The following is a 102,286-nucleotide window of genomic DNA, read 5'->3' as shown; positions in this document are numbered from 1 at the left end:
GCTGAGTTCTCCCCAATCCATTCAAATTTAAGACACAACTTGGGTGCGAGGTCTACCTAATTCCGTAAATCTATTCAGAACTGCCACACGCGCATGAATTTCATTGACCTGACTTTGAAAATGTCTTGCCGTCAGCCTATCACCTAATAATTTGATGCAATGCATCTTGGTTTCCACCAAACTACGACGGTGATAACCCGACCATTTTTTCCATAGGGTTCTGCCTAAATGTTTAACCGTTTGAAGTAACTCATTTCGTTCTATTGAACTTATTTTAGAATCTTTCCAGGGCTTGGCATTCTTTCTGGGTGGAATTACTGCATGTGCTTGACGATCTGAAATCACTTTTCTGCAGCACTTCGTGTCGTACGCGCCATCGGTATAGACAGAATCTATTCGCTCATCTAGTGGAATTTGATCCAGTAAATCACCTAGTACTTGTGAATCACTGACATTATTTGTAGTAAGCTGAACGGCACGTATTTGCAGTGTTTCAGCATCTATACCAATATGCAGTTTACGCCATTGCCGACGGTATTCAGGCTGATGTTTTTTACGCTTCCATTCGCCTTCACCTAAAAACTTTAAACCCGTAGAGTCGACAAGTAGGTGTAACCCATCATGACTTTTCTGATAGCTTATCGCAATATCAATATGCTTTTGTCGTCTACAAAGGGTGGAGTAATCTGGTGCTGTCCAATTCAAGCCACAGAGTTTAATCAGGCTTTGAACAAAGCCAGTAACCATACGTAAAGAAAGACGGAATAGAGATTTGATCATTAAACAGCATTGAATCGCTGTATCGGAATAAGTTTGATTTCGTCCTTGCTTGCCTTGTGGTTGTGCATACCATTGCGTCTTAGGATCAAACCAGATTGAAATATTTCCTCGCTTGATTAAAGCTTGGTTATACGAGGACCAATTGGTTGTACGATAGATTTTAGGTGTAGGCTTCTTCATCTGGAAATTATATTACTGAAGAAGCCTTCAAGAATAGCTTTGTGCAACAAAGCCGTTTTATTTATTAATAGAGGTTTGAAGAGGGTGCTTCATTATTAAAAAACACCCTTAGAGTTAAGCATTGTTTTTGAGCACATCTACAATATCCATTTCTGGATCATAGTTTTCATCAATCATTTTGCAAATTGCTTGGCCCACTATCACTTGAGTGCCATTAAAGGTCATGGTGGGTGCTTCATATAATTCCCAGCCATGATTGAGCGCTTTAGTCACTCGTGCGCAAAAAGCAGAGTCATCAGGGCCTGTTAAATAGCGATAAAGTTTCATCTTTAGCCTTTAAAAAATAATATTTTATGACCTTAGTTTAACTGAATTTATCTGAATTCAAGATAAAGAAATAACCGATAAGGTTTTACTAAAATTAAGAAAAACGAGTGAAAAATCTCAGCTATACTCATGCTAATTTAAATTTTAAGAAGAGCTTGAGCATGCGTGTACTTGTCGTCATGGATCCGATTGAAACCGTAAATCTGAAAAAGGATTCAACCATGGCAATGTTGTGGGCGGCGAGCCGTCGTGGACATGAATTAGGTTATGCATTACAGCAAGATTTATATATCGATCAAGGTAAAGCCTACGGTCTAATCTCTCCGTTAAAAGTTTTCGAAGATTACAATCATTATTATGAGTTAGGTGAAAAGAAAAAAGAATCAATCGCGGCTTATGATGTTGTACTCATGCGTAAAGATCCGCCTTTTGACATGAACTTTGTCTACACGACTTATGTGCTTGAGCAAGCTGAGCGTGAAGGCGCATGGATTATTAACAAGCCTCAATCACTGCGTGATTGCAATGAAAAACTTTTTGCTACGCAGTTTCCAGAGCTACAAGTGCCTACACTTGTGACATCACAGCAGAGCCTGATTCGTGAATTTATTAAAGAACATGGCGATGTGATTGTTAAGCCACTTGACGGTATGGGCGGGATGGGTATTTTCCGTTTATACCAAGACGGTGTAAATATTGGTTCTACATTGGAAATGTTGACAGAATTAGGCACTCGTCCAATTATGGCTCAGCGTTATATTCCTGAAATTGTAGAAGGGGATAAACGAATTCTAATGGTGAATGGTGAACCTGTTCCGTACTGTCTAGCTCGTATTCCACAAAATGGTGAAGTGCGTGGTAATTTGGCAGCTGGTGGTTTAGGTCAAGCGCGTCCACTTACTGAAAATGACAAACTCATTGCAGCGAAAATCGGGCCTTTCTTACGTGAAAAAGGATTGGTATTTGTTGGGCTTGATGTGATTGGTAATTATGTGACTGAAATTAATGTGACTAGCCCAACCTGTATTCGTGAAATTGATGCTCAATTTGGTACATCAATTGCCGATGATCTATTTGACGTATTAGAAGCGGGTCGTCCTGCTCAATAATCCAGTTTGAGTGATTTCCTAAGCGTATGCTGGGAAATCACCTAAAAATATATCAATTAATAAAACCACAATATGAAATACGCTAGCGCTTTGTAGGCATATTTTCAAAAAAGCACATCTTTCTGTTATAAACGAGTGAAATTCGCTTTTCGTTAATGAAGCTTTAGGATTAAAATAAACGGCTACAAAAATAGATGACAATTTCCATTGTTTTTTGAGTTGAAGAATTAGACCGTGACAGATTCACAGCAAAGCAAACCTAAACATGTCATGATGATGGCTGCCGGTACTGGTGGACATGTTTTTCCAGCCCTCGCCGTAGCCAAACAACTTCAACAGCAAGGTTGTCAAGTTTCATGGTTAGCCACGCCAACAGGTATGGAAAATCGGTTATTAAAAGATCAAAATATTCCAATATATCAAATTGATATTCAAGGTGTACGTGGCAACGGGGTCATCCGTAAACTTGCTGCGCCTTTTAAAATTTTAAAAGCAACTTTTAGCGCAATGCGCTATATGAAACAGCTTAAAGTTGACGCGGTAGCTGGCTTTGGTGGCTATGTTGCAGGCCCTGGTGGCTTGGCGGCGCGCTTATTAGGTATTCCTGTTCTCATTCATGAGCAAAATGCGGTTGCTGGTTTTACCAATGCACAGTTATCACGCGTGGCTAAAGTGGTGTGTGAAGCATTTCCAAATACTTTTCCTGCTAGCGAAAAAGTGGTAACGACTGGAAATCCGGTACGTCGTGAGATCACTGATATCTTAAGCCCAAAGTGGCGTTACGATGAGCGTGAGCAAGCGGGGAAACCCTTAAATATTTTAATTGTAGGCGGTTCTTTAGGTGCAAAAGCACTCAATGAACGTTTACCTCCGGCATTAAAACAACTTCAAGTGCCACTGAATATTTTCCATCAATGTGGTCAGCAACAGGTTGAGGCAACTCAAGCTTTGTACGCAGATGCGCCAGCAAATTTAACTGTACAGGTTTTGCCTTTTATTGAAGATATGGCAAAAGCCTATAGCGAAGCAGACCTGATTATTTGCCGTGCGGGCGCTTTAACTGTGACAGAAGTTGCTACCGCTGGAGTTGCAGCAGTTTTTGTGCCGCTTCCAATCGCGGTAGATGACCACCAAACTGCAAATGCCAAATTTCTGGCCGATGTCGGAGCTGCAAAAATTTGCCAGCAATCGACTATGACACCAGAAGTTTTAAATCAATTGTTTACCACGTTGATGAACCGCCAATTGCTTACAGAAATGGCAGTGAAAGCGCGTCAACATGCCCAACCAAATGCAACTCAGCATGTGGTTGATCTTATTCAAAAAATGTAATCGGATTTACTATGTCTCCAACAACAGCTGCAAACCAAGCAAAAAAATTGATTAAAGTGCCTGAAATGCGCCGTATCAAACATATTCATTTTGTGGGTATTGGCGGTGCAGGTATGTGTGGTATTGCTGAGGTGTTAGCTAACCAAGGATATAAAATTTCCGGTTCAGATATTAAAGCTTCAAAAACCACGCAACAATTAGAAGAAAATGGCATTAAGGTCTATATTGGACACGAAGCAGAAAATATTAAAAACGCTAATGTGCTTGTTGTGTCAACGGCTATTGATCCAGAAAACCCGGAAGTGAAAGCCGCAATTGAGCAACGTACCCCAATCGTACGCCGCGCAGAGATGCTAGGTGAGCTTATGCGTTACCGTCATGGTATTGCTGTAGCTGGTACACATGGTAAAACGACAACCACAAGTCTTTTAACGACCATGTTGGCTGAAGAAAACCTTGATCCAACTTATGTGATCGGTGGTTTGCTTAATAGTACAGGCGTAAATGCTGCATTAGGTGAAAGCCGTTTTATCGTAGCTGAAGCCGATGAATCAGATGCATCTTTCCTTTATTTGCAGCCAATGGCAGCGATTGTGACCAACATCGATGCTGACCATATGGACACTTATGAAGGCAGTTTTGATAAATTAAAAGATACTTTCGTACAGTTCCTTCATAACTTGCCATTCTATGGCTTAGCTGTAGTTTGTGGTGATGACGCAAATATTCGTGAGATTTTGCCGCGTGTAGGTCGTCCAGTTATTACTTATGGTTTTAACGAAGATAATGACATCCGTGCAATTGATGTAGAACAAGATGGCATGCGTTCGCACTTCACGGTATTGCGTAAAGGCCGTGAGCCGTTGCGTTTAACCATTAATCAGCCTGGTTTACATAATGTTTTAAATGCGTTGGCTGCGATTGGTGTTGCAACTGATGAAGGTGTTTCTGATGAAGCAATTAGTCGTGCATTAAAAGGCTTTAGTGGTGTTGGACGTCGCTTCCAAGTACAAGGTGAATTTGAGCTTGGTGAAGGTAATGTGAAATTAGTCGATGACTATGGACATCACCCTAAAGAAGTGGAAGCTACGATTAAAGCTGCTCGTCAAAGTCATCCTGACCGTCGTTTAGTGATGCTTTTCCAACCACATCGTTACTCTCGTACTCGTGATTGTTTTGATGACTTTATTGAAGTTTTATCTCAAGTCGACCAATTATTATTACTAGAAGTTTATCCGGCTGGAGAAAAACCAATTGTTGGCGCAGATAGCCGTACTTTGGCGCGTAGTATTCGTTTGCGTGGTCAGGTTGAGCCGATTTTAATTGATCCGGTTGAAGGTAATTTGCAAAACATCATGCAAAATGTGTTACAACCAAATGACTTGTTATTAACGCAAGGTGCAGGTAACGTTGGAGCAATTTCAGTAGAACTTGCACAGCACCATTTGTATGTGAAATAAACAAAAAGTATTGAATTATCGGGTTAAGGATTTAAACGTGTCAAATGCTACAAAATTCGGCAAAGTTGCTGTGTTACTTGGTGGAAAATCGGCTGAGCGTGCTGTGTCTTTAGATAGTGGTCAGGCAGTTCTGGACGCTTTGTTACGTTCAGGTGTTCAGGCTGAGGCATTTGATCCGCAAGACCGTAGCGTGACTGAACTTGTAAACTATGACCGTGCATTTATTGTATTGCATGGTCGTGGTGGCGAAGACGGTCAAATCCAAGGTGTGCTTGAGTGGTTAAACATCCCTTATACAGGAACGGGTGTACAAGGTTCTGCAATAGGCATGGATAAGGTTAAAACCAAGCAAATCTGGCAAGGTAGTGACTTACCAACTGCACCATATCGCATTATTACTAAAGAAACAGATCTAGACTCAGTCATTGCTGAATTAGGTTTACCTGTCATTATCAAGCCTGTACATGAAGGTTCAAGTGTAGGCATGAGTAAGGTTGAAAAAGCTGAAGACTTTGCAGCAGCAATTGAAAAGGCAACTCAGCACGATGCTGTTGTCATGGCAGAAAAATGGATTACAGGTCGCGAATTTACGATTTCATTCTTAAATGGTCAGCCTTTACCTGTTATTCGTTTGCAGCCACCAGCAGATGTTGCTTTTTATGATTATGAAGCAAAATATCAACGCAATGATGTCGAATATGGCATTCCTTGCGGTCTTAGCGAAACCGAAGAGAAAAAACTACAAGCCTTATGCTTACGCGCTTTTCAGGCTGTAGGTGCAGAAGGTTGGGGCCGTATTGATGCAATGCAGGATGAGCAAGGTAATTTCTGGCTTCTAGAAGTAAATACTGTGCCGGGTATGACCAGCCATTCACTTGTGCCAAAAGCTGCTAAAGCCGTGGGCTATAGCTTTGATGAATTGTGTGTTGCAATTCTTGAGCAAACATTGGAAGGTACGGCTTAAATATGGCACAACTTCCGGCTTCCATGCGCCGTAAACGTGCGGCGATTACCTCCATTCATGAAAAACCGCCTACGCGCAAGCAAAAGCTTGCCAATGCTGGCGGATGGGTGCTGTTGGTTATTGCCTTTTTAGTCTTGGCGGTCGGAATTTACGGTCTATATAAAGTTATTACTGATGCAACTGTCGCAAAGCTTGAGGTGGTAGGTTCAACAACTCCGGTTGAGAATCAGCAAGTGATGCGATATGTGCAGCCGATTGTAAAAGATAATTACTTTACGTCTGACTTAGAGCAGATTCGTGATAAAGCATTAGAAATTTCATGGGTAGACCGAGTTGTCGTATCTCGTGCCTGGCCAAATGGTATTCGTGTTCGTGTGATGCCTCGACATGCGATCGCCCGTTGGGGAACAGGTCGCTTATTAAGCGATGGTGGTGACGTATTTAGTGAGGCAGAACCGAGACTTCATCCTGAGCTTCCGCTGTTACATGGTCCAGTAAGCCAGTCTAAAATGATGATGCGACGCTATAATGAAATTAATCAGTTATTCCATCCTGTTAATTTGCGTTTAAAAGAGTTATATCTAACAGAGCGAATGACTTGGTTTATGCAGTTTGATTCTGGTTTGCGAATTATTGTTGACCAAGATCAAACAATGAATAAATTGCAACGTTTAAGTCACTTGGCACAATCTGACCTAAAACCTGTGTGGACGAAAATCTCAGCCATTGATTTGCGATATCGTAATGGATTATCTATTCAATGGAAGAATGCAACCCCACCTAAAATTGTGAATGGTCAGTTTGTTGTAACGAGTGATGACACAAGCATTGCAGGTGGTGCAAAAGCAAAGCCATAATACGTGGCTTTAAAATAGGCAATTTGCCTGGTATTAGACAACAAAGAAATGGTATGAGTGATGAGTGAAGCTGTTCCCTCAGTTGTTGCGATTGACATTGGGACGCATAAAGTTTCAGTTTTGATTGGAAAAATTCATGCGCCGGATAACATTCAGGTTATCGGTATGGCAACTGCTCGCAATCGAGGCATGAACAAAGGAAAAATTGTAAGTCTCGATAAAGTCATTGCTGCGATTAAAAACGCCGTTGCTGAAGCGGAAAATATGGCCGAATGTCGCATTCATAGTGCGTGGGTCTCTATTCCGAGTACCGAGTTGCAAAGTTTCTATGCTTCTGGACGCACACCTGTTGCTAACCCAGCACATGTGATTACAACCAATGAAGTTGTCCGTGCATTAGAGTTAGCAAAAGCAAGTCATGTGACTTCAGACTACTATCTAGCGAGTGCAGTGCCACTCGGGTTTGAGTTAGGTGATTCTGCAGAATGGGTCCAAAACCCAATCAATATGACTGCTCACAGCATGACTGGCCACTATCAGCTCATGATGATGCCGATTGCCACTATGCAAAACCTTGATCGTGCTATGAAAGGTGCGAACATTGGTGTTGAGAAAATGGTAGTTTCTTGCTTGGCTACGGCTGAAGCAAGTTTGCTGAAAGATGAAAAAGAATATGGTGTCTGTCTTGTTGATATCGGTGCAGGTATTACCAACCTGGCAGTTTATTTAGATGGCCGTTTGGCTTTAGCACGTACATTACAACGTGGTGGTGAGCATGTGACACGTGACATTGCTGCTGTGTTGCAAACAACTACTGAAGAAGCTGAACGCATTAAAATTCTGCATGGCTGTGTTGATCTAAGTGCTGTTAAGCCTGACCATATGATTCAAGTTCAGGGTATTGATGGCCCTCAAACGATTAGTCGTATTGAGTTATCAGAAATTATTATTGCGCGTTATGAAGAGATTTTTAGCCAGATTCGCGAAGAACTCGAACAAAGCGGTGCAATCCATGGCCTGTATCATGGTGTAGTGTTGACAGGCGATGCTTGTCAAATCGAAGGTATGGTAAGTTTGGCTCGTCGTATGCTGGGTGTGTCTGCTCATTTAGGTAATCCACCATTACAGGTGTATGCTGATGATCAGCATCAGGCTGCATTACGCCGATCAATGTATGCGACAGCAGCTGGTTTGCTTATGTTTAGCCAAAGCGAATTACAAGAAGCTGTTGAGGAACCTGAAGAGGGGAATGACCGTTCGGTATGGGAACGAATGGTGAATGGCTGGAATGCGTTTAATAGCAAACTTAAAGCCATTTTTTAGGATGTATGGATTTATTGGTAGAATTGTTAGGAAGTTGTAAGAGAAAACCACTGTACTTGACAAGGTTTGTATTGCACAGCATTCTTAAAATTAGTTATTTTTGAAAATCAAGGCAGTATACGGGCTGAAGTGACTGCCATAATGTATTAGGAACCCTAAAGGTCATGGCCTCATTTGAATTTATAGAAGATGAACTAAACGATGGCAACGGTCAAGCCCGTTTCACTGTATTTGGTGTAGGTGGCGGTGGCGGTAATGCCGTTCAGCACATGGTACAGTCTGATATTCAGGGTGTTAAATTCGTTTGTGCCAATACAGATAAACAAGCACTTGACTGTATGAATGCCCCTTTCAAAATTCAGTTAGGTGAGCAAAGTACACGTGGTCTAGGTGCTGGTGCTAACCCTGAAGTAGGTCAGGTTGCCGCAGAAGAAAGCCGTGAAATTATTCGTCAGCACCTTGAAGGAACTGACATGGTATTTGTAACCGCTGGTATGGGTGGTGGTACAGGTACTGGTGCAGCTCCGGTTGTTGCCGAAGTTGCTAAAGAAATGGGGATTTTGACTGTTGGTGTTGTAACAACGCCATTTAACTTTGAAGGTCGTCGTCGTCAAAAATCTGCTGAGCGTGGTATTGAAGCGCTTGAAGCACATGTTGATTCATTGATTATTATTCCTAATCAACGCTTATTAAGCGTGTATGGTGATATTTCAATGAAAGATGCCTATAAAAAGGCAGATGATGTATTGTTAAACGCTGTACGTAGTATCTTTGACCTTGTGGTTAACCGTGGTCACATTAACCTTGACTTCGCCGATTTGAAAACTGCAATGAGTACTCGCGGTTATGCAATGATGGGTGCTGGTTTAGGCCGTGGTGAAGACCGTGCTCGTCAAGCTGCTGAACAAGCCATCCGTAGTCCACTACTTGATAATGTGAATATTATTAATGCAAAAGGCGTGTTAATTAACATTACAGGTGGTGATGACATCACGTTACGTGAAACTGAAATCATTACTGATGTGGTTAACCAAATTGTTGACCTTGATGAAGGCGAGATTTTCTACGGTACAGTATTTGATCCAGATGCGCGTGATGAATTACGTGTAACTGTGATTGCAACTGGTTTAACACGTAATGCAGCTGATGCAGAACCAAGAAAGCGTAATACTGTAAGTCATACAGCAACTCAATCTGCACAATCTGTAGATGAAGATGACGTTCCAGCAATTAATAAGCGTCAAAATGCTGAAAATGATGTGAATAATGCACCAAGTTCATCACCGCGTTCTTCTCCAATGAGCATTCAAGATTACTTGAAAAATCAGCAACGTAAGTAATATAGCATTCAATCTATTAAAAGGCAGTGTATAAACACTGCCTTTTTTTATTTTTGATCAATGACTAAATATGCTAACGTATAGCGGTTTTAAAAAAGAAGTTACAAAGCATGGTGAAACAGCGTACTCTCAATCGTGTGGTAAAAGCGAGTGGAATAGGTCTTCATAGCGGTCAAAAAGTGATGATCAATTTCATTCCACATACCGTGGATGGAGGTATTGTATTTCGCCGTATCGATTTAGATCCACCTGTCGATATTCCTGCTAATGCATTGCTGATTCAAGAAGCATTCATGTGTTCAAACCTTGTTACTGGTGATATTAAAGTAGGTACCATTGAGCATGTGATGAGTGCGATTGCCGGTTTAGGAATTGATAATTTAATCGTGGAAGTGTCAGCATCTGAAGTCCCCATTATGGATGGTAGTGCTGGACCATTTATTTATTTGTTAATGCAAGGTGGCTTGCGTGAACAAGATGCCCCGAAAAAATTTATAAGAATATTAAAGCCAGTTGAAGCTTTAATTGATGATAAAAAAGCGATTTTTAGACCACATAATGGTTTTCAACTCAACTTTACGATTGATTTTGATCATCCTGCCTTTGCAAAAGAATATCAATCTGCGACTATCGATTTTTCTACTGAAACCTTTGTGTATGAAGTCAGTGAGGCACGTACTTTTGGTTTTATGAAGGATTTAGATTACCTCAAAGCAAATAATTTAGCTTTAGGGGCAAGTCTAGACAATGCCATTGGTGTAGATGATACAGGTGTTGTGAACGAAGAAGGCCTACGATTTGCCGATGAATTCGTTCGTCACAAAATTTTAGATGCAGTAGGTGATTTGTATTTACTTGGTCATCAAATTATTGCCAAGTTCGATGGCTATAAATCAGGACATGCTTTAAATAATCAGCTATTACGCAATGTTCAAAGTGATCCGAGTAATTATGAAATTGTAACATTTAATGACGAGAAAGACTGTCCAATTCCATACGTGAGTGTGACATAAGTCATTGTCTTTATTTGGCTATGTTATAATGTAACAATAAAAACTGTGATTTTAATCACATAATAAGAACGATTCTAATTAAGGAATAGAAAGCTCATCATTTTTTATTGCTTGCCAAACGTAGTAAAGCTTGGCTAAGCTTAGGGTCGCTCACGAAGTCGGCAGCACTACGTAACATTTCTTGTGTTTCCGGGGGGATGGATTTAGAAGGCTCAGATGGGGGCGCTGTAGGAATAGTTTTATTTCTTAAGCGAACTTGAATTCTTTGTAGGTCTTTTAGTCCTTCAAGTTGAGATAATTTAGATATATATTGGCTCTGTAAATAGCTGAGTTGACTAATCATTGCCTGATTTTCACCAGTAATAATTAAAGTGCCATTTTGATAACACACGACCTGCCATTGTTCCGGTTGGGGCAATAAGGGTTGGATTATTTTCGTAAGTCTTTGCCATTGCGCGACTTGCGTTGTTAGAAACGTAAGGTTTCCTGTTTTTATGTGTTTTCCGGATTGTTGAAAAACGTTATCGGGTTTAGACATTGATCGTTCTCGAATGGTTTCTTGTCCTAATCTTAAGCGTTCATTTCAACCGATATCAAGGAAGAGATCATAAGGAACTTGAGTAAGAACAGTTTCAAGAGGTTTTTATGCACACGCGTCGTATTTTATTAGCGTTTTCACTTGCCGCTTCGGCAGCATCGGTTGCTTTTGCAGATTATCAAAATATTAACCAATCTACTGACTCAGATCGATTGGAACAGTTATCAAAAACATTATCTCAAGGTTCATATACGCATCCTGATGATTTAGATCTTCCGGCAAGTGCTAAAGTTTCAGTCACTTTACGCCCAAAAACAGTTGAGCTCAACAATGACTCACTGGCAAAAAAATATGGTCATACGACTGCAAAAAATTCTTTTAATGCCTCTTCTTCAAATCCTTATTCTTGGTTAGTTTCTCATCCTCTTCCGGATAGCGTACGTGTTTCTTCTAACTTTGGTGGCCGTACCATGGGTGGTCGTGCAGAGCATCATGGTGGTTTGGATATGTCTGCGCCAAGTGGTACACCGATCTATGCAACTGGTCCTGGTATTGTAACTAAATCAGGTTGGGGTACAGGTTATGGTCAATATGTTGAAATTAACCACGGTAATGGTTATTTAACACGCTATGCACACGCTTCACGTTTAATGGTTCGTGTGGGTGATCAGGTTTCTGCTGGTGATCATATTGCCAATGTGGGTTGTACAGGTCGTTGTACAGGACCGCATTTACATTATGAAGTAGTTAAAGATGGTCAACGTAAGAATCCATCAACTTACTTAGCAATGTTGCCTTAATAGAGTTTCATAAAAGTTCAAGGTTATTAAATTTATGAATCTGAAATGAACATAAACCTTTCTTAACGCAATGATCGTATAAAAAAACGCCAATATTGGCGTTTTTTTGTTATTTTGTTTACTGCTCGGTCAATGACTATTCATTCAGAAAATAATAGAGCCCCCTCACATTCACCCGTGGCAATAACTTGAGAGGGGCAAAACGTGATAAAAATACAAAGTAGATTAGAGAACAAGGAACAGGTGAATTATGGCGTTTTACGGTGACTCCGACGCACAAGAAACCCAAGAATGGCAAGATGCATTCGATTCAGTTTTACAACATATGGGAACTGAGCGAGCGGCATTCTTGTTGGAAAAACTTTACCAACAAGCAATTGCTAAGCATGTTCCAATTCAACGTCTCAATACACCTTACTTAAATACAATTTCTGTTGAAGAACAACCTGCAATGCCAGGCGACCAAGATATGGAACGCCGTATTCGTGCATTGATTCGTTGGAATGCCTTAGCAATGGTACTTCGCGCGAATAAAACAGGTGATGATTTAGGTGGTCACTTGGCGAGCTTCGCATCAAGTGCAACATTATATGACGTAGGTTTTAACCATTTCTTCCGCGCAAACAGCGATAACTTTGGCGGAGATATGATTTATTACCAAGGACACTGTGCTCCTGGTATTTATGCACGTTCATTCCTTGAAGGACGTTTAACTGAAGAACAGTTAAGTAATTTCCGCCGTGAAGTTGGCGGTAACGGTTTACCAAGCTATCCACATCCGTATTTAATGCCGGACTATTGGCAGTTCCCAACTGTATCAATGGGTCTTGGTCCAATCATGTCGATTTATCAAGCGCACATTCAAAAATATTTGATGAACCGTGGCCTGATCAAAGAAGAAGATCGTAAAGTTTGGGCATACCTCGGCGATGGCGAGATGGATGAGCCAGAAAGCTTAGGTGCCATCTCACTGGCTGGTCGTGAGAAGCTTGATAACTTAATTTGGGTAGTGAACTGTAACTTACAGCGTCTAGATGGTCCTGTACGTGGTAACGGTAAAATTATTCAAGAACTTGAATCGATCTTCCGTGGCGCAGGCTGGCGTGTCATTAAAGTAGTATGGGGCCGTCATTGGGATCCACTACTTGCTAAAGATACAAGCGGTGCATTAAAAGCACGTATGGAAGAAGCTGTTGATGGTGACTATCAACGTTATCAAGTAAAAGGTGGCGCGTATACACGTGAAAAATTCTTTGGTAAGTACCCAGAAGCTGCGGAACTTGTAAAAGATTTAAGCGATGAAGATATTGATGCGTTAAACCGTGGTGGTCATGACCCTTACAAAGTTTTTGCTGCATATGCAGAAGCGATGAAAGCGAAAGGCCAACCAACAGTGATCTTGGCGAAAACCATTAAAGGTTATGGTTTGTCTGAAGAAATTGAAGCGGTAAACAAAACACACCAAATCAAAAAGATGCAAATTGACTCTTTAAGATATGTACGTGACCGTTTCAATCTTCCATTTTCAGATGAGCAATTAGAAGAGCTTCCATTCTATCGCCCAAGTGAAAACTCTCCAGAAATGAAATATATGAAAGCACGTCGTGAAGCTTTAGGTGGATACCTGCCTGCACGTCGTCGTGAGAGTGAATCTTTAGCAATTCCTGAATTATCTGTATTTGATGCAGTGTTGAAAGGTTCGGGTGGCAAAGAGCAATCAACTACTATGGTGATGGTTCGTTTAATTGCTGCTTTACTTAAAGAAAAAGCGATTAAAGACCGCGTAGTGCCAATCGTTCCAGATGAAGCACGTACTTTTGGTTTAGAAGGTATGTTCCGTCAGCTTGGTATTTATGCTGCTCACGGCCAAAAATACACGCCAGAAGACCAAGAACAGTTAATGCATTACCGTGAAGCAAAAGACGGTCACATGTTACAAGAAGGGATCAACGAAGCAGGTGCGATGAGTGCATGGGCTGCGTTAGCGACAAGTTATTCAACTAATAACTTGCCAATGATTCCAATGTACATGTATTACTCAATGTTTGGTTTCCAACGTATTGGTGATATTGCATGGGCTGCGGGTGACGCACAAGCTCAAGGTTTCTTGTTAGGCGCGACTGCAGGCCGTACGACATTGAACGGTGAAGGTTTACAGCACCAAGACGGTCATTCACATATCTTGGCAAACACGATTCCAAACTGCGTGTCTTATGACCCATGTTTTGGTTATGAGTTAGCGGTAATTGTACATGATGGTTTACAACGCATGTATGTGAACCAAGAGCGTGTGTTCTATTACTTAACAGTAATGAATGAGAACTACGAGCATCCTGAAATGCCAGAGGGCGTTGAAGAAGGCATTAAACGTGGTATGTATTTATTCGAGAAAGATGAAAAAGCAACTGTCCAGTTACTTGGTTCAGGTGTAATCCTTCGCGAAGTGATTAAAGCTGCGAAAATCTTACGTGATGAATACCAAATCCATTCAAATGTTTGGAGTGTAACAAGCTTCAATGAGTTAGCACGTGATGGTATGGCATGTGAAGAATACAACCGCCTACACCCACTTGCTGAAGAAGTTAAGGAATCTTGGGTATCTAAACAATTACGTGGTACGGAAGGTATCGTAGTTTCTGCTACCGACCATATGCGTGCTTATAGCGAACAAATCCGTGCGTATCTTCCAGATGGTCGCCCATTTGTTGCATTAGGTACAGATGGTTACGGCCGTTCAGATACACGCGCGAACTTACGTAGTTTCTTTGGTGTTGATGCTGCCCACATTGTTGTTGCTACTTTGAAAAAATTAGCTGACGAAGGTGAAGTAGACGCACGTTTGGTGAAAGATGCAATTTCTAACTTTGAGTTAGATACTGACCGTCCGGTTGCATGGGCTCCACAAGCACATCCGGAAGTTCAGCCAGTTGCTGAATACAATGAAACGCAAACAGGTGAGGGGAACTAAGCATGCAAATTAAGACCCCTGATATTGGTGTAGATAAAGCAAACGTCGCTGAAATTTTAGTAAAAGTTGGCGACCGTGTTGAAGTTGACGACAGTATCGTTGTGCTTGAGTCTGATAAAGCAACTGTTGAAGTGCCTAGCACTTCAGCAGGTGTCGTAAAAAGCATCTTGATTAATCAAGGTGATGATGTGACTGAAGGTGTTGCTTTGATTGAGATCGAAGCAGAAGGTGCGGCACAAGCAGCTCCGGAACCAACACCAGCTCCTGCGGCTGAAAAGCCAGCTGCTCCAGCACCTGCACAGCAAACTCAAGCTTCAGCTCAACCTGCTGCCTCTACATCAACTTCTACTGTTGAAGTGACTGTACCTGACATTGGCGTTGAAAAAGCATTGGTTGGTGAAATCCTCGTTAAAGTGGGTGACCAGATCGATGTTGAACAAAGTATTGTTGTTGTAGAGTCAGATAAAGCAACTGTGGAAGTTCCAAGTAGCGTTGCTGGTACTGTAGAAAGTATTCAAGTGAAAGAAGGCGATACCGTTAAAGAAGGTGTTGTTCTTATTCAAGTGAAAACAGCAGCTGCATCTAATGCGCAAGCAGAAGCTCCTGCTACTACACCAGCTCCAGCTGCAGCCGCTGAACCAGTTGCTACAAAGCAAGAAACTGTTGCGGCAGCTGCTACTCAATCTGGTCCAGTTGATATCAATGTTCCTGACTTGGGCGTAGATAAAGCAGTTGTTGCTGAAATCTTAGTACAAGTTGGCGATAAAGTTGATGTAGACCAAAGCCTTGTTGTAGTTGAATCAGATAAAGCAACTGTGGAAGTTCCAAGTACCGTTGTTGGTGTTGTAAAAGCAATTCACTTGCAAGCAGGCCAACAAGTTTCACAAGGTATATTGCTTGCAACAATTGAAGCTGAAGGCCAAGCACCTGCTGCTGCACCAGCGGCAAAAGCAGAAGCAGCCGCAGCTCCACAGGCAGCAGCACCTAAAGCAGCTGCTCCTGCTACAACACAGTCTGCACCTGCGGCGCCTACATCTGGCACTGATAAGTTAACGAAAGAGCAAGAAGCAGAAAACGCTAAAGTATATGCAGGTCCTGCTGTTCGTAAGCTTGCTCGTGAACTTGGCGTGATTTTGTCACAAGTTAAAACTTCTGGTGAGCATGGCCGTGTAGTTAAAGAAGATATCTTTGCTTATGTGAAGAGTCGTTTAACGGCACCACAAGCGGCACCAGTTGCTGCGGCTGCACCAGCAGTTTCGGGTTTACCAAAGCTTCCTGACTTTACTGCTTTTGGTGGCGTGGAAGAAAAAGTACTGACGCGTCTGCAGCAAGTATCAATTCCGCAGTTGTCTTTAAACAATTACATTCCACAAGTAACTCAGTTTGACCTTGCAGATATTACTGAGTTAGAAGCTTGGCGTGGTGAGTTGAAAGACGGCTTTAAGAAACAAGGTGTGAGCCTAACAATTTTGGCATTTATTGCAAAAGCTGTAGCACACTTGTTGAAAGAAGAGCCTTATTTCGCGGGTCACTTGGCAGATGATCAGAAATCTGTATTACTCCGTAATGAAATCCATATGGGTATTGCTGTTGCAACTCCAGATGGTTTGACAGTACCTGTACTACGTAATCCTGACCAAAAATCAATTAAGCAAATTGCTGTTGAATTAGGTGAGCTCAGTAAAAAAGCGCGTGATAAGAAATTAACACCGAAAGATTTACAAGGTGCTAACTTCACGATTACAAGCTTAGGTTCAATTGGCGGTACAGCATTTACCCCACTAGTTAACTGGCCACAAGTTGCAATTTTGGGTATTTCACCTGCAACGATGCAGCCTGTATGGAATGGTAAAGACTTTGATCCACGCTTAATGTTGCCGTTGTCATTGTCTTATGACCACCGTGTAATTAATGGTGCGGATGCAGCTCGCTTTACAAATAAACTTACGAAACTTCTTAAAGATATTCGTACTTTATTAATCTAATGCTTTGAAAGAACATACTAAAACCTCGCTTCGGCGGGGTTTTGTTTTAATGTCTGTTTGACTTAATTTTTAGGTTAATCTACACATTAAGCAGGATTTATCGAGAGTGAGGAAAAATTTCTCGTTATTACATAAAGGAGAAGTAGTAAATGTTGGGTTTTCTGAAAATTATGTTGCCCTTACTATTGATTGTGTTTTTATTGATGGGATTATGGGTCAGTATTTTACACTTCCCCTGGGAATGGATGACTTATGTGGTGATGGGTTTTGAGGTGTTTGTTGCTACTTTGATTTTGCCTTTTGAATATCAGGCTGGAACGAGCAGTAGCCCTATTGGTTTTATTCATATAAGTGCTTATTTTGCAGTGATATTAGGTATTGCACGATTAGTCGTGTGGGCGTGGATAAAATTTGTTACTTGAAAGTTTGAAAAATCGACTGACTTGAATATAATAGACGCATACTTCATTGGGGAGTAGCCGCTATTCACAGCAAAGGTGAATAGGTGATGGTCAACATAATTGTTCAACAGAACATGGTCATCATAGCTTAAACGTCTCATCGTTTCTGAGTTGGCAAGACCTTTGATTTACCACTCTGCAATCATTTTATGATATTTGGCTAGCAGGAGGGGTAGGTCATAGGCATTTATGCTAGCCAGAGAACCGACATGCAAGAATTTCTGATTTCTACCTCGATTGTTGCCCTCGCTGAAATGGGCGATAAAACTCAATTGTTGGCACTTTTACTATCTGCGCGTTTCCGTAAGCCAATTCCTATTTTAATTGCGATTCTTTTAGCAACACTTATTAATCATGGTATTTCTGCTGTGCTTGGACAATGGATTACCACAGTTCTAAGCCCTGAAATTTTAGTCTGGGTACTCGCTGTTGGTTTCATTGGTATGGCATTCTGGATGCTTATTCCGGATAAGCTCGATGATGAAACCGATAGTATTAATAAATGGCAAAAATTTGGTGTTTTTGGGGCAACCTTTATTTTATTTTTCTTAGCAGAAATTGGTGATAAAACCCAAATTGCGACAGTCGCTTTAGCTGCACGCTATGACAGTATTTTCTGGGTGATGCTAGGTACAACATTAGGTATGATGATTGCCAATGCACCAGCTGTATTTATTGGTAATAAATTAGCTGAACGTCTCTCTATCTCACTGATTCATAAAATTGGTGCAGCTATTTTCTTCATTGTAGGTGTTTCTACGCTAGTACAACATTATTTCTTCTAAGTTATTTTCAATTTGTATAAAAACGCATTCATGAAGAGTGCGTTTTTTTTGAGCTTTGAAGAAGTTAAACTTTACGATATAGCTTATTTAAGAAAATGTTAGAGGATTACTCAATTTCTTGATGATTCATTTCTAGAATAAGAAAAGTAAAATCTATTTTAAAATATTATGAGAAATATCAATTAATTCATTGCAAGCACTTTAGAATCCCTTTATTTTAGTAGGGATATAAAAATATCTAATATTTAAAATTTTTTTGGGGAATTGTATGGGGTTTGAAAAAACAACATCACAGATATTATTTGATAATGGCGTACATAAATGTATTAGTTTTACCAGTTTGGTCAAAGGGGAAGGCATACAAGCCAATCAATTTTTAATTATTGATCATGAACGAGCAGCCGTTATTGACCCAGGTGGCGACTTGACCTACGTTCCATTGACGATGGAACTTAATAAATATACTCGTCTTAAAAATTTGGACTATGTAATCGCTTCACATCAGGACCCAGATATTATTACTTCAATGCCTCGTTGGCTGGTTTATACCGATGCTAAGGTGGTGGCCTCTAAATTGTGGGCACGATTTTTACCTCACTTAAATTCATCATTTATGAGTGAGCGTATGAAAGGAAATTGGGAAGATCGTCTAATTGAGCTACCAGATCGTGGTCAAGTGATTCAACTAGGCGAATCAAAGCTTGTCATGGTTCCGGCCCATTTCCTACATTCGGTAGGTAATTTTCAGTTTTATGATCCAGTTGCCAAGATTTTATTTTCTGGTGATATGGGGGCTTCTATTGTGGAGGATGCAAGTCAGCCTCTCAAAGATTTTGATGCCCATGTGATGAAAATGAAGGCTTTTCATCAGCGCTATATGTGCTCCAATAAAGTTATTCGTTTATGGGTCAACATGGTCCGTCAAATGGATATTGAGATGATTGTACCTCAGCATGGTACTCCATTTATTGGTAAAGAAATGATTAATCAGTTTTTAGACTGGATTGAGACCTTACCATGCGGCGTAGATTTAATGACTGAGCAAATTTTTAGCTGTCCGACATAAAAAGTTATCTTCAATATCTTGAGTCCAATTTGAAATTTTTTTAGGATTTTGCGCCATAGAAAAAAATTTTTGATGACGAGAATTTGAATAAAAATGTTATCTCAAGTTGCGACTCCAGATGAGTGCCTACGCTGTGGGGCGTGTTGTGCACATTTTCGGGTTTCATTTTATTGGGCTGAGGCCGAGTTAATGGATGAACATCTCGTTGAACCTTTAACACCCGTTTATTCGTGTATGCGTGGAACCAATCAAGCTCAGCCACGATGTCAGGCTCTAACAGGTGAAATTGGTAAAGAGGTAGGTTGTTCTATTTATGCTGTGCGTAGTTCTACCTGTAAAGAAGTACAGATTGCAGATGAACAGTGTAATAAAGCACGCTTGGCGCACCAATTGATTCCTTTGATTGAGGTAAGCCCAGCAGATTCAGAAAATGATCATGATTATGATCAGGTGAGTTAAATATGAGCTAACACGATAATAAGTGAGAAATATTTAGAGTAGGTAAATATCTATTGCTGAAAAAGGCAAAGATAATATGAAAATTGCATTGAAATTTGTTTATAATAGCTCACGGAATTTACCAGTGAGATTGTTATGCTGACCATCGTTCAAGAAGCGCTAACCTTCGATGATGTCTTATTACTTCCTGCCTACTCTACTGTTCTCCCAAAAGATGTCTCTTTAAAGACACGTTTAACTCGCGGCATTCACTTAAATATCCCATTAGTTTCAGCTGCAATGGATACGGTGACTGAGTCACGTATGGCGATTGCAATGGCGCAAAATGGTGGTATCGGGATTTTGCACAAAAACATGGATATTGCTGCTCAAGCTGCAGAAGTACGCCGTGTGAAAAAATTCGAAGCGGGTATGGTGAAAGATCCAATCACTGTAACCCCAGAAACCACAGTACGTGAACTTATTGCAATTACCAGCGCTAATAACATTAGCGGTGTACCTGTTGTTAAAGACGGCAAGGTTGTTGGTATTGTGACAGGCCGTGATACACGTTTTGAAACTAACTTGGAACAACCTGTTAGCAACATCATGACAGGCCAAGATCGTTTGGTGACTGTGCGTGAAGGCGAGTCTAAAGAAAATATTCAAGCATTATTGCAAAAGCATCGCATTGAAAAAGTTTTGGTCGTTGGCGAAAACAACGAACTTAAAGGTTTAATTACGGTAACTGACTTCCGTAAAGCTGAGAGTTATCCAAATAGTTGTAAAGATGATCTTGGTCGTTTACGTGTTGGTGCTGCGGTAGGTACAGGCGTTGAAACACCAAGTCGTGTAGAAGCATTGGTTGAAGCTGGTGTTGACGTCATTGTTGTTGATACAGCACACGGCCACTCTGCTGGTGTTATTGAACGTGTACGTTGGGTAAAACAAAACTTCCCTCAAGTCCAAGTGATTGGCGGTAATATCGCAACTGGTGATGCTGCATTGGCATTATTAGATGCAGGCGCAGATGCTGTAAAAGTAGGTATTGGTCCTGGTTCTATCTGTACGACACGTATTGTGGCAGGTATTGGTATGCCGCAAATTTCTGCGATTGACAGCGTTGCTAATGCACTTAAAGATCAAATTCCTCTAATTGCAGATGGCGGTATCCGTTTCTCTGGCGATATGGCAAAAGCGATCGGTGCGGGTGCAAGCACAATCATGGTTGGTTCACTTCTAGCGGGTACTGAAGAAGCGCCTGGTGAGGTTGAATTCTTCCAAGGCCGTTACTACAAAGCATATCGTGGTATGGGCTCATTAGGTGCAATGGCTGGAGCGACAGGTTCTGCTGACCGCTACTTCCAGGATTCAAAAGCAGGTGCTGAAAAGTTAGTACCAGAAGGAATTGAAGGTCGTGTTCCATATAAAGGCCCAATGGGTAATATCGTTCATCAAATGATGGGTGGTTTACGTTCATCTATGGGCTATACAGGTTCATCAGTGATTGAAGACCTTCGCCAAAATGCGAAATTTGTGAAAATTACTTCAGCGGGCATGTCTGAGTCACATGTTCATGATGTAACGATTACTAAAGAAGCTCCGAACTATCGTGTTGGTTAGATTTTAGTAACCAAATCAAGTAAGAAAGCCGTCAGTACACTGACGGCTTTTTGTTTTTGGTGTAAAGTAAATCTGATGAAAATAGATATGGCAGAATAGCCATATATGAAATGAGCCACGGCTGAAGTGGCGTAAAATGAGATAAGCTATGAGTTATTTTGGAACGGATGGTATTCGTGGAAAATTTGGGCAAATGCCGATTACACCAGAGTTTGCTTTAAAACTCGGGTTCGCCGCAGGGAAGGTATTAAAACGAACGAGTCCAAAAAATAAACCGCTTGTGGTATTAGGAAAAGATACACGTTTATCTGGCTATATTTTAGAGTCTGCTTTGCAGGCGGGATTAAACGCTGCTGGCGTATATGTTCACTTACTTGGACCATTGCCGACACCGGCTATTGCACATCTTACCCGTGCCTTACATGCGCATGCAGGTATTGTTATTTCTGCATCACATAATCCTTATTTTGATAATGGAATTAAATTTTTCTCAAGTGAAGGTAAAAAATTACCAGATGCATTACAGGAAGAAATTAATAAAGAATTAGAAAAAGAGTTATTTATTGATGACACTGCGAACTTAGGTAAAAGTGTTCGTGTAAATGATGCAAATGGTCGTTACATTGAATTTTGTAAGTCTACATTTCCATATCACTTCGATTTAAATAATTTAAAAATTGTTGTGGATTGTGCACATGGTGCAGCTTATAGCGTTGGGCCTTCAGTTTTCCGTGAGTTAGGTGCCAAAGTTGTTGCTCTGTACAACGAACCAGATGGTTTAAATATTAATGAAAACTGTGGTTCGACTCACCCAGAAAGTTTACAAAAAGCAGTAGTTGAGCAAGAAGCTGATCTAGGAATTGCCTTTGATGGCGATGCCGACCGTGTCGTGATGGTTGATAAGTTTGGGAACTTAATTGATGGTGACCACATCTTATATATTTTGGCGACTCAAGCGAAAAACAAGCCAGTAGGTATTGTTGGTACTGTTATGAGTAATATGGCGCTTGAAATTGCACTTGAAAAAGCAAACGTTGGCTTTGTTCGTGCAAAAGTTGGTGACCGCTATGTATTACAAGCATTAGATGAAAATGGATGGGTCACAGGTGGAGAACCATCTGGACATATTTTAACGTTAGATAAGAGCACAACAGGTGATGCGATTATTGCAGCACTTCAAGTGTTAACTGTAATGGTTGAGCAAAATAAAGCGCTCCATGAATTGGTTCAGGACTTTAAATTATTCCCACAAGTGCTTGTAAATATACGTTTAGAACAAATGCTTGATCCATACTCCATTCCAGCATTAGTGACTGAGTTCAATAAAGCAGAAGAACAGCTTAAAGGACGTGGACGTATTTTAGTTCGTAAGTCTGGAACTGAGCCAGTCATTCGTGTCATGGTTGAAGGCGATGACGAACAAGAAGTGAATGCTTTGGCTGAACATTTAGCAAATGCAGTCCGTTCACAAGCGCAAGTTGCATAAGGTGTATGGCATGAGTGACGTCATTAAAGACTTAAGTGAATTACGTTTAAGCTATGAACAAGGTGAATTGTACGAAACACAAGTCGCGAGTAATCCGCACGAACAATTCTTAGGTTGGTTTAATCATGCCTTAGCCGCCAACTTGCACGAACCATATGCGATGTCTTTAGCAACTGCGAGCGCTAGCGGTCGTCCACATGTCAGAACTGTATTGTTACGCGGTGCGACAGAAGCAGGTTATGATTTCTATACCAACTATGACAGTCAGAAAGGGGCAGATTTGGCAGAAAATCCCTATGCTGAACTGTTATTTTATTGGCCTAGCTTAGAGCGTCAGGTACGAGTGGGTGGTCATGTCGTCAAAATTCCTGAACAGGAATCTACCGACTATTATCATAAGCGTCCACGTGATAGCCAGATTGCAGCTCATATCAGTACACCGCAAAGCGGTAAGATAGAAAGCCGAGAGTTGTTGCAACAGCGTTTTCAAGACTTGCAACAACAAGTTCAAAGCCGTGAAGTACTCGATAAGCCAGAGTTTTGGGGCGGATATCGTCTGCAACCGGACTATTATGAATTCTGGCAAGGACGACCAAATCGTTTACATGACCGCTTGAGTTATGAAAAAATCGACGGTCAATGGACATTGCACCGACTGATGCCTTAAATGACAAAAATACAAATTAAACAAAGACCTTTATTGACGCGCCCTGAACAGTTTCAGGGCGTGCCTCCGTTTATTGCCGAGATTTTGGCAAGACGTGGGGTGCAATCTGAACAAGAATTAGAGCTAAAACTTAAGAACCTGCTTGCTCCAGAGCTCAAAGGGTTGGACGCTGCTGTCGCATTAATGGACCAAGCCATCGATGAGCAGAAAAAAATAGTTATTGTAGGGGACTATGATGCTGATGGTGCAACTAGCACTGCTTTAATGATGCTCGTGCTTCGCGATATGGGAGCAAAAGTCGACTATCTGGTACCAGATCGTTTCAAATATGGTTATGGCCTTACTCCAGCCATTGCTGAGCTTGCTTATCAAACTTATCAACCCGATCTATTAATTACGGTAGATAATGGAATTTCCAGCCATGCTGGTGTTGATGCAGCACATGCCTTAGGCATGCAAGTAATTATTACCGATCATCACTTAACGACCAAAGAAACCCCGCTTGCTGAGGCGGTAGTAAACCCGAACCAATTAGGATGTGAGTTTCCAAGTAAGGCGCTTGCCGGTGTTGGCGTTGCTTTTTATGTACTTGCCAATTTGGCGAGTCTACGCAATAGACAAGGCAAAAGCACAAGTAAAGTGACTCAATATTTAGATTTAGTCGCTTTGGGAACTTATGCCGATGTTGCTGTTTTGGATTATAACAACCGTATTTTGGTTGATGCCGGTGTAAAACGTATTCAGCAACATCAGTGTCGAGTAGGGATTTTAGCTTTACTCGATATTGCTGGTCGGGAAGCAACTTCAATACGTGCGCAAGACTTAGGTTTTGTGCTTGGACCACGGATTAATGCAGCAGGGCGCATGGAGAGCATGCGCATTGGGATCGAGTGTTTATTAGCAGATTCGATGGAAACTGCTTATCCAATTGCTCAACAATTAAATCAGCTAAATATAGACCGCCGCCAAGTTGAAGGGGAGATGAAACAACAAGCTTTATCGGCTTTAGATAATTTGCAGCTTTCACAACAGGATATCCCACCGGCGCTTGTTCTATTTGAAGAAAACTGGCACCAAGGTGTCATCGGGATTGTCGCGGGGCGTTTGAAAGAGCAATTTCATCGGCCAACGATTGTTTTTGCACCCGATGAGGATGGCATTCATATTAAGGGCTCAGCACGTTCAATCGATGGTGTTCACATTCGAAATACTATTGAGCAAGTTGCTGAACAACATCCTGAGTTGGTCAGCCATTTTGGTGGACATGCTGCGGCAGCCGGCCTTACGATTCGTAAAGAAAACTTTGAAGCTTTTAAGACAGTATTTAATGATTGTGTCGCTGCGATGGATGAATCAATCTTTCAAGCGACATTATGGACTGATGGTGAGTTACCTGTCTCTGCTTTGCAGTTAGATACCTTGAACTGGATTGAGCAGTTAGGGCCATGGGGACAAAAATTTCCACTGCCTCAATTTGAGGGAAATTTTAAAGTTATCGATTTCCGTTGGCTCAAAGAGACACACCTGAAACTTAGACTAGCGATAGATCAATACAGTTTCGATGCGATTGCTTTTAACGCAGCCGGCCGCTTCGAGTTTGATCCAATGCGTGATCATGTACATTTAGTTTATGAAATAGACCGTAATGTTTTTAATGGCAATGTGAGCTTACAGCTACGAATTGTGCATTTAAATCAATAAAAAAATCCGCTCAATTGAGCGGATTTTTTAAATCTAGGTAAGATTAGAAGCGGTATGCTGCACGAACACCATAAGTGTTGTCGTTATCACCGAAACCAATACGACCTTCAAGACTTACTTGCTGATTTAAGAATTTTTTAGCATTAATGCCCCATTCGTCTTTATCAGTTAAGTCATTGTTGTAGTAGTCCACACCTAAACTTAAAGTTTTATCGATGTAGTAGTCACCACGCACTTTATATTCGTCAAGGTCACCAAACGCACCATACGCTTCAAGGTTTACGTCATGTTGACCAACTTGAGTTACGTATTTCGCACGAACGGTAGGATCTGCGCCGTCTTTACCGTCTTTTTCGTCATAACCTTTAACACCCAAAGCAAGTAACAAACCTGGTGCTGGTAAGTAACCTACTTCAGCAGCATAAGTTGTAACTTTTTGATCGTAGTTTGTGTTGTCGATTTCACGTTCATTTCTGCCTACATCACCGCTAAGGTAGAAGTCAGTGTTAGGAACATAGTATTCAACGCCTACGCCATATTGAGTATCTTTAGTACCGCTGTTATCGCCATAGTTAACGTGTGCGTTAACGTTGCTTGCACGGTTTAAGAATGCTGCTTCAGCAAGCGGTGCATTACGTGTTTGAACAGGGTTGAAATAATAAGTCCCATCAACACCAAATTTACTTACGCTGCTGCCGTTATCTGGATCAAGATAAGTGTAAGAACCACCAACTTCAGCTTGGTAAGCGTTTGCTGCGCCACTTACTGCAAGTGCAGATAAAAGAGCTGATGCAATTGCTAGTTTTTTCATGGAATCTCTCCCCTCTTAAAAACGATTTTATAAATGTTTTGTTACAACTTTTAGTCTAGAGCAAAAACATTTACCGTCAATCTTGGGCAAGTAACCGGACTGTAACCATGTGCTTTTTCTGTAACTATATTTAATTTAATATATTGATTTTAAATAATAAAAACATAATGTTTTATTTTATTAAAATTGAGGAGATTTTGTGTAGAAATTCAAAAATGCTGGAAAAGTACCCAATTTTGTATGGGGATGTTACGAATTAAGCTTAAAATCTTCTGAAAGAAAATTAAAAAATTTATAAATTGAAATGACAGTTATAAATTAAAGCAGGTTCGAAGATAACCATAGCTATGATAAAATATTCGACTGTTTATCTGTTTTTATGGGAACACTCGCGTGGAAATTAATCCTTATCTAAACCAATTGAAAGACTTAACTGATCGTAGCCAAACACTACGGGGGTATCTTTGACTACGATCTGAAAAAAGAACGTTTAGAAGAAGTTTTACGTGAGTTAGAAGACCCTGCGATCTGGAATGATCAAAACCGTGCTCAGGCAATGGCAAAAGAAAAGGGCGAACTAGAAAACGTTATTAATGTATTAGATGGCTTGTCTACACAGCTTGAAGATGCCAAAGCAATGCTCGATTTAGCTGTTGAGGCTGATGATGAAAGCTTGCTGGTAGATGTCCAATCTGAGCTTGGCGCTGCCGAAGAAGAATTAGCAAAACTTGAATTCCGCCGTATGTTTAGCAACCCAATGGACCCGAATCCTTGCTATGTCGAGATTCAGGCAGGTTCAGGCGGTACAGAAGCACAAGATTGGGCTTCAATGTTATTACGTATGTATATGCGCTGGATTGAACGTCACGGTTTTAAAGCAGAACTTATGGAAGTATCTGATGGTGATGTAGCAGGTATCAAATCTGCAACGATTCGCGTTGAAGGTGAATATGCATACGGTTGGTTACGTACAGAATCTGGTGTACACCGTTTAGTGCGTAAATCACCATTCGACAGTGGTAACCGTCGTCATACTTCATTCTCTGCGGTATTTATTTCACCAGAAGTTGATGACAATATCGAAATCGATATTAATCCTTCTGATGTTCGTACTGATACTTACCGTGCATCTGGTGCAGGTGGTCAGCACATTAACAAAACAGATTCAGCAGTTCGTTTGACGCACATTCCATCTGGTATTGTGGTTGCGTGTCAAAACCAGCGTTCACAACATGCGAACCGTGATCATGCATGGAAACAGTTACGTGCAAAATTGTATGAACTAGAAATGCAAAAACGTAATGAAGCAGCTCAAGCACTTGAAGACTCGAAGTCTGATATTGGTTGGGGTAGCCAAATTCGTTCTTATGTACTTGATGACTCTCGTATTAAGGACTTACGTACAGGTGTTGAAAACTCAAACACTGGTGCAGTTCTTGACGGTGACCTTGATCGTTTCATCGAAGCGAGTTTAAAGCAGGGGTTATAAGAGTCTTTTGAACTTTTAGTTCTCTAAAACTCTTAAATTTTTAGCGATTAAAACGGCAAAGCAGTTCAGTGATCGGAAGTTAATCGGAAAAATACGATATGAATATCGAAAAAAATGGATATGAATATCGAAAAAATGCGATATTATGTTTTCGAAATGCTGAACGAAGCTTTGTTCGTTTAAAAGACGTGTTGAGCCTATGGATATTGATGCAATTAGCAAAGCCCTAGCCAATCCTCTGCGTCGGCAGATTCTGCAATGGTTAAAAGAACCTGCGCATTATTTACCGGTAGAAGAGTGTGGTGGTAGTTTTGAAAAAGGGGTTTGCGCAGGTCATATTGAACGTTTGGGTAAAGTAGCTCAGTCTACCATGTCCAATCATTTGTCTGTATTACAGCAGGCAGGTCTCATTCAGGTCCAAAAATATGGACAATGGTCTTATTTTTCACGTAACGAAGCTTTGATTCAGCAATATATCGAACATTTAAAACAAACACTTTAAAACAAATAAAGTGTAAGTCGAGGCGATCATGGCTGAACTCAATACTCCCTTAACAGTTGGTGATTTTGAAATTAAAAATCGACTGGTAATGGCCCCATTAACACGTGCACGTAGTGGCGAAAGCCGTGTTCCAAACGACTTAATGGTGGAATATTATCAGCAACGTGCAAATGCTGGTCTCATTCTCACTGAAGCAACAGTTATTGGTTCAAAAACTGTGGGTTATGCAGACACTCCAGGACTATGGTCACAAGAGCAGGCACAAGCGTGGAACAAGATTATTGAAGCAGTTCATGCGCAAGGTTCAAAAATTGTAGTTCAACTTTGGCATGTGGGCCGTATTTCAGATCCTGAACTTTTGGATGGCGATATTCCTGTTGCACCAAGTGCGATTCAACCTGCGGGTGAAGTGAGTTTATTACGTCCTAAGCGCCCATATGTAAAACCACGTGCGCTTTCGATTGAAGAAATTAAAGAAGTTGTTGCTCAGTATAAACATTCAGCAGAGCTGGCTAAAGCAGCAGGTTTTGATGGTGTTGAGTTACACGCTGCAAATGGTTATTTAATTGACCAGTTCCTTCAAAGTAATACCAACCAGCGTGATGATGAGTATGGTGGTCCGGTTGAAAACCGCGCTCGTTTATTATTAGAAGTAGTTGATGCCTTTATTGAGGTGTGGGGCGCTGGCCGAGTAGGTGTACATATTGCACCGCGTGGCGATTCACACGATATGGGTGATGAAAACCCATTAGCAACATTCGGTTATGTGGTTGAGCAATTGAGTCAACGTAATGTAGCTTTCATTTTCTCTCGTGAATATGAAGCAGCCGATAGTATCGGTCCACAATTACGTCAAAAATTTAATGGTGTATGGATTGCTAATGAAAACCTGACACCAGAATCAGCAAAACGTATTTTGCGTGAAGGTCAGGCAGATGCTGTATCTTTTGGTAAGGCTTATATTGCTAACCCTGATCTATTACAACGTTTAGAGCAAGGTCTACCATTAAATGAGCTTCAACCAACGACTTTATATGCTAAAGGTGCTGAAGGTTATACGGACTATCCTGCTTTAGAAGCTTCTTAAAATCATTATTTTATTTAGATTTACTATGTGCTGAACTTGCTCTTTTGTGAGTTCAGTCAATGACTTTTCTTGTATATGGTAGAGTTTAGGTATCGAAACTCTGCCATTTTTTTTATCTATGTTATATTTTCCCCAGTTTTTAAATTTTGACTATTTGAGGCAAACCGCTTGGCGACCCCATTTTGGTACAACACAGCACTCCATTTATTAAAACCTTTTTATCGTTGGCGAATAAAAAGACGTGCAGAAAGTCTGGAATTATATCATCAGGAATGTCTGGAACGATTTGGGCCGTTTGAAGATCCGAAAAATATAAAAGCCATCTGGTTTCATGCGGTTTCAGTTGGAGAAACCAATGCTGCGCAGCCACTTATTGAGCACTATCTCAAACTAGGCCAGCCAGTTTTAGTGACCAATACTACAAAAACTGGTCAGGCACGCGCTAAGTCACTTTTTTTAAAAGAGCCATATTTAGATTTATTCCAAGCAGTTTATTTGCCTGTAGATCAAAAGCCTCTTTTAAAACAATTCTTCGAATCATACAAACCGAGACTTTTAGCATTAGTTGAAACTGAGCTTTGGCCAAATTTAATTGATCAAGCCAAATTACAGCATGTACCATGTTTATTACTTAATGCTCGTTTATCTGAAAAGTCAGCAAAAGGCTATAGTAAAGTCTCAAGTTTAACTGCCGGTATGTTAAAGCAAATCGATTGGGTATTAGCACAAGATAGTGCAACCCGTCAGCGTTATGTCGAACTTGGTTTAGACGAGCATAAAAGTCAGGTTGTTGGAAATATTAAATTTGATATTCATGCACCTGAGGCTTTTATTAAGCAAGCTGTTCAATTGCATCAGCAGTGGTATTTGGAAAACCGTCAGGTTGTGACGATTGCCAGTACACATGCACCTGAAGAACAACAAATTTTAGAAGCACTTGTGCCTCATTTAAATTCAGACCGTGAGTTGGTGTGTATTGTGGTGCCTCGTCATCCTGAACGTTTCGACGAAGTATTTGAAATTTGCCAAAATTTAAATTTAGTTACGCATCGTAGAAGTATGGGACAGAGTATCCATGCGAGCACACAGGTTTATTTAGCCGACAGCATGGGGGAGCTTTGGTTATGGTATGCCTTAAGTCAGGTGTGCTTTGTAGGTGGTTCTTTAAATGAGCCGGGTGGTGGACATAACATTTTAGAACCTATGGTTTTAAATGTACCTACAGTGGTTGGACCGCGTTACTTTAACTTTCAAACGATTGTTGATGAATTCATTTATGAAAATGCTGTGCTTATCGCTCAAGATGCACAGCAGGTCGTTGATATCTGGCTAGCGTGTCTGGCAGAGCCTGAGGCGACTGAACAGCTAGTGGCACAGGCGCATAAAGTATTGCATCGTAATCAAGGTTCATTACAAAAACATATCGGGGTGATTAATCGCTATCTGGCCGAAAAATCATGAATATTGTTTTACTAGAGCCTGAAGATGTTCAATCGGATACATGGTCTATCCATTCAAAACGTCAATTACAACATTTACGTGAACATCTTGATATCACGGTCGGCCAGAACCTAAAAGTTGGTATTCGCAACGGCGTCCGTTATATCACTGAAATTGTTTCAATGAATGAGCACGAAGTCCGTATACGCCCTATTCGTGAAGAAGCAGTACCAGCAAAACTTCCAGCTCATTTAATTGTGGCTTTGCCAAGACCAAAAGTTTTACGCCGTCTAATTATGGACAGTGTGACTTTAGGTGTTGAAAAGATAAGTCTAATTCATAGTTATCGCGTTGATAAAAGCTATTGGCAAACTCCATTTTTACAGCAAATTGATCAATACGTTACGCTTGGACTTGAGCAAGCAGGCGACACAATTGTTCCTGAAATTCAAATGTATAAACGTTTTAAACCTTTTGTTGAAGACGTTTTGCCAACCCTAATTTCAGAAGAATCTCCTGCCTACGTGGCTCACCCTTATGCCGAGCAGAGTATGCCAAATAATATTGGCTATGCTTGTAGTGTAGTGGTTGGGCCGGAAGGGGGATTTATTCCTTATGAAGTTGATTTACTCATAAAAAACGGCTGCCAAGCGATGAGCTTAGGCAACCGTATTTTAAGAACCGAAACGTCTATTTCTTATATTTTAGGGCGTTTATTTAGCTGAGTTCTCAGCATTCAATGGCGAATGATTAGCGGCCATTTTTAATTCCTGAATAGGGTAAGGAATATTAATGCCATTTGCATTGAAGGCTTGTTTTACTTCAGCTTGAATAGTGCTTGTAGATGACGAAATATCTGTCTCAGTGGTATTAATCCACCAACGTACCGTAAGGTTAACCGAGAAGTCTGCTAGAGCTGTCACGTTAACCGAGAAAGCAGGTTGGCTGAGTACATTACGGTCATTATTGAGAATATCTAAAATAATTTGTTTTGCTTTTTGCTCATCGTCATCATAACCAATACCGACTACGAACTCACAGCGACGTTGTTGGTAAGCCGTATTTACCGTTAAAGCACTCGTATAAACGGTTGCATTTGGAATAACGATACGACGGCCATCCGGTGAGCGCAGGAACGTTGCACGAATCTGAATATCTTCTACAGTTCCTTCAAGTGAATTCACTACAATCGAATCGCCAATACGGAATGGCTCGCTCAATAAAATCAAAATACCTGAAAGCAGGTTTTGGAAAATATCTTTAAATGCAAAACCAATTGCGACCGAACCAATACCCAATGCACTCATGAGTTGGCCTGGCGTAAACCCTGGAATCATAATGACTAAAGCAATTAAGAAACCAAAGAATAAGATTGCTGTACTACCGACACGGTTTAAAACAAGAACCAAATTTTGGCGAGTATAAGAACGATTTTCTAAAGTCTTACGCACAAAGAATTTAAATAATTTGGTCAGTAGCCAAAAAATAATAAAAACGGTAATCGCAATGCAGATATAAGGTACACGTTCCCAAAAACTATCTACGATTTTGTCGATAGTAGTATAGGCATCATGATATTTCTCGGTATGTGCTAAAACCGTTTGAGTGGTTTTAGTACCTGCTTCTTGCAAAAGTTCGCCTGTATTTTTTGCAACATCCGTTAAGGATTTTTGTTCATCAGCCACGACAAGTCTCTAATTAAATAAATTCATGAAAGCTTTTTTAGCTTTCATCATAGTAGGAGATAAAATGTGCGCCTACTATAATGAGTTCATCTAAATAATAAAGTGTTTTTTAATTAAAAGTATTGCGTTCCTTTTTGTAAAATTTGTGTTGGGGTTTGAATAGTATCGATACCAGAGAAGTAGTAAAAAAAGCCTGCGGTAGAAATAAGGCTAATTAAAATAGCGATTAAAATAAGCCAAGCCATCAGTTTCTCGATAAAGGTTGAAGGCCGAACAGGGCCATACTGATTTGGGCCTGCAGTACCAGAAGCAAGTAATAAATAGATCATAAAAAAGAACTGAACCACCGGAATAAATAACAGCAGGCCCATCCAGCCACTTTTATTTAAATCGTGTAAGCGCCGAACGACCAGAATAATATTGAGATAGATCAAAAACAGCCAAAAAGCCCATATTACTAAGGCACTTACGCCAGAGAGAGAGCTATAAAACTCAAAATTAAATAGATCGCTTGAAAGCTGAAAACTTCCAAGAAAGGAAGCTAAAATGAAATAACCTATAAGTGTAATTAAATAAATTAGGCCATATCCACCTAAATAACTCATGCGGTTAAAGCGACCATGAATTGAAAAAGGACTATCTTTAAACGGAAGCTCTGGTGGTCGTGAAGAGGGAGTTTCGGCAAACATCTTATTTTATTCCTGCACTGCTTCTAAAAGCTAAAATAAACTTTGTTGATGGTCAAAACCATCAAAACTTAAAAAAATTATAAAAGTAAAAGCTATAGACAAATGTTTTAAATCAACTTAATTTTATAAAAATGTTCACAATTTCGTATGTTTGAGTAAGTGGTCAATATATGACCAAAGTCGGATTGTTTTGACTTTGAGAGAGTCATCATACTGAAAAGGCATACAAATAAGATCCAGTAAAATAATAGCCACAGTCTCGAGATGGGATGCACAAGATCAAGGAAGTTGCGTATGAATGAGATCTATCCAGTACCAGAGGAATTTAAAAAAACAGCTCGTACTGTTGAAGCAGACTACTTTAAACGTTATCAACACTCTATCGAGAACCCAGATGAATTCTGGGCAGAGCAAGCTAAAATTGTCGATTGGATAAAGCCATTTACCCAAGTTAAAAATACCAGTTTTGACAAAGACAATTTCAAAATTGAGTGGTTTGCTGATGGTGAGTTGAACGTGTCAGCAAACTGCTTGGACAGGCATCTTAAAGAACATCCACATAACCCTGCCATTATTTGGGAAGGTGACCATCCTTCTCGTCATAAAATCGTTTCTTATAAAGAATTACACGATGAAGTCTGCCGCTTTGCTAACGTTTTGAAGAAATATGGCATTGGTAAAGGTGACCGCGTTGTACTGTATATGCCAATGGTGACTGAGGCTGCAATTGCCATGTTGGCCTGTGCCCGTATTGGTGCGGTGCACTGCGTGGTATTTGGTGGTTTTTCGCCAGACTCGTTGGCAAGCCGTATTGAAGACAGCCAAGCTAAACTTGTAATTACCGCAGACTCAAGCCTACGTGCCGGTAAGTTGTTACCACTTAAAGAAAATGTCGATTTGGCTTTAGCATTGCCGGGTACCGAATGTGTTGAAAATGTGATTGTGGTTTACCGTAATGCAAACCCAATCGAAATGAAGTCAGGCCGTGATTTGTGGTATCACCTTATTATTATGGAGGTGGATGCTGACTGTCCTCCAGAACCAATGAAGGCAGAAGACCCTTTATTTATTCTTTATACCTCAGGCTCAACAGGTAAACCGAAAGGGGTGTTGCATACCACAGGCGGTTATCTGGTTTATGTAACCAGTACTTTTAAAGAAGTCTTCGATTTAAAACAAGATGATGTGTATTGGTGTACAGCCGATATTGGCTGGATTACAGGGCATAGTTATCTGATTTATGGTCCACTGGCAAATGGTACGACGACCTTAATGTTTGAAGGTGTACCTCAATATCCAACATGGGCACGTCTTGGTCATGTAGTCGATAAACATAAAGTCTCTATTCTCTATACAGCGCCAACCGCGATTCGTGCCATGATGCGAGAAGGCGATTCGTATGTACGTGAAAGTAATCGTAGCAGTTTACGTTTACTTGGTTCGGTTGGTGAACCTATTAACCCAGAGGCTTGGAACTGGTACTACAATGTTGTCGGCGAAGGCCGTTGCCCGATTGTTGATACATGGTGGCAAACTGAGACAGGTGGTATTTTGATTGCGCCATTACCGGGTGCAACAGCTTTAAAACCAGGTTCAGCAACGCGTCCTTTATTTGGTATTCAACCGGCCATTGTAGATGGTGAAGGTAATGAGTTAGAAGGTGCAGCTGAAGGTAACCTTGTGATTAAAGATTCATGGCCAGGTCAGATGCGTACCATTTGGGGTGACCCAGATCGCTTTATTGAAGCGTATTTCTCAACCTTCAAAAATACTTATTTTACAGGTGATGGCGCCCGCCGTGATGAAGATGGTTATTACTGGATTACAGGTCGTGTTGACGATGTCTTAAACGTTTCAGGCCACCGTCTAGGTACGGCTGAAATTGAAAGTGCTCTTGTTTCGCATGAATCAGTAGCAGAAGCAGCCGTGGTGGGTATGCCGCATGATATTAAAGGACAAGGTATTTGTACTTTCGTGACCTTACAGGCGGGTGTTCCAGAATCGGAAGAGCTGCGTAAAGAGTTAATTAACTGGGGACGTAAAGTACTCGGGCCAGTAGCTTCACCAGATGCATTGCATTGGGCACCAGCATTACCTAAAACGCGCTCTGGCAAAATCATGCGCCGTATTTTAAGAAAGATTGCGGCAAACGAGCTTGATAGTTTGGGCGATACCTCAACCTTAGCTGAACCTGCTGTAGTAGAGCAGTTAATTGCCACGGTTTATCCCGATAGACAAAAATAATCTCTAAAAAAGCCCCTAAGGGGGCTTTTTTATTAAGCGCCATTAAGAGCTTGCTAAAAAGTCAGTCGTATTTTGTACATTTGCAAATGTACTAAGCGCAGTTAAAAAAGCTATTTGCACGTCTTCAGCTTTTACGGTTTTTCCAGCATAGCTTAAATCACGTGTTGCGGTGGCATCTGCAATTAAGATAGGTTGATAGCCAAGCTCTTTGGCTGCACGTGTCCCTGAATCAATACACATATGTGTCATCATGCCTGTAATCACGAGTTGATCAATTTGGTGTGCTTTTAAAAGTTCTTCTAAATTAGTTTCTAAAAAACTATTGGGATAATGCTTAGTTACAACCAATGAATCATTATGAACATGCAGTTCGGGATGAAGTAAAACCCCATCTGTATTTTCTTGAAAAAAACTGGCTTGTGGCGGGTTAATATGTTGCACATAAATAATCGGTAAATCTTTTTCGATAAAATATTGCTCGAGCTGTTTTATTTTATCGAGCGCTTGATCTGGACCAACCAATTCCATTTTGCCATTTTTAAAATAATCATTTTGTACATCGATAACTAACAGTGCTTGTTTCATGAGAACACTCTTGTTGATATGAGATAAAACAAGATTATTCTCTGCTTGAAAACTCGGCTATAGTCAAATGAAAGCATTATCGCAAGTTTTCTTTCGCCATGAAAAATGAATATTGAATTAGACCCGATTGATCTAAAAATTATTGCATTACTCAAGCAAGATTCCCGTTTAACAAATAAAGAAATTGGTCAGCGTGTCCATCGAACGGGGCAGGCCGTAGGTGCTCGAATAGCCCAGTTGATGGATGCAGGAGTTATCAAAAACTACACCATTGCTGTGCAATACCTACATAAACAATTTATTCATTTGCATTTAAATGAACAACGCGCTTTTGAAGAAATTGAAAATTTGGTCAAGCAATACGAACAGATTGATGAATGCTTTAAGGTTATGGGTAATGCCTGTTATATGATTGTGAGTCATTTTGAACCTGCAGCATTAAATGAATTTATTGAGGTTCTTTCAAAATGGTGCCGCTATTCAGTTGAAACTGTTGTTCGAGAAGTTGAGAAATCTTAAAAAATAAAAGCTCCAAGCCGAGTCTTGGAGCCAATAAAACTTTATTTTAATTTGTTGTTTTTATTATCTTGCGCTATTTAACTGGAGTTTTTTAGGCTGATTTAGCTGGGATTTCTACCTCCTTTTCCTGTTGAAGTTCTAACTGACGAACGAGCGGCAGAACTTTTTCTCCGAAATATTGCACCTCTTCAATAAAGTGTAAGAAACCGGAAAGAACCAAATCGACACCTACATTTTTAAGCGCCACAATACGCTCTGCAATTTGCTGAGGTGTACCAATTAAATTGGTTTTAAAGCCATCGTTATATTGAACTAAATCTTCAAAAGTTGATTTTGCCCAGTTGCCTTCTTGTTCTGGTGAAGCCGCACCCGCTTCACGAGTTGCATCGCCAAATGCATTGACTGCTTCAGTATTGGCTTTATCAATAATTTCTTGAAGTACTGCTTTAGCTTCTTCTTCGGTATCTCTGGCAATAATGAACGCATTTACCCCAATTTTGACATGGTGATTATTGGCTTTTGCTTTGGTGCGAATATGTTCGACTTGTTTTTGAATTTCTTCTACAGTATTACCATTGGTGAAATACCAGTCGGATACACGAGACGCCATATCTCTTGCTGCACGTGAACTGCCGCCCTGAAAGACTTCAATATGTGGTTTTTGCAGAGGTTTTGGCTTAAGTGTGTAGTTCTGGAATTGGTAATACTTACCATCGAAACTATAGTTATCTGTGGTCCAGATTCCTTTTAGCGTGCGAATAAACTCTTCAGAGCGAACATAACGCTCATCATGCTCAGGCCACTCTTCACCAATCGCATCAAACTCGCCTCTGACCCAGCCACTCACAACATTAATCGCAATACGGCCTTCAGTTAGATAATCAATTGTCGTGAGCTGTTTAGCTGCAAGTGCCGGTTTCCAAGGGCCGGGCAGAATCGCCGCAATCACTTTAAGTTTCTCAGTTTTTGCAAGTAATGCATGACTGAAACTCACAGACTCATGCTGGTTTTCTGCCCCATAGCCCGCCGTAAAACGAATTTGAGTGAGCGCATATTCAAAACCATTGTTTTCGGCAGCCTGTGCAAGACGAACATTGTAGTCATAACTCCAGTCTGTACGCTGTTCGATGTTACTCACTACAAGGCCACCGCTTACGTTTGGTACCCAATAAGCAAATTTAATTGGTTGTTGTAATTGCGTCATGGTGCTCTCTCCCCATTCGTTATTTTTATTTAGCTATATTGCGCTTAGGCAACATGCGTTAATGATTTACTGGACTTGTGATGCAAACGAGATTCTGCTGCATCAAGGTTTGGTACAGCTGCCGAAGGTAATACTTCTTCTTGCTCAATTTGCTTGTTAATACCAAGCTCTTGATTCGCTTGCTGAGATTTAGGTTTAACCACCTCAGCACGTTTACCTTTTGCTGGCGCCCATTCTAGAATTGGCAATGCACGTGCTACGGCCAATGTAATACGGTCAGCTAGTTGCTCACTTTTCACTGTATATTCAGGAGTAAAGTCGCGATCTGTTGCGTATACGCCAATTGGTAAAGTTTGTGCTTGGAAGAAGCTGAACAATGGACGAAGTTGGTGTTCGAGTACCAGAGCATGGCGATCACTACCACCTGACGCAGCTAAAAGTACAGGTACATCGACTAATGCAGTTTGTTCAACGAAGTCAAAGAAGTGTTTGAAAAGACCGGTAAAAGAGGCACGGTAGACAGGTGTACCCACAATCAAGGCATCTGCTGCTTCAACTGCTGCAAGGTCATCTTGTACACGTTGCGGAAGTTGATTTCGATAAAATGCACCGCCTAATAATGGTCCGATTTCACTTAATTTAATAAAGTGAACTTGAATATCAATTGCTTCAGATAACTCATCAAGAATGGCCTGAACCAGACTTTCGGTTTTAGATGGGGTATTTAAGCCACCAGAAACAGCAACAATATTTAAAGGTTTTGATGATGCGATACCAGTCATGATTTGGTTCCTAAGCCTAAAAAACAACATTGGACTTATTAATCAACAATGACGGCAAACTGTAAAATAACGAAATTGGTCAACCTTATCAGTTTTAAATATAAAACCCGAAAAGTTGATTTTTATAATTTAATAGTAAGTTAAGCAATTGTTTTTATTTTATATAATTATTGGTGATATCTTTTTTAGAATAAAAATGAAGCTTATATAAAAAATAGATTAATTTTGATTAAAAGGTAAAAAACAACGGAAAAACGAAGCAAAGGTCTGTATTTAACAACATTTTGCATAAAAATGGATAAGATGAGCATATCTTTCATCTAAATAGTAGGGTTACAATAGGCCATACTTATGCTCAAGATTACTTTAATCGCTTATGAATATTTTAATCGTTGATGATCATCCTTTGTTTCGTCATGCTTTGATTCAAGCAGTACGTTATAGCCTGCCACAGGCACAAATTCATGAAACAGCTTCGGTTGATGAGTTTTATGAGCGTTTGGAAAATGGGGCAGAACCTGATCTGGTATTACTTGATTTAAACTTACCAGGTGCTTCAGGCTTTTCTGCTCTGGTCTATGTAAGAGCACAATATCCCTCTATTCCAATTATTGTGGTTTCTGCACACGAAGAAGCGTCAATTATCCAACGTGCGATTGCACATGGTGCAATGGGTTATATTCCTAAATCGGCTCATCCAAGTCATATTGGTGAAGCGATTCGTCAAGTTCTAGATGGCGAAATTTGGTTACCACCAAACCTTCCATCAAATATTAATCTTGACCCGCGTGCGGCAGATGAAACTGCTTTGGCTGAACGTATTCAGTCGTTAACGCCTCAACAATTCCGTGTTTTGATGATGGTTGCGGAAGGTTTGTTGAATAAACAGATCGCTTATGAGCTTGATGTTTCAGAAGCCACCATTAAAGCGCACGTAACCGCTATTTTTAGAAAACTAGGCGTACAAAATCGTACACAGGCTGTATTGGCAATCAGCGCATTAAATATTGAAGATAAAAAAATCTAAAATAAAAAAGACCTCAATGGAGGTCTTTTTTATATGTTCCACTTAAGCAAGGCAATCTTGCTTAGGTGTTAGGCTGTCGCAGTACAGTGGGTTAAGAGCACATTGCAAATCATCAATTTGTTCTTGAGTTACGTAGCCTTTACTTTTTAAATATTCAGCTACACGGTCATCACGCAAGCTTAAGAAAGCTGCATCATAAACACCTAAATCAACAAAAAGTGCTGCGGTTTCTAGGCTATTGAATCGATCAAGGAAAATATCATTGCCATACATTAAGAAGATATGGTCAAGTTTTGCTTTTTCATCTACATGCAAACGCTCAGCAAGTTGATGTGGAGGTATCTTAATAAAGAGCAAGTCAGAAAGTTCATCAAACTGAGTCATATCTAACTGGTTTTCGCCAAGTTTGACATGGCCAAGCCAAGCCTTGAAAACCAGAACAGCACCACCGCGGAGTAACATGCTCCAGATTTGATGGCGTGTGTCATGATCAAGATTTTCACTTTCAGCAGTGAGGACTTTTAAGAAGTTCTCTTCTTGTTGCGCTAACTTGTCAAATAAGCCCAAACCTTGCGGATGATAAGCAGCAGGTGCAAATACATCAAAATTTAAATCATGAAACACATTAAGTGCGAGGGGCACAGCACACTGATAAATTGTATTAAGAGCTTTGATATGTGCTTCGCTCAGCTTGCTGTGCGGAAAAATACTTTGCCAATCTAACTCTGGAAGTAAGGCATTGGCACTGTATTGGCGATAAAACTGTTGAGAAGAAAGTTGGCCTTGCGGGCTGTTATCAGAAATATTCATGGCAGTGGTCCTTTGCGTTAATTCATGAGCAGGGGTGCGATCAGGCAAAATAAGTTCAAATAAATCGTCAGACGAATAAAATGCGTTTTGAATATTTATGTGTCATGCAGAATGCAAGTAGAATAAGACTAAAGTCGTATATAGTGATTTTTATCAAATAAATAGTTATAAAAACAATGACTTATTAAATTGTAACCAAGTGTACAAGTGTTCACTTACAAAAAAGGTGAGCTTTGCCATAGAAAAAGAGTCTTTGGAAATTTTGGTCAATAATTTATTGAGTAAAAGTAGACATTTTGAGCAGTTCTGCCTATTGGCTTAAATTTAGCTAAACATTTTTGCCAAGAATCGCTTCCCAAACTTATCAAAGGTTGGGAAGCGATAAATGATTAGTCTGTTGTACTAGCAATTTTAAGACCAGATAACCAAGCTCTTAATGAGGCCGGTTTTAGTGGTTTTTTAAGTAGAACTATATTTAGTTCTTTTAATTGCTGTGGTAACTCGGGGTGGGAGTCCGCTGTAATTAAGGCAACGGGAACATCTTCTTGACGATTTTGATTAATAAAATCAACACCAAGCTGATTGTTATTTAAATGCTGGTCAATGAGCCAAACCTGAATATTCTCTTTTTGAATAATGTCTAGAGCTTGCTCAGGTTCGGTAGCTTTGAACACCTGATAACCCCATCGGCCTAATAAACTACTCATACCCTCTAAAATGGTTTCATCATTATCTAAGCATAAAATACGATACGCTTTAGTTTTTAAAGGCACTGCTTGTACAGTCGGAGTTGCAACTTTTGGTGGCTCGACAATAGGCACTTCAATCATAAAGCATGAGCCTTTGCCCAACTCCGAGTAAACATGAACAGGGTAATTTAGCAAACCTGTCATACGTTGTACGATGGCGAGACCTAATCCTAAACCTTGTTCACCCCAAGGTGATAAATGCCCGCAACGTTCAAACTCTTGGAATAGCTTAATCCGTTGTTCTTCAGCAATACCAGGTCCGGTATCCCAAACCCCAATTCGAATATGACCAGATTGCTGTGCAGAACGAAGTACACCTACGACTACTCGACCTTTGGCGGTATAGCGTAGGGCATTGCTAACAAAGTTTTGAATAATACGACGAATCCACTGCGGGTCAGTATCGATCCAGAAAGATACATCGTGGACTTTCAGTGAAATATTCCGCTGAGCAGCGATCGATTTAAACTGCAACTCAAGGTCACTGAGTAAATCATGCAATGGATAAGGTTGTCTTTTTGGTTGTATGGTGCCGCCTTCCAAACGTGCAATATCGAGTAGGGCAGACAGCATACTTTCTGCACCATAGAGTGCACGGTCAAGTTGCTGTAAGGTTTGGCGGTCTTCTTCAGTCGAAATGCTTTGCTCAAGAACAGTACTAAACAGACGAGCAGCGTGCATAGGCTGTAATAGATCGTGACTTGCCGCAGCAATAAATCGGCTCTTGGACATATTGGCCATATCAGCTTGCTCACGTGCAAGCTGTTGTTCAGTTAAGGCATCAGCAAGCTGTTGAGTCCGATCTTTTACGCGAGCTTCAAGTACGGCTTCGTTCGCACGGAAGGCCGTAATATCGGCAAATGTCGTGACGAAACCACCGCCTGAAATTGGATTACCTCGCATTTGAATAACGCGGCCGTCTTTACGGATACGTTCAAACTCGTGGGCGCTGCCGACTTTCATCCAGTGAAGACGTTTGCGTACATGCTCTTCGACTGAACCGGGGCCACATTCGCCGCGTTCAGCGTTATAACGAATCAGGTCGGCAATTGGGCAGCCGACATAAACAAGGTCTTTTGGATAACCAAATAGTTTTAAATATTGGTTGTTCCACGCGACCAGACACATATTTTTATCGACCACACTTACCCCTTGGGTCATGTGGTCAATCATGGTCATAAGCAGATTTTGATTGAAACGTTGCCACTGAGATGCTTGGTCTAAAATATTAGCGACTTGACCCAAAGCAAGGCCATTATTAATCATGGCTGTCGTGAGCAAAGTACGTGCAGAAGCAGCACCGATAATACCGGCCAGATATTGCTCGGTAAAACGCCACCACATACCATTGGCAATTGTATTGGGATTGAGTGTGAGATGGTTTTGCTCACAAAAGTTCTCGAACGCTTGTGTAGTGGGTTGCTCACCTGTAATTCTTTTTGCCAAGGCAAATAAATCACCTACTTTTAAACGGGCCGCGTCATGAGGAAGATAGGTTAAATCAGTAGATGTGTGCGGTGATGGTAAAGGCTTAGTTTCATAGTAGAAGAAGCTTTCTGCCTGAATTTGTTCTGCCACACTTGGTCGATAAATTTTTGAAATCCAGATATATAAAACAATATTTAAACCAAGTGACCAAATGACACCGTGAGTTAAAGGTGCAAATGACTCAAAACCAAATAAAGATTCCGGACGTAAGGCATTAATGCCAAAAGGACCAAAAAGCAAAATACTTTGAGCAGCATCCTGATAGGCTTCAGGCAAGCTACGCAAAATTGTTGGAAAGAGTAAGGTATAACTCCACATTAAAAATCCAACAATCAGACCTGCATAGACACCTTGGCGGCTTCCGCCACGCCAGTACAAACCACCAATCAGTGCCGGAGCAAACTGCGCTACAGCACTAAATGCCAATAAACCAAAAACTGAAAGTTGGTTAATATCATTAAAGAAATGGAAAAATAAAAAGCCAAGTAGCATCACTGCGACAATACTGATACGACGGCTGAACTTCAGAACTTTAGGTAAATGTTTATCATGACGCGACAGCAATTTAAAACGCCATAAGGCAGGCATAATCAAGTCGTTACTGAGCATGATAGACAATGCAACTGATGAAACCAGTAACATACCTGTCGAGGCTGAAAAGCCACCTAAAAAGGCTAGTAAAGCGAGCCATTCTTGGTTGTAACTTAACGGCAGTGACAGTACAGCCACATCGGGTACAGTTAGGAATTTCGGTGCGGCATGCAAAGCCCAGCTTGCGATTGGGATAATAGCTAAAATAGTTAAAATGAGATAAACCGCGAACCATTTACGGGCACCGCGAATATGCTTTTCATCGCGTAGCTCGACCACCGCCACGTGGAACTGGCGTGGTAAACAAATAATAGCTAAGCCTGCCAGTAAAGTTTGAATCCAGAAAGTTTCAGGTACACCAAAGAGCTGAACCTCCTGAAAAGTCTGGTTTACATCAGAGGTCATTTGGCTGAGGTTAGCTGGTGATTCAAAAATAAAAAATAAAGCGACGCAAAGTAAGGCAAATAACTTCACAAATGACTCAAATGCAACTGCAAGCATGAGGCCGCCATGCTGTTCCGTATTTGCGATCTGCCGTGTACCAAAAATCATGGCTAAAATCGCAAGCACACTGGTGAGCAATAACACACTGTTGGTCGTCGTATGAATATGCGAGCTTTGCTCCATAATGACCGAGGTACTTAAAGCGATTGCACGGAGCTGTAACGCAAGGTAGGGGATAATCGCGATAACCGCCAGAATAGTGACTAGAGAGGCGAGTACGCCACTTTTACCATAGCGCGCTGCGACGAAGTCAGCGATTGATGAAATCGCATGGTGCTGGCGTACTCGACCTAAACGCCGCCAGATGTCGTAACCAAACCAGACAAATAGCAGTGGGCCTAAATAAATAGGCAAGAAGATAACGCCTTCACGTACGGCTGCACCGGTTGCCCCATAAAATGTCCATGATGAGCAATAGACACCTAAAGTTAAACTAAATAAAAACATGCGGCCACGTGTGCCAAGACGACTGGCATGCTTCTCACCAAAAAAAGCACAGACAAATAAAAGCGCAATATAAAGAGTGAGCACCCCAATAATCAGCCAGCTGTTCATATGACCTACATAAGTGAAACCGTGTGTCTATCATAACCTATGCCGATACAAAGCTATAAATTGATTAAATTTTAACGACCAAAGTCTAAGTTACGACTTAGAGGTAATCTTGCTAACTTTAATAATGAAAAAATACATTAAAAAAAAGTGACCAAGGTTGGGCACTATGTAAGGAGTTTGGTTATGGATCAAAGCCAAGTGGAACAGATTCTACGTAATCCAAAGTTTCAAAAAATGGTCAAGACAAAAAGTGCATTAAGTTGGACCCTCACCATCATCATGTTAATTCTCTACGTGGGCTTTATGCTACTTGTAGGCTACAACAAAGAATTTTTGATGAGTTCATTTAGTGGCGGTGTAACGACATGGGGGATTCCTCTTGGAATAGGAATTATCATTTTATCTTTCGTACTTTGTGGCGTGTATTCCTACATCGCGAATAACACCCTTGATCAGTTGAGTGAAGAAGCGTTGAAGGAAGTCGAGGCCATCACGCACGAGAAAGGATTACACTAATATGAAATGGAATTCATTAAAAGCGAAAGCCTTATTGGCGGCAGCATCGCTATATTCAACTGTTGCTATGGCAGGCCCGGATTTAGGTGAAGCTGAGCAGCAAGCAACCAACTGGCATGCCATCATCATGTTTGTCATCTTTGTTGGTTTCACATTGTTCATTACTAAATGGGCTGCAAAACAAACTCAATCAGCACAAGATTTCTATACGGCTGGTGGCGGAATTAGTGGTTTCCAAAATGGTTTGGCAATTGCGGGTGACTTTATGTCAGCGGCGTCATTCCTTGGTATTTCTGCAATGGTGTTTAGCTCTGGTTTTGATGGCTTACTTTATTCTCTGGGGTTCATGGTCGGTTGGCCAATCGTTTTATTCTTGGTAGCAGAGCGTTTACGTAACCTCGGTAAATATAACCTTTCCGATGTCGTGTCATTCCGTCTTGAAGAAAAACCAGTTCGTACTTTAGCTGCTTTTAGCTCACTTGTAGTTGTTGCATTTTATTTAATTGCGCAAATGGTGGGTGCAGGTCAGCTGATTAAATTGCTATTTGGTTTGAACTACAACATTGCTGTAGTCATCGTTGGTCTATTGATGATGGCATACGTAATTTTTGGTGGCATGTTGGCAACCACATGGGTACAAATTATTAAAGCGGTCATGTTACTGAGCGGTGCAACCTTTATGGCATTTATGGTCATGAAAGCTGTTGGTTTCAGTTTCAGCAATATGTTTACCCAATCTATTGAAGTGTTCAGTAAAGTCCATAACATAAGCCTTGCCGACGCTGCAAAAATTATGGGTCCTGGTAAACTTGCCGCGAACCCAATTGATGCTTTATCTCTTGGTTTAGCACTCATGTTTGGTACAGCGGGTCTTCCACACATTCTTATGCGTTTCTTTACTGTAAAAGACGCAAAAGAAGCACGTAAATCTGTAGTCGTTGCAACAGGTTTTATTGGTTACTTCTACCTTTTAACTTTCATTATTGGTTTCGGTGCGATCCTTTTTGTATCAAACAACCCGCAATTCCTTGATGTTGCGAAAATGGCAATGACAGGAAAGCTTGAGCTGGTTGGCGGTAACAACATGGCAGCTGTGCATTTAAGCGACGCTTTAGGCGGTGACTTGTTCATGGGCTTCATTTCAGCAGTAGCGTTCGCAACGATTCTTGCTGTTGTTGCTGGTTTAACACTTTCAGGTGCATCTGCAATTTCACACGACTTATACGCTAACGTATTTAAAAAGGGTCAAACGACTCCAGCTTCTGAACTTCGTATGTCAAAAATCGCGACGCTTGGTTTAGCAGTTTTTGCCATGATCTTGGGTATTTTGTTTGAAAAGCAAAACGTAGCATTCATGGTAGGTTTAGCGTTCTCTGTAGCTTGTTGTGCGAACTTCCCGGTACTTGTTCTTTCAATGTTCTGGAAAGGTTTAACCACACGTGGTGCTGTGATTGGTGGGGTGGTTGGTTTGGTAACAGCTGTTGTACTGATCATCTTATCTAAAGCGGTATGGGTTGATACTTTAAAAATCTCAGATACACCAATTAACCCGTTCAATGGTCCTGCATTGTTTGCGATGCCATTGTCGTTCCTTTGCTGTTGGTTCTTCTCAGTGACTGATAACTCAGCACGTGCGAAAAAAGAACGTGCTGCTTTCGACGCACAATATGTACGTTCAATGACAGGTATTGGTGCTTCTGGTGCATCAGACCACTAATCAGAATGTATTAAACATGTCATAAAAAGCCCTACGGGGCTTTTTTTGTTTTTCTCCTAAAGGTTATTGAAAAGAAGCTCCTTAATAAAGAACAACTTGTTTATCCTATTTTTTGTACAGTATGATTTTCTATAATTCAAAACATAATGAAAAAATGGAAAATAATTAAATGCGATCTATTATCGAGTTCTGGGCGAGCTTTCGATTATTGCCTTCTGCATGGTTGCTGTTTGTGCAATTCATTTTACTTATTCTGGCTATGCTGACTTTTGATAATGAGGTTTATAGAACCTTAACTTGGGCATTAGGAGTACTTGCTTTACTCATTATTGCTAAAGTGATTCGTCAAACACCTATGTTTACCTTTTTAGGACTTACCTTTGTAAGTGGCGCAATTATATCGTCAGTGTTTATTTTATTGGGCTACAGCAATTTAACCATCCAGATTTTTGCTCACAGCTGTGAAGCTTTAGCTTACTTCTCGGCAGCTTATGGGTTATTTCGTTATATGTTTGCTGACCGATATTTGACACGAGATGAGCTGTTTGCAGCAGCAGCTGTTTTTACCTTAATTGCTTGGGGATTTGCTTTTTTATACAACATTTGTCAGTTGTTAATTCCAAATAGCTTCCAAAATCCAAACCATGTTTATCACTTACAAACTTGGCTAGATTTATTATTTTTAAGCTTTAGTTTGCAGTCAGCGACAGGGTTGTCTGACCTCATGCCCCTTAGTCCACCAGCACGTGTTCTAGCGATGTTACAAATGTTTTGTGGTGTTATGTACTTGGCATTAATTGTTACGCGTTTGATCGCTTTACAGTATATTTCACACGCTCCTAAAAAGAATTCTGATAAATAAAGAACGAGGTGTTTTAATTTATTTACACCTTTGTAACTGCAATATTAATTAAGTTTGTTTACAGTATGATCGGCTTTCTCTATTGAAAGATATAACTTTGTTCATTCCTGAATGTCTTTATTGGCTTCATGCCTGTCACTTTTCATTAAAATAACATGGAGGATTTATGCCTTCCAAACAAACGAGTTGGTTCGCAAATGTTAATCCCAATGTCTTTTTGGGTACGGTCATTATTATTGCTTTGTTCCTAGCAGTTGTCGTGATCGCTCCGAGTTCTTTTGAACTTTTAACGCAACAGTTAAAGCAGTGGATCACCGATTCATTTAGCTGGTTCTATGTTCTATCAGTTGCATTCTTTCTTATTTTACTCATTTATATTGCCTGTTCTGCGATAGGTCGGATTAAATTAGGCCCTGACCATAGCCAGCCCGAATATAGTAACGGTTCATGGTTTGCCATGCTGTTTACTGCCGGTATGGGTATTGGCTTAATGTTCTTCGGTGTTGCTGAACCTGTCATGCACTATGTAAATCCACCAAGTGGAGATGCGCAGACAATTGATGCAGCTCAGCAAGCTCTACGTGTGACTTTTTTCCACTGGGGCTTACACGCATGGGCAATTTATGCTGTGGTCGGTTTAGCATTAGCTTATTTTGCTTATCGTCATAATTTACCGTTAAAGACCCGCTCAGCCCTTTACCCCCTCATTGGTAAAAAGATTTATGGGCCGTGGGGCGACAGTATCGATATATTTGCGACCATTGGTACGGTATTTGGTGTAGCGACTTCTCTCGGATTTGGTGTCACCCAAATTAACTCTGGTTTACATTATTTATTTGGTGTCGAGCAAAGTACCAATATTCAAGTTCTACTTATTATTTTTGTGAGTATTTTAGCCTCATTATCTGTGTTCTTAGGTTTAGATAAAGGGGTTAAACGCTTATCAGAGCTAAACTTAGTCTTAGCTTTAATATTATTAGTATTTGTTTTTATCGCTGGCCCTAGTATTTATTTACTTCAGACTACTATTCAAAATACTGGGCAATATATATCTAACCTTTTTACCATGACATTCAATTTATATGCTTATCAGCCAAATGGATGGATTGGGGGATGGACCATTTTATATTGGGCTTGGTGGATTTCATGGTCACCATTTGTGGGTATGTTTATCGCAAGGGTTTCCCGTGGTCGTACCATTCGAGAGTTTATTGTAGGTGTTCTTCTTATTCCGACAGGCTTTACCATCATTTGGATGGGCTTTTTAGGAAATGCCGCGTTATTTAGCATTATCCATGAACATCAAACCACTCTCATTCAGGCTGTCCAGCAAGACTCCTCAGTTGCTCTATTTGAGTTTTTAGGGCACTTGCCATGGTCAGGTGTCATGAATATTCTGGCTACTATTTTAGTGGTTTTATTCTTCGTGACTTCTGCGGACTCGGGAGCACTCGTTACTGACTACTTAACAGCAAAAACTGAAAATTCACCAACTTGGCAGCGTCTGTTCTGGACAGTGTTGATGGCAGTGCTGGCTATTATTTTACTCTTGGTTGGCGGTCTTGCTGCACTGCAGTCTTCAATTATTATGAGTGCGTTGCCGTTTACTGTAGTCATGCTCTTGATGAGCTGGGGGTTAATAAAAGCTTTGCATCTTGATGTCACGAAAATGCAAGCAATTCAGGAAGCTCGTATTACCCCACGTGCTATTCATAACCCGAGAAGTTGGCAACAACGATTAGGTTTGATCATGCATTATCCTCATAGTGAAGAAGAGGTGAAGCAATATATTGAAAAGCAGGTTTCACGAGCTTTTGAAAATATTCAGCATGAGTTTAGACGTCGTCATCTTGAAGTTTCAATTAGTGAAGTTGAAGATGGTATGCAGCTTCGAGTCGATCATCATCATGAAATTAATTTTATTTATAAAGTTGTTTCACGTGAAACAGTACCACCAAGTTTTTTAATTGGTCGTACGGAAGCAGAAGATGGTCAATATTTCCAAGCCGAAGTATTTTTGAGAGAGGGTGGGCAGAACTACGATGTAATGGACTGGACGCAGGAAGATTTGATTCAGGATATTATTGATCAGTACGAACGTCATTTACATTTCTTAAATATCGTACGTAGTTAATAGCCATAAAAAAAGGACTCAATTGAGTCCTTTTTTTTAATTCAATTTCTAAATTAAATTAGAAACGGAATTTAGCATTTAAGCCGATAGTTTGTGTGTCACGTGGGTTGCCATCTTTCGCATTTGCTTTAACGAAGTCAGCACCAACTGCTAAAGCAGGAGTGATGAAGTATTGAGTGTGACCACCCCAAACATGATCGTAACCAGAATTAAATGCAGATACATCAGCAAAAGATGCACCAACGCTTAACTTAGGAGTTACGAATAAATCAGTTTTCATACCGTAAGCATTATCTTCAGCAAATAAAGCAAATGCTTCAAAACCAATCGCCATGTTAGTACCATCAATGTTTCCAACATATTTAGTACGAGCAGTTACAGCATCTTGTTTTTCATCAATAGCAACTGATTCACCAACTGCTTTAGCGATTCCGTATTTATTAACACCGAATGCATCTAAAGAAATTTGATCAGCAACACTTGTATAACCAACAGCAACTAAGAAGTTAGGTAACAACATTGCACCAGCTTCTAATGCATAACGGTCACCGTTGTCATCACTTACGCCATCTTTAAAATCATTGATAGTGTGGTTGTAAGATGCGCTAGCATAAACTGGTACGTAAGGAGTTGGAAGGTATGCTTCACCTTTAACACCATAAGTGTGAGATTCAACGTTTACAGTGTCTTTCTCATCATATTTGATATAGTTATAAGCAACAGAAACGTTAGATGCTTGGTTTAAGAAAGCTGCTTCAGCTAAAGGACCTTTAGACGCATCAACATTTTTGAAGTAATAAGTACCTTGAGCAGTACCAGTGAAGTTTTTATCGTTTGCAGTTGTGTCAACATATTCAGATTGACCTTGAACTTCAAATTGATAAGCATGAGCACCGGTCATGGCTAATAATACAGCAGTGGCTAAACCAAGTTTTTTCATAATCATTTCCAGCATTAACAAGAGATAAAGCTGGGGTCATTGTATTGTAACAATTTATGAAGTCAATAATAGATGAAACGTAATGTTAAGGAAATTTGACACTTATGTTAAAAATGTTTAAAAAATAAACAATCAGAGTGTCTTATGTCAACCTGCTAAAAAAATGAACATTAACAAGAAGCTAAACCTTAAGATTCATAAGGATTTGGCTTGAAATAGTTTCAAAATAATTACATTTATAATTGGAAAAAATGATTTTATTGATCGGATTTAACGTTCATAAATTTGTCGATTCGTTTAATAAATAGTCGTTCGAATATTATTCTTGTTTCAATTTTCATATATTTTGAGGAATAGTTATCATTATTTTGATAAGTTTATCTAAATAATCTATCTATTTAAAATAATTATATAATTGAATAAGGCTAAAAAAAAACATTTTTAAATCAAAAAAACGATTAAAAAATTAATTCTGATCAATTTAATCAACTTTACAAAATTAGAGATAAGTCACACAATTCAATTGCAAAGTTCACTATCTAACATTTTTATAGTTGGTAGTACTTTCCCAGATACGATGTGTTATCACATCAGACTTTACGAGCTCAGCTTTCCCCAAGGTTGAGCTTTTTTTTATCTATAAGAAAACATTAACATTTATTAAAAAAATTACATGAAATTTCTTTTTTTTGGTTTGTATAAAAAAGAACCCAGCTTAGAGCTGGGTTTCGGATGCTGGGAGAGGCATCCAAGAGGAAAAAGAAGCTAACTATAGAATTGCGAAATTTACTTCAGCTGTAAAATGGAGTTTTGCTATAGCCATCATTTGCTCTTTCGATCAGATTTTCATGAAATACAAACGATGAAGACCTATATTGCGTTATTCAAACTTTGTTGCTGAACTTCTGCTCATTAAAGTGCTAGGATGCGGGTTAATTACTTCATTTTATAGTAGTGATGATGGTAGGGCATTTACGGAGTACCAGCTAGAAATGTCAGGATTACGTTCAGAACATATCAGTAATCGACTATTTTTCTTTATGTTGGTCATTATTCTGTCCTTACTGTTTATGGCTGTACCTCTTATTGTCAGCAGTTATCAAGAATATTTAAAAACTAAACAAGCGTTGGTTGAAATCAAAAGCTTAAAGTCGATTGCTGAAGTTGCAAATAAAGTATCTAAAGAACGTGCGCCAGCAAATAAATTAATGTCGAGTAACGCTGCCGACTTTTTAAAAAATCAGAAGAAGTTATTAGACTATCGGCTTACTGTCGATCAGCAAATTAATGAAACTATTCGTATTTTAGAAGAAGAGGGTTATTCCGATTTAGCACGTATTTTAGATACTAAATTTAAAGATGATTTGAAACAGGCGCGGGCTGTAGTCGACTATTATGCCGCAACACCTGAACAAGCAAGAACCTCTTTGCAATTTGATAATGCCATTTTGGGTATGTTTGGTGCTTGGGATAGTTGTCGGGAAATTTTGCAAAAGCTTATGTTGCAGCTAAAAAGTAAAGATAGCCAAATTAATAACTATTTTACTTTGATTGTGGTTTTAACTGACATGCGTGATCAGGCCGGTCGTACCGCATCTAATGTTATTGCGCCAGTGACGTTTAAAGAAACGATTCCTAATGATAATCGGGCGCGTTCTTTGCAGACTCAACAGCAAGCCCGTTACTTATGGGCACTTGTAGATACGCTACAGTCTGAGCAAGCCAAGACTCCTGAATATCATCGCCTTTACGCAAGAGTTAAAACTGAATTTTTAGATAAAGGTGTGCCTATTGTTGGTCAACTTTTAAAAGAAAGCCAGAAGCATGAGGCTTACCATTTAAATGGAACTGAACTTACAGACCAAATCGTTGATAAATTTACAACAGTTATTGATTTACAAAATTTTCTACTTAATAAAAGTGTCTTGATTGCATCTCAAGAAAACTATTTGGCAAAAAAGAAATTCTTTCTTACTTTGCTTATTTCTAGCATATCGTTAGCAGCTGCTTTACTTACCTTAATTTATGCAAAGAGGCGGGTATTTGAGCCTCTTATTCAAGCTCGTACCTTAATTCTTGATTTGTCTCATAGCAAAGATTATCCGGTAGATGAATTGAACCCTAAAAAAGGTGAGTTCATTTCACTGTTTGAAGCGATTGACCGTTTGCAAAGAATGCTTAAGCAGCGAGATGCGTTTGAATTCCAACTTAAAAATATTGCAAATACAGACCCGTTAACTGGTGTATCCAACCGTTTAGCTTTATCTGAGTATTTAAAAATTGTTGAGAGCTATCCTCAAAAGTTTTCACAAACCTGTTTAATGATTATTGATATAGATCGCTTTAAAGATGTGAATGATCAATATGGTCATATTGTTGGTGACCAAGTGATTAAGCGTATTACCGATCAATTGAAAGCGAATGTACGCGCTTCTGATCTAATTGTGCGTTATGGTGGTGATGAGTTTTTAATTTTATTAGAACAGGTTCCGTTTTTAGATGCGCGTCTATTGGCGGAAAAAATTCGTATTGCGATTGCTTTAGAAGAAATTAATTTATCTGGCTCAAATGAAAAATTACATGTATCAGTCAGTATAGGGTTTGCGATTGGAGCGACAAGCTGGATGGAGCTGTTAGAAAAAGCAGATCGTTCACTCTTAAGAGCTAAAGCTCGGGGCCGAAATGTTGTAGAGGGATAAAAAAGCCGGAAATCACTTTCCGGCTTTTTGTTTTATTGTTTCAACATCGGTTTCAAGAAACGACCCGTATGGGAAATCTCGACCTCAGCCACTTGTTCAGGTGTACCTTCGGCAATGATCATACCACCACCCGAACCACCTTCAGGGCCTAAGTCCACAACCCAGTCCGCTGTTTTAATAACGTCAAGGTTATGTTCAATCACCACAATGGTATTACCCTTGTTACGTAGCTCATGCAAAATATCGAGTAGCTTGGCAATATCGTGGAAGTGCAGACCTGTTGTCGGTTCATCCAAGATATAAAGCGTTTTACCCGTATCACGTTTTGCTAACTCACGTGCGAGTTTTACACGTTGAGCTTCACCACCAGAGAGTGTAGTAGCCGCCTGACCTAAACGAATATAGCCTAAGCCAACCTGAGTTAAGGTTTCTAAGCGGCGGTGAATGACTGGAATAGCACTAAAGAACTCAGCAGCATCTTCAACCGTCATTTCTAAAACATCAGAAATGTTTTTGCCTTTATAACCGACTTCAAGTGTTTCACGGTTATAGCGTTTACCATGACAAGCATCGCAAGGTACATACATGTCTGGTAAGAAGTGCATTGCGACTTTAATCATGCCGTCGCCTTCGCATGCTTCACAGCGTCCGCCTTTCACGTTAAACGAGAAACGACCTGCACTATAACCACGGGCTTTCGCCTCTGGAGTTTGAGCAAATAACTCACGGATTGGTGTAAATAGCCCTGTGTACGTTGCAGGGTTAGAACGTGGTGTACGTCCAATCGGGCTTTGGTCAATATCAACGACTTTATCAAGGTGTTGTAGACCATCAATTGAGTCAAACTTTTCGGCTGTTAAAGTCGTTGCACCATTAAGCTGTGTTGCAGCCAGTGGAAGTAACGTACGGTTAATCAGTGTTGATTTACCCGAACCTGAAACGCCCGTCACACAAGTCATAATGCCAAGTGGAATGGTTAAATCGACATTTTTTAAGTTATGGCCTGCTGCACCTGAAAGTTTGATGAATTCATCTGGACGTGGCGATTGAGTACGTTTTTTTGGCACCTCAATTTTAAGCTTGCCTGAAAGATATTGACCTGTAAGAGAGTCAACATGGTTAGCCAATTCATCATAAGTACCTTCAGCAATAATCACACCACCATGCACACCCGCACCTGGACCAATATCAATAATATGGTCAGCCGCACGAATGGCATCTTCGTCGTGTTCAACGACTAATACCGTATTACCTAAATCACGTAAGCGAATCAGAGTTTGTAATAAACGATCATTATCGCGTTGATGGAGACCAATTGATGGTTCATCAAGGACATACATGACGCCCATCAAACCTGCACCAATTTGCGAGGCTAAACGGATACGCTGAGCTTCACCACCCGATAGTGTTTCGGCAGAACGAGCCAGACTTAAATAGTTCAGACCAACACTCACTAAGAAGTGCAGACGCTCACGAATCTCTTTAAAAATTTTATCGGCAATTTCGCCTTTAGCACCTTCAAGATTTAAATCTTGATAATAGCTTTCTGCATCGCCAATCGACATGCGGGTAATGTCTGCAATGGTTTTATCTTTTACACGAACATGACGTGAAATTTCATTTAGACGTGAACCACCACATGCATCACATGCTGCATTAGATAAATATTGAGCTAAATCATCACGTACATAGTTACTTTCAGTTTCACGGTAGCGACGCTCAAGGTGTGGCAAAATTCCTTCAAAAGGTTGTACGCGTGTATGTTTGCGGCCGCGTTCATCGATATAACTTAAATCGATTTTTTCTTTGCCAGTACCTTGTAGAAATTTCTTTTGCGTGTCTTTATCTAACTGGTTCCAAGGCGTATCAAGTTGAAAACCGAAGTGGTCGGCAACTTTTTGTAGCATTGAATAGTAATAAGGACGTTGACGATCCCAACCACGAATAGCACCTTCGCTAATCGCAAGATCAGGATTTGGAATCAGTTTCTCAGAACTAAAATGGCTACGTGTACCTAAGCCATCACAAACAGGACAGGCACCAAACGGGTTGTTAAATGAAAATAAACGTGGCTCAAGTTCAGCAACTGCGCGATCACACTCAGGGCATGAGTGTTTTGCAGAAAAAACGCGATCTGGGTGTTCGCCATTCATCCACGATAAAACAGCAATATCACCACCTAAACGTAGTGCTGTCTCAAATGATTCAGCAATACGGTTGCCTAAGTCATCACGTACTTTGAAGCGGTCAACAACGACTTCAATGGTATGTTTTTTCTTTTTGTCGAGTTCCGGTGGCGTATCAATATCAATAATTTCGCCATCTACACGGGCACGAACAAAACCTTGACCTTGTAGTTGTTCGAACAGGTTGCTGTACTCACCTTTACGCTCACGTACCACTGGGGCAAGCAACATAAGTGCTGTACCTTCCTCAAGCGTTTTTACTGCATCGACCATTTCAGAAACGGTTTGTGCAACCATAGGTAAGTCGTGTTCAGGGCAATAAGGCGTACCGACACGGGCATAAAGCAAACGTAAATAGTCATAAATTTCGGTAATGGTACCGACGGTTGAGCGTGGGTTGTGACTGGTAGATTTTTGCTCAATTGCAATCGCTGGTGATAAACCCTCAATCGAGTCAACTTCAGGTTTTTCCATTTGCGATAAAAACTGACGAGCATAGGCCGAAAGTGATTCGACGTAACGGCGTTGTCCTTCAGCGTACAAGGTATCAAAGGCAAGAGAAGATTTTCCTGAACCTGATAGCCCCGTAATCACCACAAATTTGTCGCGTGGAATATCGAGAGACACATTTTTTAAGTTATGGGTACGTGCGCCTCGAATACGGATATGACTTTGGCTCATAAAACATCTCAATTATGTATTGATGAAAATTTAGGTGTTGTTTGATTAGTCACAGGGAGATATGGCTATTTATAAACAACAGACCCTATATGATAACGATTTAAAATTGTTCAAGTGCTACAAAATGATTTAAAGCGACAAATTGTGACGGTTAAACGACAATCGACAAAATTTGTTTAAATAAGCAGATTGTATTTTTAACATTCCTCACTCTACATTTCTACTCTTAGCCTATTTTCACAAGCAACATAATTTTACTAGACGACTGGTCTAATAGTTGTTTATGATGAATGTATGAAACGATTAAACAAAAGCGAAACTACACGACAACACATTCTAGATACCAGCTTTGAGCTAGTACTACGTAAAGGGTTCGTCGGTGTTGGTTTGCAAGAAATCTTAAAGTCTTGTGACGTACCTAAAGGGTCGTTCTATCACTACTTTGCTTCGAAAGAGGCTTTCGGCTGTGCGTTGCTCGAGCAATACATGACTGATTATAAAGTTCGTATGGAACAACTTTGGCAGCACGGTGAGCAAAGCGCCCATGCCCGTTTAATGGCCTTATGGCAGGCGTGGATTGATGATCCAGTAAATGGTAGCTGGGCTGAAAACTGTCTAATTGTGAAACTGGCAGCCGAGGTTTCGGACTTATCAGAAGATATGCGCCAGATTCTTAATGAAGGCGTACACAAACTAACGCAACGTTTGGCTTTGCTAATTAAAGAAGGTCAACAAGAAGGTTCAATTCCAAAACATATTGAGCCTTTAAAAACTGCGCAAGTCATGTATCAGTTATGGTTAGGTGCTGCTTTACTCACAAAACTGTCGCAAGACAAAGCGCATTTATACGTAGCCTTAGAAACCACCCAACAACTCTTAAAACCGATAGAGGAATAAAGCATGCGAAGTATTATCCATCGTAATTTTGGCGAACCTGTAGACGTTTTAGAGCAGGCGGATATGCCAAAGCCAAAGCCGAAAGCAGGCGAAGTGCGTATTAAAACCATTATGTCTCCTATCCATAATCATGATGTATGGACAGTACGCGGAAGCTATGGCTATAAGCCAACTCTACCTGCGATTGGTGGTAGTGAAGGTGTTGGTATTGTAGATGCCTTGGGTGAAGGCGTTACTCATGTACAGGTAGGCCAGCGTATTGCTGTGGCAGCTGTGCATGGAAGTTGGGCTGAATACTTTATTGCACCAGCTCAAGGCCTTATTCCTTTAAATAATGAAATTGATGATGAAACAGCAGCGCAACTGATTGGTATGCCAATTAGTGCTCTCATGCTTTTAGACTTTGTTAACGTTCAACCGGGTCAATGGTTAATCCAAAACACGGCAAATGGTGCAGTAGGTAAAACGGTTGCGATGATTGCACAGGCACGTGGTTTACCTGTGATTAATCTGGTTCGTCGTACTGATGCAATTGCCGAGATGCAAGCATTAGGCATCCAACATGTGGTTGCGACTGATCAGCCGAATTGGAAAGAGCAAGTTAAACAGATTCATGGTGATCAACCTCTTATTGCTGGTGTGGACTCGATTGGTGGTAGCGCAAGTGGTGAAATGCTAAATCTACTTAGTGAAAATAGCCTACTCGTTTCGTTTGGTAGTATGACTGGCGAAACCATGCAGATTTCATCGGGCGATTTGATTTTTAAACAAGCGACAGTAAAAGGTTTCTGGGCGAGTGTGGTCAATAAAGAAATGCCTGCAGAACGTAAAAAGGAACTGATCGTTGAGCTGCTAACATTAGCGACTCAGAAAAAATTAATCTTGCCTGTAGAGGGTGTATTTAGTTTTGATGAGATTAAAACTGCTGCTCAAAAAGCAACGCAGGGTGCTCGTCAAGGCAAGGTATTGCTAAAGCCGTAAAACATAAAAAAGATCAGTCGAGAGACTGATCTTTTTTCATATCTTTAAAATAAAAAGGAAAAACGTATGATCGGACAAATATTCATTGCGCTTATCGCAATATTACATGTCTATATTTTAGTGTTAGAGATGTTTTTGTGGGACAAACCTTATGGCATGAAAGCCTTTGGAAATAATGCCGAAAAAGCAAAACTCACCAAAGTCATGGCACAGAACCAAGGTCTTTATAATGGCTTTTTAGCAGCAGGTTTATTCTGGTCTTTATTGGCTGATGCGCCATTTGCCACATCAATTGCTAACTTCTTTTTAGGCTGTGTACTGATTGCGGGTATTTATGGTGGGCTGACTGCAAGTAAAAAGATTATTTATATTCAGGCAGTTCCTGCATTGATTGCATTAGCCGCTGTTAATTTTCTTTAAAAAGCGCAAAATACAGCGTTTTGAAATGGAAATGACCAAATAGGATCAGCGCATGTGGGCGTTATTTTTAAAGTGTATGTTGGGGGCTGGGGTTGTCCTTATTATTTCGATTTTATCGAAAAGTAAGGCATTTTATATTGCAGGTTTAGTCCCGCTTTTTCCTACCTTTGCTTTAATTGCTCATGTGATTGTTTTTCAGCAAAAAGGAGCCGAAGCGTTACAAAAAACGGCTCTGTTTGGTCTATGGTCACTTATTCCTTATGCCATTTATTTAGTTGCGGTTTACATGCTGGCAACACGCGTGTCGATGTGGTCGTGTCTGGGCTTGGCAACGCTTTGTTGGGTGGTCGCTGCGGCAGGGTTAATTTATGGTTGGCAGTTGTTTCAAAGTTAAATGAAAGACTGACCATTTAACGAAGTAAATGGTCAGAGCCTCAGCTTGATTTAGATCTGATCTAAACCTAACCATTGTCTTTGATGGTAGGCGCTATCCCAAAATAACCATTCAAGTTTTGCACCCATGGTATAAGCTGCATGCATTTTCTCTAAAGTATCTGCATCACAACGTGCAGCAACTTTGTCTACAGTGGCAATCACATTGCGAACGGCGGTATGGAATTCTTCACCTGCGTAGGTATCAATCCATGCTTGGTAAGGGTTGTTAGGAATTGATTTGCTTACAATATCTTTACCGACTTCGGCATAAATCCAGAAGCAAGGTAAAAGTGCAGCAAGTACAACAGGGTAGCTTTCAGACCAAGCAGTTGCTGTCAAAAATGAAGTGTAATGATGGCCTGCCAAGGTCAGTGGTGTATTTTGAAATTCTTCTTTGGTGACACCAAAATTTTTCATAAAGTCATCATGCAAACTGCGCTCAACCACAATTGCAATTTTAGCTGCATCTGAAAACTGCATAATATCGTCAGCATCAAAGGCTTTTGCTGCTGCAACAGCCAGTACGCGACCATAGGCCACTAAGTATTGAGCATCTTGAATGACATAATGACAAAAAGCTTCTTTATCTAAAGTACCGTTAGCAAGTTCCTGATTAAAAGGCAGGTCGAGAATTTTTTGATATAAATTTAAATTACGTTGCCAGAGTTCTTGAGAAAAAAGCATAAAATCATTCCATTTAAAATTAGACAGCTAACCTCGATTTTAAATCAATTTTAAAATACAAAAATAATAATGATAGATATATCGCAAGAAAATATTTAATACGATTAACAAGTTAATTAAATATTATAAATTTCTTTATTAAACATGAAGATAAAGTAAAGGTAATAACGGCATAAAACAACATCGTTTTGTGGTTAATTATCGATATAATAGCCGCGGTTTTTAATAAAGATTAAATTTAGTTCTTGGTATAGGTCTGATCCATGAAGCATTTCCGATTTTCGATATTTTTTACGGTGGTGTGTTTAGCACTCGCCGCTTACTGGGGTTTTACCCATGGACCTGAAGCTGGCGTGTCGACCATGTTTAAAGCTTTAACTATTACTGCAATTTTAGCTGTAATGGAGGTTTCATTATCTTTTGACAATGCTGTCGTAAATGCATCGGTACTTCGTGGATGGGATCATTTTTGGAAAATGATCTTTTTGACAGTCGGTATTCTCATAGCCGTTTTTGGTATGCGATTGATTTTCCCTGTCTTGATTGTTTCTATGACTGCCGACATGGGCTTTATTGAAGTTGCTAAAATGGCACTCAATGATCCAAAAACCTATTCTGAACGTTTAATGGCTCACCATGCGGAAATTTCTGCATTTGGTGGAACATTCTTATTGTTGGTTTTCTTAAACTTCTTCTTTGATGAAGAGAAAGAAACCCATTGGTTCAGATGGCTTGAAGTTAAATTATCTGACCTAGCCAATGTACCAGCAATGTCGGTTTTTATTGCACTCATCGCATTAATTGTAATGGCGGGCTATGTTGAAGATCATGAGCGTTTAGCTGTAACCATGGCTGGCGTTTGGGGCATTGTGGTTTACATTGGTGTACAAGTTCTTAGTCATTTATTGGGCGGCGAACCTGAAATTGATGAAGATGGTAATGCAGTCATGCAAGATGGTTCAGGTGCTGCTTCTGGTGTGATTAAAGCCGGTTTAGGCGGTTTCTTATACCTTGAAGTGTTAGATGCATCATTTAGTTTTGATGGTGTAATTGGTGCATTTGCAATTACCAGCGACGTTGTCGTGATTATGTTGGGTCTTGCAATTGGTGCGATGTTCGTTCGTTCAATGACGGTTTATCTTGTTGAAAAGGGCACATTAGACGCTTATGTGTTCTTAGAGCATGGTGCCCATTATGCGATTGGTGCTTTGGCTTTCATTATGATTGCAAGTGGTACAGGTTTACATATACCGGAAGTCGTGACAGGCCTCATTGGTGTTGCATTTATTGCATGGGCAGTGATTGCATCTATCCAATATGCGAAACGCGAACAAGAGTCGTCTTAAGCTAATTTTCAGTAAAGTTCGATAGAATAAAGAGGCTAAATGCCTCTTTATTTTTTTCAGCCGAAATCGTTATTTTAAATCATCTCTCCCGTATTTTTAGAAACGAATCGGCTTATAATTTGCCTAGTTTGATAACGTGTATTGATATGATGAATGCTTTGGAACGCCGCTCAACTTTTGCTTTAAGTAGTATTTTTGCGCTACGCATGTTGGGTTTGTTCATGATTATTCCGGTTTTTTCTGTAGTCGGGCAGTCATATCAATATGCGACTCCGGCACTCATTGGTTTGGCTGTGGGTGTATATGGCTTAAGTCAGGCTATTTTACAAATTCCATTTAGCTTACTGGCTGACCGTTTTAGTCGTAAACCGCTTGTGGTATTTGGCCTGTTACTGTTTGCGATTGGTGGTGCAATTGCGGGTTTATCTGACACGATTTATGGCGTGATTATTGGCCGTGCCATAGCAGGTGCGGGTGCAGTTTCAGCAGTCGTGATGGCACTTTTGGCCGATGTCACACGTGAAGAACAGCGAACTAAAGCCATGGCTGCCATGGGCATGAGTATTGGCTTATCTTTTGTAGTCGCTTTTAGTCTTGGGCCTTGGCTCACCAGCATTGTTGGTATTTCTGGCCTGTTTTTTGTCACGACCATTATGGGTTTGATTGCGATTGCGATGCTATTGCTTGTGCCTAAAGTGACCCGCCATCATCGTAACTATCAGCAAGGCTATATGGCGCAGCTTAAGCAAGTCATTCAAATGGGTGATTTAAACCGTTTACACGTTTCGGTTTTTGCATTGCATTTATTGCTGACAGCTATGTTTATTTATGTGCCTTCACAGCTTATCGAGTTTGCGCATATTCCTCTGGCGAGCCACGGCTTGGTGTATTTGCCACTGTTGGTGATTAGTTTATTTTTTGCATTTCCAAGCATTATCATCGCTGAAAAATATCGCAAAATGCGAGGCATTTTCTTAACGGCAATTACAGGCATTATTGTGGGGTTGCTGCTTCTCATATTTGGTTATCAGTCTAAATATGTCTTGCTCGCAGGCTTAGGTATTTTCTTTATTGCCTTTAATGTAATGGAAGCTTTATTGCCTTCTTGGTTGTCAAAGTCAGCTCCAATCCAGTCAAAAGCTACTGCCATGGGTGTAAATGCCAGTAGCCAGTTCTTAGGTGCTTTTTTTGGTGGCACGCTAGGTGGTCAATTATTGATGTTACATAATACTGCGATTGGATGGAGTGTCTTAGCAGGGATTGCTATAATATGGCTGCTAATTAGTTTTGGTTTAGCTCAGCCGCGGTATTTGTCATCGATTGTGTTGCCATTGCCGCAAGTGCAACAGGTGAATGAGTGGACCACACAGCTATTGGCAATTCGTGGTATTGAAGAAGTTGTGGTGATGCCTGACCAGCAAGTTGCTTATATTAAAGTCGATAAACAGTCTCTTGATGATGCTGCACGACGTGATTTAACGCAGTTGTTTGGTAAAGAGGTAGCCATTTAAGCATAACTCTTATAAAGTAAAACATAGAAATGAATAGGATGAAGACAGCTAATGCGTGGTGTAAATAAGGTTATTTTGGTTGGTACTTTGGGTCGTGATCCTGAAACAAAAACTTTTCCAAATGGGGGCTCGTTAACCCAGTTTTCAATCGCGACAAGTGAAGTTTGGACCGATAAAACGTCAGGTGAACGTAAAGAACAAACAGAATGGCACCGTATTGTTTTGCATAACCGTTTAGGGGAAATTGCTCAGCAGTTTTTACGTAAAGGTTCTAAGGTTTATATCGAAGGTTCATTACGTACGCGTCAGTGGACAGACCAAAATGGTCAGGAACGTTACACTACAGAAATCCGTGGCGACCAGATGCAAATGTTAGATGCTCGTCAACAAGGTGAACAAGGTTTCGCTGGCGGTAATGATTTTAATCAACCACGTTTTAATGCACCTCAACAAGGTGGCGGTTATCAAAATAACAACCAAGGTGGCGGCTACGGTCAAAACAATGGCGGTGGTTATGGTGGCCAAGGTGGTTTCGGTAATGGTGGCAATAGCCCACAAGGTGGCGGTTTCGCTCCTAAAGCACCACAGCAACCAGCGTCTGCACCAGCTGATTTAGATGACGATTTACCGTTCTAGATCATATATAGAAAGAACTTGTTAAGTTGTTTTTGATTTTTTGTTTTTAATTAAATTTAAATCAAAAACTTATGTTTGAAAATAGCTTCTTTTATTTTGTAAATAAGAGAGGCTATTTTTTTAACTGTAGAAAATGTTAAGTTAAAAGAGCATATATTATTTAATTTGTTAAGTTGCTGTGCTAAAAATGATTTATATGAATCTGAAAGTATTATTATAGATTATGAGCAAGGTATTTCTAGAGTACTATATTTTATTTCAGCTTCTCCAAATAGAAAGCTACTAGCGATTATGGAGGTAATATATTGATATATTGATATATTGAAAGTTAAGAAAGTTGTGTTATCATTCAAAGGATTAAATAAAAAATTATTTGAGTTTAAACATGCTTACTGATGAACAGCAAAAAGAAATACTAAATACAATTCAAAAAGCAAGAGAAGAGATTAAGCCCGATAATGTAAGGCTTTCAATTGGGGAGGTTATTTCTATTTATAAAAATAATGAACTAATTCTGAATCCAAATTTTCAACGAGTATTTAGATGGTCTTTAATTCAAAAATCTAGATTAATAGAATCTATTATTTTAGGTATACCTTTACCTCCAATATTTGTGTCTGTTGATATACAATCAATATGGACTGTTATCGATGGTGTACAACGTTTATCTACTATCTTACAATTTACTGATAATTTAGAAGCTGAACTCGCAGATAATAATAATGATGATATAGATGAAGATGATGAGGACGTTGAAGTTGAAACTGATACAGAATTAGAAGAAAGTGAAATAGAAAAGAAGAAAGGATTTAAACTAACAGGTTTAAAAAAACTAGATAATTTAAATGGTTTAAGTTGGGGCGAATTGGGTGTTGATATTCAACGACTAATTAAACGCCATTACTTAGACGTTGTATCAATATCAACGGTTAAGTATGAAGAAACAAAATTTGAAATGTTCCAACGTTTGAATACTGGAGGCAGTTCTCTTTCTGATCAAGAAAAGAGGAATTGTATAATTATTATGAAAAGTGAAAACTTTTATAATAGATTAAAAGAATTCGTTGAAACATCTACATTTAAAGAGTTATTAAAGATTAAAAAAGGAAAAATAGAAACAGATTATCATCTTGAACTACTTTTAAGATATTTAATTGCGAAAGGTAATATTTATGATATGTCTAAGTATCCATATACAACAACGTTGATGAAAGAGTTTATTGATGATGAAACTATTTTGTTAATTAATAGTGAGTTTAATTTAGCAATGGAACTTAATATTTTAGATAAAACATTAAAATTCCTAAAAGAAGAAGTAAATGAAAATATATTTAAAAAGAAAGAAGTTGGGGCGTTTAATTTAAGTAAGTATGAAGCTTTATTGGTTGGAGTGGCAAGCAATATAGATAATATTATTGAAAATAAAAATAAATTTTTAGAAATTTATAAAGAAATAGAGAATCAAGATTGTTTTAAAAATGGATCTAAACGTGGAAGAAAAGCTTTAGAACGCTTCAAAATTTTAAATGACTTTTCTCGAGAGTATTTTAAAAATGTGTAGTAATTTTGAAGAATTCGAAAATGAAATTTATAGGGATTTGAGCTGGAGAAAAGCAGAAATTCAAGACTTCAATACAGAAATAAAATATCCTTCGACTGATCGTTTGATTACGGAACAAGTTGAAAAGGCTGTTAGAAAGTCTTTGATATTACTTATTTATAGTCATTGGGAGGGATTTATAAAAAGGACTGCTAAACAGTATTTAAAATATATTGTAAATAAAGAAATTCCTTCTAAAAGATTAACAGAAAACTTTCATGTTCTTGTTATTAAAGGGCATTTTTTTTCAGCATCAGATCAAATAAAGCAAAGTCAAAAAAATTCTTTATCTATGGAATTGTTTAATAGAATAGTTAAAGATTATGCTGAAAAAATGGAAAATAAATTTTTCTTAAATATTGATATGAATAAAGAGCGAGATTCCTCTATTATTGATACTAATAGTAATTTAAGTTCAAGTATTTATAAGAATATATTTGACTGCCTAGGAATAAAATTTTATCCATGTTTTGAGCTTCCACCACAAAAATCTTTTATCAATAGTGGAAATTTAAATCCTAATATTCTTGTGCAGATCCTAGATAAAACTCTTATCGATTCTCGAAATCATATCGCACACGGGAACAAGAATGATCCTCAAACACTTATAGATTTACACAAGTTTGATGTTTTGAAAGATTTAATTTTTCTGTTAATGGATAATTTTGTAGATACCATCCTAACTTTTGCAGAAAAAGAATATTTTCTTCAAGAGAAAAGTATTGAGGCAGAACAACATATCTTAGATGTTGACTTAAATTTATCAGCAAGTTTAAATCAAAAAATAAGCTCATATATTAGTCAGTTAGAGAGTGCAGAATGTGATGTATAGTTAATCCCAAGGCTTTCAAGATATTCTTTAGATGGAATAGGTATATCTCTAATATCAGAAGCATTAATTTGTGTAAGACCTGAGATTACTGAAAAATAATTATCGATTAATTCAGATTTTAAAAATATCGCTAAACCTAAGATTTCTAATTTACTTATTTTTCTACTGGTATGATAAATATAGTTAAGATGATTTTCTACGGCTAAAAATTCATTAGATTTTTCAGAAAAGTATATGCCTAGAGCAATTCTATGGCGGCTTTCTTTTACACTTATTCTTCTTAAAAATATATAATTTTGATTTTTAATTAACCATTTTTGGTATTCTCCCCTCATTAAAAAGAATTTATTCTTTTTAGAGTTTTTATATTCTAATAAATTAAAATTGTTAGGGCTAATATGATGTGAATTATAAACTATAATCGAATTGGGTTGCCAATCATCAATAATATTTTTATTCCTAAATTGTACAATTTTTCCAGTTGAAACCTTGTATCCTTGTTGATTAAATGTTTCTGTAAAATTTAAAAGCTGAAGATATAGATCCATAGATTTTTTATTTCTAGGGATAGCAATAATATTTTTTCGAGATTGATTTAAAATAATACTTGAAGGATATTTTTGAATATTCAAATTTTCTGATGTCAATTGTTCAATACAATCTGAATTACTAATAGTAATTTCAAGTTGAATACTTGATCTTTTAATTTTAAAAATTACATTTTCTTGTTGAATTTTATCATTTTTAAAGATGGCAATCCTTGAATTAAATAAATGTATGTATTCTATACAGTTGTCATTAATTAATTTATTTCTAAACTCTTCAAAATTTGAACCATTTGTAAAACTGCGAGGTGTAATAAAAATTAATTGTCCATTTTTTTTGAGTTGATTTATTGATTTTAATATAAATGATGCATAAATATTAGGACTCTTTTTTATAAGTCCATTCTTATTTGTTCGGTATTTACTATCTTTAGAAAGCTTGAAGTAGGGTGGATTAATTACCGTAATATCATATTCTTCATTCGTTTCTTTCAATAGAAAATCTTCAATAAAAACTTTGAAGCTAAGATCTATATTTAGTAACTTTTTTAGGTTTTCTAAATTATCTTGTAATTTTTTTGCTGTATCTAAATCAATTTCATAAGCATCTAAATGTATTTTTTTCACGCCCTTACTAACTAAAAAAAGAATTGTACTGATAGATAACATTCCCAGCCCAGCACATGAATCCAATAACTTATAAATATCTCCCTCTACTGAGATCAAGGAAGACATGAAGCTAGCTATCTCTTTAGATGTAAAAAATTGACCAATATTTTTTTTGAACTCATTTGAAGTATTTGATGCATGAATAATTTGTAAGAGTTCTAAGTGCTCTAAAAAATTATTTGCTTCTTCAAAATGTAAATCCATATCAACAACGTATAAGTTTTAAGGGTGAGGAAAGTTAGTATTCTATTTGATAGCTCGTAAAAAGTGTAAAGTTTCATAAGCCCTGACCATAAAATAATTCATAAGCTTCCTATGCAACTTTACAAATATCGATAATTTCCATATAAGTTTATGAAAAAAATAATATTTATATTTCATATGGCCTTCTTCAAAATTACTTTGCCTGATGATATGAAACAAGCTGATATCGCTAATATTTGTCGAGTAGTCCTATGTAAGTGAATGGTACCCCCCTTAAAAATAAAGGTGTACCTCTTTGGGACTAGCTCGCGAAGTACACCGTGGTCTTTGTAGAATATCTCTAAATTTTTTGAGTTATAAAACTTATCATTTAATGATTCCAGTCGAGATATCAATATGAGATAAATTTGAATTTGCTGGATAGAGTTGCTCTGTATTCATATTATTTATTGCGAGATGTTGCTATGTAGATATGTTTTTTTAATTCGCTTAGCAAAAAATCTGAGTTAAAAGAGTACTCATTTTCAGCCTCTTCTTTACCCATAAGAACACATGCACTTTCTTTTGCAATTGTGATAGCTTGTGCATGCCGTATCAAGGCGTAAAAACATTCATAATTTCGTGGATTAATTGACTTAGTGTTATGAAAATAATCCAGATCAATATCAAGTATGTATGGCTCTTCTGTAACAACTTTACCTGTTGTAGTAATTGTCATGCTACTTGCTAGCCCAATCTGATTAAATAAAAAACAATCATCAATAACGTTACTGTTATATGCATGCATACATGAATCTTCATCTGCACTACTAAGACCATCACATTTTATATTAGGTTCAACAATAAACATTTTATCTGTAGGCATAGTATAGGTTTTTATAAAACTTAAATCGTCTTCATAGGGATAGCTAGGTTCAATGAGAGTTTTTAGTTTATCTAATTGCCCACTGTTAAATGCTTCCTTTATGTTACGATCATACTCAGTTTGTTTTTGGCGATATTCTTTGATTAAATTTGACTCGGTAGGTGGTTCAATCATATTACTACTAGGTAATGTTATTGAATAACTTAATATGCCTAATTTAATGGATAAATCTATATGTTCATCGTTGCGAAGATCTTTTAACAATGGTTCCATTTGATCATAATTATATACTTCTGCTAATTCTTTAAGTTTTAATATAAGCAAAGAAATTTTAGACTCAATTTCGTAATGTTTTTGTTCACAATCTCTCGCTTGTTGTATTTGAGTCCCATAATAAAGTCTGAAAGCTTTCATCGTATCAGTATGGTGATCTAATGTTATTAGGTGTGGGGTTGATTGTATTCTCTCTTTAATCATCAACCAAGGTATAACTGCTGTAGCATGATCCTCGAATATATAAACTGGCTTATTATTAATATATTCTAATAAAAAATCTTTTTTGTTATATAAATAGTCCGTCTGCATTTTAATCTCTAAAAAATTCAATTCATAATTATGATAACTTAAATAGCTTGTTGTTAACTTGTGATAAGTCAATCTTAGATATAGAAAAGATATATTTAGATAATTTCATTTGAGCTACTTTTGTAAAGTTAAAAAGACGTAAGATCTCATAAATCAAAAAAAAGCTCTTCTTAAACACTTTTAACTTTACAAAAAATTATTAATTAATTTTAAGTATTTGAATTAAAAAAATATATATAAAAAATATATGGACTTCCGTTCTAATCAAAAGTTTAAAAAAAGGCGAGTTTATCTCGCCTTTTTTATTACTCAATTCCGAGCAAACGTATTAGGGCCGTGCCAGCAGCTGCCAAGCAAATCACCAATAAAAGCGGTACTTTTTTCCAAACCAAAAACAGTGCTAAGCCAACACCGAATATACGTGCGAAACCCGCGAAGTGTTGGCCTTCAAAAAATGTCGTCGTGACCGCAATCGCACACAGTAAAACCGTTGCGCCGTTTGATAGTAAAACTTGGTATTTTTCGGAAAAAGAGAATTTGGCACCCAAGTGAAAACCGGCAAAACGAATACTATAAGTCCCCAGTGCAAGTAGGGCTATACCTAAAATAATAAGTAACTGTTGACTCATTTCTTTCTACCCCATATCAAGCCAAAAAGCGAAATCAGAATCGGAAGTCCTGAGGCCAAAAAAGGTGTAGTAATTAGCGCTAAAGTTGATCCGGCAAATGCAGCTTTTCGGGTAGATTTGTTCTTTAACGCATTAAAAGTAAGTGCAATTAAAATGGCAGGGAAAATGGCATCTAGACCAAATGTTTTCGGGTCTGGAATAGCACTTCCAATAAAATAACCCGCAGTGACACCGAGTGGCCAAGTCAGCATGATGCCTATACCACATAACCAATAAGCGGCTTTTTTTGTCTCGAAATCAGGTTGTGCCATACCAAACAAAACGCTTTCATCATTCATGATATGAGCTCCGAAATATCGAGAGAATTTACCTCGGATTAGTTCATTGACCGCAATCCCAAAAGGCAAGTGCCTTAAATTGACGAGTAGTCCTGCAATCGCAGCCGCAATTGGGCTACCACCTACAGCCAAGAAACCAATAAAAATAAATTCAGCAGTTCCTGCAAGCACAAAGACAGATAGGCAAAGCGGGATCCAGAGTGCTAAGCCATAACTTGCAGCGAGTGAACCTAAAGACATACCAACCACGCTGGTTGCTAGACACACAAAGAAAATCGAGCGAGTAGTGTCTTTACTAAGTTTTTTAATCAGAGAGTATGTAGACATAGCATGATATAACGAACGATTTTCCATTATAATGAATAAGTCTGATTGTTTTGTCAAAACGAACGATCGTTTTTTTTATAGAACGGGTAGAATGAATGTCTCAGCCAATTGAAATTATTGCCAAAGGTTTAACGCGTGAACGCCAAAGAGCAGGTCTTTCATTGGCAGAGGTTGCACGCCGTGCAGGTGTTGCCAAATCTACACTTTCTCAATTAGAGGCAGGGCAAGGGAATCCAAGTATTGAAACCTTGTGGGCACTTTGTGTTGCACTCAATATTCCATTTGCACGTTTAATGGAAGAACCGAGCAATCAAGTGCAAGTCATTCGCTGTGGTGATGGGCCAACGGTGAGTTCGGAGATTGCCAATTACAAAGCAATTTTGTTGGCGACCTGTCCACCCCATGCGCGCCGAGATGTGTATTTATTGATTGTTGAACCGGGTGAAGATCGACTTTCAGAACCACATCCGGTCGGTTCTGTCGAACATATTATTGTAGTGGAAGGGCGAGCTTTGGTGGGTTTAATTGATGAAGCGGTTGAGCTGGGTGTTGGAGATTATATTTGTTATCCAGCCGATCAAAAACATATATTTAGAGCCTTAGAAACAGGCACAAAAGCGTTATTAATTTCTGAACAAAACTAAAGTATTTCAAACTGCTTAAAATAAAAACTAAAAGCCATTTAGCCTCACTTAATACAAAAAGGGCCAATTTTGCGTATAAATTTTGCAATTGGCTCTCTCTTTTATTACAAAAATGGCTCTCGTTTCTTGAGAGCCGAAACGACAAATTAAAGCCATTGGAAGTATGCATACAGAAGCGCCGGATAAGCTCAGTGAATTTTCTGTTTTAGGAGTTGAGCAGAACGGCTAAATTTTTAGGGGATATTTTTTGGCTTCGGAGGATTTCCGAGACTAGCCGATATCCTCCATATATTAAGGAAAATGATATGGCAGCTCATCAAAATGGTTCTGAAGCCAATCACTCCCAAAGTTTAAAACATGGACTTAAATCACGCCACTTAACCATGATCTCGATTGCTGGGGTTATTGGTGGCTCTCTCTTTGTTGGCTCAGGCAGTATTATCTACAACACCGGTCCGGTGGTTTTTCTAACTTATGCTTTAGGTGGTTTACTCGTTTGGTTCATCATGCGTATGTTAGGCGAGATGGCCGTTTTAAATCCCGACAGTGGCTCTTTTTCAACTTATGCGGATCGTGCGATTGGCCGTTGGGCAGGATTTTCAATTGGTTGGTTGTACTGGTGTACACTGGCAATGCTCATGGGCTGGGAAGCTTATGTAGCAGGAAAAATTTTAAATAACTGGTTCCCGTTTATACCGATCTGGGTCTATATGACCGTGGTGATTGGTGCACTGGTTGCTGTTAATTTACAAAACGTCAAGAACTATGGTGAATTCGAGTTCTGGTTTGCACTCATCAAAGTGATCGCGATTGTTGTTTTCCTTGTGATTGGTAGCTTAGCCATCATGCATTTATGGCCTTGGGGTAATCCGGCTGCATCTGGTATTAGTAACTTAACCTCTCAAGGCTTTATGCCAAATGGCGGTTCATCAGTGATTACCGCCTTGCTTGGGGTGATGTTTGCCTATATTGGCGCTGAAATTGTGACTGTAGCAGCAGCAGAGTCGGCAAATCCATCTAAAGAAATTCGTAAAGCTTCGAACTCTGTGGTTTGGCGAATTATTTTATTCTACGTTGGTTCAATGTTTGTTGCGGTATGTTTAATTCCTCACAACAATGAACTTTTGAAAGATTCAACTTGGGGTACTTATAGCGTTACGTTGTCTGCTCTTGGTATTCCGGGCGCGCGCCATATTGTAAATTTTGTAGTGTTAACGTCGGTATGTAGTTGTTTTAACTCGGCGCTTTACACATGTTCACGAATGTTATTCTCACTATCTAAACGTGGTGATGCACCGAAAAGTTTTGGTTCTGTAAACAGTAAAAGTAGTCCGTTGGTGGGCGTGATTGTGTCATGCTTCTTCTCTGTAATTGCCGTGATTTTAACTGCAACCAAGAGTATGGATGTGTATGACTTTTTCATGCTAACAACAGGCGCGGCAACACTATATGTGTACTTAACCATTGCTTATTCTCAGCTTCGTATGCGTAAAAAGTTAGAAGCTGAAGGCGTGAAAATTGACTTTAAAATGTGGATGTTCCCTTACTTAACTTACCTGGTGATCTTTGCAATTATTGGTGCAATTCTCACCATGCTGATTGAAGGTACTTATTTTAAAGAAGTGATTTACACTACAGCGCTGTTCGGCATTATTGTGTTCTTCGGATTGTTGTCTGAAAAACTGGGATGGGGTAAAGAGCGTCGCGCAACCCATTTAACTCATAGCCATGAAGAAAAATTAGTTTAGAATTTTTAAACCAAAAGAGCCTCACAATGAGGCTCTTTTTTTATTTACTCAGATAAAAAGATCAATTCAGCGTAGGTACGCCTGCTTCACGTAAGCATTGGAGCAAGACACCAAAAGCCATCACCATGTCTTTTTCATTTACACAGGCAAAGCCCATCAGCAGTCCACGTTCGGCATGTGCATGCGACTGCATGTAGTACTGAGACAGTGGACGAACTTTAACACCACGTTCAAGCGCTGTGGCTGCAATCGCGACATCATCGCAAGCGTTCGGCAGTTTTAAAACCAGATGTAACCCTGCCGCTTCGTCATATTCATGAATAAATTCGGGGCCAAGGTAGCGTTGAATTAAACTCACCAAGTAGTCACGGCGTTTACCATAGAGCAGGCGCATACGGCGAATATGCGCTTCATAATGACCTTCACGAATAAATTCAGCGAGAGCCTTTTGCTCAAGCAAGTGCCCACCACGGTAAAGCTCGGCTGCGACAATACGTAACGGTGAAAATAGCGGCTTAGGGACGACCAAATATCCAATTCTTAAAGATGGATAAATGGTTTTACTAAACGTGCCCATATATAAAACAGGTGCGTTATTTTCTAAGCCTTGCAAAGATGGATAAGGCTGACCCGAGAAACGGAACTCACTGTCATAGTCATCTTCTACAATCCAGCTATTGTGCTGACGTGCGATTTGAATCAATTGTCTGCGTCGATCAAGGCTTAAATGTGAGCCAAGCGGATATTGGTGTGAAGGGGTGACAAAAATGAGTTTAGGCGGCTTTGCCGGATTTTCTTCAGGAATAATACCTTCAGCATCGACAGGCATGGGCTGAATATCGAGGCCATTAATTCGTAATGTATTACGCATTCCCCAATAAGCGGGATCTTCAATCCAGACTTTATCTCCCATATCACTCAGTGCACGTGAGACTAAATCAATCGCTTGATGAATGCCTTCGGTAATAATAATCTGGTCTGCATCGCACTGAACTGAACGTGCAACACGTAAGTAATCTGCCAACGCACTTCGAAGCTCTATACAGCCACCAGCGTTGCTATAAATCAGGCGGTTAATGTCCGGTTCGCGACTTAAGCGTGCTTGAATACGGCTAAAAATATGATGGGGAAACTCGGTAACATCGGGTGCTCCCGGAACAAAAGCACCCCATTGATGTGGCGAGGCCGCAGCATAGCCTAATAAGTTTGAACCACGCTGCGAGAGGGCATAAGAACTTTGAACACTTGGACTAGAAACTACTTTTTTCTTGTTTTGTGTATTTAAAAAACTCTCTGGTAACTTTTCGGCAACCCAAGTGCCATGTCCTGTCCGTGCTTCTAAGTAGCCTTCAGCCTGTAGTTGTTCGTAGGCGCTCAGCACCGTATTTCTTGAAACATGAATTTCACTGGCTAAGTCGCGTGATGCAGGTAGACGAGTCTTCGGCTGGATGACTCCATCAATAATGGCACCACGCAGGCAACGGAAAAGGCGTTGATGTAGTTTCCCTTCAGTGTCCTGTTGGAGTCGTTGCAGCAAATGATCTCCAAGTAAACTACGCAATTGGCTCTCTCCTACAGTTAAAAAGTGGCTCTCGTCAGTTGGCGTCAGACGAGCGAAATTACATGCATAGGCAGTCGTTGTAAAGCACCCTGAAAATTAAGCACAGGATGCAAGAAACCAAAGCTGCAACTGATGATGAAAATATGAGGGAATCAAATGGATAATCAACATTCTGCACTTAACGCACGTAAACAGCAAGCAACTCCACGTGGTGTAGGCGTGATGTGTCAGTGGTATGCGGAAAAAGCTGAAAATGCCACGCTTTGGGACAAGGAAGGCAACCAATTTATCGATTTTGCTGGTGGTATCGCGGTTTTAAATACAGGCCATCGCCACCCTAAAGTCATTGCAGCGGTGACTGAACAACTCACTAAATTTACGCATACTGCTTATCAAGTTACACCTTATGAAAGCTATGTGGCTTTAGCTGAACGTATTAATGAACGCGCGCCAATTGCTGGTCCTGCGAAGGCAGCTTTTTTCACAACAGGTGCAGAAGCAGTTGAAAATGCGGTGAAGATTGCCCGCTCTTACACAGGTCGTCATGGCATTATCACGTTTGGTAACGGTTTCCACGGCCGTTCATTTATGACTATGGCAATGACAGGTAAAACTGCGCCTTACAAACGTGATTTTGGTGTTATGCCAGCGGGTGTGTTCCACGCACGTTACCCTGTGCCTGCTAAAGGTATTTCAGTAGATGCGGCAATTGAAAGCGTTGAAAATATTTTCAGTGAAGATATTGCACCACATGATGTTGCAGCAATTGTACTTGAGCCAGTACAAGGTGAAGGCGGTTTCAATGTTGTGCCAGCCGAGTTCTTAAAACGTTTACGCGCAATTTGTGACAAGCACGGTATTTTACTTGTTGCTGATGAAGTGCAATCTGGTTTTGCCCGTACTGGTAAATTGTTTGCGATGAACCATTATGAAACTAAAGCAGATCTCATCACGATGGCGAAAAGCTTGGGCGGTGGTTTCCCTATTTCGGGTGTTGTGGGCCGTGCAGAAGTCATGGATGCGCCAAACCCGGGTGGTCTAGGCGGTACTTATGCAGGTAGCCCAATTGCAGTTGCAGCTGCGCATGCTGTGATTGACGCGATTGAAGAAGAAAACCTATGCGACCGTGCAAATGAATTAGGCGCTGAGTTAGTTGCTACGCTTAAAGATATTCAGCAAGCAACAGGCGACGTCGTAACTGATATTCGTGCATTAGGTTCAATGGTTGCAGTAGAACTTGAAACTGCTGAACAAGCAAAAGTTGTACAAAACTATGCAATGGAAAACGGGTTGTTACTTCTTACTTGTGGTAAATACGGTAATGTAATTCGTTTCTTATATCCATTAACCATTCCTGCTGAGCAATTCCGCCAAGGTCTTGATATCTTGAAACAAGGTTTTGCAATACTAAAAGCAGGTAGTGCAAAAGCAATGGAGCAATCTGCATGATTCAAAATAATTTGCAGTATTTATTAAAACATCCTGATATTTCATTAGAAGCACCTGCATCAAATGACTATATCGAGGTGAATGATGCTGCTACAGGTGAAACTTTGGCATGGGTAAAAACCTATGACCGTGCAGGGGTTGAAGCCGCAATTAACCGTTCAGCAAAAGCGCAGGCTGCTTGGAAAAAGCAAACTGCTTTGGCTCGTGCTGATGTGCTATTGGCATGGTACAACCTCATGCTTGAGCACAAAGAAAATCTGGCACAGATTTTAACGGCTGAGCAAGGTAAACCATTGGCAGAAGCACGTGGTGAAATTGGTTATGCAGCTTCATTTATTCGCTGGTTTGCCGAGCAAGCACGTCGTATTGATGGTGAAGTGTTAACACCTACTCAACCAAATCAACGTCTGCTCGTAATTAAACAAGCGATTGGTGTTACTGCCGCGATTACACCATGGAACTTCCCGGCTGCCATGATTACGCGTAAAGCAGGTCCAGCGATTGCTGCAGGTTGTTCTATGTTGGTTAAACCAGCAGAACAAACGCCGTTAACCGCTTATGCACTTGAAGTATTGGCTTTACAGGCAGGCTTACCAGCCGATGTTTTAATTAACATTAGTGGTGATGCGGTTGAAGTGGGTAAAACCCTATGCGAAAGCGATATTGTTCGTAAGTTAAGCTTTACAGGTTCAACACAAGTTGGCCGTATTTTGATGCAACAATGTGCGCCAACCATTAAGAAACTTTCGCTTGAACTCGGTGGTAATGCACCAGTTGTAGTATTTGACGATGCTAATCTTGAACAAGCAGTTCAGGGCATTATGGCAAGTAAATATCGCAACAGTGGTCAAACCTGTGTATGTGCTAACCGTATTTATGTTCAAGACGGTATTTATGATGCGTTAGCAGAGCGTTTGGTTGAAGCCGTGTCTAAGCTGAAAGTTGGCGATGGCCGTCAAGAAGGTTCAACTCAAGGCCCTTTAATTGATGAAGATGCGATTGCAAAAGTTCAGTCTCATATTGCAGATGCAACTGAGAAAGGTGCAACAGTTCGTATTGGTGGTCAACGCTCGACACTTGGCGGTACATTCTTTGAACCGACTGTGTTAACTGGCGTAACACAAGACATGAAAGTGTCTAAAGAAGAAACTTTTGGTCCGCTTGCACCACTGTTCCGCTTTAAAACTGAAGATGAAGCAGTGGCAATGGCAAACGATACCGAGTTCGGTTTAGCTGCTTATTTATTTACTCAAAGCACAGCTCGTCAATGGCGCGTGGGTGAGGCACTTGAGTACGGTATGGTCGGCATTAACACGGGCGCGATTTCAAACGAAGTTGCTCCGTTTGGTGGCGTAAAACAGTCAGGTCTAGGCCGTGAAGGTTCAAAATTCGGCATCGAAGAATATGTCGAAATGAAATATCTCTGCGTAGACTTATCTGAGTAAGGAACAAAACAAGTTCGTTTTGTTCTGAACGAAAACATGCAGCTATGCTGTATGTGATGTTTCACAAAAAACCGGTCATGCCCATTCATGACCGGTTTTTTTATTTAAGTCGGCAAATACCCTTCATGGCTTTCAGGTAAACGCCTGAGTTCTTCAATTAGCGTTTCAATGAGTTTTTCGACCACAAGGCGTTGGCCTTTTCGGGACACATAAACCAGTTGTAGCATGCCAATATTCGACTTCCAGTCAGGAAGAATATGAACCAGTGTGCCTTTACGAATTTCCGATTCAACGGTTAAAAAGGGCAGGTCAGCAATACCTAAACCATCCATCACAGAATAATAAACACCAGCCAAATCATTACTTTTGATTCGTGGTTGATAAAGTACATCAACCGATTCACCATTTCGAATATTGCATAAATGCCAAATATAATTTTGCTTTTGAGTGCCTAAACTAATACTTGGAAAGTCTTGTAATTCAGAATAATGTTCAATAGTTCGGCCTTGCAGTAATTCAGGCGAAGCCACTAGACAGTGATCGGTTTTAATCACATCACGAACAATTAAATTCGAATCTTCATTCGGTTCGAAATTGGTCCGAATCGCGAGGTCGATGTCATCATGCAAGATATCAACTCGGCGGCTGGTTAGCTCAAGCGATATTTCAACTTTAGGGTAGGTTTTTAGAAACTGATTTAAAATTTTTCTAATTTGAAAATGCATCATTAAAGGTGGGCAGCTGACTTTTACTAGTCCTTGAGGCTCACTTTTTTGTTTTAACAAAACGTTTTCTGCGCATTCAACTTGGGCAATAACTTTGCAGCATTCTTCGTAGAACTCTTGGCCTAAATCGGTCACTTTAAAATGGCGGGTTGTTCTTTGAATCAGGCTGACATTAAATTTATTTTCAAGGTCAATAATGCGTCGGCTGAGTTTGGACTTACTAATATTTTCAGCTTCACTGGCCGCACTAAAGCCGCCGTGTTTTACGACTAAATAGAAATAATAAAAATCATCAAAAGAGCTTATCAATGTCAGATCAATCCATTTAAATTTAAGATTAGAGCGCTTAAGCACTCTAATCTTAGCAATTCAGCTTATTTTTGCGATGTATTAAAGCTATAGCTTGTCATTAGGTTGCGGTAATCAGGAATATGATTTGAGAAGAGAGCACCTAAGCCTTCTACATCATTACGCCAGTCACGGTGTAACTCACATGCCATACCAAACCAAGTCATTAGCTGAGCACCTGCTTTTGACATACGGTCCCAAGCAGCATCACGGGTTAATTCATTGAAAGTACCAGAAGCATCAGTAATCACAAACACTTCGAAGCCTTCTGCGAGTGCAGATAGTGCAGGGAATGCGACACAAACTTCGGTCACCACACCTGCAATAATTAGCTGTTTTTTACCTGTCGCTTTAACTGCTTTTACGAAGTCTTCATTATCCCATGCATTAATTTGACCAGGACGTGGAATAAATGGTGCATCTGGAAAAAGTTCTTTTAGTTCTGGAACTAAAGGACCGTTTGGACCATTTTCAAAACTGGTCGTTAAAATCGTCGGTAAGTTAAAATATTTTGCTGCATCTGCAAGCGCTAATACATTATTTTTAAATTTATCAGGGTCGATATCTCGAACTAAAGAAAGTAAACCTGCTTGGTGGTCAACTAAAAGAACCGCAGCATTATCCTTGTCTAAACGTACGTAATCTTGAGCCATTTTTATATCCTCATGTTATCAAAATAAATAATCAAAATTATTAAGTAGGTCATTTGTGCCTAAAATTATGCTAGTTGAGTTTATTGTCGTGATTAAGTCTAAAAAATAGGATTAAGAATTTTAAAAATAGGACGATCTTTTAAAGAATACCGCAAACTTTATGATTGTCTCATATATGAAATAATGTGTTGCTAATCCTGATCTATAAACTGCAATTATTGAGGCGTAAAATTACTCTCAGTTCAAGAAAATCCTACATATATAGGAGAGATCAGATGAAGAAATTTCTTGGTGCATATCAAAATAACCACATGCATTGGGTTGGTGATGGTTTCCCTGTATATAACCTGTTCTCTTATGACCGTTTAGGCCAAACCCTAAGCCCATTTTTGTTACTGGATTATGCAGCGCCTTATAACTTCTCACCAACCACCGAACAACAAGGTGTAGGGTCACATCCTCACCGTGGCTTCGAAACTGTGACGATTGCCTACCAAGGTGAAGTGACACATAAAGACTCAAGTGGTGGTGGCGGAACCATTAAAACCGGTGACGTGCAATGGATGACTGCGGGTGCAGGAGTGTTACACGAAGAGTTCCATTCTCCTGAATTTGCAGAGCATGGCGGCTTGTTTGAAATGGTGCAATTGTGGGTAAATTTACCTTCACATTCAAAAATGACCCCTGGAAAATATCAAGCGATTGAAGCCAAAGATATTCCAGACATTGCGCTAGACGAGCACGGTAGCCATTTGCGTGTGATTGCAGGTGAATATGCAGATGCAAAAGGTGCAGCAACGACGTTTAGTCCATTAAACGTATGGGATGGTAAATTGGTCAAAGGCCAAAAACATACCCTTTATGTGCCTGAAGGGCATACCACCCTTGTGGTGATATTAGAGGGTGCGGTTGTCATTAATGATACAAACCGTCTTGAAGGTAAAACCGTTGCGATTTTATCTCGTGAGGGAGTTGAGTTTAGCTTAAATGCTGAAGAAGACACTAAATTCCTAGTGTTGACTGGTCAACCACTCAATGAGCCAATTGAAGGCTATGGACCATTTGTCATGAATACCAAAGCCGAGATTATGGAAGCGATTGATGATTTTAATCGTGGAAAATTCGGTTCAATCATGCAAGAAGCATAAATTGCTAAGCTGTTCTTAAAAATCTTTAAAAGCAAAGTAATAAAAAGCCCGCTATCAAGTGTGAATAGCGGGCTTTTTCGCTGTAAAGTTTCTATTTTTATGATGGATATCATTATTGTTTCGGCATTGTTTTGTGTGATTTAGTTCTCATTATTATGATGCCATGATATCGCAAAAAGGATTGCTTGTAAAACGAATGATATAAATATAGTTAAATTATCTCATTTTATTTAAAAGAATTTTTTTAAATTTTTAAAAAATATAGGTTTTTATACACTCATCTTCTTTTGTAAAATTTTATGAACGACAGCTTCACTAATTCGTTTAAATTCTTCTATATAAATTGATGCAAAAAATAAAAATCTGGTAGTTTTTAATACGGTGTTTTTTTAGGGTATGAGTGATAATCAAAAAAATTCTCGAAAAATGGGACATCATTTTGGATATCGCAATTATTGGCAGTGGAATGGCAGGACTTGCAGCAGCAAGAATCCTGAAAGATGCAGGACATACAATCACGATATTTGAAGCACTTCCTGGCCGGGGAATGGACAGTCATAGCATTGAGTTCGATGGTGGGATTATTGATGCACCATTGCGTGTTATGAACCCGCATCTATGGAAAAACACACTCAGCCTTGCTGCACACCTAGGTATTAAAACTTTTCCAGTACGTACCTACATGTCTTGTAGCTGGTTATTCGAAGATCGTACGGAAACATGGCTAACCACATCTCGTAGTCGTATTGGTAATTTCCCGATTATCAATAACCGTAAAGGCATTCAGCAATATGGCTGGCGTCTTGTTAAAGGGATGTTGCAACTAAAAACCGCGATTCACCAGTTCTTTAAATCTAAAAATCAAGATATTACTCTCGCTGAATTTATTAATCAGAACGATATTGAAGAAGTATTCTGGCATGGTGTAGTGATGCCGGTGCTTTATACGATTTGTACATGTAACCCAAAAACAATTGGTGACTGGCCTGCGAAAAACCTTCTTGAGTTTTTGCGTCATTTAACCGATGGCGACATGCTCTTGCGTATGAAAGGTGGTACACCTGCGTTTGTAGACAGCTTAATTAAAGGCATTGATATCCATAGCGGTTCGGCAATTAAAAAAGTTGAGCTACAAGGTGAAAAGGTTCTGGTCGAAAATGAGAAAGGTGACCAAGGTACATTTGACCGCGTTATTGTGGCGACACCAACTTCAAAACTTGAAGAGTTCTTAAATCCTGAACAGTTTGCAAAAGATATGAATCTGCTTAAACAGTTCCGCTTTGAACAAGGTGATTTGGTTATTCATACAGACGCAACAGTGATGCCGCCACGCCGTAAAGACTGGTCAGTGCTGAGCTATATGATGGACCGTAAGTTTACTCGTCAGCAGTTTACGGTTTGGATGAACGCGGTAGAGCCATCGCTTGTGGGTAAAAATCCTGTATTCCAGACTTGGCGTCCAGTGACTGATATTGACCCTAAAAAAATCATTTCAAAAGTGACCTTAACGCGTGCAGTTGTAGACTCACAAACCATTGCTTTAAACAAAGAGCTACAGCAACGTCACTTAGAACCAAACCGTAAAGTATTCTACTGTGGTTCATGGTCATGTGATGGTTTGCCAATTTTAGAATCAGCCGTGACTTCAGCAATGCATATTGCTGAAATCTTAGGTGCACCTTTACCATTTGTAGGATTAAAGCCTAAGGTTGAAGTTGCCCCAGAACTCGGTTACTAAAATTGTGAAAGCAAAAGTTCGAGCAGCTCTTTCTCGACTCGTTCCCCATAAATATGCAATTGATGCATCAAGTTTGGGGGATAGTGAAGAGCTTGCTTGGACAAATTTGGGTTTTTGGCAAAATACCCAAAGCTACCGTGAAGCTTGTCGCCAATTGGCTGACCATTTGGCACAAGCTGTCAATTTAAATTCAAAAGATCATTTACTTGATTTAGGCTGTGGGCAGGGCGCAAGTTTGCTGCACTGGTTACAGTACTATCACCCCAAAAGCCTCAGTGCAGTTGAACTACAAGCCTCGTGTGTTAATAAAATTCAAAAACTTATTCCTGAAATAAGTCAGGTTTTCTGCGGTTCATTTTTAAATTTAAAACAATTTGAATTTAAACAATGCTTCGATGTCATTTTATGTATCGATGCAGCTTATCACAGTCATTTAAATTCATTTCTGGATACGGTTACTCCAGTTTTAAATTCAAAAGGACGATTAGGTTTTCATTACTTAATGCGTGCCGACTCATGTCAAAACATGACGGCCTTTCAAGAACAAAAGCACCGTTATTTACTTAAGGCAGCCGATGTCACTTGGGAGGCTGTGCCAACCGAAGACATACTGAAAACTACCTTGGAACAACAAGGTTTTACAGATATTAAAATCGAAGATTTGTCAGAACAGGTATTATTAGGTTTTTCACAATATATTCGAAATCAACAAGGACAAAGCCATAGTCGAGGGTTGGCAAAGTTTAAAATTCAAATGACTGCAAAGTTGTGCCAACAACTCTATCAATATGGATATGTCCGTTATATTCAAATAACAGCAATAAAAAAATAGGATGTGCCATGTCAGTTAAATATCAAGGATCATGTTTATGTGGAGCTGTAAGCTATCAAAGCGATGCAGAGCCACGTTATAGTTTTAATTGCCATTGTCGAGATTGCCAAAAAGCCACAGGTTCGGCCTATGCGCCCATCGCTTTTTTTCATCAATCTGAATTGAAAATAACTGGCGAACTTAAATATTTTGAGACCGTCGGTTCTTCTGGCCGTCCTATTAAAAGAGCTTTTTGCCCGACTTGTGGTTCTCAGCTTTTTGGTTTACCTGAACTTGTTCCTGAAATGATCTCGATACGCGCAGGTACTTTGGATGACCCAAGTGTCTATCACCCTAAAGCGGAGGTTTTTGTGAGTCAGGCCTATGCTTGGGACATGTTGAACCCAAACCTTAAACATTTTGAAAAAATGATAGAGAAGAAGAAAGAAGGGTAGCTGTTCTGACAAGCTCGTACGCTTTTTCCTACATTCATTCAGGAAATTGACGTCTTTCTATGACCTAGTGAATTGCCTATGATGAACTCATCAGGAACAGGAAGTTCCAAAACGTAAAACAACAATAATAAGTTTAGGCATCAGGACGTGAGGTATTACAGGATGTATACCTAGTAACGAAATACGAAAAAAGCCCAACAGGAAGTTGGGCTTTTTTCATTTCTTATTAACGAATCTCTTTTTCGTCTAAGGCAACATAGCTAAAAGCTATATTTCAAAACCTACAAACAACAAAAAACCCCATAAATCAAATATTCATGAGGTTTAATGATGGTGCCGGCACACGGATTCGAACTGTGGACCTACTGATTACAAGTCAGTTGCTCTACCAACTGAGCTATGCCGGCGATGTGGAGTGAATTTTACAGTTTCTTAAAAAAAATACAAGCCAAAAAATGAGCATTTGGATTTTTTCTATCAATTTTTAAGCGCTTATGCGTTTGAGCTTTAAAAATGGCCTAAGGCTTCAACATATAAATAAAAGAATCAACATGTTCACCACTATTTAAAGTGACACGAACAGGTACTCTTTCGTACTCTTCGCCTTCAAAGTCATCCAGTAATTTCCAGTTTGCATCTAGATGTTCCGAGCTAAAAACAAAACCTTGCACTTGGTTAGCACTATCATCGAGTACAATTCCCGGATAGCCTAAATCTGCTCCCCAACCTTCATGACGTAGGGTTCCGTTTACCCAACCTTCTGCCCACTGGCCGCCAATATTTTCAAGTATATGCGCATTAGGGCGACCAGGGACTAAAGTGCCATAAACAAATAAACTCGACATGTAATTTTCCTTTCATGTATCAATTAATGCGCTTTCGCATGTGCGGTATAAACCACTAAAAATATTCCCAATAATGACAGTACAACAGTCAAAGCTACAATCGCACTCCAGCCACCGTGTAACCAGAACCAACCGCCCGCCGAGCCGACAATACTTGATCCCATATAGTAAAACAGCAAGTAAAGCGAACTGGCATGAGCTTTGGCTTGTTTGCTTTCAACACCAACTGAACTACTGGTGAGTGAGTGGGTAATAAAGAAGCCTGTGGTAATAAAGGCAATCCCAATAATAATGCCAAAAAGCGAACTGAGTAGGGTCATGAGGCTACCTATAATCATGAGCGCAAAGCCACTCATCATCATGGTTTTTTTACCAAAGCGATCGGCTAAGCTACCTGCCAACGATGAAGACACCATACCGAAGCTATACGACAAGAAAATAAGGCTAATTTGTGTCTGACTCAGTGAATAAGGCGCGCCACTTAAGCGGAAAGTCGCGTAGTTAAACAGAGTCACAAACACACTGGTGAGCAAGAAACCAATCGCAAACAGGCGTAATAATTTAGTATTGCTTAAATGAGCGCGCCACATTTGCATGTGAAAGCCTAAATTGAGCCCTTTTTTCTGCACAAAATTACGCGAAGCAGGCAGTAAGTTTAAAAAGGCAATTGAGCAAATAAAACAGATTGCGCCAAGCAAGCCTAAAGCGGTGCGCCATGAAAAATATTCAACCAAAATACCCATGCCGACACGGCCCATCATGCCACCAAAGGCTGTCCCTGCAATATATAACCCCATGGTTTTACCGAGGTGCTCAGGTGCAATTTCTTCGGCAATCCAAGCCATTGTCACTGCGGGTACACCGCCGAGTAATAAACCTTCTAGCGCACGTGCCATCAGCAAACTGTGCCAGTTCGGTGTAAACATCGAGACAATATTTAAAATTGCTGCACACAGCATGGACGTAAAGATTACACCGCGACGGCCAATCGCTTGTGAAAAGGCACTCGATAGCACAATCGAAATTGCTAAAAAAGCAGTCGTTAATGACAGTGCCAACGAGCTACTTGCAGGACTAATCTGGAAGCTTTGGCTAAAGGCAGGCAACAGTGGCTGCACACAATAAATGAGGGAGAAGCTGGCAAAACCTACAAGGAACAAGGCGAAACCTGCATGCTTATAGGCTTTAGTCCCTTTGTGAATCCACTCGCGGGAAAGAACAGACGTTGCCTCAGTGTTTAAAGTACTGGATGTAGATGAAGAGCTCATATCATGACCATGACAGAAAGAAAGAGCAGTGCTTTTGGGCATGCTGCATCGAGAAAATTCGATGAATTAAAATTAGCAATTTAGAAGGTATTTTTCTAATATATTTAACAATAGGTCATGATATGTTTTATATATAGCAATGGAACTTAGGCATATACGCTACTTTTTAGCGGTAGCAGAAGAAAAAAACTTTACCAAAGCTGCGCAGCGCTTAAACATGAGCCAGCCGCCTTTAAGCATGCAAATACGGGACTTAGAAGAAGAGCTAGGTGCAGATTTATTTATCCGTTCGCCTCATGGGGTGGAGCTGACCGAAGCGGGGCTTGCCTTTTTAAATGCGATACAGCCAGTACAGCAGCGTGTAGAAGATGCAGCAAACCTTGTTAAACAGGTAGCAAATGGCGAAGTCGGCCAATTACGATTAGGTTTTACAGGCACTTCAATGCTGAACCCTCTCATTCCTAAATGCGTTCGCTATTTTCAGCAGCAATATCCTAAAGTGGATTTAAAGCTTGAAGAAGCCAATACCTTGTTGCTCATCGATTTATTGCTTGAAGACCGTTTAGATGTCGCGATTATTCGTTCGCCACGTAATATGCCGGACAGTCTTATACTTCAAGAATTATTGGCTGAGCCACTTATTGCGGCTTTACCTTCCGAGTCTTTTAAACTGGACGATTCAACACAAGAAATTGATTTAACCGCACTACGAGAGCTTGACTTTATTGTCTCGCCACCGTCAGTAAGTGCAGGGCTTTTTGATGCGATAAAACAAGCCTGCCATGAGCGCGGCTTTGAACCTAAAATTGGACAAAACGCTCCGCAAATTGTGTCAATTTTATCGTTGGTGTCTGCAAACTTAGGCGTGTCTTTGGTGCCAGAGTCGACCAAACAATTGCAAATACAGGGTGTGGCTTATCGCTCTTTGAAAGCACCCATACCTACGGTAGGTTTAGGGCTTGCCTATAAGAAACATGCCCCTTCACAAATGGCGATTAACTTTGCCAGTGTGGTGCAAGTGGCTTGCCACCACGCCAACGAAATTGATGAAATTGGCTAGTTTGATTTCGGTGCTTTATTCATTAAAAAGATGCCTGAAATAATAAAAATCGCACCATATAAAAACGATAAGGTCGGCTGCTCATGAATGAAAACCCAAGCCATGAGCGCTGCAAAAATTGGTTCAGAAAGTTCGGTCACTTGCACCTTTGCTGCACTCATATAAGACAACGCTTTGGTGGTGCAGAAAAAGCCGAGTATGGTTGGCAGAACCGCTAAACCAATCAAACCTAAAACAATATCGGTACTAAAATTAATGCTATGCAAGTTGATTAAAAACGGAACTGCAAGATAAACACTACCAAATAGCAATAAATACTTAGTTAGAAACAGCCCGCCGTTTAATTTGAATTTTTTCACTAAAACTGAAAATAAGCCATAACCCGTACCCGCAATAGAAGCATTAATCAGCATTAAAAGGCTATTTTCACCTTTCCACGAAATAATACTAATCCCGGCAACCGCCAATAATGTTCCAATAAGCGAATGAATATAGATGCTTTCTTTTAAAATGAACCGACCAAAAAATAGGGCAGAAATAGCAGCCGAAGCCATGAGTACCACCACGACATTGGCGGCAGCACCATGGTTATAGGCAATGGTTTCAAAAAAGAATAGCGAGAAAATTCCTAAAAAAGCGCATATAGCAATTTGAGTAAAAACGCTGAGCTTACTTGGAGTGCTGCTAATGTACGCAATCTTTTGGCTGACAGGCACTTTAAATAAAAAAACACTTAAAAAGAAAAAGGCGATAATGGTTTTTAAAAAGGCAATGTCTTGTGGGTTTAAACCACTATGCATGAGTAATTTACTAATTACACCAATCGACGCATTTAAAGCCGCTGCACACAGTGCAAATAGGGTTCCAATAATTAAATTATTCACTCTTATAATTCTTCCTAAATTTTACGCATGCAGTCTACATGATTTTTTGGAGGAATATTCAATTAAAATAACCAGTTAAGGTTGAATATTTACAGTAGTTTATTCTGTATGGATTTAACCAGTTTTATAAAAAACTAAACACTTCTCATAGACTTTTGTTTCAAATAATTGTGATTTATAGCGCTAACTCATATTATATAATTAGTTAATTATTAAAGAATTTTAAAAATGATTAAATCGATTATTACAGGTTGCGCGGTTCTTACACTTTCAGCTTTAACGGTAACTCATGCTGAGTTTTCTTATGAACAAGAATTACAACAAGGCTGTAATAAAGTGAAGCAATACGCAAGCTTAGGTAAGAAAAACTACGACCAAAAACAATATAAAAAAGCGCTCGAAAACTTTCATAACCAAGCTTCTTGGACTGCTTTTTGTAAAGCCAATGAAGATGGAACCACAGTTAAATTTACCGACCGTGATATTGAAGTTGCTAACAATAACGTAGGTTTGGCCTATGCCAAATTGGGTCAGCCACTTTGGGCAAGAGCATGGTTTATGCTCGATGAAAAATCAAAATCTAGCCAGTTTAACCTTCAGCAATTGCCTGCATCTAAAACCTCAAATGACCTGTCGGGTGAGTATGTTCGTTACTCAGGTTTTGGTGAGTGGGATCAAATTACGGTAAGTCGTAAGCAGGGCCAATATGCCATTGGCTATTCGGGTGTTTATATGGGTTTACGAAGTTTAATTTATGGCCCAAACATGGGGCAGTTCGATACCAAAATGCCGTCTAATGCCAAACAAACCATTTATAAAGACGAAGACTGCCGCATTCAGCTCGACTTTAAAACGAGTGCGAAATTAGGAAATTATATTCAGGTCAAACAAAACGAGGGCAACTCGGGCTGTGGCTTTGGACATAACGTTTATGCTGATGGCACTTATTTAAAAGTTGAGTCTGGAAAATAATCTTAAAAATTATAGGAACTAAATAATGAAAAATATATTTGCACGTTTACTACTTCTTTCGACGTTTATTGTGTCTGCTCAGGTGTATGCAGATGTAGCAAATACAACATGTAAAGAAGTGAAATTCCAAAAAGCCGATCAGGCGTGGAGTGGGCACTATTATTTACATGGTGTGATGGAAGTCGGTTCGGAACTTTTACTTCAACCAGATGGCAAGTTTAAATGGATGCTTGCAGTGGGCGCGTTAGACCAATATGCCGAAGGCACATGGTGGAAAAACGGTGACTGTATTGGTTTAAAACCAGAAGCCAAATTTAAAAAGGATTTAAGTATTTTTCCTGAAAGCCTAACGATTGCGGATAAATCATTAGATGCAGTCTGGCAGGGTGGACGCCAACAAGGCACATATAGCAAAGACTAAATAAAAAAAGTCCGACACTGAGTCGGACTTTTTTTATGACTTATATTTTAGTGATTGACCGCAGCGAGTTGCTGAGCGTTATAGCGTGCGCCCATATTTGGGTATCTCGCAATAATCGCTTCAATTTCTGCCAAATCTGCTGCTGTTAAATGAAGGTCTACAGCGCCAGCATTTTCTACAAGTCGCTCAATTTTACGCGTACCCGGAATTGGAATAATGTCGTCACCTTGCGCCAAAATCCAAGCCAAAGCCAGTTGAGCCGCTGTCGCATTTTTGCTTTGGGCAAACTCGCTAAATGCTTGCGCCAAGCTTTGGTTATTTTTCCAGTTATCACCTTGATAGCGTGGTAACTGACGACGGAAATCGTTTTCGTCTAGGCTACCCACATCAAGCGTATTGGTGATTAAACCACGCGACAGCGGTGAATACGGCACAAGGCTAATGCCTAACTCGCGAATGGTTTGCAAATGGGTTTGCTCGAACTCACGAGTAAGTAGCGAGTATTCATGTTGAACCGCTGCAATTGGGTGAATCGCATGTGCTTTACGGATGGTTTCAGCCGACGCTTCACTGAGTCCTAAATAACGAACTTTACCTTGTTTGACCAAGTCAGCCATTGCGCCAATGGTATCTTCAACTGGAACATTCGGGTCTATGCGGTGCGCATAATACAAATCAATCACGTCTGTATTTAAGCGTCTTAAACTGTTTTCGACCGCAACTTTAATCCACTCTGGAGAACCGTCGATATAAGACTCTAAAGAGTTTTGTGGGTTAAGGTTGTCTTCTTTATAACGGAAGCCAAATTTGGTCGCCAAGAATACTTTGTCGCGATGTTTTTCTAAAACTTTTGAGAGCAAAACTTCATTTGCGCCGTTGCCGTACATGTCGGCGGTGTCCCAAAAGTTAATGCCGAGGTCTAATGCTTTTTCTAGAGTGGCAATGCTTTGTGTGTCGTCTGAGGCACCATAGGCAAAGCTCATTCCCATGCAACCTAAACCAAGTGCTGATACTTTTTCGCCTGTTTGTCCTAAAGTTCTATATTTCATTTTTCACACTCTTTTTGCAAAATCACTTGAGTAGAAAAACTATAAAATGCTTTGGCTCAAACTGACGTATAACATTCAAACCAATAATTATAAAATTCAAACAATCTGCTTTTAGGCCACACAGTCTTCACGGAACTTTTTAGGCGAAAAGCCGGTATTTTTCTTAAAGAAATTGGTGAAATACGCTGAATATTCAAAACCTAAGCTATAGGCAATTTCGGAAATATTCCAACTGGTGTGTTGTAGCAGCGCTTTGGCTTCTTGCGTAATGCGTGAGCTAATATGCTCAGACGTGGTTTTCCCTGTGGCTTCTTTTACAGCGCGGTTTAAATGGTTCACATGCACAGACAAGCCATAGGCAAAGTCATTTGCAGTTTTGAGTTTAAGCTGAAAATGTGGCGAGTCGATCGGGAACTGGCGTTCTAATAGCTCAAAGAATAAGTGGCAAATGCGAACCGCAGCATTACTATGTTTTTCAAACTGTTGGGTCGGTTGCATTTTCATGGCTTCGTGCACAAGTAGGTGCAAATAGTTTCTTAAAACGTTGTATTTATGAATATAGTCTGAATTTATGTCATTCATCATCTTTTTGAAAATAAATGAAATTTCATCAACCTGCTGGTCATTTAAAAAATATAGCGGGTCGCCGTCGACTTTAAATAACGGTGAGTCTTTTAAAAAGCTTTGTCTCGATTCTTGGTTTACAAACTCTTCGGTAAATAGACAAAACCAGCCTGCTTGTTCGGGCGAATTAATTTCCCATGCGTAGGGCACCATTGGGTTTGAAAAAAGTAAAGCAGGGCGGTCGACTCGTATCCAGCGGTTGGCATAGTGAAGTTCGCCTGTGCCTAAAACCAGTGAAATTTTATAATAATCGCGGCGGCTATAAGGCGTGAGGAACGAGCAGGCATCGCGTTGGAACACGTTAAAATGTCCAAACGAGGTTGATGGAACCGAGTAATCGCTATCTCTTGTTAAAGAAAAGCGGCGATAAAAATCATGTATGGTTTCCATGTCTTTGCCTGCATGCGTTATCAATTTATTTAAAGTTATAAAATTCAAACTTTATTTACTGTAGCTTTTATTTATAGCGCGATCAATCTGTTCATTTAAGCGGTTTGAAAATGAATAATTTTTTATAAATACTCTGGGTAAGCAATGTAAGACGACTCTACGCATTCAAAACCCATTTGGCGATAAAGGGTAACCGCTGGGGTGTTATCAACGTCGACAATTAAGTGGGCAATTCGTCTCGTTGCAACAATCCGATTAACTGCAAATTTTAAGACGCGTTCAGCAAAACCTTTTCGACGATAAGCAGGGAAGGTATATGTGCCACCAATAGAAACGAGTCGATCAGTTTCTATGCCTAAACGCACAATCGAAACGATCTGTTGATCTGCTTCAAGCACAATAATTTTTTGTTGTTGAATTAGAGATGCCCAGTCAGGTGTTTCATTTACTGAGCGCTCTTTATTGTATAGATGCTGATATTTGTTAAGGCGGGCAATATCCGAAAGTTCAGCCAAGCGTCCTTGAGCTTCAGAAAATTGGTGTGAGCAAACCATGATCCATTGATCATATTCTTTTGAAATACGCCCTTTTTGTTTTATCTCGGCATGTAATAAGTCCCGCCCGATTGCAGTAGTTACGATCCGACGCGGTTGAAGCTGTAAAATTGATGTACACAGTAATGATCCAGATGATGCCTCTGATGGAACCCAAAAACAGGTGCTGCCAGCAAGAATAACCGCGACTCCTAGCAGTTGCTTGACGTTTTGTGAGTCATACAAACGTAAGAGTTGCCACTCGGTATTGGTCGCTTGTGTTTGAGCAAGAAAGGCCATCGCCCCAATAGAATAGTGAAAGCGCTCATCAAGCCATTGAAAGATAAGTTGGTATTCTTCTGAACTGGTGGGAGGTCCCTTTATTATCATTATTAATTACCTATTCAAATCATGCACTCAGTCATAATTCACTATCCTACATTTTTATTATTATCATGACATCGTTAAATTTAAGTTGAAGGTCTTTTTAGCTTAAATATCTAATTGAATAAACAACAATAATTATTTAACCAATTTCTATTCAACCTTACATTGACACTCAAAAACTCGCGGATTATCCTTTGCCTGCTGGTCAAATTACCAGTGGGTTTTAGCAGACCCTTTTACACAAGAGTACTAAAAGCTTGCTTTTCAGTACTGGATCCTTACGTCCCCCTTTTTTCTATGGTAGGACGGAGGGGGACGCGCTTGCGCGTGCTGGGTCCTTGTGTACCAGTCTGCTAACCCCCTTCGTTCTGCCACCATTATTTAGCAGTAATCGTGGTAGTTCTTCTTTAATACACAAGGAGTTCGCCATTATGCGTACTATTTCATCTCTCTCATTGGCAACCTTTGCCAAAATCTTTGACTCTATACCCAACTGGTCTTTAAAACGGTTTAACCGACTCTAGGTCTTAAGCCATAGGTCATTACGACTAAAAAAACATAGCAACAATAAAACCCGAGATAGGCGAGCACACCATTTTTGTGCGGCTTTTGCATGCCTGTTTTTAGCGCTCAATTTAAGAGCGACGGCATTTCTATCTCTTTTATTTACAACAAAAAATTATTTTAAGCGATATACATGAAAAATTTAGAAGCTTCATTTAGAGCATTGCGAGTGCTCCACACGGCAAAAGATTTATTTAACCAATATGGGTTTCATAAGGTAGGGGTAGACCGAATTATTGCCGACTCCCAAATTCCCAAAGCTACCTTTTACAACTACTTCCACTCAAAAGAAAGACTCATTCAGATGAGCTTAACTTTTCAAACAGACGCTTTAAAAGAAGAGGTATTTACCACGATCCATTCGTACAGCAAACTGATGGTATTCGATAAACTCAAGAAAATTTTCTTTTTGCATGCTGACTCAGATGGGTTTTATCGTTTGCCCTTTAAAGCAATTTTTGAAATAGAAAAACATTATCCCTCGGCTTATAAAGTGGTGGTTGATTATCGAAATTGGCTTATACAGGAAATTCATAAACTGCTTTTAACTGTAAAACCTGCGGCTACAGTTGAAGATGCGCATATGTTTTTATTTGTGGTCGATGGCGCGATGGTGCAGCTTTTAGGATCAAATCAAACCGATGAAAGGGAATATTTGATTGATTATTTTCTAAGTCGGGTTTGAGGGGGAAGGCCCGACGGGAGTTGGGCTTTTATACAAAAATGAATAGAAATTTTTTAATCCTATTTTATGTATGAATTAGATTATTATTTAATTACTCTGAAAGTTCATGATTCGATAATTTTGAGCCAACTCATGAGCTAAATTTAAAATATATTTTTCAGGATTCTTTTTAATAATTTCATCAAAAAAATTAGGACTATTTTTTAGAATTTCAGGCACCTGAGTTGTGCCAGATTGATGTTGGAGTGCTAATAAAATTGTTAGTAATTCATAGGTATATTCTGGCTGAGCGTCATTTTTAATAAGCTTTATAACATGTGAAGAAAATTCAAAAGCTTCTGCTGGTAATAGCGAACAAACATTTTCATCAATGAAAGTAGATAAATACCATTCATCTAAATCTTTTTCTGAGGCTAATTTTTCAAGAAAACTAGATAAAGCATCTATAAACATTTTTAACCTTTCTCACTTTATCTCTAGTATAAAAATTAAAGACTATCCTCTTTCAGAATAGTCTTTCACTCTAACTTTTACTGCCCACTCAAAACCAATTGTTTAATCTTCACAGCTTTCTCGAAGTGATCTAGCTTATGCTCCATAATCCACCAATGCGCTGCTTCCATCAGTAGCTCAGGGTTGTCATTTTTATTTTTAAAAAACGCATAAAAAGATAGACCGACATTGTCTCCCTTCTTTTCTATTTTTTCGTCGCATCCGTTAATAAAAATTTCTCTTAATTCATTTCTCATATTGAGTATCACTTCAAGTCTATAAAACTAAGATGGCTTATTTTGCTCGCCCCATTGGCACATCATATCTAACAAAGGAATTAAAGACTGTCCTCTTTCCGAAAGCCGATATTCAACTTTTGGTGGAATTTGAGGATATTCTTTACGAATAATAAGTTCGTCTCTTTCTAACTCTTTGAGTGTATTGCTGAGTGTTCTAAATGAAATGTTGCCAATGCAGCGTTGCATCTCATTGAAACGCATGACATTTTTTTCATACAGCCAATACATAATAATCATTTTATATTTGCCATTAATCAAAGAAAGGGTATATCCAAAACCCGTATCTTCTAATGGCGTATTTGATGGAACACACTCGGTCATTTTAAAAATCTACACTATCTTTTAGTATAGTATATAACATAAATTACCGTACTTATATTTAGGAAAGCACACTTCTATAATCGATTTATCAACTTTCCGATAAGAGTGTTTTTATAATGAAAAAGACATTAGTCATAGTTACCCATCCTCACATAGAACAATCAGTTGTAAATAAAAGATGGGTAGAGGAATTGGAAAAATACCCAGACCAATTTACGGTTCACCAGATTTATCAAGCCTACCCAGATGGCGTAATTGACGTTGCCAAAGAACAAGCGCTTGTAGAAGAACACGAAAATTTAGTTTTTCAATTTCCAGTGTATTGGTTTAACTGTCCGCCGCTTTTGAAACAATGGCTTGATGAAGTTTTAACATATGGATGGGCTTACGGTTCAACAGGTGACAAGGTTAAAAATAAGAAGTTTATGCTGGCTGTATCTGCGGGGGGTCAAGAACATATTTATTCAGAGCAGGGTGAATATAAACTTACGTTGGACCAAGTTTTTAGTTCTTTTCAGCTCACTGCTTTATATGTTGGGGCGGACTATCAACCACTTCATGCATTTTATGGTTTAGACACTAACCCTTCAGAAGATGACGATGTTCCGACTCATCAAGACGTAGCAAATAATGCGATTGAGTATGTTCAGAAGTTATTAGCGTTGTATGAGTAAATTTTTAAGAGGGAGGCCTAAACGTGAGAGTTTGGGCTTCTTATGTAGAAGATTTTTAAAAAGTTACATTAAGGTTTTAAGTTAAATATACAGTTTATTTATGATATAAATGTCCGCTAAATATAGATTAAATTTAAAAATTTATGACTATTCTTGATATTAAAGAAAAAGAAAATTCCCTTATAACTGACGATGCTCATGAATTAATATGCTACGCAACAATCAGTGAAATCAGCTCATGGAAGGATGTTACTAACTTATATTCAGAAGTTAAGCAGAAGCATTTACCTAAAAAAGTATTATTACTTTTAGAAGATATAGGACAGTGCCAATACACTTCCATGCATGCTTCAATGGGAGATGGGCTTTATTTTGATACCACAGAACTCGTTGAAGATGACAGTGAAGCAAGTTGGGAAAATACTCGACCTTTAGAGCTTCAATATCACATTGAACAATTATTAAAGCCAGAAAATTATATAGGCTTTAATGACTTGCCTAAAAAACTTAAGTATAGCGATGAAGATCAAGCAACTCTGCTACAGATTAATGCTGAACCCGACAAAATTTTAGATGCCGTTATTCAAGTAAAGTTAGTCAATAGTCAAACTGAAACTCAAAAATTTGCAGCATGCCTCAATGGATATTTTAGTTGTGATTTGAACCCTTTTGAATCTTTTAGCTTGATTGAGCATTTAGATCAAAACTATGGCTTAGAGTATGTGGGTTTAGGGGCAAGCTTATTATTCTTTATGAAAACACCAAAATTTGATGCAAATAAAACGCCTCAATTACTTAATGAGTTGAGCAGCTTTTATCAATTCAATCAAACAACGCATCACTCGCTAGAACAACATTTATCTCATCATGAATATCTTATTTTGCCTTATGTAGAGTCATTAGAAGTGTTCGATTTGGATTAAGTTAATTCGAGATAACCAATTTTTATTTTTTAAAACTCATGAGATTCAAAGTATGAAAAAACTACTCAGTTTAAGTGCATTAGTATTAGCAACTACATTAACAGGGTGCGCGATCAATTTACCTTTTAATAACCGTCTAAACTATACGTCTGTTTCAGAATTATCAGCTCTGCCAAAAGTGCAAGATACTGTGCATATCAAATGGAATCCAGATACTTTCCCTCAACGTATTGATATTCAAGGGGCAGACGGTTTTGTAGGAAGTGCTTCTAGAACACGTATTCCTACAGGCGTAGCTCTATCGAGTCGTATAGAAGAAGCGATTGCTCAGATAGCAAAATTATCACCAAATGGAAGCCCATTAACGATTACGGTTGAAAAGGCTAAATCTGGCTTTGAATACTCAGCTGGTATGTTCAATATTACTCCTGCAATTGATGTGGCAAATGTAACTTTAGTGGCTACCTTTGAATATAAAGGTCAGAAATGGACGAATACATTTAACTCTAAGTTAAAGGATCCAAAAATTGGTGGTACTTCACAAACAGCTTTATTAGATAAAGCATGGGATGATATTGCTGTACAAGTCGCTAAGGATGTTTCTAAACATTTAGCTATTAACTAAACTTTTAATTTTTATTAAAAATAAAAAAGACCTAAATCAAAACGATTTAGGTCTTTTTTGAATTCTGGCGGTGAGAGAGGGATTCGAACCCTCGATACGCGCAAACGTATACACACTTTCCAGGCGTGCTCCTTCAGCCACTCGGACACCTCACCAAGGCGTGCGATAGTAACTAAAAAATTAGGTTCTGCCAAGATTTAAGACGAGCATTACAGAAAAAAAATAATAGAGGTGATAAGATTGCGCTAAAAATCATATTGGTTTAATTACACAATGCAAAATACGGCCAAAAAAGCGACCTTGCCTGCCACGGCTTTGGCAGCTCTTGGGGTGGTCTTTGGAGACATCGGAACAAGTCCGCTCTATGCCTTGAAAGAGTCCTTCCATGCTGCCCATGGTTTGGGAATTCAGCCTGAAAACGTATTAGGAATTTTATCCATTATTTTTTGGTGCTTAATGCTGATCATCAGCATCAAGTATGTCGCCATTGTCATGCGTGCAGATAACAATGGGGAAGGCGGTATTATGGCCTTACTCGCATTGAATTTGCGTAAAGCAAAAATTGCCGACAACAAAAAAATCTACATGATTGCGATTGGTTTTATTGGGGCATCACTGTTCTTTGGTGACGGTATTATTACCCCAGCCATTTCGGTATTGTCTGCGGTCGAAGGGTTGTCTATTGCAACCAACGTTTTTGACCCGTTCATTATGCCTATTGCGATTGCCATTATTGTGACGCTGTTTTTAGTTCAAAAACATGGTACGGCCTTTGTAGGTAAGTTTTTTGGTCCAATTACGCTTGTGTGGTTTATCTCTTTAGGTGTATTAGGCCTTCATAGCGTCATTCAAACACCGATAGTACTCGGCATGTTTAGTCCACATTGGGCAATTCAGTTTATCTACCATCATCCAGTCATGACGTTTTTTGTGATGGGTGCTGTGGTGTTAACAGTGACAGGTGGTGAAGCACTCTATGCCGACATGGGGCATTTTGGACCTGTTCCGATTCGTCTTGCGTGGTTCTTTGTGGTGTTGCCATGCTTGGTTTTAAACTATGCAGGACAAGGCGCATTGTTACTTCGTGACCCTGCGGCAATTGAAAACCCGTTCTATCTACTGGTGCCACAGTGGGCACTTTATCCAATGATTATTATGGCGACCATGGCAACAGTGATTGCCTCTCAAGCTGTAATTTCTGGGGTATTCTCTCTTGCTCGCCAAGCGATTCAATTGGGTTATTTACCGCGTTTAAGTATTAAACATACTTCTGAGTCTGAAGAAGGTCAGATCTATGTGCCGTTCTTAAACTGGTTACTTTTAATCGCAATTATTATCTTAATTCTGATTTTCAAAACCAGCTCAAACTTGGCAAGTGCTTATGGTTTAGCAGTGACCTTAACCATGCTGTGTGACACGATTTTGGTTTCCATCTTTATCTACTCAGCGTGGAAATGGAGCTGGCCAAAAGTGGTGTTACTGATTATTCCATTCTTTATTTTAGAGTCGGTTTTAGTCGCAGCAACTTCACTTAAAGTGTTGTCAGGCGGTTGGGTGCCATTACTCATTGGTGGTATTGCAGTCACCATCTTGATGACATGGAAACGTGGTCGTGAGCTTACTTTTGCTAAGCTTGAACACGATACTTTGTCGCTCGATTTGTTTGTAAAAAGTATTGGTAATAGCGTGCACTGGGTACCGGGTGATGCCGTGTTTATGACAGGTACGCCAAACGTTGTACCGCATGCCATGCTACATAACATTAAGCACAACAAAGTGCTGCATCAGCGTAATATCTTGGTCACTGTGGTGATTGAAGATGTACCTTTTGTTGCACCAGAAGAGCGTATTACAACAGAAGCTTTAGCTGAACATTTCTACCGTATTAAAATTTTCTACGGCTTTAAAGATGAAATGAATGTACCAAAAGCGCTTATGCAAGCTTATGAGCAGTTAGGTCTTGAATATGACTTAATGCATATTAGCTTCTTTATTTCGCGCGATCGTATTGTTCACTCGGTGGGTGATGGTATGTCGCCGTGGAGAGAAAAACTATTTATTTCGATGCAGCGTAATACCAGTCCGGTGAGTGACTTCTATCAAATTCCAACCAACCGTGTGGTGGAGTTAGGTAGTCAAATCGAAATATAGAAATTTGATGTAATAAAAAACCAAGACATAAGTCTTGGTTTTTTTATGGCTCTGATTATTGAGCTTGTGGCATAGGTGCATCTGCTGGCAATGCCCCATCTTTTGCCATTGGGTCTGCTGATTGGTTCGGGTTAGCCGGTGGTGGCGGTGTATTTGGGTCTTGTGGTGCCGGAGCAGCCATTTCAGCGCCAGCAGGAGGTGCTGGTGGTACATCTGCAGGAGGAGCCGGCGGTACATCGGCTGGAATAGGAGCACCTGTAGGAGCAGCACCTGTTGGGGCAGCAGAAACAGGTTGTACTTGACCACTTTTAACTAAATCACTAATAGAGCCAGGTTGGCCATTGACGGTTGTAGTCACTTTTACTTTAGATAAACTTTCTAAAGTCTCACCGGGTTGGACCGCAGGTTCAGCTAAGGCTGCCATACTGCACAGTCCAGCAATTACGCCAATACCAATAATCTTTGAATGGATCATTAAATGGACTCCGTTTATATTTTTATCCAAATTTGTGGAGCTAACCATGTCATAAGCGATTGGTCGTTTTCAATGAAAGATACGCAATTAACCCAATTCAATAGTGAAAGTTCCTCACAAGGCCAACAAACTGTTACCGAACAAGAAATAGAGTTACAAAAAAGATGACCATGTTTTAACCATTTGAAAGTTAAGCGATATACTTAAAAAAGCAGGATTGTTAAGCTGCATATGGACAGTGGTATTGATAGAAACATGGCAAGTAAAAAACGTAGTACAGGTACAAATTCATTCTCTCTAAGTCAGCATTTTGGCAAGATTATTCTTGCTTGTGTTGCTGCTGGAAGTTTTGCAATTGCTTTTGGAAGTGAAAAGATTTCACAGTGGTTTTCGCCCTTAAGTACCAACTCGACTTGTCTCAATCAGTTTTATCGCGAAATTCCTCCTGCTTTAAACAAAGAAAGTTTAAAAAAAGACAGTTATCCGCTGTGCTTTAATGGCTTCAATGTTTTGTACTCGGGGATGTCTAAAACGCCGTTATGGTCAGCTGAATATCTTAGCCCTGAACGTTTAAGCACTAAAATTAAACGTGAAGATAATTTCCATGAAGAAACACGTGTTCCTGAGCGCCACCGTTCACTTTTAAGCGATTATCGTGGCTCAGGCTATGACCGTGGACATATGTCACCAAATGGCGATATGCCGACTAAGGACTCGCAGTTCGATAGTTTTTCGCTGAGTAACATGGTTCCACAGGCACCGAAAAATAATCAGGAAGTTTGGCGTAAGCTTGAAGATGCTACTCGTGCAGTGGTTACTAAGCAAAAGCAAGATGCATATGTTGTGACAGGACCAATCTTTGAAGGTCAACGACTCAAAACGATTGGACGTGGTGTTATTGTTCCAAGTGCAGTGTATAAGGCTGTTTACTATCCTAAAACAGGTGCAATTGGCGCTTACTACGCACCAAATAACAACTCGCAACAGGTTAAGGTTGTGAGTGTTTGTTATTTAGAGGAAAAGTTAGGAATTAACCTGTTTCCTCAGTTAACTGAACAACAAAAACGTAATGTTTATCGTCTGCCGTTAACATCTAGTCAAGTTAAGCCAAACCAGAAGTTAGACTATTTACATTGGGATGGAGAAAGCCAGTGTGAACAAGACTTAAGTGCAGATCAGATCTACGCATTACAAGACCAGTTTAAAAAGCAGAAAAGCACGTCTTCTGAGCCTATGGAATCTAAAGTTCCAAGTATTGATGAAGAAACCAGAAAAGCCATTGTGAAACAGCTAGTAGAAGCTTTGGTGAACTATTTCTTGCAAATCATCAAATAAATCGTTTGCAGGCATTGTTGTACAGTTCTTATTCAATACAATAAGATGAATATACAGATCTGTCTATTCATCTATTTATTCAAATAAGGACAATAACAATGTTTGCCTCGATGTTTCTTTTTTCTTTTGCGATGTCGATTACCCCAGGTCCCGTCAATACCGTTATTTTATCAACCAGCTTAAATCATGGTTTAAAAAGATCACTTCCCTATATTTCAGGTGCCACGATTGGTTTTACCTTGCTTTTAATATTTATGGCGTTTGGGCTGCAAAGTGTATTAACCCAATTTCCTGTTGTCTTAAAAATTCTTGCCATTTGTGGAACGCTATTTGTTTGTTATATCGGAATAAAAATTATTCATTCTGCAGCAAATGTTTCTATTTCTAGTGTTCCGCTAGAACAGATGATCATTCCCAATTTTAAAGATGGTTTCTTTTTACAGTGGTTGAACCCTAAAGCGTGGTTGGCTTGTGTGTCGGGCATTACCATGTTTACTAGCATTGAACATCCAAAGGCTTTGCCGATTTTTATCGTGATTTATTTTTTCACCTGCTATATATGTTTGTTCTTTTGGGGATTCTGTGGTGATAAATTTTCAGTGCTACTCAATCACGGCAACCGTTTGAAATATTTTAATATCTTAATGGGTGCTTTTTTAATTTTATCGGCACTTTTAATTTTGATTGATTTTTTATAGATTGGTCGTATTACACTATCAACATATAACAATGAGACAACACTTATGTTTAAGCCATTTGAAAAGGGTACAGAGTCTTCTTCAATTGAAGATTTAACATTAGAAAATGATGTCGATTGCGTGAGCATTTATGGCAATTTGCAAATTACCAAAGACAAAGTTGGGTTAGAGCAGGCAAAAGCACTACAGAGCTTTTTAAATGATGTGGTTGCAGCTTTGGAAAAAGAAGAATTGCCTGAGAAAATTGAACGTCCAGCTGAACAAGAAGTGAATAATCCGTTTTTATAATTTATACATTTTATGTGTGATGTTTAGCATAGTCATGTTGCCATACAGTCTTTAGTACTACGTTAGGTCTTATTGAGTTTGTATAGACATTTCTTACTTTTGAAAGACCAAAAGTAAGCAAAAGTCTTTGTTGATCAGAGGGTACTTCCGTGTACCCCTGCTCAACAGGTGACATCCATGTCACCCCACCGCGATAGCATATTAAGGCTATAGATATAAAGAATTAATCCTTGTCTCCAGCAACTACCTTATAAATAATTGCACCAATCACAGCACCTAAAATCGGCGCTACCCAGAACAACCACAGCTGACTTAAAGCACCAGTTTGAGCAAAGAATGCAACACCTGTACTACGTGCAGGGTTCACAGAAGTGTTTGTAACCGGAATACTGATTAAGTGAATAAGCGTTAATGCAAGACCAATCGCAATAGGTGCAAAACCAGCAGGCGCACGACCATGTGTTGATCCTAAAATAACAATCAAGAAGAACGCAGTAAGTACCACTTCAATAATAAAAGCAGAACCTAAACCAAATTTATTTGGCGATAAATCACCAAAACCATTGGTTGCAAAACCGCCCACACCAGTAAAGCCAGCTTGACCTTGAGCGATAATGTAAAGAACAAATGCAGCAGCAGTCGCACCAACCACTTGCGCAACAATATATGGAATTAAATCTTTAACATCGAAACGGCCACCGACCCAAAGACCGACACTGACCGCGGGGTTAAAATGTCCACCAGAGATATGTCCTAAAGCATAAGCACCAGTGAGTACGGTTAAACCAAAGGCAAGGGCTACACCTGCAAAGCCAATACCAAGTTCAGGGAAAGCTGCGGCTAACACTGCGCTACCACAACCACCAAAGACTAGCCAAAACGTACCTAGGAATTCAGCAAAATATTTATTCATTGTGATTACTCATCTATTGATCTATTTTTAATTAATGTGAAATGTGTCACAAAAAATTAAGCATGTGACTATATGAAATTTTTGTTTTCAGTGTTGTTTTAATCAAGAAAAGATTTGTAAGTTTTGGTAGGTTATTCTTTGTCTAAAAATTGATCTCTCCATTGTTGCGGTGTTTGATTGGTCCAATGCTTAAATGCTCTTTGAAATGCGCTTTGTTCTGAATAACACAGCAAAAGTGCAATCTCTTGTAGGCTTAAATGCGGATCTTTTAAATACTCGGTTGCGAGCATAAAGCGTACTTGCTGAACACGTTCCTGAAAGCTGGTGTTCTGCTGTTGTAAATGCCGTTGAAGTTGCCGAACAGACAAGCCTAATTGCTTGGCAATATATTCAATTTGGTACTGATTTTTTTGTAAGCCAGTCAAAATTGAATGCTGTAAACGTTGATCAAGTTGAGTTGAATTGGGTAACTGTTCTAAAAGTGCTTGTGCTTGCTGAACCAATAGCTGCTGTAGAGTGTGGTCAGCGCTACTAAGCGGTTTATGAATTTCGGTAATTGGAATAAGTAACTCTGTACGGGGCTGACTAAAACGAACAGGGCATTGAAAGTACTGCTCGTAAACCCTGATATTTTTAGGGGCAGCATTTAAGAAACGTACTTCATGTAAATATACATCTTCATGAGACATAAAAAGACGTAAGAATTGAATCACCAGTGCAATAGCGATTTCATCGGTAAGTTGAGTCGGGTGTAACTCAGTCGCTTCCCAGCGAATAGAAGCATATTCTTCATATAGCTCAACCACCAATGGGCTTCCATCATAAATCAGACGATGAAAGTCATGATAGCGAATTAAAGCTTCACCTAAGTTATCGCAAGAGAGAGCAAGGTAGGCAATTATTCCTAAGTGTTTGGGCTGAACATATTTGGCAATTTCTAACCCTAAACCCGGCTTCGGGTCGAGTTTATAAATGACTTCTAATAGATCACGCCAAACCACATAGTCAAAGCGTTCCAGATTTTGTATTTGTTCTAATTGTTCAGGAATAGCTAAGCCATTAGCTTCGCAATAAGCTTTTAATAGATGTCCTAGTCCTCCATATACCGAGCCGGTATAATTTTTTAGTTGTGGCATCCTTGACCACCTCTTTCTTGTCGTGATTTGTCAATGAAACGGCTTTGTTGCATAAACATTCAAAAGCTGAGTTCTCCCCAATCCATTCAAATTTAAGACACAACTTGGGTGCGAGGTCTACCTAATTCCGTAAATCTATTCAGAACTGCCACACGCGCATGAATTTCATTGACCTGACTTTGAAAATGTCTTGCCGTCAGCCTATCACCTAATAATTTGATGCAATGCATCTTGGTTTCCACCAAACTACGACGGTGATAACCCGACCATTTTTTCCATAGGGTTCTGCCTAAATGTTTAACCGTTTGAAGTAACTCATTTCGTTCTATTGAACTTATTTTAGAAT

93 protein-coding genes, 2 tRNA genes, 1 pseudogene and 1 riboswitch are annotated in these 102,286 nt (G+C 39.5%); of the genes and pseudogenes, 60 read left to right on the top strand and 36 right to left on the bottom strand.

Annotation, left to right across the window (positions count from 1 at the left end; all coding sequences use genetic code 11):
• Nucleotides 1-27: 27 nt before the first annotated feature.
• Both J671_RS11060 and J671_RS11055 read right to left on the bottom strand, forming a co-directional pair.
• On the bottom strand, nucleotides 28-960 hold the full coding sequence (locus J671_RS11060) for an IS5-like element ISAha3 family transposase (RefSeq protein WP_004812228.1): 933 nt from the start codon (nucleotides 958-960) through the stop codon (nucleotides 28-30).
• A gap of 114 nt (nucleotides 961-1,074) precedes the next feature.
• On the bottom strand, nucleotides 1,075-1,287 hold the full coding sequence (locus J671_RS11055; protein ID WP_031982276.1) for a DUF1737 domain-containing protein: 213 nt from the start codon (nucleotides 1,285-1,287) through the stop codon (nucleotides 1,075-1,077).
• Between the two features lie 161 nt (nucleotides 1,288-1,448).
• Between J671_RS11055 and gshB the strand changes: the two genes are divergently transcribed.
• The 8 genes from gshB (at nucleotide 1,449) to lpxC (ending at nucleotide 10,685) form a co-directional block, all read left to right on the top strand.
• Nucleotides 1,449-2,396 carry a glutathione synthase gene (gene gshB / locus J671_RS11050; RefSeq protein WP_006582461.1) on the top strand — a complete coding sequence of 316 codons (948 nt, stop codon included), beginning with the start codon at nucleotides 1,449-1,451 and terminating at the stop codon, nucleotides 2,394-2,396.
• Nucleotides 2,397-2,630: 234 nt separating this feature from the next.
• Complete coding sequence (gene murG / locus J671_RS11045; RefSeq protein ID WP_000132437.1) at nucleotides 2,631-3,728, top strand: undecaprenyldiphospho-muramoylpentapeptide beta-N-acetylglucosaminyltransferase; 1,098 nt, start codon at nucleotides 2,631-2,633, stop codon at nucleotides 3,726-3,728.
• An 11-nt stretch (nucleotides 3,729-3,739) separates the two neighbouring features.
• Nucleotides 3,740-5,188, top strand: coding sequence for a UDP-N-acetylmuramate--L-alanine ligase (gene murC, locus J671_RS11040; protein WP_004884918.1), 1,449 nt, complete (start codon nucleotides 3,740-3,742; stop codon nucleotides 5,186-5,188).
• Nucleotides 5,189-5,225: 37 nt separating this feature from the next.
• Nucleotides 5,226-6,152, top strand: coding sequence for a D-alanine--D-alanine ligase (locus J671_RS11035; RefSeq protein WP_000063661.1), 927 nt, complete (start codon nucleotides 5,226-5,228; stop codon nucleotides 6,150-6,152).
• Nucleotides 6,153-6,154: 2 nt separating this feature from the next.
• Nucleotides 6,155-7,009 (top strand): cell division protein FtsQ/DivIB, encoded by an 855-nt coding sequence (locus J671_RS11030; RefSeq protein ID WP_004884912.1) that lies wholly within the window; start codon nucleotides 6,155-6,157, stop codon nucleotides 7,007-7,009.
• A gap of 60 nt (nucleotides 7,010-7,069) precedes the next feature.
• The gene (gene ftsA, locus J671_RS11025) at nucleotides 7,070-8,332 is read left to right on the top strand and encodes a cell division protein FtsA (protein WP_002053865.1); all 1,263 of its coding nucleotides are present in this window, start codon (nucleotides 7,070-7,072) and stop codon (nucleotides 8,330-8,332) included.
• Between the two features lie 164 nt (nucleotides 8,333-8,496).
• The gene (gene ftsZ, locus J671_RS11020) at nucleotides 8,497-9,672 is read left to right on the top strand and encodes a cell division protein FtsZ (protein WP_002053783.1); all 1,176 of its coding nucleotides are present in this window, start codon (nucleotides 8,497-8,499) and stop codon (nucleotides 9,670-9,672) included.
• 110 nt (nucleotides 9,673-9,782) lie between these two features.
• On the top strand, nucleotides 9,783-10,685 hold the full coding sequence (lpxC, locus tag J671_RS11015; RefSeq protein ID WP_031982274.1) for a UDP-3-O-acyl-N-acetylglucosamine deacetylase: 903 nt from the start codon (nucleotides 9,783-9,785) through the stop codon (nucleotides 10,683-10,685).
• 97 nt (nucleotides 10,686-10,782) lie between these two features.
• On the opposite strand, the gene J671_RS0104400 is transcribed toward lpxC, so the two are convergent.
• On the bottom strand, nucleotides 10,783-11,223 hold the full coding sequence (locus J671_RS0104400; RefSeq protein WP_004711488.1) for a DciA family protein: 441 nt from the start codon (nucleotides 11,221-11,223) through the stop codon (nucleotides 10,783-10,785).
• 107 nt (nucleotides 11,224-11,330) lie between these two features.
• Here J671_RS0104400 and J671_RS11010 point away from each other — a divergent pair, with 107 nt between their 5' ends.
• From J671_RS11010 to recJ, 11 genes are all read left to right on the top strand, one after another.
• Nucleotides 11,331-12,023: a M23 family metallopeptidase gene (locus J671_RS11010; RefSeq protein ID WP_031982272.1), complete on the top strand. Its 693-nt coding sequence runs from the start codon at nucleotides 11,331-11,333 to the stop codon at nucleotides 12,021-12,023.
• Between the two features lie 250 nt (nucleotides 12,024-12,273).
• Nucleotides 12,274-14,991 carry a pyruvate dehydrogenase (acetyl-transferring), homodimeric type gene (gene aceE, locus J671_RS11005; protein WP_002053926.1) on the top strand — a complete coding sequence of 906 codons (2,718 nt, stop codon included), beginning with the start codon at nucleotides 12,274-12,276 and terminating at the stop codon, nucleotides 14,989-14,991.
• A 2-nt stretch (nucleotides 14,992-14,993) separates the two neighbouring features.
• Entirely contained in the window at nucleotides 14,994-16,976 is a 1,983-nt protein-coding gene (locus tag J671_RS11000; RefSeq protein ID WP_031982271.1) for a 2-oxo acid dehydrogenase subunit E2, read from the top strand.
• Between the two features lie 149 nt (nucleotides 16,977-17,125).
• On the top strand, nucleotides 17,126-17,398 hold the full coding sequence (locus J671_RS0104395; RefSeq protein WP_031953548.1) for a hypothetical protein: 273 nt from the start codon (nucleotides 17,126-17,128) through the stop codon (nucleotides 17,396-17,398).
• Nucleotides 17,399-17,434: 36 nt separating this feature from the next.
• Nucleotides 17,435-17,631: riboswitch (yybP-ykoY riboswitch) on the top strand.
• Between the two features lie 15 nt (nucleotides 17,632-17,646).
• Entirely contained in the window at nucleotides 17,647-18,222 is a 576-nt protein-coding gene (locus J671_RS10995; protein ID WP_004711493.1) for a TMEM165/GDT1 family protein, read from the top strand.
• 268 nt (nucleotides 18,223-18,490) lie between these two features.
• Nucleotides 18,491-19,288: an MBL fold metallo-hydrolase gene (locus J671_RS10990; protein WP_004711495.1), complete on the top strand. Its 798-nt coding sequence runs from the start codon at nucleotides 18,491-18,493 to the stop codon at nucleotides 19,286-19,288.
• Nucleotides 19,289-19,381: 93 nt separating this feature from the next.
• Nucleotides 19,382-19,747, top strand: a complete 366-nt coding sequence (locus J671_RS10985; RefSeq protein WP_002053785.1) for a YkgJ family cysteine cluster protein — start codon at nucleotides 19,382-19,384, stop codon at nucleotides 19,745-19,747.
• A gap of 135 nt (nucleotides 19,748-19,882) precedes the next feature.
• Nucleotides 19,883-21,349: an IMP dehydrogenase gene (gene guaB, locus J671_RS10980; RefSeq protein ID WP_002053986.1), complete on the top strand. Its 1,467-nt coding sequence runs from the start codon at nucleotides 19,883-19,885 to the stop codon at nucleotides 21,347-21,349.
• 148 nt (nucleotides 21,350-21,497) lie between these two features.
• A complete protein-coding gene (gene glmM, locus J671_RS10975) occupies nucleotides 21,498-22,835 on the top strand; it encodes a phosphoglucosamine mutase (RefSeq protein ID WP_023188062.1) in 1,338 nt (445 codons plus the stop codon).
• Nucleotides 22,836-22,845: 10 nt separating this feature from the next.
• The gene (gene pdxH / locus J671_RS10970) at nucleotides 22,846-23,502 is read left to right on the top strand and encodes a pyridoxamine 5'-phosphate oxidase (RefSeq protein ID WP_006580832.1); all 657 of its coding nucleotides are present in this window, start codon (nucleotides 22,846-22,848) and stop codon (nucleotides 23,500-23,502) included.
• The gene (gene recJ / locus J671_RS10965) at nucleotides 23,503-25,203 is read left to right on the top strand and encodes a single-stranded-DNA-specific exonuclease RecJ (RefSeq protein WP_031982269.1); all 1,701 of its coding nucleotides are present in this window, start codon (nucleotides 23,503-23,505) and stop codon (nucleotides 25,201-25,203) included.
• A gap of 43 nt (nucleotides 25,204-25,246) precedes the next feature.
• On the opposite strand, the gene J671_RS10960 is transcribed toward recJ, so the two are convergent.
• Nucleotides 25,247-26,014, bottom strand: coding sequence for a putative porin (locus J671_RS10960; RefSeq protein WP_002053751.1), 768 nt, complete (start codon nucleotides 26,012-26,014; stop codon nucleotides 25,247-25,249).
• 393 nt (nucleotides 26,015-26,407) lie between these two features.
• Between J671_RS10960 and prfB the strand changes: the two genes are divergently transcribed.
• From prfB to J671_RS10935, 5 genes are all read left to right on the top strand, one after another.
• Nucleotides 26,408-27,503, top strand: a protein-coding gene (prfB, locus tag J671_RS10955; protein ID WP_099143691.1) for a peptide chain release factor 2 whose coding sequence is annotated in 2 segments (ribosomal slippage) — nucleotides 26,408-26,479 and nucleotides 26,481-27,503 — 1,095 coding nt in all. Because the reading frame shifts where the segments join, the coding sequence is not laid out codon by codon here.
• A gap of 199 nt (nucleotides 27,504-27,702) precedes the next feature.
• A complete protein-coding gene (locus tag J671_RS10950) occupies nucleotides 27,703-28,005 on the top strand; it encodes an ArsR/SmtB family transcription factor (RefSeq protein WP_002053977.1) in 303 nt (100 codons plus the stop codon).
• A gap of 28 nt (nucleotides 28,006-28,033) precedes the next feature.
• Nucleotides 28,034-29,092, top strand: a complete 1,059-nt coding sequence (locus J671_RS10945; RefSeq protein ID WP_004711502.1) for an alkene reductase — start codon at nucleotides 28,034-28,036, stop codon at nucleotides 29,090-29,092.
• Nucleotides 29,093-29,260: 168 nt separating this feature from the next.
• Entirely contained in the window at nucleotides 29,261-30,553 is a 1,293-nt protein-coding gene (locus J671_RS10940; protein ID WP_031982268.1) for a 3-deoxy-D-manno-octulosonic acid transferase, read from the top strand.
• Nucleotides 30,550-31,257, top strand: a complete 708-nt coding sequence (locus J671_RS10935) for a 16S rRNA (uracil(1498)-N(3))-methyltransferase (protein ID WP_031982267.1) — start codon at nucleotides 30,550-30,552, stop codon at nucleotides 31,255-31,257. Before J671_RS10940 ends, J671_RS10935 begins: the two co-directional genes overlap by 4 nt.
• Here J671_RS10935 and J671_RS10930 read toward each other — a convergent pair.
• Together J671_RS10930 and J671_RS10925 are read right to left on the bottom strand one after the other, a co-directional pair.
• The gene (locus J671_RS10930; RefSeq protein WP_002053811.1) at nucleotides 31,246-32,217 is read right to left on the bottom strand and encodes a mechanosensitive ion channel family protein; all 972 of its coding nucleotides are present in this window, start codon (nucleotides 32,215-32,217) and stop codon (nucleotides 31,246-31,248) included. The two genes, J671_RS10935 and J671_RS10930, sit on opposite strands and share 12 nt — an antisense overlap.
• Before the next feature lie 113 nt (nucleotides 32,218-32,330).
• Nucleotides 32,331-32,906, bottom strand: coding sequence for a DUF805 domain-containing protein (locus tag J671_RS10925; RefSeq protein WP_031982265.1), 576 nt, complete (start codon nucleotides 32,904-32,906; stop codon nucleotides 32,331-32,333).
• A 294-nt stretch (nucleotides 32,907-33,200) separates the two neighbouring features.
• Here J671_RS10925 and acs point away from each other — a divergent pair, with 294 nt between their 5' ends.
• Complete coding sequence (gene acs / locus J671_RS10920) at nucleotides 33,201-35,150, top strand: acetate--CoA ligase (RefSeq protein WP_031982264.1); 1,950 nt, start codon at nucleotides 33,201-33,203, stop codon at nucleotides 35,148-35,150.
• 42 nt (nucleotides 35,151-35,192) lie between these two features.
• On the opposite strand, the gene J671_RS10915 is transcribed toward acs, so the two are convergent.
• Complete coding sequence (locus J671_RS10915) at nucleotides 35,193-35,735, bottom strand: cysteine hydrolase family protein (protein ID WP_004711510.1); 543 nt, start codon at nucleotides 35,733-35,735, stop codon at nucleotides 35,193-35,195.
• A 105-nt stretch (nucleotides 35,736-35,840) separates the two neighbouring features.
• On the opposite strand from J671_RS10915, the gene J671_RS10910 reads away from it, so the two are divergent.
• Nucleotides 35,841-36,254 (top strand): Lrp/AsnC family transcriptional regulator, encoded by a 414-nt coding sequence (locus J671_RS10910; protein WP_001019411.1) that lies wholly within the window; start codon nucleotides 35,841-35,843, stop codon nucleotides 36,252-36,254.
• 91 nt (nucleotides 36,255-36,345) lie between these two features.
• Here the strand turns inward: J671_RS10910 and sfnG are convergent, their stop codons facing one another.
• On the bottom strand, nucleotides 36,346-37,458 hold the full coding sequence (sfnG, locus tag J671_RS10905; RefSeq protein WP_031982263.1) for a dimethylsulfone monooxygenase SfnG: 1,113 nt from the start codon (nucleotides 37,456-37,458) through the stop codon (nucleotides 36,346-36,348).
• A 44-nt stretch (nucleotides 37,459-37,502) separates the two neighbouring features.
• Nucleotides 37,503-38,240, bottom strand: coding sequence for an FMN reductase (msuE, locus tag J671_RS10900; RefSeq protein ID WP_031982262.1), 738 nt, complete (start codon nucleotides 38,238-38,240; stop codon nucleotides 37,503-37,505).
• Nucleotides 38,241-38,616: 376 nt separating this feature from the next.
• Between msuE and J671_RS10895 the strand changes: the two genes are divergently transcribed.
• Nucleotides 38,617-39,267 carry a response regulator gene (locus J671_RS10895; protein ID WP_001023261.1) on the top strand — a complete coding sequence of 217 codons (651 nt, stop codon included), beginning with the start codon at nucleotides 38,617-38,619 and terminating at the stop codon, nucleotides 39,265-39,267.
• 42 nt (nucleotides 39,268-39,309) lie between these two features.
• Here the strand turns inward: J671_RS10895 and J671_RS10890 are convergent, their stop codons facing one another.
• Both J671_RS10890 and J671_RS10885 read right to left on the bottom strand, forming a co-directional pair.
• Nucleotides 39,310-40,077 carry a hypothetical protein gene (locus tag J671_RS10890; protein WP_031982260.1) on the bottom strand — a complete coding sequence of 256 codons (768 nt, stop codon included), beginning with the start codon at nucleotides 40,075-40,077 and terminating at the stop codon, nucleotides 39,310-39,312.
• A 389-nt stretch (nucleotides 40,078-40,466) separates the two neighbouring features.
• Nucleotides 40,467-43,964 carry a PAS domain-containing hybrid sensor histidine kinase/response regulator gene (locus J671_RS10885; RefSeq protein ID WP_004884881.1) on the bottom strand — a complete coding sequence of 1,166 codons (3,498 nt, stop codon included), beginning with the start codon at nucleotides 43,962-43,964 and terminating at the stop codon, nucleotides 40,467-40,469.
• 183 nt (nucleotides 43,965-44,147) lie between these two features.
• Between J671_RS10885 and J671_RS10880 the strand changes: the two genes are divergently transcribed.
• The 4 genes from J671_RS10880 (at nucleotide 44,148) to J671_RS10865 (ending at nucleotide 49,193) form a co-directional block, all read left to right on the top strand.
• Nucleotides 44,148-44,480 (top strand): DUF485 domain-containing protein, encoded by a 333-nt coding sequence (locus tag J671_RS10880; protein ID WP_002053967.1) that lies wholly within the window; start codon nucleotides 44,148-44,150, stop codon nucleotides 44,478-44,480.
• A 1-nt stretch (nucleotide 44,481) separates the two neighbouring features.
• Nucleotides 44,482-46,197 carry a cation acetate symporter gene (locus tag J671_RS10875; RefSeq protein WP_002053821.1) on the top strand — a complete coding sequence of 572 codons (1,716 nt, stop codon included), beginning with the start codon at nucleotides 44,482-44,484 and terminating at the stop codon, nucleotides 46,195-46,197.
• A gap of 169 nt (nucleotides 46,198-46,366) precedes the next feature.
• A complete protein-coding gene (locus J671_RS10870) occupies nucleotides 46,367-47,059 on the top strand; it encodes an ion channel (RefSeq protein WP_006580844.1) in 693 nt (230 codons plus the stop codon).
• 166 nt (nucleotides 47,060-47,225) lie between these two features.
• Entirely contained in the window at nucleotides 47,226-49,193 is a 1,968-nt protein-coding gene (locus tag J671_RS10865; RefSeq protein WP_004711521.1) for a BCCT family transporter, read from the top strand.
• Between the two features lie 58 nt (nucleotides 49,194-49,251).
• On the opposite strand, the gene omp33-36 is transcribed toward J671_RS10865, so the two are convergent.
• Nucleotides 49,252-50,133 carry a porin Omp33-36 gene (omp33-36, locus tag J671_RS10860; RefSeq protein WP_031982258.1) on the bottom strand — a complete coding sequence of 294 codons (882 nt, stop codon included), beginning with the start codon at nucleotides 50,131-50,133 and terminating at the stop codon, nucleotides 49,252-49,254.
• 992 nt (nucleotides 50,134-51,125) lie between these two features.
• Here omp33-36 and J671_RS10855 point away from each other — a divergent pair.
• Complete coding sequence (locus J671_RS10855) at nucleotides 51,126-52,832, top strand: GGDEF domain-containing protein (protein WP_031982257.1); 1,707 nt, start codon at nucleotides 51,126-51,128, stop codon at nucleotides 52,830-52,832.
• Nucleotides 52,833-52,864: 32 nt separating this feature from the next.
• Here the strand turns inward: J671_RS10855 and uvrA are convergent, their stop codons facing one another.
• Nucleotides 52,865-55,699, bottom strand: a complete 2,835-nt coding sequence (gene uvrA / locus J671_RS10850) for an excinuclease ABC subunit UvrA (protein WP_031982255.1) — start codon at nucleotides 55,697-55,699, stop codon at nucleotides 52,865-52,867.
• A 294-nt stretch (nucleotides 55,700-55,993) separates the two neighbouring features.
• Here uvrA and J671_RS10845 point away from each other — a divergent pair, with 294 nt between their 5' ends.
• The 4 genes from J671_RS10845 (at nucleotide 55,994) to J671_RS10830 (ending at nucleotide 58,391) form a co-directional block, all read left to right on the top strand.
• Nucleotides 55,994-56,596: a TetR/AcrR family transcriptional regulator gene (locus J671_RS10845; protein WP_031982254.1), complete on the top strand. Its 603-nt coding sequence runs from the start codon at nucleotides 55,994-55,996 to the stop codon at nucleotides 56,594-56,596.
• Nucleotides 56,597-56,599: 3 nt separating this feature from the next.
• Nucleotides 56,600-57,577, top strand: coding sequence for a zinc-binding dehydrogenase (locus J671_RS10840; protein ID WP_031982253.1), 978 nt, complete (start codon nucleotides 56,600-56,602; stop codon nucleotides 57,575-57,577).
• Between the two features lie 66 nt (nucleotides 57,578-57,643).
• Nucleotides 57,644-57,997: a DUF1304 domain-containing protein gene (locus tag J671_RS10835; RefSeq protein WP_000580161.1), complete on the top strand. Its 354-nt coding sequence runs from the start codon at nucleotides 57,644-57,646 to the stop codon at nucleotides 57,995-57,997.
• Between the two features lie 52 nt (nucleotides 57,998-58,049).
• Entirely contained in the window at nucleotides 58,050-58,391 is a 342-nt protein-coding gene (locus J671_RS10830) for a GlpM family protein (RefSeq protein WP_002053924.1), read from the top strand.
• A gap of 50 nt (nucleotides 58,392-58,441) precedes the next feature.
• Here the strand turns inward: J671_RS10830 and tenA are convergent, their stop codons facing one another.
• Entirely contained in the window at nucleotides 58,442-59,116 is a 675-nt protein-coding gene (gene tenA / locus J671_RS10825) for a thiaminase II (protein ID WP_000899420.1), read from the bottom strand.
• A 263-nt stretch (nucleotides 59,117-59,379) separates the two neighbouring features.
• On the opposite strand from tenA, the gene J671_RS10820 reads away from it, so the two are divergent.
• From J671_RS10820 to J671_RS10800, 5 genes are all read left to right on the top strand, one after another.
• The gene (locus J671_RS10820) at nucleotides 59,380-60,462 is read left to right on the top strand and encodes a DUF475 domain-containing protein (RefSeq protein ID WP_002054048.1); all 1,083 of its coding nucleotides are present in this window, start codon (nucleotides 59,380-59,382) and stop codon (nucleotides 60,460-60,462) included.
• Nucleotides 60,463-60,608: 146 nt separating this feature from the next.
• Complete coding sequence (locus tag J671_RS10815; RefSeq protein WP_031982251.1) at nucleotides 60,609-61,973, top strand: MFS transporter; 1,365 nt, start codon at nucleotides 60,609-60,611, stop codon at nucleotides 61,971-61,973.
• Between the two features lie 51 nt (nucleotides 61,974-62,024).
• A complete protein-coding gene (gene ssb / locus J671_RS10810) occupies nucleotides 62,025-62,609 on the top strand; it encodes a single-stranded DNA-binding protein (protein WP_002053972.1) in 585 nt (194 codons plus the stop codon).
• A gap of 385 nt (nucleotides 62,610-62,994) precedes the next feature.
• On the top strand, nucleotides 62,995-64,170 hold the full coding sequence (locus tag J671_RS10805) for a DUF262 domain-containing protein (protein ID WP_031982250.1): 1,176 nt from the start codon (nucleotides 62,995-62,997) through the stop codon (nucleotides 64,168-64,170).
• Nucleotides 64,163-65,041, top strand: coding sequence for an MAE_28990/MAE_18760 family HEPN-like nuclease (locus J671_RS10800; RefSeq protein WP_133056942.1), 879 nt, complete (start codon nucleotides 64,163-64,165; stop codon nucleotides 65,039-65,041). Before J671_RS10805 ends, J671_RS10800 begins: the two co-directional genes overlap by 8 nt.
• On the opposite strand, the gene J671_RS10795 is transcribed toward J671_RS10800, so the two are convergent.
• The 4 genes from J671_RS10795 to J671_RS10780 form a co-directional block, all read right to left on the bottom strand.
• Complete coding sequence (locus J671_RS10795) at nucleotides 65,011-66,459, bottom strand: Eco57I restriction-modification methylase domain-containing protein (RefSeq protein WP_031982248.1); 1,449 nt, start codon at nucleotides 66,457-66,459, stop codon at nucleotides 65,011-65,013. The genes J671_RS10800 and J671_RS10795 overlap by 31 nt on opposite strands.
• A gap of 442 nt (nucleotides 66,460-66,901) precedes the next feature.
• Complete coding sequence (locus J671_RS10790; protein ID WP_031982246.1) at nucleotides 66,902-67,909, bottom strand: UPF0489 family protein; 1,008 nt, start codon at nucleotides 67,907-67,909, stop codon at nucleotides 66,902-66,904.
• 305 nt (nucleotides 67,910-68,214) lie between these two features.
• Complete coding sequence (locus J671_RS10785) at nucleotides 68,215-68,538, bottom strand: AzlD domain-containing protein (protein ID WP_031982244.1); 324 nt, start codon at nucleotides 68,536-68,538, stop codon at nucleotides 68,215-68,217.
• Nucleotides 68,535-69,230, bottom strand: a complete 696-nt coding sequence (locus J671_RS10780) for an AzlC family ABC transporter permease (RefSeq protein ID WP_031982243.1) — start codon at nucleotides 69,228-69,230, stop codon at nucleotides 68,535-68,537. Before J671_RS10780 ends, J671_RS10785 begins: the two co-directional genes overlap by 4 nt.
• 68 nt (nucleotides 69,231-69,298) lie before the next feature.
• Between J671_RS10780 and J671_RS10775 the strand changes: the two genes are divergently transcribed.
• Both J671_RS10775 and J671_RS10770 read left to right on the top strand, forming a co-directional pair.
• Entirely contained in the window at nucleotides 69,299-69,847 is a 549-nt protein-coding gene (locus J671_RS10775) for a helix-turn-helix domain-containing protein (RefSeq protein ID WP_000081859.1), read from the top strand.
• A 305-nt stretch (nucleotides 69,848-70,152) separates the two neighbouring features.
• A complete protein-coding gene (locus J671_RS10770; RefSeq protein ID WP_031982242.1) occupies nucleotides 70,153-71,595 on the top strand; it encodes an amino acid permease in 1,443 nt (480 codons plus the stop codon).
• Nucleotides 71,596-71,656: 61 nt separating this feature from the next.
• On the opposite strand, the gene J671_RS10765 is transcribed toward J671_RS10770, so the two are convergent.
• Nucleotides 71,657-73,156, bottom strand: coding sequence for a PLP-dependent aminotransferase family protein (locus J671_RS10765; protein WP_002052153.1), 1,500 nt, complete (start codon nucleotides 73,154-73,156; stop codon nucleotides 71,657-71,659).
• 156 nt (nucleotides 73,157-73,312) lie between these two features.
• On the opposite strand from J671_RS10765, the gene gabT reads away from it, so the two are divergent.
• Entirely contained in the window at nucleotides 73,313-74,605 is a 1,293-nt protein-coding gene (gene gabT / locus J671_RS10760) for a 4-aminobutyrate--2-oxoglutarate transaminase (protein ID WP_031982241.1), read from the top strand.
• Nucleotides 74,602-76,050: an NAD-dependent succinate-semialdehyde dehydrogenase gene (locus J671_RS10755; RefSeq protein WP_031982240.1), complete on the top strand. Its 1,449-nt coding sequence runs from the start codon at nucleotides 74,602-74,604 to the stop codon at nucleotides 76,048-76,050. Before gabT ends, J671_RS10755 begins: the two co-directional genes overlap by 4 nt.
• Before the next feature lie 104 nt (nucleotides 76,051-76,154).
• Here J671_RS10755 and J671_RS10750 read toward each other — a convergent pair whose 3' ends face one another.
• Nucleotides 76,155-77,129, bottom strand: a complete 975-nt coding sequence (locus J671_RS10750; protein WP_031982239.1) for a LysR substrate-binding domain-containing protein — start codon at nucleotides 77,127-77,129, stop codon at nucleotides 76,155-76,157.
• A gap of 20 nt (nucleotides 77,130-77,149) precedes the next feature.
• Nucleotides 77,150-77,776: an isochorismate family cysteine hydrolase YcaC gene (gene ycaC, locus J671_RS10745; protein WP_002052204.1), complete on the bottom strand. Its 627-nt coding sequence runs from the start codon at nucleotides 77,774-77,776 to the stop codon at nucleotides 77,150-77,152.
• Nucleotides 77,777-78,051: 275 nt separating this feature from the next.
• Here ycaC and J671_RS10740 point away from each other — a divergent pair, with 275 nt between their 5' ends.
• From J671_RS10740 to J671_RS10725, 4 genes are all read left to right on the top strand, one after another.
• Entirely contained in the window at nucleotides 78,052-78,924 is an 873-nt protein-coding gene (locus tag J671_RS10740; protein ID WP_002052147.1) for a pirin family protein, read from the top strand.
• Nucleotides 78,925-79,363: 439 nt separating this feature from the next.
• Nucleotides 79,364-80,662 carry an FAD-dependent oxidoreductase gene (locus J671_RS10735; protein WP_031982238.1) on the top strand — a complete coding sequence of 433 codons (1,299 nt, stop codon included), beginning with the start codon at nucleotides 79,364-79,366 and terminating at the stop codon, nucleotides 80,660-80,662.
• A gap of 4 nt (nucleotides 80,663-80,666) precedes the next feature.
• The gene (locus tag J671_RS10730; protein ID WP_022576039.1) at nucleotides 80,667-81,494 is read left to right on the top strand and encodes an SAM-dependent methyltransferase; all 828 of its coding nucleotides are present in this window, start codon (nucleotides 80,667-80,669) and stop codon (nucleotides 81,492-81,494) included.
• Between the two features lie 8 nt (nucleotides 81,495-81,502).
• Nucleotides 81,503-81,928, top strand: coding sequence for a GFA family protein (locus J671_RS10725; RefSeq protein ID WP_022576038.1), 426 nt, complete (start codon nucleotides 81,503-81,505; stop codon nucleotides 81,926-81,928).
• A 331-nt stretch (nucleotides 81,929-82,259) separates the two neighbouring features.
• Here J671_RS10725 and J671_RS10720 read toward each other — a convergent pair.
• The 3 genes from J671_RS10720 to sxtP all read right to left on the bottom strand — a co-directional run bounded on the left by J671_RS10720 (nucleotide 82,260) and on the right by sxtP (nucleotide 84,041).
• Nucleotides 82,260-82,335 (bottom strand) — tRNA-Thr (locus J671_RS10720).
• Nucleotides 82,336-82,446: 111 nt separating this feature from the next.
• On the bottom strand, nucleotides 82,447-82,773 hold the full coding sequence (locus J671_RS10715; protein WP_031982236.1) for a gamma-glutamylcyclotransferase family protein: 327 nt from the start codon (nucleotides 82,771-82,773) through the stop codon (nucleotides 82,447-82,449).
• Between the two features lie 23 nt (nucleotides 82,774-82,796).
• Nucleotides 82,797-84,041, bottom strand: a complete 1,245-nt coding sequence (sxtP, locus tag J671_RS10710) for a multidrug efflux MFS transporter SxtP (protein ID WP_031982235.1) — start codon at nucleotides 84,039-84,041, stop codon at nucleotides 82,797-82,799.
• A 139-nt stretch (nucleotides 84,042-84,180) separates the two neighbouring features.
• Between sxtP and sxtR the strand changes: the two genes are divergently transcribed.
• Complete coding sequence (sxtR, locus tag J671_RS10705) at nucleotides 84,181-85,101, top strand: multidrug efflux pump transcriptional activator SxtR (RefSeq protein WP_031982233.1); 921 nt, start codon at nucleotides 84,181-84,183, stop codon at nucleotides 85,099-85,101.
• Here the strand turns inward: sxtR and J671_RS10700 are convergent.
• A complete protein-coding gene (locus J671_RS10700; protein ID WP_031982231.1) occupies nucleotides 85,098-85,985 on the bottom strand; it encodes a DMT family transporter in 888 nt (295 codons plus the stop codon). The genes sxtR and J671_RS10700 overlap by 4 nt on opposite strands.
• 228 nt (nucleotides 85,986-86,213) lie before the next feature.
• Here J671_RS10700 and J671_RS10695 point away from each other — a divergent pair, with 228 nt between their 5' ends.
• Complete coding sequence (locus tag J671_RS10695; RefSeq protein WP_031982230.1) at nucleotides 86,214-86,957, top strand: hypothetical protein; 744 nt, start codon at nucleotides 86,214-86,216, stop codon at nucleotides 86,955-86,957.
• 25 nt (nucleotides 86,958-86,982) lie between these two features.
• Nucleotides 86,983-87,378 (top strand): hypothetical protein, encoded by a 396-nt coding sequence (locus J671_RS10690; protein WP_031982229.1) that lies wholly within the window; start codon nucleotides 86,983-86,985, stop codon nucleotides 87,376-87,378.
• 47 nt (nucleotides 87,379-87,425) lie between these two features.
• Here the strand turns inward: J671_RS10690 and J671_RS10685 are convergent, their stop codons facing one another.
• The 3 genes from J671_RS10685 to J671_RS10675 all read right to left on the bottom strand — a co-directional run bounded on the left by J671_RS10685 (nucleotide 87,426) and on the right by J671_RS10675 (nucleotide 90,364).
• Entirely contained in the window at nucleotides 87,426-88,427 is a 1,002-nt protein-coding gene (locus J671_RS10685) for an aldo/keto reductase (RefSeq protein WP_006580866.1), read from the bottom strand.
• Between the two features lie 111 nt (nucleotides 88,428-88,538).
• A complete protein-coding gene (locus J671_RS10680; RefSeq protein WP_031982227.1) occupies nucleotides 88,539-89,441 on the bottom strand; it encodes a helix-turn-helix domain-containing protein in 903 nt (300 codons plus the stop codon).
• A 122-nt stretch (nucleotides 89,442-89,563) separates the two neighbouring features.
• Nucleotides 89,564-90,364, bottom strand: a complete 801-nt coding sequence (locus J671_RS10675; protein WP_031982226.1) for a GNAT family N-acetyltransferase — start codon at nucleotides 90,362-90,364, stop codon at nucleotides 89,564-89,566.
• 694 nt (nucleotides 90,365-91,058) lie between these two features.
• On the opposite strand from J671_RS10675, the gene J671_RS10670 reads away from it, so the two are divergent.
• Nucleotides 91,059-91,610, top strand: a complete 552-nt coding sequence (locus J671_RS10670; protein WP_031982225.1) for a TetR/AcrR family transcriptional regulator — start codon at nucleotides 91,059-91,061, stop codon at nucleotides 91,608-91,610.
• 87 nt (nucleotides 91,611-91,697) lie between these two features.
• Here the strand turns inward: J671_RS10670 and J671_RS10665 are convergent, their stop codons facing one another.
• From J671_RS10665 to J671_RS10655, 3 genes are all read right to left on the bottom strand, one after another.
• The gene (locus J671_RS10665) at nucleotides 91,698-92,063 is read right to left on the bottom strand and encodes a hypothetical protein (RefSeq protein WP_031982223.1); all 366 of its coding nucleotides are present in this window, start codon (nucleotides 92,061-92,063) and stop codon (nucleotides 91,698-91,700) included.
• A gap of 77 nt (nucleotides 92,064-92,140) precedes the next feature.
• Nucleotides 92,141-92,359, bottom strand: coding sequence for a DUF6500 family protein (locus tag J671_RS10660; protein ID WP_031982222.1), 219 nt, complete (start codon nucleotides 92,357-92,359; stop codon nucleotides 92,141-92,143).
• Between the two features lie 27 nt (nucleotides 92,360-92,386).
• Nucleotides 92,387-92,722 carry a winged helix-turn-helix transcriptional regulator gene (locus tag J671_RS10655; protein WP_002052222.1) on the bottom strand — a complete coding sequence of 112 codons (336 nt, stop codon included), beginning with the start codon at nucleotides 92,720-92,722 and terminating at the stop codon, nucleotides 92,387-92,389.
• A gap of 116 nt (nucleotides 92,723-92,838) precedes the next feature.
• Between J671_RS10655 and J671_RS10650 the strand changes: the two genes are divergently transcribed.
• The 3 genes from J671_RS10650 (at nucleotide 92,839) to J671_RS10640 (ending at nucleotide 94,944) form a co-directional block, all read left to right on the top strand.
• Nucleotides 92,839-93,396, top strand: a complete 558-nt coding sequence (locus J671_RS10650) for an NAD(P)H-dependent oxidoreductase (protein ID WP_031982220.1) — start codon at nucleotides 92,839-92,841, stop codon at nucleotides 93,394-93,396.
• A 143-nt stretch (nucleotides 93,397-93,539) separates the two neighbouring features.
• Nucleotides 93,540-94,319, top strand: a complete 780-nt coding sequence (locus J671_RS10645) for a hypothetical protein (protein WP_031982218.1) — start codon at nucleotides 93,540-93,542, stop codon at nucleotides 94,317-94,319.
• A 52-nt stretch (nucleotides 94,320-94,371) separates the two neighbouring features.
• Nucleotides 94,372-94,944 (top strand): hypothetical protein, encoded by a 573-nt coding sequence (locus tag J671_RS10640; RefSeq protein WP_031982217.1) that lies wholly within the window; start codon nucleotides 94,372-94,374, stop codon nucleotides 94,942-94,944.
• A 65-nt stretch (nucleotides 94,945-95,009) separates the two neighbouring features.
• Here the strand turns inward: J671_RS10640 and J671_RS10635 are convergent.
• Nucleotides 95,010-95,099: transfer RNA gene (locus J671_RS10635), tRNA-Ser, on the bottom strand.
• Between the two features lie 118 nt (nucleotides 95,100-95,217).
• Here J671_RS10635 and J671_RS10630 point away from each other — a divergent pair.
• The gene (locus tag J671_RS10630; protein ID WP_031982214.1) at nucleotides 95,218-97,095 is read left to right on the top strand and encodes a potassium transporter Kup; all 1,878 of its coding nucleotides are present in this window, start codon (nucleotides 95,218-95,220) and stop codon (nucleotides 97,093-97,095) included.
• Between the two features lie 55 nt (nucleotides 97,096-97,150).
• Here J671_RS10630 and J671_RS10625 read toward each other — a convergent pair whose 3' ends face one another.
• On the bottom strand, nucleotides 97,151-97,570 hold the full coding sequence (locus J671_RS10625; protein WP_004711577.1) for a hypothetical protein: 420 nt from the start codon (nucleotides 97,568-97,570) through the stop codon (nucleotides 97,151-97,153).
• 255 nt (nucleotides 97,571-97,825) lie between these two features.
• Here J671_RS10625 and J671_RS10620 point away from each other — a divergent pair, with 255 nt between their 5' ends.
• The 3 genes from J671_RS10620 (at nucleotide 97,826) to J671_RS10610 (ending at nucleotide 99,891) form a co-directional block, all read left to right on the top strand.
• A complete protein-coding gene (locus tag J671_RS10620; RefSeq protein WP_031982213.1) occupies nucleotides 97,826-98,905 on the top strand; it encodes a DNA/RNA non-specific endonuclease in 1,080 nt (359 codons plus the stop codon).
• A 98-nt stretch (nucleotides 98,906-99,003) separates the two neighbouring features.
• A complete protein-coding gene (locus tag J671_RS10615; protein WP_031982211.1) occupies nucleotides 99,004-99,603 on the top strand; it encodes a LysE family translocator in 600 nt (199 codons plus the stop codon).
• A gap of 45 nt (nucleotides 99,604-99,648) precedes the next feature.
• Nucleotides 99,649-99,891: a hypothetical protein gene (locus J671_RS10610; protein ID WP_000476056.1), complete on the top strand. Its 243-nt coding sequence runs from the start codon at nucleotides 99,649-99,651 to the stop codon at nucleotides 99,889-99,891.
• Between the two features lie 223 nt (nucleotides 99,892-100,114).
• On the opposite strand, the gene aqpZ is transcribed toward J671_RS10610, so the two are convergent.
• The 3 genes and pseudogenes from aqpZ to J671_RS10595 all read right to left on the bottom strand — a co-directional run.
• Nucleotides 100,115-100,804, bottom strand: coding sequence for an aquaporin Z (aqpZ, locus tag J671_RS10605; RefSeq protein WP_002052229.1), 690 nt, complete (start codon nucleotides 100,802-100,804; stop codon nucleotides 100,115-100,117).
• Between the two features lie 131 nt (nucleotides 100,805-100,935).
• The gene (locus tag J671_RS10600) at nucleotides 100,936-101,940 is read right to left on the bottom strand and encodes an AraC family transcriptional regulator (RefSeq protein WP_031982210.1); all 1,005 of its coding nucleotides are present in this window, start codon (nucleotides 101,938-101,940) and stop codon (nucleotides 100,936-100,938) included.
• Nucleotides 101,941-102,032: 92 nt separating this feature from the next.
• Nucleotides 102,033-102,286: pseudogene (locus tag J671_RS10595) on the bottom strand (IS5/IS1182 family transposase); the annotation flags it as partial.

The sequence above is a fragment of the Acinetobacter sp. 1130196 genome (assembly GCF_000588095.1).
Classification (GTDB): Bacteria; Pseudomonadota; Gammaproteobacteria; order Pseudomonadales; family Moraxellaceae; genus Acinetobacter; species Acinetobacter nosocomialis.
Note: the sequence above shows the minus strand (reverse complement) of the source record. Positions and strands in the feature narration are given on the sequence as shown.

Coding starts and splice junctions, on each gene's coding strand:
- J671_RS10805 (WP_031982250.1), top strand. CDS start 62,995: ATGCTTACTGATGAACAGCAAAAAGAAATACTAAATACAATTCAAAAA.
- J671_RS10785 (WP_031982244.1), bottom strand. CDS start 68,538: ATGAGTCAACAGTTACTTATTATTTTAGGTATAGCCCTACTTGCACTG.
- J671_RS10610 (WP_000476056.1), top strand. CDS start 99,649: ATGTTTAAGCCATTTGAAAAGGGTACAGAGTCTTCTTCAATTGAAGAT.
- gabT (WP_031982241.1), top strand. CDS start 73,313: ATGGATAATCAACATTCTGCACTTAACGCACGTAAACAGCAAGCAACT.
- gshB (WP_006582461.1), top strand. CDS start 1,449: ATGCGTGTACTTGTCGTCATGGATCCGATTGAAACCGTAAATCTGAAA.
- msuE (WP_031982262.1), bottom strand. CDS start 38,240: ATGACTGGTATCGCATCATCAAAACCTTTAAATATTGTTGCTGTTTCT.
- J671_RS10845 (WP_031982254.1), top strand. CDS start 55,994: ATGAAACGATTAAACAAAAGCGAAACTACACGACAACACATTCTAGAT.
- J671_RS10815 (WP_031982251.1), top strand. CDS start 60,609: ATGATGAATGCTTTGGAACGCCGCTCAACTTTTGCTTTAAGTAGTATT.
- J671_RS10650 (WP_031982220.1), top strand. CDS start 92,839: ATGAAAAAGACATTAGTCATAGTTACCCATCCTCACATAGAACAATCA.
- J671_RS10715 (WP_031982236.1), bottom strand. CDS start 82,773: ATGTCGAGTTTATTTGTTTATGGCACTTTAGTCCCTGGTCGCCCTAAT.
- omp33-36 (WP_031982258.1), bottom strand. CDS start 50,133: ATGAAAAAACTTGGTTTAGCCACTGCTGTATTATTAGCCATGACCGGT.
- J671_RS10895 (WP_001023261.1), top strand. CDS start 38,617: ATGAATATTTTAATCGTTGATGATCATCCTTTGTTTCGTCATGCTTTG.
- J671_RS10830 (WP_002053924.1), top strand. CDS start 58,050: ATGTGGGCGTTATTTTTAAAGTGTATGTTGGGGGCTGGGGTTGTCCTT.
- J671_RS10690 (WP_031982229.1), top strand. CDS start 86,983: ATGAAAAATATATTTGCACGTTTACTACTTCTTTCGACGTTTATTGTG.
- ycaC (WP_002052204.1), bottom strand. CDS start 77,776: ATGGCTCAAGATTACGTACGTTTAGACAAGGATAATGCTGCGGTTCTT.
- J671_RS10875 (WP_002053821.1), top strand. CDS start 44,482: ATGAAATGGAATTCATTAAAAGCGAAAGCCTTATTGGCGGCAGCATCG.
- J671_RS11030 (WP_004884912.1), top strand. CDS start 6,155: ATGGCACAACTTCCGGCTTCCATGCGCCGTAAACGTGCGGCGATTACC.
- ftsA (WP_002053865.1), top strand. CDS start 7,070: ATGAGTGAAGCTGTTCCCTCAGTTGTTGCGATTGACATTGGGACGCAT.
- J671_RS10890 (WP_031982260.1), bottom strand. CDS start 40,077: ATGAATATTTCTGATAACAGCCCGCAAGGCCAACTTTCTTCTCAACAG.
- guaB (WP_002053986.1), top strand. CDS start 19,883: ATGCTGACCATCGTTCAAGAAGCGCTAACCTTCGATGATGTCTTATTA.
- J671_RS10840 (WP_031982253.1), top strand. CDS start 56,600: ATGCGAAGTATTATCCATCGTAATTTTGGCGAACCTGTAGACGTTTTA.
- J671_RS10695 (WP_031982230.1), top strand. CDS start 86,214: ATGATTAAATCGATTATTACAGGTTGCGCGGTTCTTACACTTTCAGCT.
- J671_RS10835 (WP_000580161.1), top strand. CDS start 57,644: ATGATCGGACAAATATTCATTGCGCTTATCGCAATATTACATGTCTAT.
- J671_RS10790 (WP_031982246.1), bottom strand. CDS start 67,909: ATGCAGACGGACTATTTATATAACAAAAAAGATTTTTTATTAGAATAT.
- J671_RS10870 (WP_006580844.1), top strand. CDS start 46,367: ATGCGATCTATTATCGAGTTCTGGGCGAGCTTTCGATTATTGCCTTCT.
- J671_RS10800 (WP_133056942.1), top strand. CDS start 64,163: ATGTGTAGTAATTTTGAAGAATTCGAAAATGAAATTTATAGGGATTTG.
- J671_RS10855 (WP_031982257.1), top strand. CDS start 51,126: ATGTCAGGATTACGTTCAGAACATATCAGTAATCGACTATTTTTCTTT.
- J671_RS10615 (WP_031982211.1), top strand. CDS start 99,004: ATGTTTGCCTCGATGTTTCTTTTTTCTTTTGCGATGTCGATTACCCCA.
- J671_RS10775 (WP_000081859.1), top strand. CDS start 69,299: ATGTCTCAGCCAATTGAAATTATTGCCAAAGGTTTAACGCGTGAACGC.
- J671_RS10795 (WP_031982248.1), bottom strand. CDS start 66,459: ATGGATTTACATTTTGAAGAAGCAAATAATTTTTTAGAGCACTTAGAA.
- J671_RS10740 (WP_002052147.1), top strand. CDS start 78,052: ATGAAGAAATTTCTTGGTGCATATCAAAATAACCACATGCATTGGGTT.
- J671_RS10755 (WP_031982240.1), top strand. CDS start 74,602: ATGATTCAAAATAATTTGCAGTATTTATTAAAACATCCTGATATTTCA.
- J671_RS10885 (WP_004884881.1), bottom strand. CDS start 43,964: ATGAACAGCTGGCTGATTATTGGGGTGCTCACTCTTTATATTGCGCTT.
- pdxH (WP_006580832.1), top strand. CDS start 22,846: ATGAGTGACGTCATTAAAGACTTAAGTGAATTACGTTTAAGCTATGAA.
- J671_RS10960 (WP_002053751.1), bottom strand. CDS start 26,014: ATGAAAAAACTAGCAATTGCATCAGCTCTTTTATCTGCACTTGCAGTA.
- J671_RS10990 (WP_004711495.1), top strand. CDS start 18,491: ATGGGGTTTGAAAAAACAACATCACAGATATTATTTGATAATGGCGTA.
- J671_RS10655 (WP_002052222.1), bottom strand. CDS start 92,722: ATGACCGAGTGTGTTCCATCAAATACGCCATTAGAAGATACGGGTTTT.
- J671_RS10880 (WP_002053967.1), top strand. CDS start 44,148: ATGGATCAAAGCCAAGTGGAACAGATTCTACGTAATCCAAAGTTTCAA.
- J671_RS0104395 (WP_031953548.1), top strand. CDS start 17,126: ATGTTGGGTTTTCTGAAAATTATGTTGCCCTTACTATTGATTGTGTTT.
- J671_RS10725 (WP_022576038.1), top strand. CDS start 81,503: ATGTCAGTTAAATATCAAGGATCATGTTTATGTGGAGCTGTAAGCTAT.
- J671_RS10935 (WP_031982267.1), top strand. CDS start 30,550: ATGAATATTGTTTTACTAGAGCCTGAAGATGTTCAATCGGATACATGG.
- J671_RS10910 (WP_001019411.1), top strand. CDS start 35,841: ATGAATATTGAATTAGACCCGATTGATCTAAAAATTATTGCATTACTC.
- J671_RS11060 (WP_004812228.1), bottom strand. CDS start 960: ATGAAGAAGCCTACACCTAAAATCTATCGTACAACCAATTGGTCCTCG.
- ftsZ (WP_002053783.1), top strand. CDS start 8,497: ATGGCCTCATTTGAATTTATAGAAGATGAACTAAACGATGGCAACGGT.
- J671_RS10630 (WP_031982214.1), top strand. CDS start 95,218: ATGCAAAATACGGCCAAAAAAGCGACCTTGCCTGCCACGGCTTTGGCA.
- acs (WP_031982264.1), top strand. CDS start 33,201: ATGAATGAGATCTATCCAGTACCAGAGGAATTTAAAAAAACAGCTCGT.
- J671_RS0104400 (WP_004711488.1), bottom strand. CDS start 11,223: ATGTCTAAACCCGATAACGTTTTTCAACAATCCGGAAAACACATAAAA.
- J671_RS10600 (WP_031982210.1), bottom strand. CDS start 101,940: ATGCCACAACTAAAAAATTATACCGGCTCGGTATATGGAGGACTAGGA.
- lpxC (WP_031982274.1), top strand. CDS start 9,783: ATGGTGAAACAGCGTACTCTCAATCGTGTGGTAAAAGCGAGTGGAATA.
- J671_RS10950 (WP_002053977.1), top strand. CDS start 27,703: ATGGATATTGATGCAATTAGCAAAGCCCTAGCCAATCCTCTGCGTCGG.
- tenA (WP_000899420.1), bottom strand. CDS start 59,116: ATGCTTTTTTCTCAAGAACTCTGGCAACGTAATTTAAATTTATATCAA.
- J671_RS10680 (WP_031982227.1), bottom strand. CDS start 89,441: ATGGAAACCATACATGATTTTTATCGCCGCTTTTCTTTAACAAGAGAT.
- J671_RS10625 (WP_004711577.1), bottom strand. CDS start 97,570: ATGATCCATTCAAAGATTATTGGTATTGGCGTAATTGCTGGACTGTGC.
- J671_RS10770 (WP_031982242.1), top strand. CDS start 70,153: ATGGCAGCTCATCAAAATGGTTCTGAAGCCAATCACTCCCAAAGTTTA.
- J671_RS10665 (WP_031982223.1), bottom strand. CDS start 92,063: ATGTTTATAGATGCTTTATCTAGTTTTCTTGAAAAATTAGCCTCAGAA.
- J671_RS10985 (WP_002053785.1), top strand. CDS start 19,382: ATGTTATCTCAAGTTGCGACTCCAGATGAGTGCCTACGCTGTGGGGCG.
- sxtR (WP_031982233.1), top strand. CDS start 84,181: ATGGAACTTAGGCATATACGCTACTTTTTAGCGGTAGCAGAAGAAAAA.
- J671_RS10660 (WP_031982222.1), bottom strand. CDS start 92,359: ATGAGAAATGAATTAAGAGAAATTTTTATTAACGGATGCGACGAAAAA.
- aceE (WP_002053926.1), top strand. CDS start 12,274: ATGGCGTTTTACGGTGACTCCGACGCACAAGAAACCCAAGAATGGCAA.
- J671_RS11055 (WP_031982276.1), bottom strand. CDS start 1,287: ATGAAACTTTATCGCTATTTAACAGGCCCTGATGACTCTGCTTTTTGC.
- J671_RS10865 (WP_004711521.1), top strand. CDS start 47,226: ATGCCTTCCAAACAAACGAGTTGGTTCGCAAATGTTAATCCCAATGTC.
- J671_RS10915 (WP_004711510.1), bottom strand. CDS start 35,735: ATGAAACAAGCACTGTTAGTTATCGATGTACAAAATGATTATTTTAAA.
- J671_RS10945 (WP_004711502.1), top strand. CDS start 28,034: ATGGCTGAACTCAATACTCCCTTAACAGTTGGTGATTTTGAAATTAAA.
- J671_RS10675 (WP_031982226.1), bottom strand. CDS start 90,364: ATGATAATAAAGGGACCTCCCACCAGTTCAGAAGAATACCAACTTATC.
- J671_RS10645 (WP_031982218.1), top strand. CDS start 93,540: ATGACTATTCTTGATATTAAAGAAAAAGAAAATTCCCTTATAACTGAC.
- sfnG (WP_031982263.1), bottom strand. CDS start 37,458: ATGACGCAATTACAACAACCAATTAAATTTGCTTATTGGGTACCAAAC.
- J671_RS11000 (WP_031982271.1), top strand. CDS start 14,994: ATGCAAATTAAGACCCCTGATATTGGTGTAGATAAAGCAAACGTCGCT.
- J671_RS10685 (WP_006580866.1), bottom strand. CDS start 88,427: ATGAAATATAGAACTTTAGGACAAACAGGCGAAAAAGTATCAGCACTT.
- J671_RS11010 (WP_031982272.1), top strand. CDS start 11,331: ATGCACACGCGTCGTATTTTATTAGCGTTTTCACTTGCCGCTTCGGCA.
- sxtP (WP_031982235.1), bottom strand. CDS start 84,041: ATGAGCTCTTCATCTACATCCAGTACTTTAAACACTGAGGCAACGTCT.
- ssb (WP_002053972.1), top strand. CDS start 62,025: ATGCGTGGTGTAAATAAGGTTATTTTGGTTGGTACTTTGGGTCGTGAT.
- glmM (WP_023188062.1), top strand. CDS start 21,498: ATGAGTTATTTTGGAACGGATGGTATTCGTGGAAAATTTGGGCAAATG.
- J671_RS10620 (WP_031982213.1), top strand. CDS start 97,826: ATGGCAAGTAAAAAACGTAGTACAGGTACAAATTCATTCTCTCTAAGT.
- J671_RS10995 (WP_004711493.1), top strand. CDS start 17,647: ATGCAAGAATTTCTGATTTCTACCTCGATTGTTGCCCTCGCTGAAATG.
- J671_RS10780 (WP_031982243.1), bottom strand. CDS start 69,230: ATGGAAAATCGTTCGTTATATCATGCTATGTCTACATACTCTCTGATT.
- uvrA (WP_031982255.1), bottom strand. CDS start 55,699: ATGAGCCAAAGTCATATCCGTATTCGAGGCGCACGTACCCATAACTTA.
- J671_RS10820 (WP_002054048.1), top strand. CDS start 59,380: ATGAAGCATTTCCGATTTTCGATATTTTTTACGGTGGTGTGTTTAGCA.
- aqpZ (WP_002052229.1), bottom strand. CDS start 100,804: ATGAATAAATATTTTGCTGAATTCCTAGGTACGTTTTGGCTAGTCTTT.
- J671_RS10640 (WP_031982217.1), top strand. CDS start 94,372: ATGAAAAAACTACTCAGTTTAAGTGCATTAGTATTAGCAACTACATTA.
- J671_RS10670 (WP_031982225.1), top strand. CDS start 91,059: ATGAAAAATTTAGAAGCTTCATTTAGAGCATTGCGAGTGCTCCACACG.
- murC (WP_004884918.1), top strand. CDS start 3,740: ATGTCTCCAACAACAGCTGCAAACCAAGCAAAAAAATTGATTAAAGTG.
- J671_RS10925 (WP_031982265.1), bottom strand. CDS start 32,906: ATGTTTGCCGAAACTCCCTCTTCACGACCACCAGAGCTTCCGTTTAAA.
- recJ (WP_031982269.1), top strand. CDS start 23,503: ATGACAAAAATACAAATTAAACAAAGACCTTTATTGACGCGCCCTGAA.